Origin of the sequence: Actinomyces slackii (genome assembly GCF_900637295.1) — a bacterium.
In the GTDB taxonomy this organism is placed as follows: domain Bacteria; phylum Actinomycetota; class Actinomycetes; order Actinomycetales; family Actinomycetaceae; genus Actinomyces; species Actinomyces slackii.
Genome location: NZ_LR134363.1, coordinates 2,821,525 through 2,936,145, shown reverse-complemented (window position 1 = coordinate 2,936,145; position 114,621 = coordinate 2,821,525). Strand labels below are relative to the sequence as shown.

The window sequence follows — 114,621 nt, the reverse complement described above, 5'->3', positions numbered from 1 at the left end:
GTTCGGGTGTCCCCGGTCTGAGCGCGGTGGGCCGCCAGGTCGTAGTAGACGCGTCCCGAGCACAGCAGCACCCGGTCCACCTGCCCGCTGTCGCGCACTGCGGCGTCGACCTCCCCGATGACCGGGGCGAAGGCCCCGGAGGTGAAGGCCTCCACAGGGGAGGAGGCGGCCTTGAGGCGCAGGAGCTGCTTGGGGGTGAAGACGATCAGCGGGCGGCGCGGGCGCCGGTAGGCCTGCTCGCGCAGCAGGTGGAAGTGGTTGGCGGGCGTGGAGGGCTGGGCCACCCGCATGTTGTCCTGGGCGCACATCTGCAGGTAGCGCTCGATGCGCGCCGAGGAGTGGTCGGGGCCCTGGCCCTCCTGGCCGTGGGGCAGGAGCATGACCAGGCCCGAGCGCTGCCCCCACTTCTGGGTGGCCGAGGTGACGTACTCGTCGATCACCGACTGAGCCCCATTGGCGAAGTCCCCGAACTGGGCCTCCCACATGGTCAGGCCCTCGGGCCGCTCGACGGCGTAGCCGTACTCGAAGGCCAGGGCCGCGTACTCGCTGAGCAGCGAGTCATAGATCTCGAAGGCGGCCTGGTCGGGAGTCAGGAAGCTCAGCGGCGTCCACTCCGCCCCCGAGTCGTGGTCATGCAGGACGGCGTGGCGCTGGGAGAAGGTGGCGCGGCGGGCGTCCTCCCCGGCCAGGCGCACCGGCACGCCCTCCATGAGCAGGCTCCCCAGGGCCAGCAGCTCGCCGAATCCCCAGTCGATGCCGCCCTCGCGCGTGGAGGACTGGCGCTTGGCCAGCATGGCCCTGAGCTTGGGGTGGACGGTGAAGGACGGCGGCCAGGCCACCTGGGCGTCCCCGATGCGCTCGAGGACGCCACGGTCCACCGCCGAGCTCCAGCCGATCATCATCCCGGTTCCCGCCTGCTGGGAGGCGGGGATCTCCAGGGAGGAGCGAGGCACCCCCACCTTGGTGGGGTCGGACAGGTCCTGGGCCTCGGCGGCCGCCATCCCCGCGGCGGCCTGGGCGCTGACCGCGGAGACCTGGGCGCGGGCCTCGGTGAAGACGCGCTCGAGCTCGTCGTGGTACTCCTCGGCCAGGCGGCGCGCCTCCTCGGCGGTGATGTCCCCGCGTCCCACCAGGTCGGCGGTGTAGACCTCGCGGGTGGAGGGCATGGAGTCGATGAGGCGGTACATGACCGGCTGGGTCATCGAGGGGTCATCGCCCTCGTTGTGACCGCGGCGCCGGTAGCAGATGAGGTCGATGATGACGTCCTTGCGGAAGGTGCGCCGGTACTCGTAGGCCAGGCGCGCCACCCGGGCCACCGTGTCCGGGTCATCGGCGTTGACGTGGAAGATCGGGATCTGCAGCCCCTTGGCCAGGTCGGTGGCGTAGGTGGTTGAGCGCGCGGCCGCGGCCCCCGTGGTGAAGCCGATCTGGTTGTTGACGATGATGTGGACGGTCCCGCCGGTGCGGTAGGCCGGCAGCTGGCTCATGTTGAGGGTCTCGTAGACCACGCCCTGGCCCGCGAAGGCGGCATCCCCGTGCACCAGCACCGGCAGGACCGTGTAGCCCTTCTCGCCCAGGCCGATGCGGTCCTGCTTGGCGCGCACGATGCCCTCCACGACGCCGTTGACCGTCTCCAGGTGGGAGGGGTTGGCGGCCAGGGAGACCCGGGTGGACACGCCGTCGGTCCCCGAGAAGACGCCCTCGGTGCCCAGGTGGTACTTCACATCCCCGGTGCTGGCGCCCTCGATGACGACGTTGCCGTCGAACTCGTCGAAGACCTGGCTGTAGGACTTGCCCGCGATATTGGTCAGCACGTTGAGGCGCCCGCGGTGGGCCATACCGATGACCGCCTCATCCAGGCCGTCATGGGCCACGGCGTCCAGGAGCCGGTCCAGCAGGACGATGAGGGACTCCCCGCCCTCCAGGCTGAAGCGCTTCTGGCCCACGAACTTGGTCTGCAGGAAGGTCTCGAAGGCCTCGGCCTGCTCCAGCTTGGTGAGGATCCGGCGGCGCTCGACCGGGTCGACCTCCTGCCAGGCGGTCTCCAGGCGCTCCTGCCACCAGGTGCGCTGGGCCGGGTCCTGGATGTGCATGTACTCCACGCCCACTGTCCCGCAGTAGGACTCGCGCAGCAGCGCCAGGATCTCGCGCAGCGTCGCCCGGCCTCTCCCGCCCAGGCCCCCGGTGGGGAAGGAGCGGTCCAGGTCCCACAGGCTCAGGCCGTAGGTGGTGATGTCCAGGTCGGGGTGGCGGCGCAGCCGGTAGGTCAGGGGATCGGTGTCGGCCGCCAGGTGGCCGCGCTGGCGGAAGGCGTGGATGAGCTCGGCCACGCGGGCCGGCTTGCCGGTCTCCAACTCGGGGTCGTAGGTGGTGTCCCGGGCCCACTGCACCGGCTCATGCGGGATGCGCAGCGAGGTGAAGGCCCGGTTCCAGAACCCGTCCAGCCCCAGGAGCTTGCGCTCCACCAGGCGCAGGAACTCCCCGGAGGCGGCGCCCTGGATGACCCGGTGGTCGTAGGTGGAGGTCAGGGTCAGGATCTTGCCGATGCCCTGACGGGCCAGGGTCTCGGCGCTGGCCCCGGCGAAGGCCGCCGGGTAGTCCATGGAGCCCACGCCCACGATCAGCCCCTGGCCGGGCATGAGCCGGGGCACGGAGTGCAGCGTGCCCAGCATCCCCGGGTTGGTCAGGGTCACCGTCGTGCCCTGGAAGTCGGCCAGCTCCAGGGCCCCGGAGCGCCCCTTGGCCACCAGCGCCTCATAGGCCTCGACGAAGCCGGCCAGATCCATGAGGTCCGCCTTCTTGATGGAGGGCACCACCAGCCGACGCTCGCCGTCGGCCCCGGGGACGTCGATGGCCAGACCGAAGCCCACGTGGGCGGGGGTGTTGAGCACCGGGCGGGCGTCGTCGTCGGTGGAGTAGGAGACATTCATGCCCGGCATCTGCACCAGGGACTCCACCACCGCCCAGCCGATGAGATGGGTGAAGGAGATCTTGCCCCCACGGGTATGGGCCAGATGCTCATTGATGATGGCGCGGTTCTCGATGAGGACCTTGGCGGGCAGGGCCCGCGCGGAGGTGGCGGTGGGCATGGACAGGGAGTCGTCCATGTTCTTGGCGGTGCGGGCAGCGGCCCCCTTCATGCGCGCCGAGGTGGACTGGGGCTCGGCGTCCTCGGCGCCCCCAAGGCTCTGGTCGGCCATACGACGGGCGTAGGGAGAGGTGGGCGGAGCGGTGTCCGGCGCCGGGGCCGGGGGAAGGTCGGAGCGGGTGACGTCCTGGACGGTGGCGTCCTGCGGCGCCGGGGCTCCTGCCGGGCCGTCGCCGGGGCGGGCCGCGCCCGCGGAGATGGTGGCCCGGCGCGGGCCCAGCGCCAGGGTCGAGGAGCCGTCGGCCAGGGCCGGGCTCGTCTGCGGGGGAGTGCCGGCCGTGGGGTCGGACTCGAAGAGCTCGCGCCATTGCGGGCTCACGGAGGCAGGATCGGCGGACCAGGCATCCCGCATCTCCTCGACCATCCACTCGTTGGCGCCGAATCCTGCGCCGGTTGCTGAGGCGGGCCTGTGCGATGTGGGCACGACGCATCTCCCTGAGTCGGTGTATGGCGCTGGTGGCCGCCCGGGAGGGTCCTGGGACGTCTCGCACCGGCGCGCTGTGTCCGGGGTCATGTTACGGGTTGGAGGGAAGAATGTCCTGTCAACACGGGACCTTTGTCGCACACCTTCTCCAACAGCAGGAACGGGGCGGCGGGACCGGTCCGCCGGGGCTGTCGGCCTCCGGGCGAGCCGCGGCGGTGGTAGCGTGCGGGAATTATGCGATCGGCTTTCCGCCGGGCCCGCAGACGCTGCGCCCGCCCGCACCGCGCCTCCTGCGTGGAGGACCGCCCCCACCCCGCCCATACCGTCCATGAGCCCGCTTGCCCGAGCCCCCGGCGGGCTCGCGCGGCCCATCCATCCAGGATCCCCGCCCACAGCCCGGATGAGCGCCCATGATGGACTGGCTCATGATCCTGGTCGGCGTGGTGCTGACCATCGGGACCGGGCTATTCGTCGCCGGGGAGTTCTCCCTGGTGGCCCTCGACCCCTCCACGGTGGAGACTCGCGCCGCCGCCGGGGACAAGCGCGCCGTCACCGTGCGCAGAGCCCTGTCCCGCCTGTCCACCCTCCTGTCCAGCGCCCAGGTGGGCATCACCCTGACCACCATCCTGCTGGGCTACACGATGCAGGCCGCCCTGGCCAGCCTCCTGGGCGACCTCATGAGCCGCTGGATGGCCCAGTCCGTGGCCACGGGGGCGGCCGTGGTCATCGCCCTGGTGGTGGTCAACGCCTTCTCCATGGTGCTGGGCGAGCTCATCCCCAAGAACGCCACCCTGGCCGACCCCATGCGCGCCGCCGGCCTGGTCTCACCGTTCATGATGGGCTTCACCACCCTGCTCAAGCCCCTCATCGTGGTGCTCAACAACACGGCCAACCGCATCCTGCGGCGTATGGGCATTGAGCCGGCCGAGGAGCTCAGCGGCACTCGCTCGGCCTCCGAGCTGGCCGCCCTGGTGCGTTACAGCGCTGAGGAGGGGACCCTGGATGTCTCCACCGCCACCCTGCTGACCCGCAGCATCGGGGTGGGTGAGCTCACCGCCGTGGATGTCATGACCGACCGCGGCCGCCTGCACGCCCTGGAGGCCGAGGCCAGCGCGCAGGACGTGGTGGCCCTGGCGCGCGCCACCGGCCACTCCCGCTTCCCGATCATCGGCCGCGATGCCGACGACGTCCAGGGCATCGTCCACCTGCGCCGGGCCATCGCCGTGCCCTACGAGCGCCGCGGCGAGGTGCCGGTGGCATCGGCCTCCCTCATGACGCCGGCCCCGCGCGTGCCCGAGACCATGCCCCTGGCCGATCTCCTGGTCGAGCTGCGCGCCCAGGGATCGCAGATGGCCGTCGTCGTCGACGAGTACGGGGGGACCGCTGGAGTGGTGACCCTGGAGGACGCGGTTGAGGAGGTCGTGGGCGACGTCGCCGACGAGCACGACCGCCGCCGCTCCGGCGCCCATCTGGACCCCTCGGGACGCTGGTCCGTGCCCGGCTGGATGCGCCCCGACGAGCTGGCCAGCCGCACCGGCATCCAGGTGCCCGATGGGGGGCCCTATGAGACCCTGGCGGGCCTGGTCATGAGCCAGCTGGGACGCATCCCGCAGGTGGGCGACACCATCGCCCTGGATCGCGCGGTGCTGAGCGTGGACGCCATGGAGTCGCGTCGCGTCACCCGCCTGCTCGTGCGCCCCCTGGAGGGCGAGTCCGATGCGCACGGTGCGCAGCAGGGGGCGGAGTCATGAGCACGCCCCTGGCCTTGATCATCACCGTGGCGCTGCTGGCCGGCAACGCCTTCTTCGTGGGGGCGGAGTTCGCCGTGACCTCCGCGCGGCGCAGCCAGCTCGAGCCCCTGGCGCAGGCCGGTGACGCGCGGGCGGCGACCTCCCTGTGGGCCCTGCAGAACGTCTCGCGCATGCTGGCCACCGCCCAGCTGGGGGTCACCCTGTGCTCTACGGGCCTGGGGGTGGTGGCCGAGCCCGCCATCGCCCACGCGCTGGAGCCCTGGGTGCATGCCGTCGGCCTGGGGGAGGCGGCCTCGCATGCCATCGCCGTGGTCATCGCCCTGGTGATCGTGGTCTACCTCCACGTGGTGGCCGGCGAGATGGTGCCCAAGAACATCTCCATCGCCTCCCCTGAGCGGGCCGTGCTGTGGCTGGCCCCGCCCCTGGTGCGCATCTCGCGGATCATGGGCCCGGTCATCAACGGGCTCAACGGCTTCGCCAACGGCGTTCTGCATCTGGTGGGCATCGAGACCAAGGAGGAGGTCTCGGCGACCTTCAACGCCCAGGAGGTGGCCTCCATCGTCGAGCGCTCCACCGCCGAGGGGGTCCTGGAGGACTCCACGGGCCTGCTCAGCGGCGCCCTGGAGTTCTCCGAGGAGACTGCCGGCAGCGTGATGGTGCCCCTGGGCGAGCTGGTGACGCTGCCCCAGGACTGCACGCCCGAGGACGTGGAGCGGGCCGTGGCCTCCACCGGCTACTCCCGCTTCCCCCTGGTGGCCGACCCGGGACCGCAGCAGGACGGCTCAACCGGCTCAACCGCCGCTGCCGATCAGGCCCCTGCCATCACCGGCTACCTGCACCTCAAGGACGTCCTGTACGCCGAGGGCCAGGAACGCGTCCTGCCCGTTCCCGCCTGGCGGGCCCGGGCCCTGGTCCAGGTCTCCCGCGACGATGAGGTGGAGGACGCCCTGGCCGCCATGCAGCGCACCGGAGCCCATCTGGGACGAGTCGAGGATCACGAGGGACGACTCGTGGGCGTGCTCTTCTTGGAGGACATCCTCGAAGAGTTGGTCGGCGAGGTTCACGATGCCATGCAGCGCGAGGAGCACCAGCGTCGCGGCTGAGCACTGGGAGCACCGTGATTTAAGGGGGATCGCCGCGCGGGCGGCCCCTCCGGCGCGCAGTGCGACCAGCGGCCCGCGCTCCGTGCGAGCGCGCCGCGCTGGCGGCCAGCATCGGGGGTCCGATCGCGTGTGATCCTTGTCCTGTTCACAGTGCTCCGGCCCCGCTATGGTTCCGGCAGACAAGGAGCCGACGCCGACGTATCGTGTAGTGCGGCAATCGACGAATCGCCCTCCCGGGCGAAGGACTTAACAGCCATATGGAGGCCCACAGCGTGACCACACAGCCCATGAGCCGGCGCCAGCGTCGTGAGGCTGAGCGCGCCGCGGAGGCTGCTCGGGCCCTCGCGCACGGGCAGGCCGGTGCCTCATCGGCCGGTCCGGCGCCGGAGTCCGCGTCGTCACGTGCCACAGTCCCCGGGGCGACGTCGATCCCCGCCCCGTCGGCGCCCGCTTCCAGGGCCACTTCCAGCACTGCCGCTCCCGAGGCGGCCTCCGACTCGGTTGCCGCCGCCGGCCTCAGGCTCGCGCAGGCCTCCCCGAGCCACCGGCTCCAGGACCCCGGGACCAGTGCTGCCAGTGCTGCTGGCCGTCCCGCCCCTTCTTCTTCCGCCTTAGCCCCCTCCTCTCACGGTGCCCCGCTCCGGGCCACCTCCGTCCAGGCAGCAGAGGCGCACACGGTGGCGCAGCCGATGTCGCAGGGCCAGGCCGCAGCGTCCCCGGCTCCCATGACGCGCATGGCCCGTCGTCGCATGGAGGCCGCCAAGGCCCAGCAGCGTCCCGGGCAGACCCCCGAGGGGGCTGCTGCTTCTCAGGCTCGTTCCCAGACCCGGCGGCAGGCCTCGCTCCAGGCCCCTCAGACGACTCAGACAACCGCTCCTCGGGCCCCGCAGGCGGCCGAGCCCCAGACTTCCCAGGCGGCCGAGCCCCAGATTCCGCAGGCGGCCCCGCAGGCGGTCGATGACTCATCAGCCGCGTTATCGGCGACGCCGGCGGCCGTGCCCGCTGTGCCCGCCACGCCCGCCCCTGCCGGCGCGCAAGACCCGTGGACCCAGGTCGCGGGAGGCTGGCCCCTGGGCGCCCCCGACGCCTCACCGACTCCTCGACCCTCTCTGCGCGCCTCCGCCCGGCAGGACGCACCGCAGGATGACGCCCACGCCGAGCCCGCCGCGGTCGCGGAGCGCACCGAGGCCCAGCCGACCGCCTCGCAGGACGAGGACCCTGAGTACTCCTGGCCGGAGAAGGGCTCGGAGCCGCGCGAGATCCGCTTCTCCCGCGAGTTGGAGGAGTTCCGCCGCGCCGACACGGTCCAGGTCCCCGAACTCACCCGCAAGCGCCGCGCTGCCAGGGAGGCCGCCAATCGTCGTTCCCGGTCAGCCTCACGCGGGCCCTCGCCTGCCAGGCCGTCGGCCGGGCGCAGGGGGGTCGGCGTGCTGGGGCGCACCGCGGTTCTCACGGTCCTGGCGGTGGCGACGGTGATCGCCCCGGTCAGCGGGTACCTGACCAACGCCGCGTTAGCCTCCCAGGACTCCGAGTCCCAGGCGCAGCCGCGGGCCACGACCCGCTCCTCCTCCGTGGCCGCGGCGGTCCTGGGATCGGATGCGGACTGGGATGACGAGGGCGAGGACGCGCTGTCCAACGTGCCGGACGCTGCGACCCGCGCCCGCATCCGCGAGGCCTACCAGAACGCCGCCAAGACCTGCTCCTCGGAGACCGGGGCCTCCGGCGACACCGCCGCCTTCGCCTCGGCGCCCGAGCTCTTCTACCCGATGCTCCCGGACACCTACACCATCTCCTCGGAGTACGGCTACCGCATCCACCCCACGCTGGGGATCCTCAAGCTCCACGCCGGCCAGGACTTCTCCGCTCCCGTGGGCACCGCCATCTACGCGGTGGCCGGCGGGACCGTGACCACGGCGGGCATGGTGGACGGCACCGGGACCATCACCATCAAGCACGAGATCGACGGCCAGACCTGGTACTCCAGCTACCTCCACATGTACGAGGACGGCATCCACGTCAAGGCGGGGGACACCGTCACCGCCGGCCAGCACATCGCCGGTGTGGGCAACACCGGCCGCTCCTCGGGCCCGCACCTCCACTTCGAGATCCGCACGGCCGATGACACCGCGGATGAGTCCACCGTCGAGCCCTGGGGCTGGCTCCAGTCCCACAAGGCTGTCGAACTGACCACCGACTGCTCCTGAGAGGCAGGTAACCGTGGCACGTAGAGGCCGCCCCGCCGTCATCCCGCACCGCGGTGGAGCACGTGAGGTTCCGGAGAACACCTGGACCGCTGTTGAGCATGTCGCCAGGCTGGGCCTGGAGTGGATGGAGACCGATCTGCGCGCCACCGCCGACGGCGTCGTGGTCCTGGCCCATGACGAGGACCTGCTGCGCGCGGCGGGGGACCCCCGCCGCATCCAGGAGGTCATGTGGGCCGAGCTCGCTGATCTGGACGCCGGGGATCGCCGCGGATTCGTGCGCCTGTCCGATGCGCTGGCCCATCACCCGGAGCTGTGCTTCAACGTGGACCTCAAGGAGTCCGAGGTCGTCCAGCCCGCGCTCCAGGCCGTGCGCGACGCCGATGCCCTGGGGCGCACGCGGTTCGTCTCCTTCTCCGCCCGCCGCCTGGCCATGCTGCGCCGCCAGGAGCCCAGGGCCACGACCGCGCTGGGCGTCGCCGATGTCATGGGGCTCATGCTCCTCAGCGAGGCGGCCGTTCCCCTCCCGCACACCCGGTGGGGCTGGACTCGCGGCAGGGTCGACGCCGTCCAGGTTCCCCCCGCCTACCGCGGGGTGCCGGTGGTCACCAGGCGCTTCGTGGCGGCCGCGCACACCGAGGGGCTGGAGGTGCATGTCTGGGATGTCAACACCCCCGAGGAGATGCACCGCATGGCCGCGCTCAACGTGGATGCCATCATGACCGATGTCCCCACCCTGGCCACCAAGGAGCTATCCGGCCCGCCCCGCCCCGAGACTGCCGTGGCCGCCGGCCGGCCCTGCCGGCCATAGCCGCGGCCGCCGCGCTGCCCGCATCGCCCGCAGGAAAGATGGAGCCCCCGCCGATGGCGGGGGCTCCATGACTGGCGCCCCGGACAGGATTCGAACCTGCGACCTTCTGCTCCGGAGGCAGACGCTCTATCCACTGAGCTACCGGGGCCCGAGCCGGGACTCTACCAGTGCCGGACCTCCGGGGTGAAACCGGCACTCGAGTTCACCAGGGAAATCGGTGGGGGAGATGACACAGTCACGGAGGACTTGGCCGATCCTTGCTGGATATGTAAGGCTAACCTTGCTAGACAAGCACTGCATGATGAAAATCAAATCCCTAGGAGCACCATGAGCACTCGTCGATACTTCCTGTCACTCGCCGCAGTCGGCGCTGCCGCCACCCTCGCCGCTTGCTCCTCGGGTGAATCCGGCGCCTCGGCCTCCTCCGGCGCCAGCACCGCCCCCTCCGGTGAGACCTCGGGCTCCTCTGCCCCGGGCGCAGCCTCGAGCGCCTCCGCCGAGGCGGTCACCTACCCGCTGACCGTTACCGACGGCAAGGGTGAGGTCACCATTGAGGCTGAGCCCAAGAAGGTTGTCGTGCTCGACATCACCACGATGGACAGCCTGGTGGCCCTGGGGCTGGCCGACCGCGTCGTCGGCATCGTCTCGGGCGGAGACAGCCTGCCCATGAAGCTGGGGGACTCCTACGGCTCGGCCGAGGTCGTCGGCAGCTTCCATGAGCCCGACATCGAGAAGGTGGCGAGCCTCGAGCCCGACCTGGTCATCGTGGGCGGCCGCGCGGAGGATTCCTACGAGGCCATGGCCGAGAAGTTCACCACTATCCTCATGCCCGGAGGACGCGAGACCGCCTTCACCGAGCGCCTGACCGGGGCCGCCGATCTACTGGGGTCGGTATTCGGCGTCACCGCCAAGGCCACCGAGGTTGTGGACGCCTACAAGACCAAGGCCGAGCAGGTCAAGGCCAAGGCCTCGGGCATTGGAAAGGGCCTGATCCTCATGACCTCGGGAGGCAAGATCTCTGCGTACGGTCCCGGCTCGCGCTTCGGCCTCATCCACGATGACCTGGGCGTGGCTCCCGCCATTGAGGACGTCAAGGCCGCCACCCACGGCGACTCCGTCTCCTTGGAGGCCGTCAACCAGGCCAACCCCGACTGGCTCTTCGTCGTCGATCGTGACGCCGCCATCGGGGAGAGCGGACAGGCCGCCAAGGAGGTTCTCAACACCGAGCTCGTCACCTCCACCACCGCCTGGACCAAGAACCAGGTCGTCTACCTGGATGGTCAGAGCTGGTACATCGTGGGCGCGGGGCTCAACAACGCCCCGATCATGGTCGACGAGATCAAGACCGCCATCAAGGCATGATATCCCCCTTGACGGCCACCACCGCCAAGGCTCCGGGCCCGCGGGCACTCAGCTCCGCGGGCCCGGAGCCGGCCCGCCGCCACCGACCGATCCTGGCCGCCACGCTCCTCACCCTGATCCTCCTGGCCCTGGTATCGGTGTGCGTGGGCAGCGCCGACATCACCGTGGGGGGCCTGCTGGAGGGTGGGGCGCAGGGGCGCGATGCGCGCGTGCTCATCGTCTCGCGCATCCCCCGCACCGCCGCGGCGGCGCTTTCCGGCGCCGCCCTGGCCATGGCCGGGGCCCTCATGCAGCTGCTGGTGCGCAACCGCTTCGTGGCGCCCTCGACCACCGGCACCGTCCAGTTCGCCGCCGCCGGCCTGCTGGCGGCCACCATCCTCACCCCAGGAGCCGCCGTGGGCACCAAGATGGCCTTCGGGGCGGTTGCCGCCATGGCGGGGTCGGCCTTCTTCCTGTGGCTCCTGCGGCGCCTGCCAACTCACCGGCCCGACGACGTCGTCGTCCCCCTGGTGGGAATCATGATGGCCGGCGTCGTGGAGGCCGCCACCACCTTCGTTGCCTGGCGCATGGACCTCATGCAGTCCTTGGGCGCGTGGACCAGCGGGGACCTGTCCACCATCGTGGCGGGCCGCTACGAGCTGCTGTGGGGCGTGGGCCTGGTGGCGCTGATCACCTGGCTCGCCGCCGATCGCCTGACCCTGGCGGGGCTGGGCCGCGACCACGCCGTCGGTCTGGGACTGGCCTATGACCGCACCATGGCCCTGGGGCTGGCCATTGTGGCGATCACCAGTGCGGTGACCGTCGTGGTCGTGGGCGCCCTTCCCTTCCTGGGGCTGGTGGTGCCCAATATCGTCTCCCTCATCGTGGGCGACAACCTGCGCCGCTCCCTGCCCTGGGTGGCGGTGGGCGGCGCTGCCATGGTGCTGGCCTGCGATGTCGTCGGGCGCCTGCTCATCCGCCCCTACGAGATCTCCGCGGGAGTCATCATGGGCATCGTCGGCTCCCTGCTCTTCCTCATCCTGCTGCTGCGGAGGACCCGATGAGACCACCGGAGGCTCTGACCCGCGGCGCGGCGCCGACCGCCGCTCCAACCACCGCGCGGATGCACCCGGGGGTGCGCCTGCTCATCGCCGTCCTGCTGGTTGCGGCCTGCGCAGCCTTCCTCCTGGGCTATGAGGCGCGCAGTCTCATCGCGATCCTGGAGATCCGCCTGCCCACGCTGCTCGCCCTGCTCATCGTGGGCTGGGCTATCGCCATCTCCACCGTGGTCTTCCAGACCATCACCGCCAACCGCATCCTGACTCCCTCCATCATGGGGCTCGACGCGCTCTACGCGCTCATCCAGACCCTGGTCATCATGATGCTCGGGGGCGAGGTCCTGGCCACTGTCTCCAGCCTGACCCAGTTCGCGGCGATGACGGTGATCATGGTGGGTGCCTCCCTGCTGCTCATCGGCCCGCTGCTGCGCGGCGGGCGCGAGGTCCATGTCCTGGTCCTGTCAGGCATCATCCTGGGCACCCTGCTGCGCTCCATCACCGTCTTCCTCCAGCGCATCATGGACCCCAACGAGTTCCTCATCCTGCAGGACCGGCTCTTCGCCTCCTTCAATGGGGTCAGCGAGGAGCTGCTGTGGGCCGGCGGAGGGATCGTCGCCCTGGTCTCGGGAGCCCTGTGGTGGCGGCGGCGCACCCTGGATGTCATGCTCCTGGGCCGTCCGCTGGCGGTGTCCCTGGGCGTGGATTACGACCGCGAGATGCTGCGTGCCATGGTGGCCATCTCCGTGCTCGTCTCGGTGTCCACCGCCATGGTCGGGCCCATCACCTTCTTCGGCCTGCTCGTGGCGCACCTGGCCTACCGGCTATCGGGGAGCTACCAGCACGCCGTCATCCTGCCCATGGCCGCCCTGTGCGCCATGGTCACCCTGGTGGGCGGCCAGGCCATCCTCCACCACCTACTGGCCTGGTCCACCGTCCTGTCCGTCGTCATCGAGCTGATCGGCGGCATCCTCCTCATCATCCTGCTCATCCGGGAGGGCAAGCGCCTGTGATCTCCATCAACCGCGTCTCCAAGAGCTACGGGCGCTCACTGGTCCTCGACGACGTCACCGTCGACCTGCCCGCCGGCGGGATCACCTGCCTGATCGGCCCCAACGGCGCGGGCAAGTCCACCCTGCTGTCCATCATCGCCCGCCTGCTGGGCGCCGACGCCGGCACCGTCAGCGTGGCGGGCCTGGACGTCACCCGGGCCGATACCCGCGAGCTGGCCCGCACCATGGCCGTCCTGCGCCAGGACACGCACCTGGCGGTGCGCCTGACGGTGCGCGACCTGGTGTCCTTCGGCCGCTTCCCCCACAACGGGGGCCGCCCCTCCCGGGCCGACCGCGATGCCGTGGCCAAGGCCATCTCCTGGATGGATCTGGACGACCTGGCCGAGCGGCGCCTCGATGAGATGAGCGGAGGTCAGCGCCAGCGGGCCTTCGTGGCCATGGTCCTGGCCCAGGACACGCCCTACGTGCTGCTCGACGAGCCCCTCAACAACCTGGACATGACCCATGCCACCGCCATGATGCGCCGGCTGCGCGCTGCCGCCGACGAGCTAGGGCGCACCATCGTCGTCGTCCTGCACGACGTCAACTACGCCTCCTGCTGGGCGGACTCGATCCTGGCCCTGCGTGACGGCGCCATCGCCGCTCACGGCAGCCCCGAGGAGATCATGGACACGGCCGTGCTGGAGACGATCTACGGCTGGGCCATCCCCATCCACGAGCTCGACGGGCGGCGAGTGGCCATGTACTACGCCTGAGCCGCTGAGACGCGCGGATGCGCCGGCGCCGCTCTCCGGTAGGGTGGCGCCGTGACCCCAGAAGAGCTCTCCGCAGCAATCCGCACCGTTCTGAGCCAGGCCTGCGCCGAGGGCTCCCTGAGCCTGCCCGAGGCCGAGATCCCCGAGCCTCGCGTGGAGCGCCCCCGCAACCGCGACCACGGCGACTGGGCCACCAATGTCGCCATGCAGCTGGCCAAGAGGGCGGGCACCAACCCGCGCGCCCTGGCCGAGCTGCTCAGCCCCCGCCTGGCCGAGGTCGACGGCGTCGCCTCGGTGGAGATCGCCGGGCCCGGATTCCTCAACATCCGCCTGGACGCCGCCAGCGCCGGCGAGCTCGCCCGCAGCGTCGTGGAGGCCGGCCGGGCCTACGGGCGCAACGACTCCCTGAGCGGCCAGCACATCAACCTCGAGTACGTCTCGGCCAACCCCACCGGCCCGGTCCACCTGGGCGGGGCCCGCTGGGCCGCCGTCGGCGACTCCCTGGCCCGCATCCTGGCCGCCTGCGGGGCGAGGGTCACCCGCGAGTACTACTTCAACGACCACGGCGGCCAGATCGACCACTTCGCCAACTCCCTGCTCGCCTCGGCCCGCGGGCAGGCGACCCCGGAGAACGGCTACGGCGGCGCGTACATCGCTGAGATCGCCGCGCGCGTGACCGCCGACGAGGCCGCCGCCGGCCGCCCCGACCCCGCCGGCCTGCCGGACGCCGAGGCCGCCGAGGTCTTCCGCGCCGGGGGCGTGGCTCTCATGTTCGACTCCATCAAGGCCGAGCTGCACGCCTTCCGCTCGGACTTCGACGTCTTCTTCCACGAGGACTCCCTGCACACCTCCGGGGCCGTGGACCGGGCGATCGCCAAGCTGCGCGAGCGCGGCGCCATCTACGACCATGAGGGCGCGATCTGGCTGCGCACCACCGACTTCGGGGATGACAAGGACCGCGTGCTCATCAAGTCCGACGGCAACGCCGCCTACTTCGCCGCGGACCTGGCCTACTTCCTGGACAAGCGCGAGCGCGGCGCCGACTGCGCCATCTACCTGCTCGGCGCCGACCACCACGGCTACGTGGGCCGCATGATGGCCATGTGCGCAGCCTTCGGGGACACCCCCGAGGTCAACATGCAGATCATCATCGGCCAGTTCGTCAACCTCGTGAAGGACGGGGCCCCGGTGCGCATGTCCAAGAGGGCCGGCACGATCGTCACCATGGAGGACCTGGTGGAAGCCGTGGGCGTGGACGCCGCCCGCTACGCCCTGGCCCGCTCCTCCATGGACTCCACGATCGACATCGACCTGGACCTCCTGGCCTCCTCCAGCAACGACAACCCCGTCTACTACGTCCAGTACGCCCACGCCCGCACCTGCAGCGTGGCGCGCAACGCCGCCGAGCACGGGGTGAGCCGGGATGCCGGATTCGACCCTGCGGCCCTCGACGACCCGGCCGACTCCGCCCTCCTGGGGGTCCTGGCCCAGTACCCGGCCACGGTCGCCCAGGCCGCCGGGCTGCGCGAGCAGCACCGGGTGGCCCGCTACCTGGAGTCCCTGGCCGCGGCCTACCACACCTGGTACGGCTCCACGCGCGTGACCCCGCGCGGGGACGATGCCGTCACCCCGGGGCATGTGGCGCGCCTGTGGCTCAACGACGCCGTGGGCCAGGTCCTGGCCAACGGCCTGGACCTGCTGGGCGTCAGCGCCCCGGAGAGGATGTGAGCGCTGTGAGCGCTGTGAGCGCAGCGAGCACGGGGCCTCAGGCCCTGAGCGTTCCCGCCGGCGAGGCCCCGCTGGGGGACCTGGCCTGCCCCGAGCCGGCCGACCGCCCCGACCTGTGGCCGACGACGGCGCGGCGCACCGGCGACGGTGAGCTGGAGATCGGCGGGCGAGCCGTCTCAGCCATCCTGAAGCAGGCCCCCGCGCCGGTCTACGTCATGGACGAGGCCGACTTCCGCGGGCGCGCCGCCACCTGGGCCGCCACCATGGCCGAGGAGTTCTGGGAGGGCTACGGCATGAGGGGCGGCGGCGCCTTCTACGCCGGCAAGGCCTTCCTGACCACCCGGGTGGCCCGCATCGCCCTGGAGGAGGGCCTGGGCATCGACACCGCCTCGCGCGTGGAGCTCGCCGTCGGCCTGGCCGCACTGAAGGGCGATGACGACGCACCCGACTTCCCGCCCTCCCGCCTGGGCCTGCACGGCAACGGCAAGACCGAGGCCGAGGTCGGCGTCGCGCTGGCGCACCGGCTGGGGCACGTCGTCATCGACTCCCCCGAGGAGATCGACCACGCCGTCGCCGCCGTGCGCCGCCTGAGGACCGAGGGCATCTACGCCCCCGACGAGCGGGCGGCCCTCATGGTGCGCCTGACCACCGGTATCCACGCCGGTGGCCACGAGTTCATCTCCACGGCCCATGAGGATCAGAAGTTCGGGCTGTCCATCCACAGCGGCGCCGCCCGCGCCGCCATCGATGCGATCATCGCCGCGCCCGAGCTGGAGCTGCGGGGCCTGCACTCGCATATCGGCTCCCAGATCGCCGACCCGGCGGGATTCGAGGCCGCCGCCGAGGCCGTGCTGCGCCTGCGGCACGAGGTCGCCGCGGACACCGGCTGGCTGTGCCCGGAGATCGACCTGGGCGGAGGGCTCGGCATCGCCTACACCGGCGCCGATGCGCCCGCGCCGTCGCCTGCGACGTTGGCCCGCGCCCTGGCGGGCGTGGTGCGGCGCGTATGCGAGGAGCTGGGCGATGAGCCCCCGTATGTCTCGGTGGAGCCCGGGCGCTCCATCGCCGGGCCGTCGCAGGTCACGCTGTACACGGTGACCGGCCTCAAGCGCGTCGAGCTGGGGGAGGGGACCGCCCGCCTCTACGTGAGCGTGGATGGCGGCATGTCGGACAACCTGCGCCCGGCCCTCTACGGGGCGGCCTACACGGCCCTGGTGGCCAACCGCCTGCCCGACCCCCAGGCCGGTCTGGTGCGCTCGCGCGTGGTGGGCAAGCACTGCGAGAGCGGGGACATCGTCGTGCGCGACGTGGACCTGCCCGCCGACCTGGCCATCGGCGATGTGCTGGCGGTTCCGGCGACCGGCGCCTACGGGCGCTCCATGGCCATGAACTACAACCTCTTCACCCGCCCCGGCGTGGCCTGGGTGCGCGAGGGGGAGCAGGGCTGGGTGCTGCGGCCTGAGACCGTGGAGGACCTCCTGCGCCTGGAGGGCTGAGTCCCGGCCCGGGCGGGGAGCGGGCCTGTAGGCATGGGCCCTCCTCGCCAATGACTGCAGGCATAGATTGGGCTCCATGGCTGACACCGATCGGGAGTACCGCAAGGCCTTCTACCGGGCCGTCAACCTCCACCAGGGGGCGCAGTTGGTCTCGGGGCAGGAGGAGTACGAGCAGTGCTACGTGCCCATCTACGACCAGCCCGACGGCCCGGCGGGCCCTGACCTGGTCCGTGAGATCGCCACCGCCATCGACTTCACCACCGGAGGCTCGGTGCAGTTGCTCTCGGGCTACCGGGGAGCAGGCAAGACCACCGAGTTGCTGCGGCTGTGCCGTGAGCTCGACGCCGAGGCCTACGTTCCCGTCTATCTCAACATTGAGGACTACTTCAACCCCGAGCTTCCCCTTGACAGCGGGTCCTTCCTCATCGGGCTGGCTGCCGGTTTCGTGGCCAATTGCGAGGGCGCGGGTATCCCCAAGCAGAAGCTGGCGGAGCGCATGGAGGGGCTCCTGGAGCGCCTCAAGCTCACCGTCGATGCCAGTGCTGCCTTCAACCCCGGATCGGTGTCCCTGGATATCAGAGCGGCACTTCGTGAGGACGAGACCTTCCGGGCCCAGGTTCGGCAGGCACTGGAGTCCAATCGAAGGACTTTCCGGCAGGAGGTCCATGAGTTCTTCAGCGCCGTGGTCGGTGAGATGCCCGGAGGACGGGTCCCGGTCTTCGTCGTCGACTCGATCGACCACTTCCGTGGCAGGGCAGCCCCTTTCGACGAGGTGCGCGACTCGGTGGAGTCACTGTTCTCAGTCCACGCCTCCGAGCTGTCGCTTCCCGGGATGCACGTGGTCTACACGGTGCCCATCTACGCCAAGCCTGTGGGCTGGGACAGTCCGATCTGGCCCGTGCTCAACGTCAAGGTGCGCGAGCGGAACGGCAGCGACTGTCGCGAGGGCATCGACTTGCTGCGCGAGGTACTGGTTAAGCGCGCGCCAGGCGGCGATCTGGAGCGGCTCCTGGGAACGGAGGTGGACCGGGTGATCCGGTCCTCGGGTGGGCAGTTCAGGGAGCTCTTCCGGCTGGTCTCGGCACTCCTGCTCAAGGACGGGGCGCTGCCAGTCAGTGCTCAGGAGGTTGACCAGGTTGAGCGGCAGATGCGCTCTCAGGCGGCGGTGGCGCTCTCGCGGGAGCAGTGGGAGATCCTCAGGCAGGTCAAGGAGGCTCAGCAGCTGAGCGTCCCGCGCGCTCAGGTGCCTGAGGCCCGGGCCCTTCAGGCGCTGGGATACGTGCTGTGCTATCGCAACGGGGAGGTGGACTGGTACGGCGTCCACCCTCTGGTGGAGACGCTCCTGGATGAGAGGGTCTGAGCGTGGAGCCCCAGGGCGCCGCGATCACGATCAGCGTTGATGAGGCCTGGGCCGATCTTCGCCACCACTTGGACTGGACCCGAGACCCGGCATTCCGGTGGACGGTGCCTGAGGGTTTCCCGGACATGTGCTGCGTCTTGGCGGGGCGGAGGATGCGACGCGCATGGGGAGGCGTGCCCACCAGGGGCTTCTCGGGCGTGTTGCCGGCATGTCTGCGCGCAGGGAGGCACCTGCCGGGGACCCTGAGGCAATGATGGGGCGCGTGGGTGTCCATGACTCGGGATAATGGTGTACGCATCTGCATCAGTGCAGGTCATGAGCGGTTTCGTCACGCGCATTCTTCAGGACGGCGTGGTTGAGTCCGGCACGGTCAGGATGTGCCTCGTGGAGGAACCTGCCTAAGGGGCGGCTGTGAGATTGTGAGATACAGCCTGTCGCTTTCAGGCACTGCCGAAAACCCTGGCAAGTGTGACAGAGTGGTCACGAAGGTCACGGAGGCGTCACTGCCCGTCCGGCTGCTGGCGGATCGGTGTGCTCCGTGGGCGACGGGGGACCACCCCTGACCACGTCTCTACGAAGCCTAGAACTCGGAGATCCCATGAACACAGTTTCAACGGGCACCGCGTCTCGTCCACCCCTCGTCCGAGGAGCGGGCGCAGGAATCGCTGCCATTCTCACCCTCATGCTGGCCGCCATCGCCCCCCTGGTGACCGCCCCGGCGCAAGCCGATGAGAACCAGGGCATCACAGTTACCAACATGACTTTGACACGGGTCGACGGTAACAATGTGGATCGGGAGGGCGCCCTCACCTACTACGACCACGCCCGCCTGAACTTCGACTGGGACGCCTCCAGTACGGAGCTCAAGAGCGGTGACTCCTTCACCATCAACCTGGGCACATACTTCCAGAACCTCCAGGTCCCCGCCTCCAAGCCCATGACCGTTGACCACAACGGCACCGAGGTCGAGGTCGGCACCTGCGAGCTGACGGCCAAGGACATCACCTGCACCTTCAACGGCAAGGTCGAGGAGCTGCGCAACGCCGGATTCCACAACTTCCGCGGCAGTGGCTCGGCCATGCTGTCCATCGTCGAGTCCACCACCTCCAAGACCGCGGACATCACCGCCAACGGCATCGCCTCGGTGGATCTGCCCGGCGAGGGCGGCATCGGCACCCCCAACCCGTCCCAGTGGGAGCTCTACAAGTGGTCCTCCAGCTTCTACAACGACTACTCCGAGCTGACCTGGGGCATTAACTTCGGTGCCAACGAGACCACCGGTGGCAAGCTGGGCACGACCTTCACCGGCTCCAACCGCCAGACCATCACCTTCACCGACACCCTCGGCGAGGGCATGGACTTCAACTCCGACCTGACCCGTTGGACCCTCAACAAGCGCAACGGCGACGGGCCGGGCGTGCGCCTGACCGACGCCTCCGGGGCTGACGCCACCACCGAGCACGGCGACTACGACCTCAAGACCACCATCTCCGGTGACGGCCGTACCGCCACCATCGAGGTCACCGGCCCCTTCAACAACGGTGACAACTTCACCATCGAGTACCCGGTCACCTTCGCCGGCGGCAAGGCCGTCAAGGGCTCGACCTACAACAACTCGGTGACGATGAACGGCACTGACCTCAGTTCTGAGAACCAGCAGGCCTATGTGCAGTACTTCGACATCAACGTCCAGATGGAGCCCGGCTTCGGCAGCTTCTCCGTGACCAAGGCCGTTGAGGGCGACGCCGCCGACAAGGCCGCTGGCACCTCCTTCCCGGTGGAGGTCGCCTACGAGCTGCCCGCGGCCGCCTCCACCTACCCCGGCTGGACCGCGCCCGAGGGCACCAAGCCCGAGGGCGAGGGCCGCACCGGCACCGCCACGATGACTGTCAAGCCCGGTGAGACCACCCAGTTCGAGGGCACTCTGCCCAAGGGCACCACCGTGACCCTCTCCGAGGACGTCTCCAAGGCCGAGCCCGCCGCTGAGGGCTACGAGTGGGGGACCCCGGTCTTCGTCGTCGACGGCAAGGAGACCAACACCTTCACCATTGGCGACCAGGTTGTCACCAGCGTGAGCCTGACCAACAAGGCGGTCAGCACCCCGCCGGCGACCACCCCGCCGACCACGGCCCCGCCGACGACGACCGCTCCTCCGGAGACCGCCGGCCCGCCGGCGACCGTTCCCCCGGAGACCGCTCCTCCGACGGGCACGCCCGGCAGCCCCAGCACCCCCGGTGCTCCGGGGACCCCGAACAAGCCCGGCTCGCCGCCTCTGGCGAACACCGGTGCCGACGTGGCCGCCCTGGTCGTGCTGGTCGGCCTGGGCCTGGGTGGGGGCGCCCTCGCGCTGTCCCGCCGTCGCAAGGCCTGATGCCCACGCTGAGTGAGCGTTGCCGCTGATCGCGGCATGAACAACGCCAGGTGGCCCACCCCGGATCGGGGTGGGCCACCTGGCGTTCAGGTTGCCGGTGCCAGGGCGGCGTCATTGGGTGGAGTGCGACTACTGCCCGGGGAGGATGACCGAATCGTGATGCTCCTCCATATGGTGGTGACCTGCGTCATGACGGCCTGCGTAGGCTGCGCTCATGAGCGCTGCAACATCGTCCTTGGAGGAGCCGCCCCCGTCGTGGCACCGAACCGGTGACCTCGACTCCGAGCACCGGCTCGGCCTGGGGCAGGTCCTGATGATCGTGGTGCGCGAGCTTCTCGGACGCCGTCGGCGCTGAGCGTGAGCCGGACCCGGGCCGGACCCGAGCCGACACGGTCCTTCGCTCCTGCCGAACCCCCATGGGAGATGTGGTCACTGGTCTCCCATGGGGGTTCGCCTTGTGCGCGAGGCCTCAAAGGGCTTGGGCGGCCCTCGCTTACCTAGCGAATAGTAGATAAGCCTGGTAGGCTCGACACCGCGGGCACGCAGCAGGGCCCGCCATGCGAGAGCCGCAACGATGCGAGGAGACATCATGCCCGTCGCCAACCCGCAATCCCCTGACGAAGCTCAGCCCACCTGGGTGGTCACCACCGAGGCCGCGCCCTGGACCACTGCGCAGACCCCCGTGACCATCACGGAGATGGATGCCTTCCCCGGCGCCTTCCTGCGGCTCGACCAGCCCGCCCAGGAGATCGAGGGATTTGGGATCTGCTTCAACGAGCTGGGATGGGACGCCCTGAGCCGCCTGGAGGCCCAGGATCGCGAGGCGATCCTGCGGGAGGTCTTCGCCCCCGGCGTCGGGGCGGGGCTGACCGTGTGCCGCATGCCCATCGGGGCCAACGACTTCTCCCGCGACTGGTACTCCTACGACGAGACCCCCGGGGACCATGCCCTGGAGCACTTCTCCGTGGCCCACGACGAGCAGACCCTCATCCCCTACATCAAGGCGGCCAAGGGCCACCAGCCCGAGCTGCGGCTGTGGGCCTCCCCGTGGTGCCCGCCCACCTGGATGAAGCGCAACAACCACTACGCCTGCGCCGCCCCCAACCCCCTGGCCGCGCAGACCCGCTTCGACAACGGACTGTCGCGCGACAACCAGATCGCCGAGGGCGAGGACGGCTTCATCCTCACCGAGGAGAACCTGGAGACCTATGCGCGCTACTTCGGGGCATTCATCGACGCCTACCGGGAGCGGGGCATCGAGATCTCCATGGTCATGCCCCAGAACGAGTTCAACTCCAACCAGGTCTTCCCCGCCTGCACCTGGACGCCCCAGGGGCTCATCTCATTCCTGCGCCACCTCATCCCCCACATGGAGTCACGCGGCGTGGAGGTCTTCTTCGGCACCATGGAGCGCGCCGATGACAGCCTGGTCGAGGCCATCCTGGCCGACCCCCAGGTGGGGCCGCGCATCGGCGGCGTCGGCTTCCAGTGGGCCGGCAAGCACGCCCTGCCCCACATCCACCACGGCCACCCCGAGCTGAAGATCTACCAGTCCGAGCAGGAGTGCGGCGACGGCCGCAACGACTGGCGCTACGCCCGCTACGCGTGGACCATGATGCGCCACTACTTCACCCATGGCGCCACCGTCTACGACTACTGGAACCTGGCCCTGGACGAGGGGGGCGTCTCCCGCTGGGGCTGGAGCCAGAACTCACTGGTGGTGGTCGACCCCGAGACCGCCACGGCCCGCTTCACCCACGAGTACTACATCCTCAAGCACCTTGCGGGCTTCGTGCGCCCCGGGGCGCGATTCGTGCCCAGCCTGTCCTACACGGGCCACGAGAACATCCTGGCCTTCCTCAACCCGGATGGCTCGGTGGTCATCGCCTCCCAGAACGACATGACCACGCCCCAGGAGCTGGTCGTGGGCGTGGGGGACAAGCTGGTGCGCTTCGAGGCCCCGGCCGACTCCATCTCCACCGTCGTGGTGCCCGCGGGCGCCTTCACCCTCCAGGGCATGCCCATCTGAGCGCTGGCTCGCCCGCACCAGGCGGCGGGCGCGGGAGCGCGCAGGCGGCGGCGTCGTGCGAAATGCCGGTGCTCCGGGAGGTGCGGGTGCTTGGGGGCGCCCGTATGCTGGCGGCGGCTCCCCGGCGCCCGACGGCGGGGAGCGGCATTCGTCCCCGAGCAGCAAGGTGGTCACGCAGTGGTCCCGTCGGTCCCGTCCTCGTCCTTCGCACCCTCCCGCAGCCTGTCCGTCGGCGTCCTGGGCGCCGGCACCGTGGGCACCCAGGTGATCCGCCTGCTGACCGAGCAGGCCGACGACTTCGCCGCGCGCTCCGGGGCCAGGCTGGAGATCACCGGCATCGCGGTGCGGGACCTGTCCGCCCCCCGGGACCCCGCCGTCCCCGCCGAGCTGCTGACCGACGACGCCACGGCCGTGGCCACGGGCAATGACCTGGTCATCGAGCTGATCGGCGGCATCGAGCCCGCCCGCACCCTCATCCTCGCGGCCTTCAAGGCCGGAGCCAGTGTCATCACCGGCAACAAGGCCCTCATCGCCGCGCACGGCCCCGAGCTCTACGCCGCAGCCGCGACCGCCGGCACCGACTTCTACTACGAGGCCGCCGTGGCCGGGGCCATCCCCGTGGTCTACGCGCTGCGGGAGTCCATGGCCGGGGACAGGGTCACCAACGTGCTGGGCATCGTCAACGGCACCACCAACTACATCCTCGATGAGATGACCACCAAGGGCCTGTCCTTCGACCAGGCCCTGGCCACCGCCCAGGAGCTGGGCTACGCCGAGGCCGACCCCACTGCGGATGTCGACGGACTCGACGCCGCCGCCAAGGCCGCCATCATCGCCTCCCTGGCCTTCCACACCCGGGTGGGCCTGGATGATGTCAGTGTCGAGGGCATCCGTGACATCACCGCGGATGACATCCGCGAGGCCCAGGCCTCGGGCTGCCAGATCAAGCTGCTGGCCATCGCCCAGCGGCGCGAGGACGAGCATGCCCGGGGGGTGTCCGTGCGCGTCCACCCGGCCCTGGTCCCGGCCGACCACCCGCTGGCCAGTGTGCACGGGGCCTTCAACGCCGTGCTGGTGGAGGCCGAGGCGGCCGGGCGCCTCATGTTCTACGGTCAGGGCGCCGGGGGCGCGCCGACCGCCTCCGCTGTGCTCTCCGACGTCGTGGCCGCCGCGGCTCACCGTGTCCACGGGGGGCAGGCCCCCCGGGAGTCCTGCTACGCGAGGCTGCCCATCCTGGGGCCCGAGGCGGCGATCACCCGCTACCAGGTCCAGCTGGAGGTCGCCGACGCCCCCGGCGCGCTGGCTGCCGTGGCCGGGGTCTTCGGCGCGCAGGACGTGTCCATCAACTCCGTGCGCCAGAACGCCTATGTGGGCGGCCAGACCGCGGTGGTCACGATCGTCACCCACCCTGCGGCGGTCTTCCACCTGGATGCGGCCGTGGAGGCGCTGCGGCGCGACGAGCACGTCGCCGCGGTCATCTCGGTCCAGCGCGTCGAGGGCGAGTGACGATGCGCCTGATCCGCGAGTACGCGCATGTGCGCGTGCCGGCCACCACGGCCAACATGGGGCCGGGCTTCGACTCCTTCGGCATGGCCTTCCGCTTCTACGACGAGGTCGAGGTGCGCCCCATCACCGGGGCCACACGAGTGGTCGTCGAGGGCGTGGGCGCCGGCTCGGTGCCCACCGACGACGACAACCTGGTGGTGCGGGCGCTGCGCGCGGGACTGGATGCGGCCGGGGCGCCGCAGGCCGGCTTCGAGATGCGCTGCGTCAACCGCATCCCCCACGGGGGAGGCATGGGCTCCTCGGCCAGTGCCGCGGTGGCGGGGCTCATGCTCGCCCGCGGTCTGATCTCCGAGCCCGAGGCGCTGGGCGATGACGCGGTCTTCGCCCTGGCCACCGATTTCGAGGGTCATCCCGACAACGTCGCCCCCGCGGTCTTCGGCGGGGCGACGGTGGCCTGGACGCAGTCCGACGGCCTGCCGCGCATGGCGCCCATGCCGGTGGACGAGTCACTGCCGGTCAGCCTGCTCATCCCGCCGTCGAGCACGCGCCTGTCCACCCAGGAGGCGCGCCAGGTGCTGCCGGTCTCGGTGCCGCGAGCCGATGCGCTGTTCAACACCTCGCGCGCGGCGGTGCTCATGCTGGCGCTGGCCGGGCGCCCGGATCTGCTCATGGCCGGGACCGAGGATCGCCTGCACCAGGAGTACCGGCGCAGCGTGCTGCCCGCCTCGATGGCGGTGATGGACTCCTTGCGCGAGCAGGGCTACCCGGCGGTGATCTCCGGGGCGGGTCCTACCGTGCTGGTGCTGGCCGAGCTGGAGGAGGCCACGCGCCAGACCCTGGCCAACCACGGCTGGACCGTGCTGGCCCCCGGCATCGACACCACCGGCGCCGTCCTGGGCTGACCCCGCCCCGCCCTTCCGCCGAGGTAGACATTTTCCGCCGAGGTAGACGCAGACAGTGTCTACCTCGGCGGAAAACGTCTACCTCGGCATGGTGAGAGCGGCGTCTCATCCTCATGTAGTTGCGCGTTCAACTACGTCGACCTATGCTCCTGTTATCAAGAGAAAGGAACGCCATGCACTTCGGAATCTTCACCGTTGGGGATGTCACCACCAACCCGCACACCGGCAAGCCCGTCTCCGAGCACGAGCGCATCAAGAACACCGTCGAGATGGCCGTGGCCTCTGAGGAGCTCGGCCTGGACTTCTTCGCCACCGGCGAGCACCACAACCCGCCCTTCGTCCCCTCCAGCCCCGTGGCGCTGCTGGCCAGCATCGCGGCGCGCACCGAGCGGCTACTGCTGACCACCTCCACCACACTCATCACCACAAACGACCCGGTCCGCATCGCCGAGGAGTACGCCTACCTCCAGCACCTGGCCGACGGGCGCCTGGACCTCATGATGGGCCGGGGCAACACGGGCCCGGTCTACCCCTGGTTCGGAAAGGACATCCGCAAGGGCATCTCCCTGGCCGTGGAGAACTACGACCTTCTGCGGCGGCTGTGGCGCGAGACCAACGTGGACTGGGAGGGTGAGTTCCGCACCCCGCTCCAGGACTTCACCTCCATGCCCCGCCCGCTCGACGGCGTGGCCCCCTTCGTGTGGCACGCCTCCATCCGCTCCCCGCAGATCGCCGAGCAGGCCGCCTACTACGGCGACGGATACCTCCACAACAACATCTTCTGGCCCGTCGACCACGTCAAGCAGATGGTCGACCTCTACCGCGAGCGCTTCCACCACTACGGCCACGGCCGCCCCGAGGAGGCCATCGTGGGGCTGGGCGGTCAGATCTACGCCGCGAGCTCCCAGGCCAAGGCCATCGAGGAGTACACCCCCTACTTCCGCAACACCTATGTCTACCAGGGCGCCTCGCTGGAGGAGATGACCCGTCACACCCCGCTGGCCGTGGGCACGCCCGAGCAGATCGTGGAGAAGTACCTGACCTACCGCGATCACGTGGGGGACTACCAGCGCCAGGCCTTCCTCATCGACATGGGCGGCATCCCCCATGTCGAGGTCATGAAGCAGCTGGAGATCCTGGGCACGCAGATTGTCCCGGCGCTTCGCGCCGAGCTGGAGGGCTCGCGCCCGGAGGGCGTGCCCGATGCCCCGCTGCACCCGCGCCACCGCGCCACGCTCCAGGGCACCGAGCCGCCGGCCGAGGAGCCCTTCGCCCTGGTCAACGACTTCGACCCGCTGACGGGCCGGAAGGTGAGGATCTGAGATGAGCGCACCCATGGACCTGCCCACCCAGGCCTTCGCCCCCGACCTCCAGGCCGCCGAGGCCGCCCGCCTGAGCGCTGCGCCCAGCCCGGCCCCGGATCGGCCGCTCGTGGCCGGGGAGTACGGGGAGTCCGATGACGCCTACGACCACACGCAGATGGGGCGCCTGACCCGGATCGTCGCTGTTCATGCGGGGCTGGGAACGCCCTCGACCTCCCAGATGCTCGCCGAGCGCCTGGCCGAGTCCGCTCGGCGGTCCCTTGAGGCCGATTCGCGCCTGACCAGCGTGGAGGTGATCGCTCTGCGCCCACTGGCCGGGGAGATCGCGCTGGCCAGTGTGGGCGGCCCCCTGGGCGGCGAGCTCCAGGCGGCCGTGGACGCACTCGCCCAGGCCGACGGCGTCGTCCTGGTCACCCCGGTCTTCCAGGCCTCCTACACGGGACTGTTCAAGAGCTTCATGGACATCCTGCCCGATGGGGCCCTGGTGGGCATGCCCGTCCTCATGGGGGCCACGGCGGGCACGGCCCGCCACTCCCTGGTCACCGAGTTCGCCATGCGCCCGCTGCTGACCTATCTCAAGGCGCGCCCGACGACGCTGGCCGTCTTCGCCGCCAGTGAGGACTTCGGGGCGGCTTGGGCCTCCGAGGCGCCCTCGGAGCAGCGCGAGGCGCCGCTGGGGGAGCGCATCGAGCGCGCCGGCGCCGAGCTGGCCCAGGCGGTGGCGAGCTCCCGTCGCCAGGCCCCGGTCGACGCCATGGCCGATTTCACCCCCATGGATGCCCTGCTCGCCAAGCGCGGCTGAGGGTGATCGCGATCCCGGGGCGGGTCGCGGTGCGCGGACTGACTCGCGCGCCGCGACCCGCCCCGGTGCGTATCAACCGCCGAATGGTGTCTGGGCAGTCACTGAAACCGGGCTGTGCCCGCAGATAATGTGGACAGGGTGCCGGGTCGGCGATCCCGCAAGCGCCTTGAGTGGCCATGAGCGGCGATGAGCGGCGATGGGCAATCATGTGCCGGTCCGGCCCGCGAGTGCGCTTGCCCCATCCGGGGCGAAGCCTGCTAGGCTGTCACCATCGGTCCTGTGGATCGCACCGCAGCGTCGATCGCACCCGTCGTCGGCATGAGGTCCCACCTCGTAATGATCCGTCCCCGTGCGCATGACCCGCTCCCGTGAACGATTCCGGGACAGTCTCCCTGTTTGAACGCTGCGCCCCGGCGTGCAGTGACATCATCTCCGTTAGGACACTCGTGACCGAGACCTCCAGCTCCCAGTCCGCGCTCTCCACGATGCGTCTGGCCGAGCTCCAAGCGCTTGCCGGGCAGATCGGCCTCAAGGGCATTTCCCGTATGCGCAAGAGCGAGCTCGTCGCCGCCATTCGCGATGCCCGGGGCGCCTCCTCCGACGACCCCGGTCCCGCGACCTCCCATGACGACCAGCCCGCCGCCGACGGCACGGCGCGCCGCCCGCGCAGGAGCCCCGGATCCCAGGAGGCCGGTGACGAGCCCCGGGCCACTGGGGCGGACGGCGCTGAGGCGGCCCCCCGCTCCCGACGCCGTCGGGCCCAGGCCGCCGCCGGCGCCCCCGAGCGCACCCCCGTTCTCGACCTCGGCCTGGACATGCCTGAGCGCGCCCAGGCGGGGCAGGGCGCGGAGCCCGCGGAGGCCGGAGCCGCGCCCAGGCGCCCCCGGCGCGAGCGCGCCGAGCGGGAGCCCGACTCCCCGCCGCGCGAGTCGCGGCGCAGTCGCCGTCGGGCCCAGGCCGCCGCCGGCGCCCCCGAGCGCACCCCGGTGGGCGACGGCCCTGACTCGCCCGAGGACCACCTCGACGCCAAGGCCGCCCTCATGCGGGACCTGGCCGACGCCACCGGGACGGCCGCCGTCGAGCCCGCCGCACGGTCGCGTCGTGAGGAGGAGTCCGAGGGCTATGAGGAGGAGCGGGGCGGGCGCCGTCGTCGGGGCCGCAAGCGCGGACGCGACCGCTTCGAGCGCGAGAACCGTGACGCAGACTCGCCCGCGCCGGCGCGCCAGGGCAGGAGCCAGTCCCGGGAGGAGGAGGTCCTGCTGCCGGTGGCCGGCATCCTCGACGTCAGCGACCACCAGCACGCCTACCTGCGCACCTCCGGCTACCTGCCCGGGCCCAAGGACGTCTACGTCTCGGCCCACCTCATCAAGGACAACGGCCTGCGGGCCGGGGACGCCGTGACCGGATGGGTCCGTGAGGGCGGGGAGACCGCCGGGCCCAGCGGTGGCAGGAACAACCGCCGCCAGAACCGGGCCGGGCGGGTGAAGTACAACCCGCTGGTCAGCGTCGAGTCCGTCAACGGCATGGATGCCGAGCGCTCCAAGCGCCGCCCCGAGTTCGCCAAGCTCACCCCCCTCTACCCCCAGGAGCAGTTGCGCCTGGAGACCACGCCCAAGGCGCTCACGCCCCGGGTCATCGACCTGGTCTCGCCGATCGGCAAGGGCCAGCGCGGGCTCATCGTCTCCCCGCCCAAGGCCGGCAAGACGATCATCCTCCAGCAGATCGCCAACGCGATCGCCGTCAACAACCCCGAGGCCCACCTCATGGTCGTGCTCGTCGATGAGCGTCCCGAGGAGGTCACGGACATGCAGCGCACCGTCAAGGGCGAGGTCATCGCCTCGACCTTCGACCGGCCGGCCTCCGATCACACCATCGTCGCCGAGCTCGCCATCGAGAGGGCCAAGCGCCTGGTGGAGCTGGGTCAGGATGTCGTGGTGCTGCTGGACTCCATCACCCGCCTGGGCCGTGCCTACAACCTGGCCGCCCCCGCCTCGGGGCGCATCCTGTCCGGCGGTGTGGACGCCAGCGCCCTCTACCCGCCCAAGCGGTTCTTCGGGGCGGCCCGCAATGTGGAGAACGGCGGAAGCCTGACGATCCTGGCCACCGCCCTGGTGGAGACTGGCTCGAAGATGGACGAGGTCATCTTCGAGGAGTTCAAGGGCACCGGCAACATGGAGCTCAGGCTCTCCCGCCAGCTGGCGGACAAGCGCATCTTCCCCGCCGTGGACGTGGCCGCCTCGGGCACGCGCCGCGAGGAGCTGCTCATCGACCCCGCCCAGCTCAAGATCATGTGGCGCCTGCGCCGGCTCTTCGCCGGGCTGGAGCAGCAGCAGGCCCTCGAGCTCGTGCTCTCCAAGCTCAAGGACACCCAGTCCAACGCCGAGTTCCTCATGGTCATCTCCAAGACGACGCCCGCGGGAACCTCACTGGCCGACGCCGACGAGGACGAGGCCAAGATGGGCTGAGCCTCCTAAGGCAGGCGTCTGGCCACGAGGTAGACGGTTGTGTCGTCGGCCTCGTGGCCAGACGCCTGTGTTGCGGGGGCCGGGCGGTTACGCGAGCCAGGCGGCGCAGGCGTGCACGATGGCGGTGAGGGCGGATGGCCCGGTGTCCAGCCGTCGTGCCAGGGTCCGCATGGTCAGGGCGCTGAGTCCATCGGTGCGCACGATCTCCAGGGCGGTAGTGACAATGGTGGCGCGTGAGAGCAGAGGCTTGGCCGGTCGCTGGCGTCGGCTGCGGGGATCGGTTGTTCGCATGCTGTTCCTCGGCCTTGTTGACAGGAGGCGAACAGCGTTCGTAACGAACGCCGTTCGTCATGTGGAAGGATTGCTTGTCATGCCATGAAGCGCCAGGCGCTCATGCGGCTGGTCCCGGCGAGGAAGCCCGCTGGCGTTGGTGTCGCAGGCCTCCCGTACTCTCTGCGCATGAGCACACCACCCTCGCCTGCAGTCGACGACCCCCGCTTCCTGCGGCTCATGGACGACCTGGAGTCCACCACTGCGCGTCCGTCCATCGAGATCAGCACTGACTCCGTCGGCCCTCTTCCCGTGTCAGCCTCCAAGCTCGGTGGGACGCCGTACCTGCCCGCTGGCGAGCCCGCGCCGCAGGGAAGAGTGGCGCCACTGACCTTCCTGGCGCAGATCCGACTGGAGGAGCTGCCGGACAACGACTTCCTGCCTGATGCCGGTCTCCTGCAGTTCTGGATCGGCCGGGACGACCTGTACGGCATGGAGTGCGACGACCTGCGCGCCGGCGACTACAGGGTCGTCCACTACCCGAGCATTGATGAGTCCGTGAGTAAGGAGGACGTGCTGGCGCGCTACGTGCCGGCGAACCTCGATGACGAGGATGAGTTGTCCCCGTTCGAGACCAACGACTCCCTGGCCCTGTCCTTCACCATGACCAGCCAGCCGCTCAGCAAGGATGACGTCTCGTTCGGCAAGGCCTTCAGTGACCTGTGGAGCACGATGTTCCCGGAGGTCCCGCTTGAGGCCTGGTGGAAGCTCCCGAAGGACCTGACCGAGGCGCTGTATGACCGATTCGCCACCTCCGGGCACCGCCTGGGTGGCTACCCCTGCTTCACCCAGTGGGATCCGCGCGGCACGAACTCCCTGGAGAAGGAGGCGGTGCTGCTCCTGCAGATCGACTCCGACGATCACATCATGTGGGGCGATGTCGGCGTGGCGAACTTCTTCATCCTGCCCCAGGAGCTGGCAGCCGGGGACTTCTCCCGTGTGGCCTACACCTGGGACTGCTGCTGAGGCGGGCGGCGCATCTCACGTGCCAGGCACCGGTCGCCGCATTGTGGCGGGGGAGGGCCGGCGGCATAATGTCCTACTGGCCTCCGGTTCACCTGCGCCGCCGCGCGGGACCCGGGACCCTCTGATCGCTTAAGGAGAGACCTATGAAGCAGGGTATCCACCCCGAGTACGTGGCCACCACGGTCACCTGCACCTGCGGCAACACCTTCGAGACGCGCTCGACCGTCACCACCGGCGAGATCCGCGCCGAGGTGTGCTCCGCCTGCCACCCCTTCTACACCGGCAAGCAGAAGATCCTCGACACCGGTGGCCGCGTGGCCCGCTTCGAGGCGCGCTACGGCAAGCGCAACAAGTAGCCGAGTACCCCGACGCCGACGGATGGCCCCCAGTGGGCCGCCGTCGGCGTCGTCGTGCATCCGGGCCCGGCCGGGCCACCCGCACCGCCACCATCCCAGGAAAGACGATCCATGAGCGAGGACTTCTCCGCAGCCGAACCGCTCCTTGAGGAGTACACCGCCATCGAGGCCGAGATGGCCGGGCCCGCCGCCTCCGATCCCGCGGTGATGAGGCGCCTGGGCCGGCGCTACGCCGAGCTCGGGCGAGTGGCCAGCGCCCATCGCGCCTGGGCCGTGGCGAGCGCAGACCTGGCCGACGCCCTGGAGCTGGCCGATGAGGACCCCGACTTCGCCGCCCAGATGGCCGATGAGCTCCCCGCGCTGAAGGCCGCCGAGGCCCGGGCCGCCGAGCGTCTGCGCGAGGTCCTGGTGCCCCGCGACCCGGATGACGCCCGCGACGTCATCATCGAGGTCAAGGCCGGCGAGGGCGGAGCGGAGTCCGCCCTGTTCGCCTCTGACCTGGCGCGCATGTACACCCGCTACGCCGAGCGGATGGGTTGGGCTGTTGAGGTCCTTGGCGCCACCGCCTCCGATCTGGGCGGATACAAGGACGTGCGGCTGGCCATCAAGACCCGCGCGCCCGTGGAGCCCCAGGATGGGGTGTGGGCGCATCTGAAGTACGAGGGCGGCGTCCACCGCGTCCAGCGCGTGCCCGTCACCGAGTCCCAAGGGCGTATCCACACCTCGGCGGCCGGGGTCCTGGTCATGCCCGAGGTCGACGACCCCGGCGAGATCGAGATCGACGCCGCCGACCTGCGCATCGACGTCTTCCGGTCCTCCGGCCCGGGCGGGCAGTCGGTCAACACCACCGACTCGGCGGTGCGGATCACGCATCTGCCCACCGGGATCGTCGTGTCCATGCAGAACGAGAAGTCCCAGCTGCAGAACAAGGAGGCGGCCCTGCGCGTCCTGCGCGCCCGCCTCCTGGCCGAGCGCGCCGCCGCAGCCGAGGCCGAGGCCAGCGCGGCCCGTCGCCTGCAGGTGCGCACGGTGGATCGCAGCGAGCGGATCCGCACCTACAACTTCCCGGAGAACCGCATCGCCGATCACCGCACCGGGTTCAAGTCCTACAACCTGGACGCTGTGCTCGATGGCGACCTGGGGCCCGTCATCGCCTCGGCCATCACCATGGACGAGGCCGAGCGCCTGGCGGCGGTTGGGGGCCAGGGGTGACGAATGGCGTGAAAGGCGGTTCGGGGGCGGGAGTCTCTGGTGACGGTGTGGGTGGCGGGGGTGCCGGGCTCGACTGGTCGCAGGCTCCTTTACGTCTTCACCCGACACCCCCGCCCCCCACACCTGCCGTCTCCTTTCCTGCGGGCTCGCTGGACCGCTTCCAGCTCCGTCGCCTGGTCCGCGACGCCGGGCAGGTGTTGAGGGAGGCGGGAGTCGTTTCTCCTGAGAACGACGTCCGGGTGTTGGCGGAGCATGTGGTGGGAACGTCGCTGGTCATATGCGAGGGGGCGAGCGCCGAGCAGGCTCGCCGGTTCGTCGCGCTGGTTGAGCAGCGCGCGGCGCGAGTGCCGCTCCAGCACCTCATGGGGCGCATGTGGTTCCGGGGGCTGGGACTGGAGTGCCGGCCCGGGGTGTTCATTGTGCGGCCCGAGACCGAGGTGGTGGCAGGGGCGGCCATCGACGCCGTGGCGCGGATGGTGGTCGGCGGCGTCGCGGAGCCGCTCGTGGTCGACCTGTGCACCGGATCGGGCGCCATCGCCGCGGCCCTGGCGGTGGAGGTGGCTGGGGCACGAGTGGTCGGCGTGGAGCTGGACGAGGGCGCGGTGGCGCTGGCCCGGGAGAACTGCGAGCGCCTCGCGCCCGGGCGAGTGCGCGTCCTGCGGGCTGACGCCACGGCACCCGACACGCTCAGCGAGCTGGACGGCAGGGTCGATCTGGTCGTCTCCAATCCACCGTACGTGCCCGCAGGGGCTGTGGAGGATGAGGAGACCGAGCGGTACGACCCGGACCTGGCGCTCTACGGCGGGGGAGAGGACGGGACGGCGGTGCCAGTCGCCATCGTGAGGCGGGCTGCGGATCTCCTGCGTCCCGGCGGTGTTCTCATCATGGAGCACGACCCCGGGCAGGGGGTCGCGCTGCGCGAGGCCGCCCTCGCCGCCGGCTTCGGGCAGGCGACCACCGGCCAGGACCTGGCCGGCCGCGACCGCTACCTGCGGGCTGTTACCGAGCGAGCCTCACGGGCCTGACGCGGCTCCTCTGGGCGCGCCCGAGGCGTTCGCCCACGCTCCCTACTGGCACTGTAATCCCTGACTCGGTCGAGTCCCGCAGAGTGGAGTGGCCTCTGGTGGGGGCCGGGCGTGGCGAGACCCGGTGTTGCACATTCATCCTGGACCCCCGCCTGGGGGATCGTTGGAATTCCAACGATCTGTCCTGGCGAGTGTCTGCGTCAGCAGGGATGAATGTGCGTCGGCGTCGCTCATGCACATTCATCCGTGTGCAGCACAGGAGGTATGGGAGGAAGATCCGCAGAATCATGCCGATTTCCAGGCGGGCGGTCCGACGCGGCACGGGAATGAATGTGCACGACCGACCTCGTCAGGCGAGCACTCTGGCACGAAGCTCTCCCGCGTCCTCCAGGCCGACATGCTGCGAGCGTTGCATGCGGGCGATGTCGATGTCGTTGCCAACGCACTGCTCGAAACCCTCCATGACGGCATGACGATGACGTCCCACCGGCGGCCGGCAAGGGTGCCGTCATCGGTGGTACTGGGGCGCGGGGCTGATGACTCGCACTGGGCAAGTGGCCGTGCGTTTGGGACACTGAGGCCATGATCCCCACTGCCGAGAGCCTTGAGGCGCGTGAGGCGCTGGTGGCCCACCGTGACGAGCTCGATGCGCTCCTTGTGCGCTACGGCGCCTCCAATCCGCGGCTGTTCGGCTCGGTCGCGCGGGGCGACGCCGGCCCGCAGTCGGATATCGACATTCTCGTTGATCTTGAGGACCCACAACGGCGCACGCTCATGCGGATCGCCGGTCTTAACGAGGGGATGCGCCGCGTGCTCGGCCGCCCGGTCGATGTCCTCGCCCCGGTCGTGCTCCGCGATGCGGTCTCGCGTGAGGCGCTGGCGGAGGCGGTGGCATTGTGAGCGGCCCGTGGTCGCTGAGGCTGCGCGGAGGACCATGACGGAGCAGGAGTGCGCGGCGATTCGGACAACACGCAATATTGCCGCACACGCAGGATACCGGGACATGAACGATGACCTGTTCTGGCTGGCAGTGACCCAGCGGCTTCCCGGCATCCTTCAGCGCCTCAGCAAGGCGCTTGATTCCGTGGGCTGAGCCGGGCGCGGAGGCTCGCGGAGTCATGCGGATCGCGGCGCCCGCTCCGGTACCTTCTGAGCCTTGCAGCGCGCTCAGTCACTGCCGCCCGCATCGGTGACGACCGCGGCCCGCTGGCGCGCTGCGGCGCAGCTCATGGTCCAGGGGTGTCGCGATGCCGGGCGAAGAGCGGCGGGCCTGGGTCACTCGCCGCAGCTCCGCATGATCCCAGGGAGAGCAGGGGGTGCCGTCCCGGGCTCGGTGGGCTCGTGCTGCGGCGGTGCGTTAATCGCTCCACGTGAGCAGCCGCGCTCCCAGGGCGCCGAAGATCCCGATCATGCCGGCCAGGACCGCGGTGGCCAGGCCATGGTGGGACCATGGCTCCCCGCTCCACATTCCCTGCACCAGATCGACCAGGTAGTAGAACGGCGAGTAGCCCATGATGCGCTGGACTCCCGCGGGCAGCTCGGCCGTGGGGATGAATGCCCCGGAGGACATCATGAGCACGATGAGCAGGCCGTTGCCGATGCCGGTAGCGGCGCGCGAGGAGGGGTAGATGGCGGCCAGCGTGTAGCCCAGGGCCAGGAAGGCCACCAGCCCGAGGGCCACTGCGGCCAGGATCTGCAGCGGATTCCCCTGAGGGGTGGCGCCGAAGCAGATCATCCCGGCCAGCAGCGCCAGGATCACGCCGGCCATGCTGATGAGGAAGGTGACGCTCAGATCCGCGGCCACATAGGTCCCCGCTCGCAGCGGCGTGGCCCGCAGTCGTGCCAGGGCCCCGCTCTCGCGGAGCTGGAGCTGGGCGACCGGCAGGAGCATGACGCCGGTCATCGCCACCACCAGGCAGGCGCAGGCCGGCAGCACGGCGTCGACGAAGCCGCGGCCCCCGAACTGCGGCGCGGGATCATTGCCGAAGATCAGCCCGAAGATGATGACCAGCATAGGGGCGAAGATGAGGGTGAAGAACAGGCCCGCCGGCTCGCGCAGGGATGAGCGGGTGAGCATGACGACCAGGGCCCGGTAGCGCGCATCAGTGTGCCTCTCTCATTGTGCGTCCGGTGAGGTTGAGGAAGACGTCCTCCAGGCCGGGTGAGCTGGTGGACATGTCTGTGACGTCGACCCCCGCGCTGGTCAGGTGCGCCAGCGCGTTCTGGACGAAGGAGCCGGAGCCGCGCACCACCGTCGTGGCGCCATCGAGCTCCACCGTGGTCACTCCCTCGATGGAGGCCAGGGAGCCAGGCGCCGGCCCGTTCAGTGACAGCCGCAGGCAGGTGTCCCCGCCGTGGGCGGCGATGAGAGCCGGGACGGTGTCGCAGGCGATGAGCCGGCCGTGGTCGATGATGGCGACCCGATCGCACAGGGCCTCGGCTTCCTCCATGTAGTGGGTGGTCAGCACCACCGTCTTGCCCCGTTCACGGATGTCGCGGACCACGTCCCACATCGCCAGGCGTGCCTGCGGGTCGAGTGCCGTCGTGAGCTCATCGAGGAAGAGGAGCTCGGGGTCATGGATGAGGGCCAGGGCGATGAACACGCGCTGGCGCTCACCCCCGGACAGCTTGGTCACGTACGACTTCTCCTTGGCGGCGATGCCGAGCCGCTCCAGGAGCGGGCGCCACGGCAGGCAGCGGTCGTAGAAGGTGGAGAAGAGCTCGAGCGCCTCGCCCACCTTCAGGCGGGGCGGGAGCGCGGCCTGCTGGAACTGGATGCCGGTGCGCTCCACCAGGGTGCGCTCATCCCGCAGCGGGTCGAGGCCCAGGACCTTGATCATCCCGGATGTGGGCTTGCGCAGGCCTTCGAGGCAGCTCAGGAGCGTGGTCTTGCCCGCGCCGTTGGGGCCGATCACGCCGAAGATCTCGTTGTCCTCCACCTCCAGGCTCACCGTGTCGACCGCGGTGAGCTCGCCGAAGCGGTGGGTGAGGTTCTGGCATGAGATGGCGCTCATGACTCCTCCGTACGCGGCTTGCCGACCGTGTCCAGGGTGTGGGTGATGACCTGGGCGGACAGGTCGGGCGGCATGATGGCGATGCCGCGCTCGGAGTCGGCCAGGAGGAGAACCATGTCCCCGGGCTTGATGCCGAACAGGTCCCGGGCCCCTTTGGGGATGACGATCTGGCCCTTCTCTCCCAGGGTGACGGTGGCGGCGAACTTCCCCGGCGGCGGGGTTCCCTCTGGAGGTTCCATGGGACCATGGTATCTCAGGTGCGACAAGTATGACTAGTTGTACTAGTAGTACCCAAAGGGCTCTGGGGTGCTGGAGCGTGTGTGCGGTTCAGGTCCCTGGGACGGGCGCACGGCCACATGCTCGCCGCATCGACCGGTGGCAGTGGCCTGGTTACCGGTCAGACGGGTGCAGAACGCGCGCGTCTCGCCGTGTCCCACTGACAGACGCCCGGGAGCAGCGAGCCCAGGGGCGCGCACGGTCGAGCTGCTCGCCGAGCGGGTAAGGAGATGGGTAGCGTTGCTGGTGCGCTTGCGGCGCTGGACGGTGACGAGCCCGGTGTTGCACATTCATCCTGCACCCCCGCCTGGGGAATCGTTGGAATTCCAACGATCTGTCCTGGCGAGTGTCTGCGTCAGCAGGGATGAATGTGCGTCGGCGTCGCTCATGCACATTCATCCTTGTGCAGCACAGGAGGTATGGGAGGAAGATCCGCAGAATCATGCGGATTCCCAGACGGGCAGTCCGAGGCGGCCCAGGAATGAATGTGCAAGACCGACCTCGCTCGGGCCGTCGAGGGCATCGACGCAGTTGTCCTCACCCACGGCACCGACTCCAACGGGCTGCGGGCCGTGCTCGACGCAACCGGCCGGTGCCTGGCGTGCCAGGAGTCAATGATGCCGGCTGCACCCTCGATGCCCGTTCCGTCCAAGACGGGCCGCGCCGGGCTCACTACAGTCTCATCCCATGGAACTGACACTGGGATTCATCGGGATCGTCACCCGAGACATGGCCGCCTCGCTCTCCTTCTACCGCGCCCTGGGGGTGCCCGTCGCTGAGGGGGTGGAGGGCGAGGGGCACGTGGACGCGCGCCTGGCCGACGGCACGGTACTCGCCTGGGACACCGTGGAGGTCATCCGCTCCTTCCATCCCGGCTATGTGCCGCCTGAGGGCGGGCATCGCATCGCCCTGGCCTTCCGCCAGGAGCGCCCCGAGGATGTTGACGCCCTCTTCGCCAGGCTGACCGATGCCGGCTACGAGGGCGCGGTCAGGCCCTGGGACGCCTTCTGGGGGCAGCGCTATGCCACGGTACTGGACCCGGACGGCAATGCTGTCGACATCTTCGCCGCACTGCCCGCCAGCTGACCCGGGCTCATCCCGGCGAAGCGCGCGAAGTCCCGGCACATGTGGGACTGGTCGGCGTAACCGGCCTCAGCCGCAGCCTGCGCCAGGGGAGTCCCGCACGAGATGAGCCTGCGAGCGCGCTCGGCGCGCCGGATCCGCACCAGCGTGGTGTAGCCGTAGCCGAAGGCGGTGAGCATCCGGCGGCGCAGCGATCGCTGCGAGCACTCCAGCCGCTGCGCCACCTGCGCGGACGCCAGCCCCGCGCCCGCGGCCCGGTCCACCAGGGCCGTCCACGGCTGCGGGGCGCCGAGCGGCTCCAGCAGGGGAGTGAGGAGTACCTGCGGCGCGGGTGACTCGCGTGCCCGCACCATGAGGTCCTGCAGACGCGCGGCGTGCTGGCCGGCTGCGCCGTCGAGCGCTGCGCCCAGGTCGACCGAACGGTCTCGCAGGTTCGGCAGGTCCGTGGGCAGCAGGCGCAGCGCCGTCCCGGCGGACAGCCGCAGGCCGAGCATCCCCTCAGAGTCCGTCCCCGCAGAGCGCAGCCACCGGGTCTGGGGCCCGCAGATCCACACGCGGTCACCGGCGGCGATGAGGTCCACGCAGCCGTCGGCGGGGATCGGCGACGGGCCGGCGTCGCAGGACCGCCACAGCACGGCGCCCGGACCCAGAACCGACTCGGAGAACATGCCCGTATCCTGGCACGCCTCCCGGCCACCGGGGCGGGCGCCGCGGCGCCGCTGGTGGCCGTCGCGTCCAAGACCCCCGAGGGCGGCGGTTCTACTGTGGGGCGTCAAGGCCGCGAGAGAAAGGAGGCGCCGTGTCGAGCGATGAGGACAAGGCGGCGGACAAGGCCCTGGTCGACGAGCTCCTTGAGACCCTGGAGCCCTTGGAGGTGCGGGCGCGCGCCATGTTTGGGGCGTGGATGGTCTACGTGGACGACAAGCCCCTGGGGATGGTCGGGGACGGTGGTGTCTACATCAAACGGTCGGGCGTGGACGACCGTTTCGACGGGATCGCCCGCCTGGTACCGCCGTATCCGGGCGCCAAGGACTACTGGCTGATGGACCTGACGTTCCTGCGCGAGCGGCCCGACGACGTGCGCGACCTTCTGGCCGCCGTCGCCGACGCGCTGCCCGCCCCGGCCAAGCGCCGGCAGTCCAGGCCGTGAGACCAGGGGCGTGTGCGCGAGGCGCGTAAGGTGGGTGCATGAGCACTGCACCGGAGGCAGTCGAGGGCCTCATCGCCGGCCTGCGTGAGGCGCTGGCTGCGGCAGGTGACCCGGCTAGGGCCGCCCAGCAGCGCGCCTACCTGAAGTCCGAGATGGCCATGCACGGCGTCAGCGTCCCGGTCGCGCGCCGCATCGCCCAGCGGGCTGCCGCCGCCCACCCCGACCTGTGGCGCGACCCAGGGACCTGGCAGACCGCCCTGTGCTGCCTGTGGGACGGAGCTACCCACCGCGAGGAGCGCTATGCGGCCCTGGCCATCATCCGCTCCAAGCACTCGGCTCCGCACGCCAGCCGCATGGAGTCCCTGGCGCTCTACGAGCACTGTGTGCGCACCGGGGCGTGGTGGGATCTGGTTGATGAGGCCTCGCATGCCGTCGGGCTCGTGATGCGCGCGCACCCCGCCGCGGCCGCCCGGATGCGGGCCTGGGCGGCGGACGCGGACATGTGGGTGCGGCGCAGCGCGATCATCTGTCAGCTCCAGCACAAGGCGGACACCGATCTCGCCTTGCTGACCGACGTCATCGAGGCCAACCAGGAGGACCGCGAGTTCTTCATCCGCAAGGCCATCGGCTGGGCCCTGCGCGACTACGCCCGCACGGACGGCGACTGGGTGCGCGCCTTCGTCCAGGCTCATCCCAGCCTGTCCCCGCTGAGCCGGCGCGAGGCCCTCAAGCACCTGTGATGCGCGCAAGGGAGGGGGACGGGGAGTGTCAGGTTGTGGTGCCAGAGGCCTGGAGTCTGAGACACTTTGTCAATGAGTGGATCCAGGGCTCGGTTGCCGAGTGCCTCGCTCCTGGCCAGTGTGTGTCAGGAGCATGGCGTGGCTCGGTTGCGCCTGTTTGGGTCGGCGACCACTGAGTGCTTCGATCCTGATCAGAGCGATCTTGACTTTCTCGTGGATTTTCTGCCGGATCGACGAGATCGGTTGGCGGACTACTTGGGGCTTCAGGCGGACCTATCTCGATTGACCGGTAGATCCGTCGACCTAGTGATTGCTGATGCTGTTCGGAACCCGTACTTTCGTGCATCGGCGCTAGCAACCGCGGAGGACGTCTATGCGGCCTGAGACACCGGCTCACCTGTGGGATGCGCTGCAGGCAGCCCGGGCCGCAGTAGGGTTCACCGCTGGTGTCGGCTACGACCAGTTCGCAGGCGACCTGATGCGAAGGTCCGCGGTGGAGCGGCAGATCGAGATCCTGGGTGAGGCTCTGAATCGGATCCGGCGGGCGGATCCGGATGTGGCAGTGCGCATCGTTGTGATCGACCAGGTCGTTGGGATGAGGAACATCATCGTCCACGAGTATGGCCACGTCGATGACCGCCTGGTCTGGGATGCGGTGACGAGTAGGCTCCCGGGGCTGTCCGCGTTGCTGGAGCAGTTGCTCGACGAGGCTGACGGGTCCCTGGGGTGACGCGCCACCGGGTCCTGCACGGTGTCGGCGAGCCCGACCTTCGGGGCTGCGACCAGAATGCCTGAGGCCTCGGAGATGATGTCGACCTCATGCTCATCCCGCTTGGTGCGCAGGTGCCCGGCCTGTGCCCCGAGAGCCTCAGTGGAGGCTCGGACTGACTGGACGGCGAGCGACTCGAACAGTGCGCCGAACCAGGTTGCTGCGGTGGACGAGATCTGCTGGCCCTCGTCCTGAAGGAGACTTTGGTTCCCGATCCCCATGAGTCGAGCCGCTAGATGTACTTCCTTGGGAGGTTGTGAACGGGGTGGGTGGTGAGTGAGGGCCTCCGGCAGGATGTGGGTTGTCAATGCTCGCATCACTGAACCGGAGGCCCTCATGGTCCACGCTAACTCGCCTTTGACGCCTGAGGGGCGTCGACGTCTCGCTGTTCTGGTCGTCGAGGAGGGCTGGCCGCTGCGGCGAGTCGCTGAGCGCCTACAGGTCAGCCCGGCCACCGTCAAGCGATGGGCCGATCGCTACCGGGCCGGCGAGGCGCTGATCGACCGCTCCAGTCGACCCTCCACCTCGCCGGGGCGCCTGCCCTCCAAGACCGAGCGGCGGATCATCGCTATGAGATTCACGCGCCGCTGGGGAGAGCACAGGATCGCCTATCACCTGAATCTGCACCGCTCCACAGTCGGGCGGGTCCTGTCGCGCTACCGCATGCCCCTACTGGCCCACATCGACCAGGCCACCGGGCTGCCTGTTCGCCACCCGGCACCGGCGCGCTACGAGAAGAAGCGCCCCGGGCAGCTGGTGCATCTCGACATCAAGAAGCTCGGCCGCATCCCACAAGGAGGCGGGTGGAGAGCCCACGGGCGCGGCTCGGCGGCCGACAAATCCTCAGGCCGGGCCCGCGACCGCGCCGCCAGGAAGGGCGCCAGCCCCTCACGCGGCTACCGCTACCTCCACCACGCCGTGGACGACTACTCCCGGGTGGCGTATTGCGAGATCCTCGACGATGAGCGCAAGGAGACCGTAACCGCCTTCTGGAGGCGCGCCAGCGCGTTCTTCGCGGACCTGGGGGTGGGTGTCAGCGCCGTGATGACCGATAACGGTGCCTGCTACCGCTCCGCAGCATTCAACCAACTGCTCCAGGACACCGGGATCAAGCACCGCTACACCCGCCCCTACCGCCCCCAGACCAACGGCAAGGTCGAGCGCTTCAACCGCACCCTGGCCACCGAGTGGGCCTACGCCAGGCCCTACACCAACGAGGCCGAGCGAGCCGCCGCCTACAACGACTGGCTCCACCACTACAATCACCACCGACCCCACACCGGCATCGGAGGCCAAACCCCATCACAACGCGTACACAACCTCACGGGGAAGTACAGCTATGGCCAGAATTAAACAAGATCGTGTGCTGGCGTGATGTTTGGGAGGTGTTCGAAGTCGTAGTCGAAGGTGCGGGTGTTGATGTAGCCCATGAATGCGGTGTAGGTCTCCTCGGGGGTGTCTCTCTGGATGTTCGCGATTGTGCCTTTGGCGGTGTTCCAGACGTGCTCGACCGGATTGTGGTCGGGTGCGTAGGGCGGCAGGTAGATGAGCTTGAGGCTCTCGAGCCGGCCTCCGGGCTGAAGCTGCTCTCTTAGCGCTTTGGCGTGGTGGAACCCGGCATTGTCGAGAACCACGGCGATCTTGTCGTTATCGGTCTCGCGCACCAGGCGAGTCAGGCAGGAGAGGATCTTCTCGGTGTTCTGGTTGCCCTCGATGGGGTAGACCTTGACCTTCTTGGATCTCAGGGACAGTGCGCCGAAGAAGGAGCAGGCGTTGCGGGTGCGGTCCACGTAGATCTTCGTTCGTTTACCCTGGGGCAACCACATGCGGCGGGTCTCAGCCTCGTGCTCCACGCGCACCTCATCGGCCGCGTACACCTCCCACCCGTCGCTCAGGAGGTCTGCGACCTCGTCTTGGATCTGGGCCATCCGCTTGGTGATGGCCTCCTCGTCGCGGCGCTTGTCAAAGGGGTCGGGCAGCTTGAAGCTCATGCCCGCAAAGTGCATGAGCAGCCGGTAGGAGGAGTCCGACTCGTACTCCACGTCGAATCTGGTCCTCACCACGTCAGCCAGGGCGGGAACATCCCAGAAGTCCGCCTTGATGCCGGACTGTGACGGTGGCCGGCTCAGAACCTCTTTGAGCTGCTCCTTCTGCTCGCGGGTGAGCTTGGCCGCATTCTGATTTCCCTTATGACCGGTGACCACCGAATGCAGACGGCTGACACGCCAAGACGCCAACCACTCCTTAACAGTCCTCACCGTGCGCCCCACCATCTCCGCAATGAAATCCAGGTCAACGCCGTGCGAGGCGTAGAGAATAGCCTCAGCTTTCAACCGGATGAGAATGAGGGAGTCACCTCGCTTCTTCCACCTGATAAGGACCTGCTGCTCCTCGTCTGTCACAACCACGTGCATGAAGAAATTCTACAACGAAAGGTGCCGTCATATCCAGCCCAGAAAGCCCCGGAATACGGTTTTGTTTAATTTCGGCCATAGAACTGGGTCGACCAGACTGAGAGTCAGGATGGCGCGAGCGCGGCGGCTGGTTGTGACGGTCTTCCCCACGCCCTTCGCTCCTTCGATGGCAACAGCAGGAAGCTCGGTGAGCATGTCGTCAAGCAGCGTATCGACAACGCGAGTTCCGTCTCCAAGATCAGCGGAATAGAGGTGCTTTCCTGTGCCTACTAGGCAACTGGGCGAGGCTCTGCTAGGCAACTGGGCGAGGCTCTTCTGAGGCGGTGGCGGCTGGGGTGGAACCGCCGGTGGATCGACGGCGATGGGGGCGGTGCATGATCCGGGCAAGATCGTCTGCGATCCAGCACTGTCACCGGCCCTGGGCGGGGAGTGAGTATCGGACCTGGCCCTGCTTCGCAGTCAGGCGGAGGTCTTCGGCCCGGTGGCCTGGGCCCTGACCTTCAAGCGGGGATACGGGTTCCGACACTTGACGCCAAGTAGATCGAGGACGCGGTCATATTGGACTCGAGCCAGGCGTTGATGATGTCCACCTCTGCCTGGTTGGGGTAGCGCACGTCGTTTTCGACTGCGTGCCCGTGGGTGATGGCCCAGTCCCAGACGTCGTGCCAGGACCACACGCCGCCACCGACTGGGTTAACCGCCAGTGGGAAGCCGCTCTGACGCTTGCCGGAGGTCCAGTTCTGTACTGCCTGCCGGGTGACGCCCAGCCGGGAGGCGATCTCAGGTCGGGTGACCAGGTCAGGGACCAGGCGCAGCAGGCGCAGCCCGAGGGACTGAAGCTCGGTGACCATAGTGCGGGCGGCGACGTCGAAGCTGGCGCCCTTGCCCAGGACGGTCACGAACTCGTGGCCGGTGTGATCGGTTCCGACGGTTCCGTCGTAGTCGTCGATAAGCGTGTCAACGAGGCTGTCGTCAACGTGCTCTACGTGGAAGGTCATCTCGTACAGGTTCATGATGGGGCTCCTCAGGGGGCGCTCTCAGTGGCAGCGGTGCCTGTGTGCTGCGCCGGCGACTGAGCGCTCCTGGAACTAGGATGAGTCACCGCCAGCACTGTTGTCAAACGACAACAGGATTGGGGGCGTCACGATGCTGGCCCTCTTGCGGGTGGCCGCTGAGGACGGGGCGAACGAGTCTTCAGCAGGTCGTGCTGGGTGGGGCACCTGCCAGCATCGGCCCGGACGCGCCTGACACGAATAGGGCCGCAGCCTGCTGGCGCCTGCTTCCGCCAAGCAGTCGCAGTGCCTGGCCCACGGTCTCCCCGGCCTCCAGGGCGTCGGCCAGACGACGAGCCTCCGACCCGCTGAGCTCCGCTCCCAGCAGGCGCACCGCCTCACCCTGCGCAGTCAGGAGTGCTCGCGTATGAAGGCCGGGTCAGCGAAGGGCTTCCCTTCCAACTCGCCGGGCAGAGGGACGACAAGCCGCCGGCCCAGGAAGTGGTTGGCGCGCTCGCAGGAGGTCTCCGAGGCCATGACGCAGCAGTGGCAAGCCGCTCCATGGAGGAAGTCCTCCGGGTCCTGGGGAGCACGACTGGCGCACACTGGGTCGGAGGAGCACTGTCGCGCTTGACCGCGGAGGCCATGGGGGAGACGGTCACCTTTGTCATGGCATCGCGTGCGCGGTGCCGGGGGAGGGTCAAGACCGGGGGTGTCTTATCCAGCCTCGCACATGGATGCGATGTGTTCTCAGGCCAGCACCAATCGGGCGCCGCAGTTGCGCATCATGGTGAAGGTGTTGCACCAAGGGACGTCGAGGGCTTTGCAGGCATCCGGGATCTTGACTCGTTTTCGACTTCCGCTGGCAGCAGTCTCATGAGTCACGACAGTCAGATTGTAAGCGGCGGCGTGGGCGACGAGGAGGAAGTCTGCGTTCGATGATGTGAACGCGCTCAAGGCTGAGGGCTTGAAACTCTGAGAGTTCGCCCAGTTTGTCAGGCGCTGAAACTGGGAGGCAGTTCTCTGGTCGGGTAGGATGAAAAAAGGGCTGTGATTCTTCGACCATGCTGCCAAGTCGTCCCCTCCGGCGACAAGCTCCCGGTAGACGGCCTGCACGCTGCACGCTTGCCCGGTGGCTTCAACGTGCTCCAGCCATTCCCAGAAGCCAGGTGCTAGGTCGAAGGAGTAGTAGGAGTTCTTCGCCTGGATGAAGACGTTCGCGTCCAAGAGATAGGTCATGCCACACGCGCCTCCTCCTTCAATCGAGTGAAGGTCGAGTGCTTCTTCGTGCCGAGGAGGTGATAGGCGTCCCGGTACAGGGTCTGTCCTTCAAGGGCGCTGGCGACAACGGCGTGGATGAAGGGCAGGCCGAGTCGGTAGCGCTGTGTCGCGTAGTAATCTCCGCCGCTGCTCGTGCTCGTCTTCTCCACGTACTCGGCGCTTCTGTCCTGTTCGCGCTCTAGGAGTGCGATGAATCGCGTACGCTCCACTTGCTCGTGGTCGCGCAACGAGCAGAGCAGGACCTGGGAACTGACCCCGTAGGCTGCGGCGTGTTGTCGGAGCAGGTCGGAATCATCGAGCAGGGTGAGGGCGCTATCGCGTGCCTCCTGGGGGAGAAGGACGTCTGCGGCGACGGTGTTGCACCATCGCTCGGCATCGGGGGCCTGTACGGCAAAAGGGCTCGCATCTGACAGCGCGGAGCCACCGAGCCACACGTGAGCGAACTCGTGGACCAGGGTGAAGACTTGGGCGGTCTTGGAGTCATTGCCGTTGATGAAGATCAGCGGAGCCAGGCGGTCGACGAGGGCGAAGCCCCGGAACTCCTCCACCTGGAGCGTCCGCTTGTTGCTCTCGCCTGTGACGCCGCTGACCATGACGAGGACCCCGAGTTCCTCCATCCGCTCGATCAATGCCCTCCGGGCACTGGAGGCGCTGGAGAATCGTCGGCCGCGCAAAGCATCGACATGAAGTGATTCACGTATTCTGGTGGCAGCCTCGTCGGTGCTGACGGCGGTCGTGAGCGATCCAACGAACTCCGGTCCCTCGCCAATGTTGTTCGCAACATAGTCGCGGTACCAGTCCTGGCGGTTCTGGCAGATATAGATCATGTCCAGAAGGTCGCCGGAGGGCTGCGACAGCTCCTCATTGCCCAGGGTCCGCATATCAGGAATGGGCAGATCCTCCGTGGGCGGCTCTGGAAGGAACAACGTGGCAAGGCCGACGTGAGTAACCTTGGCGAAGGCCTCCAGCTGGTTGAAGGTCGGCTTCTTCTCCCCGCTGACCCACTGCGGGAACAGTTTCTCGTACGTCTTGGGGGTGCCACGCCTGTCCCAGCCTGCCCTCCAGGCGGCCCATTGCAAGAGGCCAGGTTCGACGTCCACCCTGACAGTCGCCATCCCGTGACTCCTCGTTCTCCGTGCGCTCCTGTGGGGTCTATACCCGGAGCGTGATCACCAGGCTAGCAGGTGCCTGGGAGAAGAACTCGCTGGTCTAGACGATGAGGGAGAGTGCCGCCAGCCTCACTCCCCGGCGATGGCGCGCAGGGCTGACAGGTGGGCCTGCCAGGCGCCGCGGCCCTCCTTGGTCAGTGACATCCAGGTGCGCGGTCGCTTGCCGACGTAGCCCTTGCGGATGCGCACGATTCCCAGGCCCTCCAGCTGGGAGGCCTGCCGGCTCAGCACGGAGTCGGAGACCTGGAGGGTGTCGCGCAGGGTTGGGAAGTCGATCTCCTCGGCGGCCGCCAGTGAGGCCGCCAGGGAGAAGCGCACCGGGTGCATGAGTGCCTCGTGGAGCTGATGGCGGGGGTGCTGCCCGTCGCTCATCTGCGGACCTCCCGCCATGCGCCCCACGTGGTCAGCGCGGTCAGGGCCGCGATCGAGACGATGACGAACCAGACCTCGCCCTTCCACAGGCGGGTCGTGCCGAACATGGTGACCGCCCACAGAATGCCCCATGCGCCCATCGTCTGCGCCCAGCGTCGGCCGAAGCCCACCTTCACGTACCGGATGGATGTGGTCATGGCGGCAAGGAGGATCGCGAGCCACGGCAGGAATGCGGTCAGCGCCAGCCATACGAGGCGCTCATCGGTGAGCATCACCAGGTGCATCGTGACCACGAACATGGAGCACAGGGCCCCCAGGGCCAGCAGGAAGGCGCTGGGAACCAGGCTCGCGCCCGAGCGCGTGGCGCTGTCCAGCCGCTGCGCCTGCGCGAGCAGCTCGCGGGCCTGCTCGGCATCGAGATCGGCCGACGGCGCCTCCCCGATGGGCCAAGGGTGCTGATCGTTCTGGTTGTGTTCGCTCATGATGCTGCCTCCTGAGTGGTGACGTGCCGGATGATGACGTAGATGACGGCGAATTCGAGCAGGCCGGCAAGTCCGGCACCGGCGATCGGCAGGCGCCACAGGGCGATGCCGAGAACGATCAGCGCCACTTGGGACAAGACGCCCAGGGCGAGGAGGGTGTGCCCGATGGGGCCCTGGAGGTGGTCGACCCAAGCGGGGCGATAGCTGATGGTAGGTGCGGTGGTCATGTCGGGCTCCTGGTCAGGGTGGGTCGGGGAGTGGAGCTCCTCGATGACTCCCAGTGTAGTAAGTACTTTCCAAGATGACAAGTACTTTCGCGAAGAGTGTGCCGGCGAACGGCGACGGCGGGACGCGCCCCACGGGAGCCCCGCCCCGCACTGCACCCCAGCGCCCCGCCAGGATCTGAGACCTGCTCCCGGCCCGGCGTCTTCGCCTGCCTGCGAGAGCCTTGCTAGCCTGCGCGCAGGAGCCTCACGTTCGGGCACCGGGGAAGGGGGTTGCTGTGCTCACACGCTTCGAGGTGTCGGGGTTCAAGAACCTTCGTGACGTCGTCGTGGACTTCGGACCGTTCACCTGCATCGCCGGACAGAACGGAGTGGGGAAGTCCAACCTGTTCGATGCCATCCAGTTCCTCTCCCACCTCGCCAGCGGCACCTTCCGCGAGGCCATCGCCTCAGTCCGACCGGCGTCGGGGCAGCGGGCGACCCAGGAGTCGGTGCTCAGCGCCGCAGTTCTGGCGGGGGAGGAGAACCTGAGGCTGGCGGCGGAGATGGTGATCCCTTCTCAGGTGAGGGACAATCGGGGGCGTTCAACAACCCTGCCTGATCAATGCCTGCGCTATGAGGTTGAGCTGAGGGTCGATACGAGCTACCAGGGGAAGCGTGCCAGGCCGATCAGGCTGGTCTCGGAGCGGCTGACCTCGTCCACCAGGAGCCTGCCCGAGCCGCTCGCCGGAGTTGCAGATCCTCGGCCCGGCAAGGGGCGAGTATATATCGACACCACCGAATTACCGGTGGGATTTGACGCCGATGGCGAGCCGCAAGATTTGGGGCCAGGGGCTTCCATGTATGCCATGGGCATGAAAGCATCAGTGGTCGATCTTGATGCTGGCGATGGGAGCCTCGCCTCCATGCATGTCAGTGACGACTACCTCCTCGATGAGCTTGATCGCACAGTGCTGTCCCATGGCGCGCGAGGCACGGTTCCCGGCCAGGCGGCAGCTGAGCTGGAATCCTGGCGTTTCATCGCTCTGGAGCCAAGCCTTATCCGTGCCATGGACAGTGTTGACGCTCCCGGGGAACTGGAGGGATCGGGTGCCCATCTGGCGGCCTTCCTTAACGCGCAGGCCGAGGAACAGGGCCGCGAGGTCTACGACGCGCTTCGCCATGCTCTATGGGAGATTATCGATCTGCGCGATCTCGACGTGGTGCGCAATGGGGACTTCCTGGAGCTGCGCGCTCAGGCGGGAGATGGTCCGCTACTGCCGGCCCGTGCTCTGTCCGACGGGACCCTGCGCATGCTGGTCCTTGGGGCGCTGGCGACGACAACGCAGCCCTCCGGGGCAATCTTCCTCGAGGAGCCCGAGAACGGCGTGCATCCGGGGCGCTTGCATGCCCTGCTCGATCTGCTCCGGAGGATGTCTGAGCCCCAGGGGGATGCGCTGCGCCAGGTCGTCGTCAACACCCATTCGCCGTACGTGGTCCGGGAGATCGCTGATCGTCGCCCCGAGGACATCGTGTGCGCCGTACGGGCCAAGAGGGCCGCGCCTGGCGGCGGACTGGAGGAGCATGCTGTGTTCAGGCCTCTGCCCGGGACCTGGCGGGCGGAGGGCTGGGAGGAGGGGCGTGGGACCCGCCCCGTCTCGCGTGGTCAGCTCTCCGTGTACCTGTCCAGTCCTCAGGAGTGGGAGATCGACGGGTGACAAGGAATAAAAACTGGGCTTGCTGCCTGCTTCGCGAAGGCACCTCCGACGACGCTCTCGAGGAGCCACTGACCAAGCTCCTCATCCGAATGACGAGTGATGAGGTGGAGTTCGAGGTCCCAAGGCTCGGTGGGTCAACAAAAGACAAGTTCGCCTGGCTCCTGCGCGAGGCGGATTCTGATGTCTATGACATCGTCTTTGTTCATCACGACGCTGACCGTGCCGGCATTCAAGCCAGGATCAGCGAGATCAAAGATGGCTCGGAGGATTGGCGCGAGGAGCAGGAAAAGGAGCAGAAAGGCGAACATGGGCAGGTGGTCCCTGTCGTCCCTGTGGTGGCGACCGAGGCCTGGGCCCTTGCCGGGCTCTTGGATGATCCGGAGCAGCGAGGCCGACTTGCGCGTCAGGGCCTCAAACAGTCGTCACTGGAGGGGGTTGCCGATCCCAAGGATCGGTTGCGCCAGGCTCTCTGCGACCCAGGTGGCTCCATCCCAAAGAAGGACTTCGAACGAGAGCGCCGCCGGCTGCTCCGTGACCTGAACATCTCCGGCACCGTGAGCCAGCTGGCGGCGTGGAAGCGACTCGAGGCGGATATGCGAGAAGCCGTTCTGGCAGTCCGTCCCTGGTACAAGGATCGCATCCGCGCGGATGAACGGGGCTGAGTCGACTGGCTGCAGGCGGTAGCAGCCTCACTCTTCTACCCGCAGCCACCCGCACTGCACCCCAGCGCCCCGCCAGGATCTGAGACCTGCTCCCGGGGTGGGCCGGCTGCCCTTAGGGTTGGGCCCATGACGACGATCGATCTGGCAGTCATCCCCGGCGACGGCATCGGCAAGGAGGTCGTGCCCGAGGGCCTGAAGGTCCTGGGCACCGCGCTGGCCGGCAGCGGCATCGAGCTGTCCACCACGCACTACGACCTGGGCGCCGAGCGCTGGCACCGCACCGGGGACACCCTCACCGATGAGGACCTCGAGGCCATCAAGGGCCACGACGCCATCCTGCTGGGCGCCGTCGGCGACCCCTCGGTCCCCTCCGGTGTTCTGGAGCGGGGGCTGCTGCTGCGCCTGCGCTTCGCCCTGGATCACTACGTCAACCTGCGTCCCTCCAAGTACTACCCGGGCGTGCCCACGCCCCTGGTCGATCCCGGCGAGATCGACTTCCTCGTGGTGCGCGAGGGCACCGAGGGCCTGTACTGCGGCAATGGGGGAGCGGTGCGCGTGGGCACCCCCCAGGAGATCGCCACCGAGGTCAGCGTCAACACCGCCTTCGGCGTCGAGCGCGTGGTCCGCTACGCCTTCGCCAAGGCCGACGCCCGCCCCGCCAAGCACCTGACCCTGGTCCACAAGCACAACGTGCTGGTCAACGCCGGCCACCTGTGGCGCCGCACCGTCGAGGCGATCAGCGCCGAGTACCCCGAGGTCACCATCGACTACGCCCACGTCGACGCCGCCACCATCTACCTGGTCACCGACCCGGGGCGCTTCGACGTCATCGTCACCGACAACCTCTTCGGCGACATCCTCACCGACGAGGCCGGCGCCGTCACCGGCGGCATCGGCCTGGCCGCCTCGGGCAACATCAACCCCGACCGGACCTTCCCCTCCATGTTCGAGCCCGTCCACGGCTCGGCCCCCGACATCGCAGGCCAGGGCATCGCCGACCCCACCGCCACGATCTCCGCGGTCGCCCTCATGCTCGACCACCTGGGCCACACCCAGGAGGCCCGCCGCGTCGAGGCCGCCGTCGAGGCCGACATGGCCGCACGCTCCGAGGGCCGCAGCCGCACCACCAGCGAGATCGGCGACGCCATCGTCGCCGCCCTGGGCGCCTGAGATCGGGTCCCGGGGCAGACGCCGCCTGGCCGTCGCCCCGGGACGCCGGATCGGTCCCGCCGGCGTCCCGGCCCCCGTGCCCGGCCTCACTCGCCCCGCCCATCCCTCCCTCCGGATCGCGAGAAGCCGGCGCTCGTGCCCGGCGCCGGCGGTAAGGTGCTGTCATGACGACGGCCCCCCAGCATGACGCCCCGCCCACGCCCCTGGACCTGGCCGGCTCCGTGCCGGTCCCCGACGCCGACGCCCTGGCGGGACGCTTCCCCCTGACTCGTCACGAGCACGCCGCCTCCCCGGAGCAGCGCGCCCGCGCCCTGGCCGAGCTGCGCTTCGGAGTGGCCTTCACCGACCACATGGCTCACGCCCGCTGGAGCCCGGAGTCGGACTGGCACAGCCACGAGGTCATTCCCTACGGCGATCTCAGCGTCTCCCCGGCGGCGGCGGTGCTGCACTACGGCCAGGAGGTCTTCGAGGGCATCAAGGCCTATCGGCACGCCGACGGCTCGGTGTGGACCTTCCGTCCGCGCTTCAACGCCGCGCGCATGGCCCTGTCCGCCCGCCGCATGGCCCTGCCCGAGCTCCCCGAGGAGGACCTGGTCGCCTCCCTGGTGGACCTGGTGCGCGCTGATGAGCCGTGGGTCCCCTCCGGCGACGGCGAGTCCCTCTACCTGCGCCCCTTCACCTTCGCCAGTGAGCCCTTCCTGGGTGTGCGGGCGGCCCGAGCAGTGGACTACTACCTCATCGCCTCCCCGGCCGGGAACTACTTCCCCCACGGCCTGGAGCCCCTGAGCATCTGGGTGAGCGCCGAGTTCCACCGCGCGGGCCCCGGCGGCACGGGCGCGGCCAAGACCGGCGGCAACTACGCCTCCTCCCTGCTGCCCCAGCAGGAGGCGCAGGAGCGGGGCTGCGATCAGGTCTGCTTCCTGGACGCCGCCACCGGGCTCAACCTGGAGGAGCTCGGCGGCATGAACATCATGGTGGTCGACGCCGACGGCACCGTGCGCACCCCGCAACTGACCGGCACGATCCTCCAGGGCTCGACCCGCTCTTCCATCATCACCCTGCTGCGGGAGGAGGGCCGGCGCGTGGTGGAGGAGACCATCAGTCTGGAGAGCCTGCTGGCGGGCATCGAGTCGGGCCGTGTCGCGGAGGTCTTCGCCTGCGGGACCGCGGCGGTGGTGGTGCCGATCGGCCGTCTGGCGGGCCAGGGCTTCGAGGTCGAGATCGCCGGCACCGAGGTCACCCGCCAGATCCACGCCCATCTCACCGGCATCCAGTACGGGCGCCTGCCCGACCCCCACAACTGGATGTACCGCCTGGCCTGACTCACCGGCGCGCCTCGCCCACCGGCCTGCGGTCGGGGCGCGCCGTCGCATGCTCGGGGCCATGGCATCCCGCAGACGATGGCCGACGCTGCTCCCTGCGCCCTCATTGTCATTGCCAAACCGGTGTATTACGGTTCGTCGTCCAGATTCTCGGCGATGCAGGACACGCACGATTTTTTGTGCTGCGATATGTCTATGACCGACAAGCCGTCTCTGGACCTCCCTGACGACTACGCCATGGGCGATGGCGTCGCCGATCCCATCGACGAGCTCCCGCTGGAGGAGATGCGGGGCGCTGACAGCGCTGACAGCGCTGACAGCGCTGACAGCGTTGAGAGCGCCGACGTCGCGGGCGATAACGCCGCAGCCGGCGATGCGACAACCGGCGATGCGACCGCCGAGCGCGCGGCCTCGGGGCTCCCGAGCGGGGCCGCTCAGACCCGCCACCGCCGCGGCACCCGCATGCGTCGAGGGACGAGGGCGGCTCTGGTCTCCGCCCTGGTCCTCGTCCTGGTCCTGGTGGCCTCGGTGGCCGGTGCGGCCCTGTGGGTGCGACACTCGCTGGGCTCGGGCATCGAGACGATCTCCGACCCCTTCGCCGGCCTGCCCTCCCGGGCCCCCGCCCAGAAGACCGACGGCGATAGTGAGCCGGCCACCAACATCCTCATCCTGGGCACCGATTCGCGCATCAGCGCCGGCGACGCCTCCCAGTGGGAGGTCGGGGCCCAGCGCACGGACGCCATCATGATCATGCAGATCAGGGGCGATCGCCAGGGCGCTGCCGTCATGTCCATCCCGCGCGATACCTGGGTGGACATCCCTGGGCACGGCCAGGGCAAGATCAATGGCGCCTTCGCATACGGCGGCCCCACCCTGACGATCCAGACGGTGGAGTCCCTCACCGGCATCCACATCGATCACTTCGCCATCGCCGACTTCGAGTCCTTCACGGCCCTGACCGATGAGATCGGCGGGGTGAGCATCGAGCTCACCCACCCCCAGACTCTGGCCGGCACGCAGTTCCCGGCGGGCGCTCAGCGCCTGACCGGCAAGCAGGCCCTGGCCTATGCGCGGGAGCGCGACTCCCTGCCGGGAGGCGACTTCGACCGGGTCAAGCGCCAGCAGGCCTGGATGCGCGCCATCGTTCGTCAGGTCCTGAGCAACGGCACCATGTCCAGCCCGACCAAGCTCTACTCCTTCCTGTCCACCGCCACTCGCACCGTCGCCATCGACGAGGGCTTAACAGTGGACAAGATGCAATCGCTGGCCTGGAGCATGCGCGACATGCGCGGCCATGACATCCGGTTCATGACCGCTCCGGTGGCGGGGACCTCCACGTCCCCTGATGGCCAGTCCATCGTGCTGCTCGATGACGCCGGGGCCAAGCCCCTGTTCGAGGCCTACGCCTCCGACAGCGTCGAGGAGTACCTGGAGGCCAATCCCCAGGCCGTCGAGACGCTGCCGGCGACCGTCAACTAGGGATCCCCGCAGGCCGCCCTGTCCCCAGCCCGCCCCGAGCCGATGCGGTGAGGACCGGTCTCAGGCAGACCCGCCTGCGGCGCGCTCGTCGCATGGTGGTTGTGTGAAAGCACCTATCTCCACCGTCGTGGCCCCCTCCATCCGCTCGCAACTCTCCCGTGACCACCGGGGGAGGGCGTGATATCCCTGCAATCGCGCGGCACGATCGATGGAGCTGCTTATGGTTACGTGTCGGCCTCAAGCAGATTTCAGCGCCGGGATCACGGTGAGGGGATTTCCGTGTTCTTGCCGGGAATCCGCGGATTGTGTGGGCGTGATCATCGCCCTGGTGCGGCGTCTAAGCGATAACAAGGGCTTCATAGTGCCTCCTTGATCTCTAGACTCAGTGCATGTGCGTTCAACTACTTCGCACGTCATCCACCACTCGAATGCGAATGCTTGTGCGATTCCACAAGCCTCGCTCTGATCTGATCCAAGGACACATTGATGAAGCGCGTCATCACCTACGGCACCTTCGACCTGCTGCACTACGGTCACATCGAGCTGCTCCGCCGGGCCAAGTCCCTGGGTGACTACCTCGTCGTCGCCCTGTCCACCGATGAGTTCAACGCCATCAAGGGCAAGACCTCCAGCTTCACCTATGAGCAGCGCAAGGCCATGCTCGAGGCCATCCGCTATGTCGACCTCGTGGTCCCCGAGGAGACCTGGGGGCAGAAGAGCACCGACGTAGACACCTATGACATCGACGTCTTCGTCATGGGGGATGACTGGCTCAACACCTTCAACGACCAGCTCGAGGGCCTATGCGAGGTCGTCTACCTGCCGCGCACTCCTGAGATTGACAGCACGCAGATCAAGGCCGGTCTGAAGGAGCGCGAGTGAGGCCCGGACGGATGAGGCCCGTCAGGCCCGGTGGTCCGTCCCGTCCCGCTCGGTACGCCCGTTCCCGCAGCGCCATGCCCAGGGCGCTGACCGCGGGCCGTCGGAGCCGCGCGGGCCGCAAGGGCGCGGTCGGCCGATCCCGTTGGCTGCGCTGGAGCGCAGTGCTGCGCTGCGTGCTGTGAGCGGTGCCCGACGTGTCTGGAGGGCGGACCCTGATGACAACGCGTCGTGAACCTGTGCGAGACTGTCCCGGACCGTTGGGGTCGCTTGGATCCCGCGGTTGGCACAGGCACACGAGCAGGGGATGGGCGCATGCCAGGGCAGAGCACGGAGCACAGGACCACCAGCGGGCGCGTCCAGGTCTACGACACGACTCTTCGCGACGGCGCCCAGCAGCAGTCCATCTCCTTCACCGTTGAGGACAAGCTGGCGGTGTGCCGGCTGCTGGACCTGCTGGGCGTGGAGTTCATCGAGGCGGGCTGGCCGGGCGCCATTCCCAAGGACACTGACTTCTTCTCCCGTGCGCGCCAGGAGCTGAGCCTGGTCAATGCTCGCCTCGTGGCATTCGGCGCCACCTGCAAGCCGGGCAGCCAGCCGGATGAGGATCCCCAGGTGCGGGCCCTGCTGGACAGCGGGGCCCCGGTCATCACGCTGGTCGCCAAATCCGATCCCTCGCACGTCACCCAGGCCCTGCGCACCACTGCTGAGGAGAACCTGCGGATGGTCGGCGAGACCGTGCGACACCTGGTGGCCGCCGGCCGGGAGGTCATGGTCGACCTGGAGCACTTCTTCGACGGTCTCGATCACGCCGATGCGGCCCAGGCGGGCAGCGCCGATGGTCAGGAGGGCCCGGCCTACCCCCTGATGGTCGCCCTTGAGGCCGCCCGGGCCGGGGCGGTCGCCGTCGTCGCCTGCGACACCAATGGGGGAACGCTCCCCGACGGCATCGCGCGAGGAGTCTCCCGCCTGTGCCGGGCCCTCGATGAGGCGGGCAGCCGGGCCGTGGTCGGCATCCACACCCATGACGACGCCGGCTGCGCCGTGGCCGGGACGCTGGCCGCTGTCGAGGCCGGGGCGCGTCAGGTCCAGGGCTGCGTCAACGGCCTGGGGGAGCGCACCGGCAACGCCAATCTGCTGACCGTGATCGCCAACCTGGAGATCAAGACCCCCTGGGCGGCACTGCCCGGGGGCGAGGCCGAGCGCGCCCAGCGGCTGACCGAGCTGTCCTCGGTCGCCCGGGCCATCGGAGAGATCGCCAACCGTGCGCCGTCGGCCCGCCTGCCCTATGTGGGCACGCGTGCCTTCGCCCACAAGGCCGGCCTGCACGCCTCGGCCATCCGCGTGGACCCCGACCTCTACCAGCACATCGACCCCGCCCGGGTGGGCAACACCATGACGATGCTCGTCTCGGAGATGGCCGGCAGGGCCAGCATCGAGCTCAAGGCCCGCGAGTTGGGCATCGAGACGGCCGGCGACGACGACCTGCTGACCCGGGTGGCGCGGGTGGTCAAGGAGCGGGAGGCCGCCGGCTACGCCTATGACGCGGCTGACGGCTCCTTCGAGCTGCTGCTGCGCTCCCAGCGCGGCGACCTTCCCGAGTTCTTCCGCGTGGAGTCGTGGCGGGCCTCCATCACCGCACGGCCCCAGGACGGCCAGGCGGTGCTGCCCAGCAGTGGGCAGACGATCACCGACTCCGAGGCCACCGTGCGCCTGTGGGCCGGCGGGCGCCGCTTCGCCGTGCTGGGGGAGGGCAATGGCCCCGTCAACGCCCTGGACCATGCCCTGTGCGCAGCGCTGTCGCAGGTCTACCCGGAGATCGAGGACTTCGTCCTGACCGACTACAAGGTGCGCATCCTGGATGCTGAGCGGGGCACCCGCGCCATCGTCAGGGTGCTCATCGAGATCGCCGACTCCCACTCCACCTGGTCCACGGTGGGCGTGGGAACCGACATCATCGAGGCATCCTGGGAGGCGCTGACCGACGGACTTTCCGTGGGCCTGCTGCGCCGGGGCGTCATGCCCCGATGAGAGGGCCCGGCCTGCGCGGGCACTGGGCCCTTCCCCGGTATCGATTGCATCTCAGCAGGTCGCGGCGGCCTTGGAGCGGTCGATCCTCATCTACGATTCACCTCAGTCAGTTGTTCGTTGAACGAGTAGAGCGTAGATATGTCAATCGCGGTCAGGGGTGCCACCACGGCGGGCTCCCATGGTCTCCGTCCCGGGATCGGGATGTGAGATGAGCACTCCATCCATCCCCTCGGCCGCCTCCGCGCTGCCCACGCTCTGCGGTGGCCCCGCCTCCCGGGTCGGGCCCCTGCGGGCCTGCGAGCGCACCTTCAACGTCCTGGTCGCCGACGATGGCCTCTTCGGCTCCGCATGCGGCTCGGCGGCGATGGGCGCCGCGCGGATCCTGCGCAGGATGGGGGTTGATGTGCGCATCCGACAGCTTGATGCGCGGGCCCCCATCGAATCTCAGCTCATGTGGGCGGCCACGGTGCTGGTTGACCAGTGCCAGTGGGGCGATCAGCGGGATGAGGGCACGGCTGCCACCCGGCTGGTCATGGCCCAGGCCCTGGCCGCTGGGCGGCATGTGGTGGTGTGCGCCGAGTCGGGTGAGTCCATGCGCACGCACGCTCCCCGGGTCAGCGAGGCTGCGATCATGACGGAGGCTGATCCGCATCGCCTGGCCCTGTTGTGGCTGGAGCGGGGAACCGGCGCCCTGGCGGGCTGAGACCCGCCGGGCGCGGGAAACGTCCCCGTCAGGCTGATCCCGGCCCCTGGGTGGGCTCAGGCCTCATCGGGCTCGCTGTAGCGGAAGCGCGACAGGGCCGAACTGGGGGTGTCGCACAGGACCACGCCGCACTGGGCCGCGCTCTGCTGCTCGACGGCGGTCACGGCACGGCGCAGCTGCTGGGCGGTGGTCTGCTTGAACTGGGCCAGGATGACCACGCGATCCATGAGCGGAGCCAGCGAGCGCGCCTCGGTGCGCGGGTGGAGGGCCGGAGCGGCCAGCACCACGTAATGGTTCTTGGCCACGGCCTCAAGCAGCTCGCCCATGCGCGGGGAGGCGAGCAGCGAGGCGGGATCGCGCGCGGCGCGCCCCGTGCCCACCAGGAGCAGCCCCGGGGTCTGCGTGCGTGTGGCCGCCTCCTTCATGGAGGCACGGCCCGCCAGGACCTCGGACAGACCGGCCTGGCCAGGGGCGCTGGGCGCGTGCAGGCGGGCATCGATGAGCACGGTGGGCTGCCCGGCATGGGCCGAGCTGCGGGCCAGGCCCTCGGCCGCCGTCCACACGTCGATATCCTCCACCGCTGAGGTCACCATGATGGTGCGGGCGGCCTGGGGGCCGCCGGTGTAGAAGACCTCGGCACGGATCCGATCCAGGGCCTGCCTCTGGGAGGAGACCCTGGCCGGCAGGGCCCCCAGTGCGGGCGCCTCCACGGCACGGGAGATGTCGCCGGTGGAGCGCAGGCGGGTGTCCAGCACGGACATGGCGAACGTTCCCGTCAGCCCCGCCAGGAGCCCGCCGAGCAGTCCGACCCCCAGGTATCTGACAGGCGAGGGGGTCTTGGTGACCTCAGAGATCTCGGCGGAGGACATGAGCACCAGGTTCGCCGGGGAGGTCTCGCCCTCCAGGACGAGGATCTCCTGGGAGGCATGGGTGACCACCGCGTCAGCGATCCGCGTGGCGCGCTCCCTCGTATCAGCGCGGACGGTGACGTTGATGGTCAAGGAGTCGGGCACATTGGTGGCCTCGATGTCCTCGGCCAGGCGCTCGGGAGTGGTGTCCAGCTCCAACTCGTCGCCCAGCTCTGCGATGACCTTCTGGGTCACGTTGGCGGAGGTGAAGACCGGGACGAAGGTCTTGACCTTGCGATCTGCCAGGACGGCGGCGTCGGAGTAGGCCGTTGTGGTGCCGGCGGCAGGGTCGACGTTGACTCGCACGTAGGCGCTGGAGGTCGCGGTGTAGGTGGTCGGCGTGAACCACAGCAGGCCCGCGGCGATGAGCAGGCCCACGATGGGGCACAGCAGCACCGTCCCCCAGCGCCGCTTGATCAGCGCGATCAGATCCCTGAGTTCCATGTACCCGTCCTATTCGATCGAATCATCCCGAGACTCTCAGGCCTCAGGCCAGCGCGTCAACCAGCGCGGAGCACACCTGGTCCACGTCCTGGTCAGTGAGCAGGACGTGGAGGGGCAGGGTCAGCTCAGTGCTGTAGAAGCCATGGGCGTGAGGGTGCTGGTCAGGGGAGAAGCCGAGGTTGCGGTAGGCGGTGAGCAGGGACAGGGGCTTGTAGTGCACGTTGGCGGAGACCCCGGCCTCATAGAGGTCCTGGATCACCCGGTTGCGCTCGGCCGGGCCGTCAACGGGCAGTGAGGCGATGGCCAGGTGGGCGCTGGAGCGCTGGCCGGGGACGCTGTGGTGCAAGAGCTCGACGCCGCTGCCCTCCAGGCCCGAGGCATAGCGATCCACCAGCTCCAGGCGCCGGGCGACGATCTGCTCGTAGCGGCCCAGTTGGGACAGCCCGATGGCGGCCAGGACATCCGGCATATTGGCCTTGTAGGCGGGGGAGACGATGTCGTACTCCCAGGATGAGCCCTGGGACTTGGCCAGGGCGTCCTTGGTCTGCCCGTGCAGTGCCAGGACGCGGATGCTGCGGGCCAGCTCGTCATGGTCCACGGGCAGGTCCGCCCGCCAGGTCAGGGCCCCGCCCTCGGCGGTGGTCAGGTTCTTGACCGCGTGGAAGGAGAAGGCCGTCATGTCCGCGATCTGCCCGCTGGCCAGGTCGGCGAGCCGTGCGCCCAGGGAGTGGGCGGCGTCGGAGATGATGGCGGGGCGGCCCAGGGCATGGGGCAGGCCCTCATCGATCCGTCCCCGGCCGGCCAGCAGATCGTGCAGGGGCCGTGAGTCGTAGGGGATGCCGGCCAGGTCCACGGTGATGATGGCCCGGGTGCGCTGCGTCACGGCGGCGGCGATCCGCTCCGGGGAGGGGATGGGCGCGCCCGGCTCGGTGTCCACCATGACGATGGTCGCGCCCACATGGTCGATGACCGAGGCACTGGCGGTGTAGGTGTAGGCCGGGACGATGACCTCGTCCCCGGGCCCCGCCCCCACCGCGCGCAGGGCCAGCTCCAGGGCGGCCGTGGCGGAGTTGAGGGCGACGACGCGCTCGGTGCCGCAGTAGGCGGCCAGGGCCTGCTCGAATCGCTGTCCCACCGGGCCGGTGGTGATCCAGCCCGAGCGCAGGACCTCCACGACCGCCTCGATGTCCTCCTCGGTGATGCTGGGCGGGGAGAAGGGGATCATCGGATCGCCTGCTTCTCGCGCGTGACCATCGGGGCGGAGGATCGCTCGGGGTCCTTGGCGCGGGGGCGGTAGCCGTCCAGGGTCCAGGTGCGCAGTCCCTCGATGCTGCTGGGGGACACCGATTCCACCTGCACGTGGCTGATGAGGTGGTGGAAGGGGCGCTCGTCGTCCTCATTGGAGGCGATGAGGTCCTCGGAGAGCTTCTCGCCGTAGCGCAGCCCGGTGAACTCGATCGTGATGTCCTGCCCCGACTGGGCGATGAGGCGGCGGGCGACGTCGACGATGCGCACCGGATCGCCCATGTCCAGCACCATGGTGTCCCCGGGGCGGCCGATGGCGCCGGCCTGGAGGACCAGCTCGCAGGCCTCGGGAATGGTCATGAAATAGCGCTGCACATCCGGATCGGTGACGGTCACCGGTCCTCCGGCATCGATCTGGTGCTTGAAGGTCCACAGCATCGAGCCGCGCGATCCCAGGACGTTGCCGAAGCGCACTGAGACGAAGCGCAGGTTGTGCTCCAGGGCCAGACTGGTGGTCATCTGCTCGGCCAGGTGCTTGGTGCGGCCCAGCACCGAGGCGGGGTCGGCGGCCTTGTCCGTGGAGACGTTGACCAGGGTGGACACGGCGAACTCCCTGGACAGCTCCAGGACGTTCTTGGTGCCGATGACGTTGGTCTTCCATCCCTCCTCGGGGTACTGCTCCAGCAGAGGCAGGTGCTTGAGCGCCGCGGCGTGGAAGACCACATCGGGGCGGTGCTCGCGGAAGACCTTGCGCAGGGCGTCCTTGTCCCGGATGTCGCACAGCACCATGTCCCGGGTGTCGAGCAGGCCCTTGTTGTAGATGCCCAGCTGAATGGAGTGCAGCGAGGACTCATCGCGATCGAGCAGTACCAGCTCGCGCGGGGCCAGGCGGTGGAGCTGGCGGGCGATCTCCGAGCCGATGGAGCCCCCGGCACCGGTGACCAGCACGCAGCGCCCGGTGATGTACTCGCTGATGCGCGATAGATCCGTGTTGACCTCGCGCCGGCCCAGGACGTCGGCCAGGTCGATGTCCTTGATGTCCGAGAACTGCAGGCTCTTGCGGGCGATCTCGCGCACCGGAACGATGGTCATCGTCTTGATCCCGGCCTGGGCGCAGTCCTGGGTGATCTGCTTGAGACGATCCGTGGGCAGGTCGGCGATGGCGATGATGACCGTGCGCACGTCCTCGCGCTGGCAGCACTCCACGACGGTGTCCACGGTGCCCATGACCGGCACGCCCTGGAGGCGCAGGAACTTCTTGGTCTCGTCGTCGTCGAGGAGGCCCACGGGCAGGAAGGGCGAGGCGGCGTCGTCCTTGGTCAGGCGGACCACCTGGTTGCCCACCTCGCCGGCGCCCAGGATGATGACCCGGTCCCGGTCCTTGGCCGAGCGCTGGTAGGCGCGGGCCTTGACGTAGGTGCGCTGAGCCCGCAGGGCGAAGCGGAGCAGCAGGCCGATGGCGAGGGCCAGGAAGGGGATGAGCGTCAGGCCCAGGATGGAGACGGTGCCGCCGGTCAGCGCGGCCCAGGCGGCCACGGCAAGTGCGCCGGCCAGGGTGGACAGGGCGTACTGGGCGGCCAGGGTGGAGACCTCCTCGAAGGAGGAGGTGCGGAAGCGTCGTCGGTAGGTCAGGAGGACCAGCGTGCCCAGGAGGGCGTTGGTGCTGACGGCGACGAGCAGGAAGACTCCCAGGCCGGCCAGGGCCAGTAACGACCCGCTGTCCGCCAGTGCGTGCACCATGAGCGTGGCGACCAGCCAGCCCAGGGTATCGGCCGTGAGTGCGGCCGCGGCCTTACGCCTGCTGACTCTCATCTGCTGCTTTCTCGCTTTCAGCTCTCAGGTCGCCCGACGGCGGCCCTGCGGGGTTGCTCTCCTGTGCTCTGCGGGCGCTGCAGGCAAAGAGTGGGGGACAGCAGGTGCTGCGGCTCGGCCCGGTCACGCGCGCAGGAACACAAGAGGGCGGTAACAACCGTATTACTATGACACATCCTATGAGGGACCTGATAGGCCTGTTGGTGCACAGTCCGCGGGAGCGGAGGGTCGACTCTCCCGCATATGCCTGAAATGGCAGGTTGAGCCCGGGGTGGATGTGGTTGAGTGAGAAACCGCACGCATGTGCCGACGAAAAGCAAACCTGTGTATTGCCTGCTGACTTCCTGCACATTTCCTTGTAGTCGCGGGTCGCCCTCCGCTGCGGTTGATATGGACCGGAGCGCTGGTTGGAGGGGCGGCCGGGGTGCGGTTCCGGGGTTGAGGATCTGTGTCCTGAGCCGTGGAACCTGGGCCTGGGTTGTGTGTTTCGTGCAGGCAGTGATGGCGGTTCGTGCAGGAATCGCCACAATGAGTGTGCATAAGTGTGATCGGCTCGCCCTGTCGAGTGGATGCCCGTCGATCGTTATCGGCGTACGTTAAGGTAAAATTCGGGAAATGCCCATAAAGTGCGCGCCCGAAGGCTTCGATGTTGCGGTCATGTCACCCGCGAGCTGCGCGAGCCCCGCTCAGGCAATTCGACCGCTGTGGCTCGATCTGAATGCGGCGAGACGGGCGATGCTGTGCTCAGGACAGAAAATCCCCCAGTCATTCTGTAGATTTCCACGAAGAGCGCCGAATGCTTCTCAGGGTGTTGTCGTGGGAAAGAGCGAGGTCACCTCGGCGGCAAATCCTGTGTAAAGCCTTTGAGCGTCGCAGCGCTCCTCCCACGTGCGGCGCGCCCCTCGGCGCAAGGCGGCGTAGTCATCCTCATCCATCGAGGCCACAGACTCCACCGCGGCGAGGACCTGGTCGGGGGAGGGGTCGGGCGGCAGCAGGATGCCATTGACCCCGGTGGACACGATCTCCTTGGTGCCGCCCACATCCGTGGCGATCACTGGGATGCCGGTGGACATGGCCTCCATGATGGACACCGGCACGCCCTCGGAGGAGGAGACATTGACCAGAACATGGCGCGCGCTGCTGGCGTAGTCCTTGACCAGGTCCGTGTTGGACACGAAGCCGCGGAGCGTGAGCCGCACCGGTCCGCGGCCCAGTGCGGCTGCCTGCTCCTCGAGCTGCTCACGCAGGACCCCCTCGCCGAAGTGCTCCCACTCGATGGGGCGCTGCGCCTTGGCAAGGGCGCTCAGCAGCAGGCTCAGGCGCTTGACCGGGGTGATGGTCGAGCAGCTGACCAGTCTCAGGGGCCGGCGCTCGGGCCAGCGCTGGGCCACCCCGTGGTCGGTGGTGCCCAGGCGTGAGACCACCGTCTTGTCCCGAGCGGCCGCGAAGCGCTCGGTCAGGTAGTCCCGGCCGTGGTCGGCGATGCAGTAGATGCGGTCCAGGTGCTCAATGGTGTGCTCGCGCAGTGGCAGGTAGCCGGTGGGCGCCAGCTCCTCGTAGAGGTCCGCGCGGTGGGCTCGGGCGATGGACACCGAGTTCGGGTAGTGGCGCCGCAGAAGCCATGCCAGGTAGGGCTGGTAGTTGAACCGGTAGGAGTAGAAGACGATGGAGTCGCGCGGCGAGGCCCCCTGGTCGGCGAGGATCCGCCGGCACTGAGCCGCCTCGTGATGGGTCCGGCTCAGGAAGACGAAGAGCGTGACCAGCCGGGAGGGGCTGAGCCGGCCGCGGTGGACCAGGCTCCTCAGCTCGCGGTAGAGATTGGCGTCCCCCAGCGCCCGCAGCGAGCCCAGGAGGTAGAACAGGCGGGAGCGGAAGGCGATGGGGTGGGCCAGCATCGTCTCCAGCGGCAGGTCCCTCCGGGTGCGCCGCTGCTCCTGGCGCACCGACAGCGACATGACATCGACCCGGTCGACCTGGTCGAAGTACGTCAGCTCGGTCTCCAGGAAGGTCTCCCAGGTCCCGTAGGGGAAGGCGTTGGCCAGCAGGACCAGGCGCCTCATCGCTGAGTCCCCTGAGCGCCCCGAGCGGGATCGGCCGAGGTCTCAACGCTGATGAGCGCGGCGATCTGCGCCGCGCGCTGCCGGCACTCCTGGACGCTGGAGGCGCGGACCACCACCTGCCCGGTGCAGTCATTGGAGGAGGAGAAGCCCTCCAGGGCATCGCCGACCCTCTTGAAGATCTGCAGATCGGTCAGCCACGGCGGGGTCTGCTCGGGGGTGGAGATGGAGGTGATGATCCCGTGCGCCTGGGGCTCGGCGAGCATGAGGGACATGGCCGCCCCATCCCAGGGGGAGCGCGACTGCCAGGTCTCCACCACGTCGAGATCGAGGGCCTCACGGGCCACCATCTCGTAGTAGTCCAGCCCGTAGATCGTGCTCATGAGCTCGGGCAGGCCGTTGGCCCCGGCGCGCCCCGTCAGCTCGATGATGTGCACGACGCCGTCGCACTCCATGAGGTCGACGTTGACGGCGCAGTCGCGCAGATCCAGGGCGCCGATGGCCGCGGCGATGACCTCCTCGGCCTGGGCCAGGAGCCCGGGGGCGGCCTCCATGGGCACGTGGTGGCCCACGGGCACTGGCACGTCGCCCTCGGCCAGGTCATCGCCGTGAACCGTGATGTGGAGGATCTGGCCGTCGTGGATCAGTGCCTGGGCGCCGAACTCACGCCCGTCCAGGAAGCGCTCGATGATGACCTTGCCTCCGCGGCTCAGCGCCGCTGCCCTGCTGTAGGCCTCCTGGGCCTGCTCGGCGGTGTCCACCATGTAGACCCCGCTGGATCCCTGCAGGTCGGTCGCCTTGACCACGGCCGGAAGACCGGTGCGCTCCAGGGCGGGGACCACCTCATCGGCGTGGGAGACGGGAACGTAGTTCGCCGTGGGCACCCCGGCCTGGGCCAGGCGCAGCTTCATCTCCAGCTTGTCGGCGCACAGGCGGGCGGTCTGCCGGGAGATGCCCCGCAGGCCCAGGGTATCGGCGACGGCGCCCAGGGCCTCGAGCCCCGTGTCCAGGCAGCTGGTGGCCACCGCGTCCACGCCCGCGCGGCGGGCGGCGGCCACGACCTCATCGGGGGAGAGGATGTCCGCCTCGGCGACCTCGTCGGCCAGGTCGAGTCCGGGGGGACGCGGCTGGGTGCGGGAGGCCACCACGGCGGTGGCGCCCAGGCGCTTGACGGCCCGGATCAGGCCCAGCTGCCCACGGCCCGCGCCGATGATGAGGACTCGCCTGCCCGCAGCGGGCAGCTCGGCCGATTCCGGCTGGGCGGAGTGCTGGTGGTCGGCGGTCATGGCTGTACCTCCACGGTGATGAGATCGTGGGCCGCCTGGCAGATGCGCGCGGCCTCGTCATGGTCGGAGCCCCGGGCGATGATGACGCCCAGGCGGTCAAGGCTGGAGTGCAGGCCGGTCAGGGCCTGTCCCGGCTCGGCCAGGATGATGACCTCCTGGACACCGGGAAGCGCTCGGGCGCGCTCGACGCCGCTGATGGCCCGCAGTGTGCCGGCCCGGGCCTTCAAGAAGCGGATCGCGCCGGCCCGCGGCTCAGGCGCGGGCGGCTCGATGGCGAGCCCGCAGGCCTGCGCGAGGACCAGGCCGATGAAGTCCACCCCGGTGGACAGGGGCACCAGGTGGGAGGAGACGAAGTCCCCGGCCATGCGGGCGCCCAGCTCGACCAGGCGGGGCCCGGTGGCCGTGAGGATGATCTCGACATGGGCCGGGCCGTCGGTCACCCCCATGGCCGTCAGCGTCCTGGCCACCAGGTCCCGGACTGCCTGCTTGGTGGCCGCCTCAAGAGGAGCGGGCTGGGTGTGGCCGGTCTCGATGAAGTGGGGGGCGCCCGTGGTGGCCTTGTCCGTGATGGCGAGCAGATGGCAATGGCCGTCAACGGCCAGGGCCTCACAGCTGATCTCCGGCCCCACGAGCAGCTCCTCGACCAGGATCTGCCCGGAGCGCGAGGAGGAGGCGGCGTAGTCGAAGGCGGCGGGCAGCCCGGAGGCGTCGTCGAGCTGGATGACTCCCCGGCTGCCCGAGGAGTCCAGGGGCTTGAGAATGCAGGGAAGCCCGATGCTCGCCACCGCCTGCTCGGCCTGCTCCAGGCTGGAGACCGTCTCGAACCGGGGGTGGGGGAGCCCGGCCTCGGCGAAGGCCTGCGCCATCTCTGCCTTGTCCGTGCAGATCCTGGCCGTGCGCGTGCTGGGGCCCACCAGGCCCAGCTGCTCGGCTGCCGCGGCGATGGACCGCACCGGCATGTCGGTGCCCACCGTGGTCACGCCGTCGACCCTCTTGGAGCGGGCCAGCTCGACGACCCCGGGGATGTCATTGGTGGACACCACATGGAACTCGTCGGCCAGCTCGGCCCCGGGCGCCGTGGGATCCAGGTCCACCGCGATGGTGCGCATGCCCATCTCGCGCGCCCGGCGGATCATGGGGACCTGGAGCCTCGAGGCGCCCAGGATGAGGACGGTGGGCGCGGCGGCGGTGCCGCCCTCGCCGGGGGTCTGGGATGAGGGAGCGGGCGGGGTGGGGCGGGTCATCGGCTCTCCTGGGTGTAGATCTCCTCGCGGGCCAGGACGGTGCGGATGGTGCGCAGCACGATCCGCAGGTCCAGGGCCAGGCTCAGGTTGTCCACGTAGTAGCAGTCGGCGGCGTAGCGCTCCTCCAGGGTTGAGGAGTTGCGGTAGAAGGCCTGGTTGTACCCCGTGATCCCCGGGCGCACGGACAGGCGCCGGCGCTCATCGGCCCCCATGCGCTCAAGGGGCTTGGTCGCCAGATTGGGGCGCGGGCCGATCAGGCTCATCTCACCCTTGAGGACATTGATGAACTGGGGGATCTCATCGAGGGAGGTCTGGCGCAGAACCCTCCCCACGCGGGTGACCCGCGAATCCGAGCGGCTGGCCACGGTCGAGGAATCGGCGTTTCGCAGATCGCGCGCGCCCACGGACATGGAGCGGAATTTCATGATGTCGAAGGCCCTGCCCCGCCGGCCCCAGCGCTTCTGGCGGAAGAACACCGGCCCGCCGTCGTCCAGGGCGATAGCGGCGCCGACTCCCAGGGTCAGGGCCCCGAGCACGGGCATCGCCAGGGCGGCGGCGGCCACGTCGACGGCGCGCTTTCCATAGCGCGCGTAGAAGGAGTCCGGAACCGTCCACTGGGGGGTGGGCTCGGTGACTTCGATCGGTTCCGACAGCGCTTGGCCGGTGCTCATCGCTCGCCTCTTCCTCATACGCGATCCGCGCTCCGGTGCCGCGGCCGATCCGTCCCGGTGACGCGACCGGATGCGGGTGGAGGGCTCCCGGGGCGTGACCGTCCCGTGACAATTCATTGTGAGTGTACACGGAAGGCTCCGCCCCGATCCTGGAAGAATCCGGGGAGCGAGCGGATCAGATGCTGCGCGTGTGCCCCGGACCGAAGTAGACGTCGTCGAGCGTGGCCGTCAGCAAGGAGCGCTCGCGCAGGATGTCGATGATCTGGCCGTAGAGCTGGGTGACGGTGGGAGCATTGGCATGACCCAGGACGATGCGCTGGGCCTCGAGCCACTTATCGGCCTCGCCCAGGAGCACCTCGGGGGGCAGCAGTCCAGAGTCGCCAAGAGAGCCGTACCACATCACCGAGGTGCTGTATCCGATCTGCGCGCAGGCGGCATCCGTGGACTCATCGCGATATCCGTAGGGCGGTCGCACGAAGGGCGCCCCCGTCACCCCGTAGGTGCTGTTGAGGAATGACTCGCACTGGGACAGCTCCTCAACGATCCCTGCCGGGGACAGCGAGGTCAGAGCCGCATGGCTGTGGGTGTGGTTGGCCATCTGCACCTGGCCGGACTCCACCAGCGGCAGGAGCTTGTCGCGGCTGTCGGTCCAGGAGGGATACATGGAATTGATGAAGAAGGTCAGCCGCACCCCGGAGTCCTTGGCGAAATCCGCGTAGGCATCGACAACCGCGGGATCGGCGCCGTCGTCCACGGTCAGGGCCAGGACATTGCCGACGCCCTCGGGCAGGCCCAGGATGACCGAGTCCGGCGCGGTGGGGGCCGGCAGCGAGGGAGGGCCGTCCTGCAGGTGCAGGGGGCTCAGCGAGGGCGAGGGGGAGGGAGGGGCCGACGGCGAGGCCGCCGCTGAGGCGACCGGCGCTGAGGGCGAGGCCGCCGGGGAGGAGGCCGGTGGGGCCGAGGCGCGCTGAGCCGAGCATCCAGCCATCAGTGAGGCCGTGCCCACGGCCAATGAGAGCATGAAGTCACGGCGTTGCACGGCGGGTCCTCCTGGAGACGGTCGAGTCAGTGGTAGCGGTTGAAGGATCGCAGCAGTGGGGCGCCGTCAGCATCCTCCGTCAGGACGGGGCTGACCCGCGACTCCTCCTCCCGTGCCCCGCAGGGATCGGATCACCGACGGCGCAGTCGCAGCGCCCCCGCCCCGGCCAGGGCCATGATCGCCAGCGCCACCAGGGCGTTGACCAGCGCGGAGCCGAGCTGGAAGGAGAGCATGGCCAGAGCCACCACGCCCAGGGCGGCGAGCGGCCCTCGGGGATCCACCCTCATGTCGATCTCCGTGCGCAGCCGCCGCAGCATGTAGGCGATGCCGGCGCTGTATCCCAGGATGGTCGAGGTGCAGGCCCCGATTAGGCCCCAGTAGTGGACCATGGGGAACACGCAGGCCACGTTGACCAGCCCGGCGATGCCGATGGCCCACAGCGTGTCGGTGTTCTTGTCGATGGCGTAGAAGATGTTGACCAGGAAGTTCGAGTAGCCCGAGAGGGTGGAGACCGCCAGGGCGAAGGGAATGACCGCCAGTGCCCCGGCGTACTGGGCGTCGATCGCCCAGGGGAAGACCAGTTTGAGCACGGGGATGAGCAGGGCCAGGCCCACCAGCAGCGCCGCGCCATAGGCCGCGGAGGCGCGCCCGAAGAATCGGGCGTGCTCCCTGCCCCGCTCGAAGGCCAGGTCCTGCCAGGCGTAGGTCATGGCCATGATGACCAGCATCATCACCGCTCCGAAGCGCATGGCGATGGCGAACAGGCCGTTATGCGACAGGTCCATCACCGCTCCCACCACAGCCCGGTTCAGGGAGTTGATCGTCCAGTAGACCAGGGCGTTGAGCCCGACGGGGATCGCCAGGGCGAGCATGGTGCGGGCCAGCGCCGGGACGGCGCGGCCCCAGGGGGATGAGGCCATCACATGGGCCACCCCCACCCTGGCCTCGATATAGACGATCTCACACAGGAAGGCGGCGATGGTGGACACGTACAGCGCGCGGAAGTCCCATCCCAGGCCCACCAGGAGAAGAACATTCATCCCCATCATGACCAGGGAGGCGACCACCCCGGAGACGGCGTAATCCCAGTTGCGCCGCATTCCGCGGCAGGCGTGCTTGTAGACGTAGTTGATGCTCTGGACGATCCCCAGCAGGGCGATGAGCCACAGGTGGCGGATCTCCACGCTCAGCGCCAGGACGGCCAGAACCAGCGCATAGACCGCCGTCGAGCCCAGGAAGATGAGGGAGCCCGCCTGCAGCGCCCGGGCCTCCTGCCCGTTGCCCTTGTACATCCGGCGCAGGATGACCACCCAGATGTTGAGGAACAGGGACTCGCAGATCACGGTCAGGTAGGTCACTGACAGGTCGTAGTAACCGAAGTCCGTGGGTGGGACCACCGCCGTGTACAGCGGCAGCATGATGAAGGCGATGAGCTTTGAGAGCACCGACCCCAGAACGAAGATCCCGGAGTTCTTGATGAAGGTCCACACCGAGCCCATCAGGAAGTGGCCGTCCCCTCATCGAGCAGTTCGGCGAACCGGGGTCCGGCCACCGCCGCGTCGAAGGGCGATCCCTCGACGGCATTGCCGCCGCGCGGGGCGCCGCAGGCCGCCAGCGCGGCGATGCGCTGGGCCCAGGGGCCCGGTCCCTCGGCCAGGTCGAGGACCTCGACGGTCCCGCCCACGCGCGCACTGGCGCTGACCGCCTGGGACATGAGCAGGGGAAGGCCCGCGGCCTGGGCCTCCAGGGCCGTGTAGGGCAGGCCCTCGAAGGTCGAGGGGAGGATCATGGCATCGGCGGCATGCAGCAGGTCGGGGACATCGGAGCGGGCCCCCAGGAAGGTCACGCAGTCGGACAGGCCCGCGCGCTCCACGCGCTGGACCAGATCATCCCTGTAGGGCCCGTCGCCGCACAGGAGGAGCTGCGCATCGACCCCCATGCGGCGCAGCTCGGACATGATCCCCAGGTCGAAGACATGGTTCTTGGCCGGCCCCAGCCTGGCCACATGGATGATGGCCGTGGTCGAGGGCGCCAGGCCCAGGGCGGCCCGCATCGAGGCGCGGCGCTCGGCGTCGAAGCTGAAGGCCGCGGCATGGAAGACATTGGGCACGAAGGTCCACGACGCCCTGCCGAACATCCACTGGGCCGCCTCCGCGGAGCAGGCGTAGCGGCGGTTGGCGCACAGGCGCACCAGTGGCCGCTGGAGGCGGTGGAGGATCCCTGACAGTCGGCCGGACATGTTGGCGGAGGAGTGCGAGTGCAGGATCCGCACCGGCACCCCGGCCAGGCGCGCGAGGACCAGCGGCTCCAGGGTGTTGACCACGGTCTGGTGGAGCCAGACGGCGTGGAAGCGGCCCTGGCGCACCGTGGCCCGCACCTCGCGCAGGAAGGCCAGTGGGTGCTCCCGGCGCGAGGGGACGCGCACGATGCGCGCCCCCGCGGCCACGAGCTCGTCCTGGTGGGCGATGGTCGGCCGGTCGATGAGGAAGGTGACCTGGTAGCGGTCCCTCAGCAGGTGGAAGGCCGAGAGGATGAAGGCCTCCTTGCCCCCCGCATTGGCGGTCATGCCGCCCACCAGGATGGCGGGTCGGGGCTGGCCGGGTGATGCGGGGCTCGGCGTGCTAGCCGCTTGCGCGCGTTGTGCCGCGGTGTCCATGGTCCTCCTCGTGTCGTGAAGGCGGTGGGGTCAGGCGCCCTGGGGGGCGAGTCGCGCCGTCGTGACGTGCGCAGTGGCGGAGGGTGAGGCGGCCGTGGCGGTCCTGCCTCGGATGAACCAGGCGATGGCGCCGATGGCGACCAGCGCCATCAGGGTGGTGGGCTCGAAGAAGATGCCGATGAAATCGGTGGCCGGGCCCCGCGGCATCCAGATCAGGGAGGGAACGATGAGCAGTCGCAGCGCATTGGCGCCGTAGGACCTGTGGTCCAGGCCGTCGACGTACCGCAGGGCCGCCCCGGCCATGAGGGAGACGAGGATGACCCCGGCGATGCCGTACTGCACGTAGCCCTCGGCAAGGTAGGAAGTCCCCGTGCTCACGCCGCTGAGATAGGCCTCGTCCCCCAGGGCGATGCGCGAGAGCGAATGGGACAGGGATCCCCCGATCTCCGCGCGCTCCACCGAGTTGCCCTGCAGGGAGGGGTAGCCCAGCAGCCTGCCGACCAGCCCGTAATGCGCGAAGTAGGCCAGGTAGAGCTGCTCGGGCAGACGGTCCGCGTAGACCACCACATTGTCGACCACCCGCACCGAGACGCCCTGGTTGTAGAGGAACTCCAGGATCGAGCCCGAGCTGCCGCGCCCGCGCAGGGACTCCATGGCCGTGAACAGGACGGCCATCGCCGCCGCGCCCACGGAGGTGATGATCGCCATCCTGCGGGTGAGCCAGCCGGCCTCGGGCTCGAGGCGGTTGCGCAGGATGATGTAGCAGATGACCACGATGGCGAAGACGGTGAACTCCCGGCGCACACCTATCAGCAGGTAGAGGCCCTTGATGATGGTGAGCATGACGGTGGGCAGGACGATGTCCTTGCGCGGCGGCATGGTGGCCAAGAAGACCAGGAAGGCGATGAAGCACACCTCGGAGGAGTAGCTCCCCAGGAGTCGGAAGATCCCCGAGCTCTGCTCGGCGTACTCGGTGGTGTACAGCGACTCGTAGTTCGCGATCCCCGTCGTGGCGATTGTTGCGATCAGCCACAGCGCCGACATCGGGAAGGTGAGCAGGACCAGCAGCAGGGCCGCCGACCTGATGTGGGAGGAGGCCCCGGCGCCAACGCTCAGGCGGCCGGCGGCCAGGCGGCCGGCGGCCAGCGTCAGCGCCTCCCGGGAGCGGCCCAGTCGGGCGGCCAGCGCCGCGCGCAGGCGCAGCCGGCCCATCAGCGCGATGAGCAAGTACCCTGCGGCCGCTGAGACCAGTCCGACCATGAGGATGGTGATGGTCTCAGGGTGGGCGGCGGGCTCCTCGTGGCCCGAGTCATAGCCGAAGACCCGCTCCAGGGTCGCCTGGGAGAGCAGCAGGATGAAGAAGGAGATGAGGAAGCCGCAGAAGTACACGGTTCTGGCGCGTATCGTCGCGCAGACGACGAACAGGTTCAGCCATAGCAGCAGCAGGCCTCCCCAGTGCCAGTCCGCGCCCCCCGCCACGATGAGCATGACCAGGGTGAGGTTGCTGGCCACGACGGCGAAGGCGCGCGAGCCCCGCGGGCCGGCGCGCCGGGGGGCCGGCTCCTCGCGCTGCGGCCGGCGCCCGAGAGCCCGCGGTGCGACGTCGGGCGCCTCCTCCCGGATCACGGGGCCCTGAGCGTCCTGGGCAGTGCTGCTCGGTGCGGTGCTCGAGGCTGTTGGCAGTGCGGCCTGGGCAGATGCTCCGCCGACTGCGGTGAGCGGTGGCGGGGTCATCGTGATTGCCTCTCCTTGTGGGGTGGGGCCGAAGCAGGGTTGCCGCTCGGCGGGGCCCGCATGCTTGTGCTCCTCGGGTCGCGCGCCGCGATACCGGATCCCTGGTTGTGCACATGGCACAAGGGGCGCGGGTCAAACAGCGGCATATTAACGTGGTGCTCCGTGAGCGTCCACAGCTCCGGCTGGGAGCAGCGCTCAGGCGGCACCTGCGCGAGACGGCCCCGCGTCGCCGCGGCCTGCTGCCTGACGCGGGCCAGGGCGGCCAGGGCGGCGATGCCGGCCAGGGTCAGCAGCGTGGGCGGCTCGACCAGCATGCCGATGAACTCGGTGGTCGTTCCCCGCGGAACCCAGATCAGGGAGGGGGCGATGAGCATGCGCACCGCGTTTGCCCGGTAGGAGTCCGGGGCGAGGTCGTCGACGTAGCGCAGGGCGAGGCCGATGAGCAGTGCCACGGCGAGCACGCCGACCATGCCGTACTGGACGTAGCCCTCCGCCAGGAAGGATGTTCCCGAGCCCACCCCGCTGAGATAGGCCTCATCCCCCAGGGTGAGGCGCGACAATGAGTGGGACAGGGATCCGCCGGCCTCGGCGCGCTCCAGGGAGTTGCCCTGAAGGATCGGATACCCCAGCACTCTGGCGATGATCCCGGAGTGGGCGAACTCGGCGAGGTAGAACTGCTCGGGCAGGTAGACGCCGTAGGCGACCACATTGTCGATGACGCGCACCGAGACACCCTGGTTGTAGAAGAACTCCAGGATGGAGGCCGAGCTGCCGCGCCCGCGCAGGGACTCCAGGGCGGTGAGCAGGACCACGACGGCCATGGCCCCCAGGGAGGTCACCCCCACGGCCCGGCGAGTGACCCAGCCCGCGTGGGGCTCCATCCGGTGGCGGATGATGATGTAGCAGATCACCAGGATGGCGAAGACGGTGAACTCCTTGCGCACGCCCACCAGGAGGTAGAGCCCCTTGATGACCGTGAGCAGGGTGGTGGGCAGGATGATCTCGTGGCGCGACGGCATGGTGGCCAGGAAGACCAGGAAGGCGACGAAGGCGATGTCCGAGCAGTACAGCCCCGCCAGCCGCAGCACGCCCGAGCTCTGCTCGATGTAGTCAGCGGTGTAGATCGACTGGTAGCTGGCGATTCCTGTGGTGGCGATCATGGAGGCCAGCCACAGGGCGCTCAGAGGGAAGCTCACGATGACGACGAACAGGGCTGCGGCCCTGATGCGAGCCGCATCGCCGAGGCGGCGCTCGGCCCGACGGCGCGCCGTGACCGCCCAGGCGGCGCGGCTTGGTGAGTTGATCGGCCGGCGACGGGGGGCGAGGCGAAGCAGCATGGGGGCGGCGTAGCCCACGGCGGTGGCGGCCAGCCCCAGGGCCAGGATGATGATGGTCTCGGGATGGGCCGCAGGCTCCTCGCGCTCGGAGACGTAACCGAAGATCCTCTCCAAGGTTCCCTGGGAGAGCAGGAGGATGAAGAAGGACAGGAGGAAGGCGCAGAAGTAGACCGTCCTGGCCCGGCAGATCACGCAGACGAGGAACAGGTTGAGCCAGCCCAGGAGCAGGCAGGCCCACTGCCAGTCCGATCCGCCGGCCAGGGCCAGCGTCGCCACTGCCAGGTTGCTGGCCACGACGGCGAAGGCCCGCGCGCCCCGAGGGCCGGGGCGGCCGGTGGGCGTGAGGCGCTGGGAGGCTCGGGGCGCCTGAGGCTTCTGAGCCGGCATCTGGGGCTCTGAGGCGGCCGCCGCCTGGGGCCGTGCTGGCCGTGCTGGCCGTACCGGCGCCTTCGGCCTCGCCGCGGTCGGGGCGCCCGGGGTGACCGCGCTGCCTGCGGCGGGGGCGGCCTGCAGGAGCGACGGAGCCATGATGATTCTCCTCGGTTCAGGCATGGGCAGGATGCACGGCAGGGGAGTGACGCTGAGCACTCATCGAGCCGGTAGCATCAACCCGCGCTCCCCTCCATTGTAGGGACGGCGCGACGAGGTCAGGCAATGGGGAGATGGACACGCAGGGCCTTGGGATCCTCGTGATATCCGAGACCCGACGACGTGGGGTGGCTGACGGGGCTTGAACCCGCGACCTCCTGGACCACAACCAGGCGCTCTGCCGACTGAGCTACAGCCACCATCTGCGAGACCATCGCAACGAGTCGGTACTGTATCGGCTCAGCGGCGCGCCAACCAAACCGGCCCCCGTGCACTCCATCACGTCACGGGCGGTGGGCGGTCGCCGAAGCGCCGTCGGCCCCCTGCTCAGGCGTCCCTCCCTTGCTCAGCGCCTCCAACGCACGGGAGGTGGGATTGGCCGTGATGGCCGCGGCCGCCTCGCGGCACTCATCGGAGCTGGGCCCCTCGCCGGAGGGGAAGAGGACCGCCCGGTAGTAGCGCAGCTCATCGATGGACTCCAGGATGTCCGCCAGGGCGCGGTGGCCGCCCGCCTTGGCGGGGGACTGGAAGAAGGTCCGGGGGTACCAGCGCTTGGCCAGCTCCTTGATGGAGGAGACATCGACGACCCGGTAGTGAAGGTGCTCGATGAGCTCGGGCATGTCCCGGGCCAGGAAGGCCTTGTCCGTGCCCACCGAGTTGCCCGCCAGCTGAGCGGTGCGCGCCTGGGGCACCAGGGAGGTGACATGCGCCAGGACCGCCTCCTTCGCCTCATCCAGGCTCATCCCGCCATCGAGCTCATCGAGCAGCCCGGAGGAGGTGTGCATCGAGCGCACGTAGTCGTCCATGCGCTCCATCGCCGCGGCGGGGGGCTTGATGAGCAGGTCGATGCCCTCGCCCAGGGGCTGGAGCTCGTAGTCGGTGACGATGACGGCAACCTCGATCAGAGCGTCGGCGCTCAGGTCCAGGCCTGTCATCTCGCAGTCGATCCACACCAGAGGGTCGGAGGTCGTTATCTGTCGGCTCACGGGCGCTGAGTCTAGCGCCGGAACGGGCCAGCCCGGCAGGGGAGCGCGGGTGCGGCCCTGCGCTCGGCGAAACGGCGGTATGGTCGCCCTGCCGACCGTTTCCTGCTTGCCACACCTCAGCGGAGTTTCCGATGACTGACAGTCCTGCGCCCTACCGCCTTGGCAGTTCCTACCTCCTGGAGGCCCCGGTCGGCGCCGGGGCGCAGGGGGAGGTGTGGCATGGCAGGCGGGTGGATTCCGAGGAGCCCCTGGCCTTCAAGATCCTGCGCTCCGATCTGGTGGACAACCCCGACGTCGTCGAGCGCTTCATCAAGGAGCGCTCCACCCTGCTGCGGGTCCGCAGCCCCTACGTCGTGGCGATCCGGGACGTCGTCATCGAGGGCGCGACCTTCGCCATCGTCATGGACTACGTCGACGGCGGGGACCTGCGCGACCTGCTGCGCGCCGAGGGCTCGCTCCAGCCCGCCAACCTGGCCGCCATCGGCTCGTGCATCGCCCAGGGGCTGGCCGCCGTTCATGAGGCCGGGGTGGTCCATCGCGACGTCAAGCCGGCCAATATCCTGCTCGCCTCGGCAGGAGGCTGGGCCGGGCAGGAGGCCGGAGGAGTCCAGACCCTGGTGTCCTCCGGCTTCGAGATGGGAGGGCAGCGCCGCCTCCTCATCCCCAAGGTGGCGGACTTCGGCGTGGCCCGCATCTGCGACACCCTCACCTCCGCCCAGGCCACCGGGGTGATCGGCACCCCGCTGTACATGGCCCCGGAGATCCTCTCCGTCCAGGCCCCCACCCCGGCCGCGGACATCTACTCCCTGGGCATCATGCTCTATGAGATGGCGTGTGGAACCACTCCCTTCACCGGGGACGCCGCGCGGCTGCTGGCCCAGCACGCGCGGCGCGACCCGGGGCGCCCCCAGGGCGTGCCCGATGCGCTGTGGGAGGTGGTCGCCGCCATGCTCGCCAAGCATCCCAGTGCCCGTCCTCCTCTTGAGGCGGTCATCCACCGACTCGATGCGCTTCAGACGGAGCTCGCAGGGCTGCCCGCAGCCCCGGTGCTCGCCGCGCCTCCGGAGTCGGCCATCTCCCAGGCGCCCTACGACTGGGACCAGCCGGCCCCCGGCGGCGCGCCTGCCCCCGCCGGCCCGGCCAGTGCGCCGAGCAGTCCTGTCGGCACTGCTCCTGGCACTCCGTCTGGCCCGTGGGCCGCGACCGTGGCGGGCACGACAGCCCCCACGCTGTCCGCCCAGCTCTCCGGCCTGCCCGCCGCCACCCCGCCCACGGCGATCGGCGACGGCGCGATGCCGGGTGGGCCGCTCCCACCCCCGACGCAGGGACCCCTGGCCATCTCCTCGGGCATGGCGCCTGGGTCCCCGGCGCCGGCTGCCGCCGCTGCGCCCGGGGGCCGCAGGAGGCGCAGGCGCCTGTGGATCCCAGCGCTGGCGGTCGTGCTCGTCATCGCGCTGGCCGCCGGCGGGTTCTTGCTGTGGCGCCATTACCGGGACCAGGGCTCGGTCCAGGCAGGATGGCTCATCTCCCTTCCCGAGGCCAGCCGGGCCCGTGAGGACATGCGCGTCTCGAAGATCTCCGAGCTGCGCATCTCCCCCGACGGCAGCATGCTCGCGGGAGAGTCGGGCAGCACATGGTCGCTCTACGACCTGAGCGCCGCCGCGACGGATTCGGTCTGGAGCGGGGAGTGCTCCGAGGCCGCCTTCTGGAGTTCCGAGGCACTCCTGTGCACCCAGTCGGGTGACAAGCGGGTCCTGGTGAGCCGTGATGGCTCGACCTCCGCGGTTCCCGGCCCCAGCGAGTCCACGCTGATCGGCGCAGCCGAGGAGCGCACCATCCTGGTCGACGCCGATGTCTTCGACGGCGACCTCATCGCCCTGGACGCCGAGGGCAAGGAGGCCTGGAGGGCCTATGGCAAGTACAGCGAGGGCATCGTCCGCAACGGGTTCGTCCTGACCTACGAGAGCGAGTCCCATGCGATCCAGGTCCTATCGGCCCAGACGGGCGCAGTGCTGACCTCGGTGCGCGACGAGGAGCCGGACTTCTCCGACGATGGCGCCGGCAGCCCGCCCGGGGGATTCGACCTCACCCTGAGCACGCAGGCATTCGCCCGCCTGACCAAGGACGGCGCCACCATCTACGACGCCGAGGGCACGACAACGCAGACCATCACGGGGGACTTCTCCGGCACGGTGAACGTGGCCACCTCCACGCCGCTGAGCCCCGAGGCCCTCGCCGAGGCCTACAGGGCGAGCAGCGCCCGCCCCTCCTCCCACTACGCCGTCGGACCGAACGGGGTCGAGGAGGTCGCCGTCGACATCCACGCCTGCACGGCCACGGCCAAGGGCAAGGCGCTGGAGATCCCGAAGCGCAGTGAGGGGCAGACCTGCCTCATCAAGCCCCTGGGCATCATCGGCGGCGACATCCTCGTCGCGCAGGTGGGTGAGCCCAGCGATGCGCAGACCGAATCGGTTCTCGGGCTGTCCCTGGATGACGGCTCAGTGGTGTGGAAGGCGGCGGGGACCTATCGGGGCGTGGCCCCCACGGAGGAGGGCGGCCGGCTCATCGTCTCCCACGGCGCGAACCCCTCTGACATCGCCGTGGTCTCCCTGAGCGAGAAGTGACCGCCCAGGGCGGCGATCCGCCCCGTGGCCGGCACCCGGGTCATGACCGGGGCGGTGAGCGCCCGCGCGGCCCGCCCCGAGTCCGGGGCGGGCCGCGCGGCAGGGTCGTCGCTCAGCGCCGTCCTCGCCGGGCCAGGCCGATGAAGCAGGCGGTCATGCAGGCCAGGCCGAGGCCGGACATGACCCCCAGGTTGGTCAGCCACTGCTTGGAGGTGTGATCCCACAGCGCATCGTCCCGCGTGGGCAGGATCGTCAGCATGTCCACCGTGGAGGCGGCCATCGCATAGCCCCAACGGGCCGGCATGAACCAGGACAGCTGCTCGAAGACCGCCCTGCCCTCGACGGGGACGATCCCGCCGGACAGGACCAGCTGGGCCATGATCGTCACCACCAGCACCGGCATGACCTGCTCGGAGGAGGAGACGAAGGAGGAGACCGCCAGTCCCAGCAGGCCGCAGACGAAGGCCACCACCCAGCAGCACAGGGCCAGCTCCAGCTCGGGGATGCCCACGACGACGGCGTCGTCGGGCCCATCGTTGAGAGCCAGGGCGATGCCCACCATGATCGCGGTCTGCACCGTGGTGATCAGCCCCAGGACAATGGACTTGGCGATCAGGTAGGCGCCCGATCTCAGCCCGACGGCCTTCTCCCGCAGGAACACGTCCCGCTCCCCGACCAGCTCGCGGATCGTGGCCGCCATGCCGGCGAAGGCCGCCCCGGTGATGAGGATGATGAGGAGCTGGAGCGCCTGGGAGGAGTAGACGACCGGGGCCTGGGGGGTGGGGTCGGGGTAGTCGGGGACGGCGAATCCGTGATCGCCCTCGATCACCTTGGTCAGCAGGCCCATGATGACCGGCAGCAGCAGCATGAAGGCCAGGTAGGAGGGGTCGGCCGCCACGATCCTCAGATGCCGTCGCACCAGGGTGGAGATCTGGCGGAGCCCTGACTGCTTGCGAGTGCCCTTCTGCTCGGGGGCCTTGGTCTGGGTGGAGGGCGCCGCCCCGCCTCGGCGGGTCGAGGGCACGGTGGCCTCCAGGTATGCCCGCAGCTCGGGGGTGTGATTGCGGATCAGGGCGTAGACATCGGCGTAGCCGTCCACGGCGGGAGGATCGGGCAGGGTGCCCTTGGGGGCGTTGAGCAGGAGCTGGCCCCGCGAGGCGATCTCCGCCAGGCGCTGGCGGAAGTGGGGGAGGACCTCGCGCGGGGAGCCGTAGTAGACCGGTCGGCCCCCGGCGGCCAGGATGAGCACCTTGTCCGCTCGGTCGATGTGATTCTCGTTGTGAGTGACCACCACCACGGTGCGGCCCGTATCGCCGGGGCGGGTCCCGTGGGCCAGGGAGGCCAGCAGGTCCATGACATCGCGGTCCAGCTGGGGGTCCAGGCCGGAGGTCGGCTCATCCAGGAAGAGCAGGCTGGGGCGGGTGAGCAGCTCGATCGCCGTTGAGACGCGCTTGCGCTGGCCGCCGGAGAGCTTCTTGACGCGCTTGTCCACATGCGCGGTCAGGTCGAGGTCCTCCAGGACCTCGGTGATGCGCTGCTTGCGCTCCGCCTTGGACACGTCCTTGGCGAAGCGCAGCTCCGCGGCGTACTCCAGGGTCTGGCGCACGGTCAGGGCGGCGTGGACCACGTCGTTCTGGGGGACCACGCCGATCTTGTTGCGCATGACCGGGTAGTGCTCGTAGACATCCAGGCCATCGAAGATCACCTGGCCCTCCTGGGCCTTCTGCTCGCCGGTCAGTGCCTTGAGCAGGGTGGACTTTCCCGCCCCGGAGGGTCCCACCACGGCCAGCAGCTCGTTGCCGGGCAGGGAGAAGGAGATCCCGTCCAGCAGGGTGAGCTGGCCGCCGTTGACCTTGAAGGTCAGGTCCTTGCCCACCAGCTCGCCTCCCGCACCGCCGGCCACCTGGATCTCGCTGGTGCCATCGGGGCTGAAGGACACGAAGGTCGAGCCCAGGCCGACCACGACCGGCTGGGTGACCAGCACATTCGGGACTCTCTGCCCGGCCAGGTACATGCCGTTGGTCGAGCCCAGGTCGGTGATCGTCAGTCCCTGGGGGGTCATGTCGATCCGGGCGTGGTGCTTGGAGACGAGCGGGTCATCCAGGACGATGGCGTTGTCCGGGGCGCGGCCGATCGTTCCGGAGGTGACCTTGAAGGACTTCACGGTGTGGTGCGAGGAGGGGAAGGCGCCGGAGCTGGCCGACTGCGCCGACGGCGCGCTCGGGGGCATGGGGGAGTGGCCGGGAGCCGCTCCCGGAACGGTGGCGTAGGGGGCCTGGTTGAAGGGCGCCATGCCGCCCGGCGCGCCCTGGGGCGGGGCGGGCATCGGCGGCCCCGGGATCGTGGCCCCGGGCGCCGGGGTGCCCGGGGATGGCATGGGGGGCGGAGTGCCCTGCTGGGGCCGGCCCTGGTAGGGGACGGACGACGCCGGAGAAGGACCCAGGGCCACGGGTCCGGGCATTGGCGCGCCCTGGGGCGCCATCCCCTGGGGTGCCATGCTCTGGGGCGCCTGGGCAGGGGCCTGGGAGGCGATGGGGGTCAGCCCCAGTGCGGGCCCTGAGGCATCGCCGAGCTGGATGCGCGTGCCAGCGGTGATGAGCGCCTCGCGGGTGACTGCGCCGTTGACGAGCATGCCATTACGACCATGACAGGTCACCTGCCAGCCCGTGGGCGTCGGAGTCAGGCGCAGGTGGGTGCGCGAGACCAGCGGGTGGATGATCTGCACCCCGCTATCGGGGGCGCGGCCCACGGTGAAGGCCTCGGTGAAGGTCTGGGGCTCGCTGGAGGCCTGGGCTGACAGCAGGCGCACGACCAGTGCAGTGGGAACCACGGGAGTCCTTCCGGGACGTCGGGGCGGGGCTGTGCCTTCTAACCATACTGGCGGCCGCGCTGCCAGGTGGGGGCGTGGAGGATGGGGAGCGGGCACCGTCGGGACAGGGGCGCCGGGGCGCCTCATCCCACGATGGGTGGTACTGGGGCGGTGCGGCGGCGTCTGGCATGCCGTAGTCTGGGCCGGCGCCACGGCGCACGCCTCCGTAGCTCAATGGATAGAGCATCGGCCTTCTAATCCGCAGGTTGCCGGTTCGAGTCCGGCCGGGGGCACCAGCGCTTCCCCGTGATCGCAGGGGAAGCCGGGGATCTCCAAGAACTGATACAATGAGCCCGAAGGCGGCGGGCAGCCCACTTGAGCGTAATGCTCCGGGCAGCCAAGCCGCCTTCAGCATGCCAGCCTCCAAGCCCCCCAAGTACGTGCCCGCGCTTGCGGTGACGCCATCGGCTCGGTCACTCAACTTACGCGCGACGACCTCGAGTCGATGACACCCGAGCAGATCAACGAGGTGCGCACCTCCTTCGAGGTCACCCGGCACACCAGATATCATGAGCCGTCCCTCCTGTCGGCTCCGGTCCTCTCGCTGCACATCAGATGGCACGTTTCGCCTGCGAGCGATGAGGCTCTCGTTGGGCTTCACAACGGAGAGGCCGACCACATACAGTAGGAGAACCCATGATCCACGATGATGAGGGGGCGAGCCTTGATGAACCCGGTGCTGGAGGCAGTACGGTCGGGCAGCAGAAGGGGAGCGCGCCTGGCTCTGAACCCAACGGTGGAGAACTACAGGAGCATCCGGACTCCCAGGCAGGGCGTGGCGAAGAGCTCCTGGAATCGGGTGGGGGAGTCCATCCGTCTGGCGATGAAGGAGGAGCGGCCTACTCGGCGGCCTCGCTGACGTACACGCACATAGGCCCGTTGCCTCCGCCAGGGCATTTCCTGGGCTACGAGCAGGCCCTGCCTGGAGCGGCCGACCGGATACTCGCCATGGCTGAGAAGGCTCATGCCGCCGAGATCGAGAACCAGAGGACCACGACGAAGGCAGAGGCCCGAGCCTTCCTCGGGGCCGCCTGGGCGGTCGCGTTTTTCCCGTGGCTACTGGGCGCGGCCACGATTGGCCTCCTCGTTGCCGGCGAATCCGCCTCAGCAGCAGTGACTGGGCTGGCGACAGCATTCGCCATCGGCCCACAGATCATCACGGCTACACGCTCCAAGAAGCAGAGCGAGTAGCGGCCTGGCCCGGTAAGCTCGCCGACGATCTCGTTTCGGAGGTCGGAGGCCCTTCACCACCCGGATGGGTGGTGAAGGGCCTCCTTTCGTGCTCTTGGTGGCTGAAGTCAGGCGGCCACTGAGACCGAGTGCTGCGTCGTCCAACTCGGTGATGCCGAGGGTCATCCGCGGGGTGATCTGGGGCCTGTCGTCGAGGTCTCGCTCCTAGCACTCCGCACGTGCTCTGATGGCCGCCTCGTCGACCCCTGAGCGGCCCGGGGCATGGCGGCATCGCTCTACGCGACTTGCCGATCGCGCCGCGGCGCGCGGGAGTTCATCGTTCAAACTCCACATCCTGGGCAAGTGCTTCTAGGGTTGGGGCATGCCCGTACCTGCTTCCCCGACCCGCGCCGAGGAAGACGTCCCTGTCTCGGCCCTGTCCCGTGCCCAGCTCCTCGACGTCCTGACCGACCTGGTGGGCGACCTGGAGCACCTTGACCTGTCCCTGCGCGCCGAGGGAGTCCAGGACGCCCGCAGCCTGCGCACCACCCTGATCGGCCAGGTCCGCGACCAGGTGATCCCCCGCCTCCAGGACGCCGACATCCCCTCCATCGTCGTGGTCGGCGGCTCCACCGGAGCCGGCAAGTCAACCCTGGTCAACTCCGTCCTGGGGCAGGAGGTCTCCGACGCCGGGGTCCTGCGGCCCACGACACGCACCCCCGTCCTGGTGGTCAACCCCGAGGATCAGGAGTCCCTGGCGGAGCACCCCCTGCGGGAGGTCTGCGAGCAGGTCGTCTCCGAGGCGATCCCGGCGGGCCTGGCCCTGATCGATGCCTCTGATCTGGACTCCGTCCATGAGGCCAACCGGGCGCTGGCGGGCAGGCTCCTGGATGCCGCGGATCTGTGGCTCTTCGTCACCACCGCCGCCCGCTACGGCGACCAGACCCCCTGGGTGACCCTGGAGGAGGCGGCCCGGCGCGAGACCCCCATCGCCGTGGTGCTCAACCGCGTCCCCTCCACCATCCTGTCCGAGGTGCGCCGCGACCTGACCACCCGGCTGCAGGGGCTGGGCCTGTCGGAGTCCCCCTTCTTCGTCGTGCCCGACGCCGGCCCCCACGAGGGCCTGCTCCCGACCGCCTCCATGGCTCAGCTGCGCGACTGGATCCAGCTGCTGGCGGGCCGCCATCGCGCTGCCGGCCTGGTGCGGCGCACCGGCAAGGGCGTGTGGACGGCGCTGCGGGCAGACCTGGCCACCCTGGCCGATGCTGTGGATGCCCAGCGCGCCGCCGCCCAGGAGCTGGAGGAGGCCAGCGCCTCCCTGCGACGGGTCGCGGTTGAGCGCCTGCGCATGGATCTGCGGAGGGGATCGGCCGGGGAGGGGGCCACAGCCACCCGCTGGCTCACCCTGGCCTCCGCCGGCGGGCCACTGGCCTCCCTGGCCCAGGGCGGCCGGCTGCGCCGCGGATTCCTGGGGCGCGCGGAGAAGGCTCGCGCCCAGGGGCTGGCCGTCCTGGCCGAGGAGGCCCGAGAGGCCCTGGCCGCCCAGCTCCAGGCCGCCACCCTCGGTCTGCTGCAAAGGGTCGAGCAGGCCTGGCAGGAGGCGGGGGCCGGCGGTTACAGCGGCAGGCTCCTGGGTCAGGGCGATCCTGCCGGCACCACTGTCGAGTCCTGGGCCGGATACCTGGGGGCCCACGCGCAGGCCGCCCCCAAGGGCCTGACCCAGGCCGGCGCCGTCGACCTGCTCGTGGCCGCGGCCAGCGGGGTCGAGGGCGCGGTGGGGGCGGTGCGCCGCCTGGGCATCGAGAGCCAGTGGGAGGAGGCCCGATCCCTGCTCATGGAGGCCGTGGAGGAGGCGCTGACCGCTACTGTTCCTCCTGGGGCGGCCGCCTCCCTCGCGCCCGCCCCCGGGTTCGCCGCTGCACTGCGACTGCGCGCAGGCGAGCTCAAGCCCTTCACCCGTCCCGGAGCAGCAGCATGACCCAAGCCGATTCCGAATCCAGCCTCCTGACCTCCCACGAGCCCGCCGTGCTCGACGCCGCGCACCTGGAGGCGCGCCTGGCCGGCATTCGCCAGGCACTGGCCTCCTGTCCCACCGAGGTCCCCGCATCCCTGTCCCTTCCTGCTCAGGAGTCTCTCAACGCCGTCGCCGATCGGCTCGCCCTGGGGGTGGACCACACCGTTGTGGCGCTCTTCGGAGGAACCGGCTCCGGCAAGTCATCCCTGTTCAACGCCCTGACAGGACTGGACTTCGCCGACGTGGGCGCGCGGCGCCCCACCACCTCGCGGGCGGCGGCCTGCACCTGGGGCGACGCCGCCACGGCCCTCCTGGACTTCCTGGGGGTCTCCCCGCAGCGGCGCATCCAGCACGAGACCGTGCTGGAGGCCGCCAGCCAGCACGGGATGGAGGGCCTGGTGCTCCTGGACGTGCCCGACTACGACTCGGTGACCACCGAGCACTCCTTGCAGGTCGATCGGCTCGTGCCCCTGGCCGACATCCTGGTGTGGGTGGTCGATCCCCAGAAGTACGCGGATGCCGCCCTGCACGAGGGCTATCTGCGGGGTCTTGGGGCCCGCCAGGAGGACATGCTCGTCCTGGTCAACCAGATCGACACCCTCCCGGAGTCGGGCAGGCAGACCCTGCTCGACGACGTTCACGCCCTCTTGGTCCAGGACGGCCTGACCCGTGTCCAGGTCCTGCCGGTCTCGGCTGTGCGGGGGGACAACCTCGACGAGGTGCGCGACCTGCTGCGCCAGCGCGTGGCCCGGGAGTCCAATGCGGCGCGCACCGCCTCTGCCGAGCTCGACGCCATCACCGCGCGACTGAGGCCCACGGTGGCCCAGCGCCGCATCGAGCTCGACCCCGCGGCGGCCCAGGTGGCCACCGCTGCCCTGCTGCGCGCCTCGGGGGCCAGGGCGGTGGAGGACTCCTTGCGCGCCAGCCTGTCCCGGATGATCCCCCGGGCCCTGGCCCGGCCCGAGCCCCCGGCCTCCAGCGCGGTCAAGGCCGCCCACTCGGCGTGGGTGCGCCACACCGCCGATGGCCTGCCTCCGGCATGGGAGCAGAGCCTGGAGAACACGGTGATGACCCCGGAGCGCCTGGCCGGGCAGACTGCCGAGGCGGTCAGCTCGGTGCCACTGCCCGGGCACCGCGAGCCGCTGATCGACCTCCTGTGGTGGGGAGGCCTGACGCTCCTGGTCGCGGCCCTGGCCTGGGCCGGCACGATCCTCGTGCGGGGAGGCTCGGGGCTCGTGATCGCCGCGGTCCTGGGAGGCGCCGGTCTCATCGCCGCAGGCGTGGCGATGATGCGCCGCCGCATGCACGCCAAGCGGGAGGCCACCCGCTACCGGGAGCAGGTGGGCCAGCGGGTGGGCGCCGTGGTCGATCGGGGCCTGAGCTCACCGGCCTCCAAGGTGCTGAGCCATCACCGCAGCCTTCAGGCCGCTCTGGGGGTCTGAGCGCGCATTACTCCGCGGTGGGCCGGGCACCACAGGCTGCCCGGTTCCGCGCCTGTCCACAGGCGGCGCAGCCCGCTCCTGCGCGGCGGGTCAGGCGGTGTGCACGGTGGTGCCATCGGTCCGGCATGGCGCCGGCCCGGCGATCGGAAGGAGCACCGCCATGACCCGCCAGCTCGACCTCACCCTCCAGGGTGTCGTCGGAACCCACCCCGTGCTCTCCCGCGTGGGAGACCAGCCCCGCCCCTACTGCCGCTTCCGGGTGGCGGTCACCCCCACCTACCGCACCGACAAGGGCTGGCAGGATGGGGAGACCCAGTGGTTCACCGCCAAGGCCTGGGGCAGGCTCGCCGAGAACATCACCGCCTCCCTGCACAAGGGCGATCCTGTGCTGCTGGCGGGCAGGCTCGCCCAGGAGTCCTGGACCTCCCAGAACGGCACCCACAGCACCAATGTCATCACCCTGCAGTCCGCGGGCCATGACCTGACCCGCGGGGAGACCCGCTTCCTGCGCGTCAGGTCGGAGCCGCGCCCCGAGACGGGCCAGGCCCCGCAGGAGACCTCCTCAGAGCCTGCGGTCCCGTCGCCATCGGCGCCTGCCAGCGCCTCGTCGCCCGCTGGACCGGGTCCCCTGCCGGTGATCCCGCCTCCCACGGTCTCGCCTGAGGGACTGGGCGCGCCGGTGGCGCCGGGGTCCCCGAGCCCACTGCCCGATCCCGGGCTGCCCGAGCCTCCCCACCCGCCCGAGCCGATGGAGCTGGCGTCCTATGAGGTGGCCGACGACGAAGCCGAGTTCTGAGCGCCCGCGCGGCCAGGGGCTGTGCCCAGGGACCCGTGCCACGGGTCGGCTCCGGGGCTGTCTCGGGCTCAGGCGGAGGGCCGCGCCGCCTGGGCGCCGTGGGCCATCGGGACGGCGCGGCACTCCAGGTCCGCGGGGTGGGCGACCCTGAGGACCTCGATGAGGACCCGGGTGACCGCCTCAGCGGCATGGAGGGGATCGGGATCGGTGCGCGTCAGGCTCTCGGCTCCCTGCCACCCCAGGGCCTGCAGCGCGCTGCGCTGCGCCCGCCCCAGAAGGGCCCTGCCCTGGTCGTCATGGCCCGGCAGGCGCACCTCCACGCCTATGGCCCGCACCGCCAGGACGACTCGGGGCGCCTCGGGGGAGGGCAGGGCCGCTCGGCGGCGCAGCAGATCGCCCAGGCCGCGGGCTCGGGGCAGGTCCTGAGCATCGATCACCGGGAGGGGGGCGATGAGGACCACCTCCTGGGCGCCTGAGCCAGATGACTGCCCCTGGCCGTCGAGGAGCCGCTCCAGGGAGGGGGTGAAGCGCGCCCAGGACCCCTGGTCGACCAGGGGCTCGTCAGGCGCAGGACCGGCGGGTGACTCGCTCATGGCCGCAGGTTAGCGCTCCGGGCCGGGCGCCTGAGGTGAGCGCTGGGGACCGGGGCGGGGCAACGGAACGGTCACAGTGTCCCCTCAACGGCGTAGCACACACCGCATTAGGGCGTGTCATATCCGGAAAAGCCGACCGCGGCGCCTACGGTGGACGGGAGTCTGAGTGCCGTGCTCGGGCCGCAGCCAGGGGAGCAGCCAGCCGATGATCCGATTTGACCACGTCTCCAAGGTCTACAAGCGAGGAGCGCGTCCAGCCCTCGATGAGGTCGATATCGAGGTCGAGCGCGATGAGTTCGTCTTCCTCGTGGGGGCCTCGGGCTCCGGGAAGTCAACCTTCCTGCGCCTGGTGCTGCGCGAGGAGCGCCCCACCTCCGGGAAGGTTCACGTCCTGGGGCGCAACCTGTCCCAGATCTCCTCGTGGAAGGTCCCCCAGCTGCGCCGGGAGATGGGCTTCGTCTTCCAGGACTTCCGCCTCCTGGAGAGCAAGACCGTGCTGGAGAACGTGGCCCTGGCCTCACAGGTCATCGGCAAGCCCCGCCACTACATCCTCTCGGCCGTTCCCGAGGCGCTGGAGCTGGTGGGCCTGGAGGGCAAGGAGAAGCGCCTTCCCCATGAGCTCTCCGGCGGCGAGCAGCAGCGCGTGGCCATCGCCCGCGCCATGGTCAACCGCCCCAAGCTCCTCCTGGCCGATGAGCCCACCGGCAACCTCGACCCCTCCACCTCCGTGGGGATCATGCGCCTCCTGGACCGCATCAACCGGCAGGGGACCACGGTGGTCATGGCCACCCACGACGACGAGATCGTCGATCAGATGCGCAAGCGCGTCATCGAGCTCAAGGGCGGTCAGGTCGTGCGCGACCAGGCCCGTGGTGTCTACGGCTCGGACCGCTGAAGGAGTTAAGCACATGCGTCTACGTTTCATCCTCTCCGAGACCGCCAAGGGCATGAGCCGCAACCTGGCCATGACTGTCTCCGTCATCCTGGTGGCCTTCGTCTCCCTGCTCTTCGTGGGAGCCTCGGGCCTGCTGCAGGCCCAGATCGCCGCCATGAAGGGCGAGTGGTATGACGAGGTCGAGGTCTCGGTCTACATGTGCCCCCAGGCATCGGCCTATCCCACCTGCGCTGAGGGCGAGGCCACCCAGGAGCAGATCGATGCCGTGGAGTCCACGATCACCGGCGCCCTGGACTCCTTCGTGGAGAGCTACCAGATCGAGTCCAAGGAGCAGGCCTACGCCAACTTCATGAAGTCCTTCGGCAACACGGCCGTGGGCCGCAATGCCACCGAGGACATGATGCCGGTCTCCTTCAGGATCAAGCTCGTCGACCCGGAGAACTACGCCGTGGTCGCCGAGCAGTTCTCCGGCCACGCCGGCGTCGAGCGCGTCGTGGACCAGGGCTCGACCCTCGAGCCCCTGTTCACGGTGATGAACCGCGCCTCGTGGATCACCGGCGGACTGGCCGTGATCATGGGAGTGGCCGCGGTGCTGCTCATCTTCACCACCATCCGCCTGTCAGCCATGTCCCGCTCCCGGGAGACCGGGATCATGCGCCTGGTCGGCGCCTCCAATCTGTTCATCCAGCTGCCCTTCATCCTGGAGGGGGTCATCGCCGCCCTGATCGGGGCGCTGCTGGCCGTGGGCGCCCTGTGGGCCGGGGTCCACTACGTGGTTGAGGACTGGCTGGCCGGCTCCCTGTCCTTCACCAGTGCCTTCATCGACACCGGGGCCGTCCTCAGCCTGGCGCCCTGGCTCATCCTCGCGGCCATTGTCCTGGCCGCGGCCTCCTCCGCCTTCTCGCTGTCGAAGTACACCAAGGTCTGATCCATCATGCGCTCCTCCTCACCCCGCCGCACGCTGGCCCGCGCTCTCCTGGGCGCTGTGACCGTCGTCAGTCTCGCGCTCGTGCCGCTGCCCGCGGTGGCCGATGAGCGCTCCGATGCCGTGGCGGACCAGGAGGAGGCCCAGCGCCGCCAGCAGGAGCTCGTCGCCTCCCTGGAGGGCGTCAGCGCCGAGCTCGGCCAGGCCTACATCGACCTGCAGAACGCCCAGACGGAGCTGGCCACGGCCGAGGCCGCGCTGACCGCGGCGCAGACCACCCTGGCGGAGAAGGAGCGCGAGCAGGAGATCGCCTCGGATCGTCTGGACACCGCGACCGAGAGCCTGGCCACCATCAAGAAGGAGGCCGAGGACTCTGAGGCCACGGCGAGCACCAACTCCGACTCGGTGGCCGAGATCGTCGTGGCCACCTACCAGGGCGACAACTCGGTGACCTCCTGGACCTACGTGCTGGAGTCCCAGGACGCCGCCGAGCTCAACCGGCGCGCCTCGGCGATGGAGATCGGCTCGGGCGTTCAGGAGGCGGTGCTGGCCGCCGCGGAGGCCGAGCGCGCCCGCAACGCCAACCGTCAGGCGCGCCAGAACGCGGCCACCAACCGCGTGGCCACGCTCAAGACGGAGGCCGACGCCGCCCAGCAGGCCGCGTCCAAGGCGGCCAGCGATGCCAAGACCAAGCGCGATGAGGTCTCCACGGCCGCTGCGGCGGCCAAGACCGCCACCGACACCCTGGAGGCGCAGAAGGCGAGCCTGGAGGAGCAGCAGGCCCAGGCGGCTGCCGATGAGGCCGCGGCCGCGGCCACCGTCGCCAGGATCGATGAGGCCAACCGCGGCACCTCCGAGCCCGCCCCCGCGGCCGCCGCGGATCTGGGCAGTGGCTCGATCGGGCGGCCCATCGCCGGCTCCATGGTCGTGGCCTCACCCTTCGGCTACCGCATCCACCCCATCACCGGGGAGAGTCGCCTGCACGCGGGAGTGGACCTGGTGGCCTCCACCGGGGTCCCCCAGTACGCGGGAGTCGCCGGAACGGTCACCAACTTCTCCAACTCCTCATGCGGCAACGGGGTGTTCGTCAACGGGGGGATGATCGACGGGCAGTCCGTCATCCTGGCCTACTGCCACCTCTCCCAGCACTCGGTGCCCGATGGTGCCAGCGTCGCCAAGGGGGACACCATCGGCCTGACCGGCGCAACGGGCGGTGCCACCGGCCCGCATGTCCACTTCGAGGTCATCATCAACGGCTCGGAGATCGACCCGATGACCCTGCCCGGATTCTGACCTCCCCGCCCGCCCGGCGATGATGTCGGCCCGGCAGGACGCGGCGCAGGACCGCGGTGCGCCGTCGACCATCCAGTCGACCATCCAGGCGCGCGACCGGTTTGGCCGGGGGCGCCGTCGGCGTAGACTCTGGCTCTCGCCCAGCGCGTGAGTCGTATACCAGCGGAAGGACAGGCCCATGCCCCCCAAGACCTCTCGGTCCACGCAGGCCGGGGCGCCCAGGAAGCCCACCCCGGGTCAGCGGGCCAAGGCCGCCTCCGATGCCCACAAGACCATCGCCCGCAACAAGAAGGCCACGCACGACTACTTCATTGAGGACCGCTATGAGGCGGGCCTGGTGCTGACCGGCACCGAGGTCAAGGCGCTGCGCATGGGTCGGGCCTCCCTGACGGAGGCCTGGATCGAGATCGACCGCCACGGCGAGGCCTGGCTCCAGGGCGCGCACATTCCCGAGTACCTCCAGGGGACCTGGAACAACCACACCCCGCGGCGCAAGCGAAAGCTGCTGCTCCACCGCGGTGAGCTGGAGCGCCTGGCCATGCGCGTCCAGGCCAAGGGCTACACCGTGGTTCCCCTGGAGCTCTACTTCGTCGGCGGGCGGGCCAAGATCGAGATCGCCCTGGCCCGAGGCAAGCAGGACTGGGACAAGCGCCAGGCCCTGCGCGAGGCCCAGGACAAGCGCGAGGCGGCGCGCGCCATGGCCGCGGCCAATCGCCGTCGGGGCTGAGCCCGGCCTGCCACGCCCGCCGGGCATCCCGGATTCTCACGGAGCGGGCCGTAGGGTCGGGGCATGGACTCCGTCACCGGCCATCCCGACGTTCCTGCGCTGAAGTCTGGCCCGTCACCCCGCCCTGAGGTGAGGGCTTGGCAGCATGCCGCCGCCCGCCGCAGGGCGGTTGTTCCGGTGCTCCTGGTCAGCATGCTGACCACGGTGGTGGGCCTGCTCGCCCTGCCTGGAGCCTCAACCGCCGCCGACCCGGGGGAGTGGACCGTGACCTCGCTGGAGGTCGATGCCCTCGTCGAATCCGACGGCATCGCCCGAGTGACCTGGGACATCCGGCTCGACCTGGGGTCGGATGGCGGCGTCGGCCCGGTCATCACCCTGCCCGAGCGGCGCACCCTGGCCGCCGACCCCCACCACGAGGCGGTGCTGAGCTACGCCGAGCTGAGCGCCTCCTCGCGCACCGGGGCTCCCACTGATATTGCCGCCGAGAGCCGCGATGGCCGCCTGACCCTGCGCGTGGGCCGGCCCGACTCGCCGGTGACCGGTGAGCACCAGTACACGATCAGCTGGACGGTGTCGGGACTGACCGACCCCGGTACGGCCCGCGGTGATGAGCTCGCCTGGGATGCCCTGATCGACGGCGCACTGTCCTCCCGGATCGACTCGGCGAGCATCCGCATGACAGGGCCCGCGGCGATCCTGTCCGCCACCTGCCAGCGCGATGGGCATGGGGACTGCCCGGGCCTGGCGATCCACGAGTCCGAGGTGGAGATCACTGAAAAGAGACTGGGAGCCGAGGAGGGCCTGACAGTGAGTGTGGTGTGGCCCACCGGGACCCTGGAGGCCACAGCCGAGCCCCGACTCGTCTCGCGGCGCGACCTCGTGTCGCTTGTCCAGCCCTCCATGCTGACCATCGGTGGCTCGGTGGGCCTGAGCCTGCTGCTCGCCGGGGGACTGGCCGCCTGGATCCTCAGGCGCCGATCCGCGGCGGCGCGGGCCATCGGGACCGTGCCCGGCCTGCGCACGGCCGACGACGGCCAGGAGGTCACCGCCAAGCCCCCCTCAGGAGTCGCGCCCGGGGTGGTCTCGGCGCTGCTGGGAGTCGGCGGGGACAGCGGGGCCATGGCCACGATCCTGGACCTGGCCGATCGCGGCGGGCTCACTGTTGAGGCACGCGGGCCTGTGGCCCAACAGGACCGGTGCGGCTGGCGCCTGAGCCGCCTCGGGGGAGCCACCGGGCAGCGGGCTCAGGACTATGAGGCCGCTCTTCTGGAGGCGCTGTTCGAGGATGGCGAGGAGGTGGTGCTTCCCCGCGATCAGGAGCGGTGGAGGCGAGCCTTGACGGTGACGCGCATCGACCTGGAGGCCGCTGCCATCCACCGCGGTCTGCTGACCGTGCCCCCCAGCAGACAGCGCCTGAGCTGGGCGCTGGTGGGAACCGGCCTCATCGTGTTGAGCGCCGCGGCCGTGGCCGGGCTGATCGCGGCGGGCATGTCCATCCTGTGGGCCCTGCCCCCTCTGGCCCTGGGGGCGGTGGCGGTCAGCGCCGGATTCCTCCTGCCGGTGCGCTCCGCCGACGGCGAGCGTCTGCGGCACCAGGCGATCGCCTACCGGCGCTACCTGGAGTCCCTCGGCGACCAGGACCCGGAGCCCCGGGGGCGGTGGCGCCTGGAGGAGCATCTGGTGTGGGCGGCGGCCATGGGCTGTGCCGACCGGCTCCTGGATGCCTACCGTCGCTCCGGGGGCGAGGCGCAGTCCCAGGGGCTGCCGGCCTGGCTGGTGGGGGAGTCGGCGAGCGTCGAGGCCCTGGAGGCCCTGGTCGGCCTTGCTGGACCCCGATCCTCCTGGGCTGATAGACTGCGTCCTCGCCATCGCCCCGCATAGGGGGCGGTGACAACTCCATAGGGGATGATCGGTTTCGACGACGGTCATGGGTTCAGGGGAAGCGGGTCGAGGATGCACAGTCATCTCGTCAACGCTCTGTGCGAACCAATAGGTGCCGATAACACTCGCACCGACTTCGCCCTCGCCGCCTGAGCGAGCCTCGAAGTCCGTCAGCCCGGGGAGCGCTTCCGCCCCGGTTCCTGGCGTCATCTAGGGAGCCACTGCTGAGGAACCGTGTCGGTAGGTTTCTCGGGACTCCTCATCGACTGAGCCCGTCGGCGTCCTTGCTCGCGTGAGACGCCGGGGCTGAGAAAATCACCAGCGAGCTGCACCCGGAGAAGTCCTGTTGCATGCCCGTCGGACGGGGGTTCGATTCCCCCCATCTCCACCTGTGACGCCCCTGTGGTCCTCTCGGACTGCAGGGGCGTTCTCGCGCCCGCCGTCAGTCGCGCTGTTCGAGCTTGCGCGCCCAGGTGGAGCGGATGGGGTTGGCATCGGCGATCATCGTGTTGACGCACGCCACAGTGACTATTGAGGTACCTGAGGCTGAGCATCCTGGCTGTATAACTGATCGGCTTGAATCACGCATTCGGGGAGGACGACGGCAATTCCCCAGAGGATGATCACCCATGCTGCGTACAACGATACCATTCCCACGTTGTATCCGGGGCTGTGCATCCAGGTTGCAAGACTGAGGACCATCAGTCCTACGACACCGATTGCGAGTCCGGAGCCCCACGCCAGGGCGGCGATGAGGTCTACTGGCATCGTCAGGATGCGAACCACTAGCCGTGAACGTGCTAGATGCGCGATATTCAGGGCGATCAGCCACCCCATCGCCCCAAGGAAGGCCCGGTGTGGAAGCTCGGCGGTCGTCGAGTATGTTGTGATGGTCATCCACAGTTGAGTCCATGTGAATGAGCTCCCGTCAGAGATACTCCTTCCGGCTGTGTCCGACACGTCCATGGCGTGCGCTAACGTGAAAGCTGAGTAGACGAGTGCCGCCAGCAGCGACTGCAGCAGAGCGAACACGACAAGACGCACGGGGCGTCGACGTGCGAGCACCGCAGCAGTCTCTCTCACGTTCCGCATGCCGGCTCCCAGCCGTTGTCCCATCTTCCACCAATCGGCGATCTGAAGGGCGACGTTGAGCGGGAGCAGTATCATGAAGGGAACGCCTAGTAATAGCAGCGTGTTGAACAGTACGTCCACAGGGGAGGGTATACCAGTCACGCCTGCATTTTATCATTCCGTTGACGGCGGCAGGTCTACGGATCACTTTGATGAATGCCGCTGCGTCTCGCTGTGCATTGCTCGTTCTTCTAGCCTCGGGTTTTCGTTGTTGGGGTGTGGGGATGTGGTGAAGGTGCCGTTTCGCCTGGGATAATGCGGGTTGTCGAGATCCGATCATTCCAGGGAAAGGACACCTTCGTGGTGAATGGTACCGGGTTGTACCCGCGGGTGGGGGTCCAGGCTGGTGAGGTCAATGCGGTGGGGCTGGCCGGGGCGGGGCTGGTGGCTGAGACGATCCGTGCTGCGGGCCTGGGGCTGGGGCTGTCCCGGGCGCTGGAGCCGTGGCGGCGTGATGGGGCGGTGCATGATCCGGGCAAGATCGTCTGTGATCTGGCCCTGTCGCTGGCCCTGGGCGGGGATTGCGTGTCGGACCTGGCCCTGCTTCGCGGCCAGGCGGAGGTCTTCGGCCCGGTGGCCTCGGTCCCGACGGTCTCGCGGCTGGTCGGGGATTTGGCCAAGGATGTCGCTGCGGTGGAGCGGGCCGTGGCCCGGGCGCGCGCCCGGGCCCGGGCCCGGGTGTGGAAGTTGGCCGGCGAGCACGCCCCGGGGGGCGGGCGCCTCGGCGGCCCGGCCCCTGGTGATCGATATTGATGCCACCTTGGTCAATGTGCACTCTGAGAAGGAGGGCGCGGCCCCGACCTTCAAGCGGGGTTATGGGTTCCACCCGCTGACGGCGTGGATCGACCACGGCCGAGCCGGTGGTGGTCAGTGCGCGGCGATCATGCTGCGTGCGGGTAACGCCGGGGCCAACACCGCGGCTGATCATCAGCAGATCATCGGCCAGGCTTTGGATCAGGTGGGGCTGGGGGCACCAAGGCCACGATCGGGGCCCTGACCCGGCGGCGCGTGGCCTACAGCGTGGGCTTTGCCCTGCCCCACCACACGCCCCAGATCTACGCCGCCACCCCTTCCCAGGCTTGGGCCCCGGTCTACAACGCTGATGGCCAGCCCAGGGATGGCGCGGATATCGCGGAGATCACCGATCTGCTGGACCTGTCGGGCTGGCCAGCCGGCATGCGGGGGTAAGGCCCGATGATCATCGCATCCAGCCCGTCCATGCGCCGCTGCACCGTTGCGCATCAGGCGCGGGGTGAACGTCCCGGCCCGATCCCGGGGGACCACCGGTCTCAAAAGAGCCCACCTGTCAGTCCACGGTCTTGGCAGTGGTGCCATTGCGAGCGTTTCCGCGAGCCGCAGTCGTGGGCTCGCCCTTGGCATAGCCCAGGTGGTCATCAAGCTCGGCGCGCAGCCCGGCCTCCAAGGAGTCCTTGAGCAAGGCGGGCAGGAGGCCATCAGAGCCCGTCAGCGGCACAGAGCCGTCCTCGATCCGCTCGAACAGCTCATCCAGGGCCCCGGAGTCCCGAAGCGCTCGAGCCACCTCCGCGCCCGAAGCAGGAGCGGGAGTCGTCTCATCAGTCACCCTCAATCAGTGTGTCAGTCCTTCCAAGAAGGCTTACACAGAACAGTCAACACGCCCCCAGGCTCACGGGCCCGTTCGCGCCACTGTGCGCCACCAGGACGGCATCGCCACCCAGCTCATCAAGCACGTCGGCGATGGCGTCAGCCTGGTCGTCGAGCGTTCGTGCCGTGCGTTGGGGGTCCTGAGGGTCGAGGCCGGGCCCCGGCGGTGGGTACGGGCTTCTTCGCAGGGGAGCGCTGCCGCCGGTGACCCTCACGGATGCTCAGGCTCTCTCGCTCCTGGCCGCCGTTGCCGCAGCCCCCGATGCGCCCTACTCGGATCTCGCCGCTGCCGCGGTCGGGAAGATCACTGCCACCAGCGTCGGCATCGACCGCAGCTGACCACCCGATCAACGCCTCCGGTCAGTACGGCTAGACGTCGACCATGACCAGCTGCATCCGACAGGCGGTCGCCGCCGTCAGGGCGTGGGGCTCGTGCGGGGCCAGGTAGAGCACGTCGCCTGCGCGCATGCGCTCGGTGCGCTCCTGCTCATCGCCGATGCTGAAGTCCATCTCGCCCTCCAGCACCGTGACCACCACCGCCCTGGGCGAGGAGTGCTTGGTCAGGAGCTGGCCGGCGTCGAAGGTGAAGATGACAGTGCGCAGCAGGTCGTTGTTGATCACGACCCGGGAGGTGGTGGCCTCCTGGCTGACCGGCAGATTCTGGGCCAGGTCCAGGCAGAACAGCGATTCGGAGACGGGGGTGGTGGGCATGAGGACTCCTTGGCGGGTGCGGGCTCGGGATGAGGGCCGCGCTGCGGCCGGATCGGCGGGGCCGGGCGCGGCCGGCCCCACGGCGGGTGCCACAGCAGACGTTACCGGCCAGGACAGGCCCGGTCACGACGCCGTGGCGGGTAGTGCTCCGAGCATGTCATGCGGGCCGACCGGATCCCGGCAGGCCCTGCCGGCGGCACCGGAAGAACGGGCCGCGGTGACCTGCGCCGTGGGCGAAAAGACCGGCAGCGCGGGCATGGTCCTCCCCGCCCCCGGGTTAGCGTTGGCATCATCCATACGGAAGGACTGACGTGAGCGAGCTCCACATTCCGCCGGGCGCCGGCCCCATGGCGGCTGACACCAGCGGCGCGGGCCTGGGCCTGACCGACTCCATCTACAACCGGCTCCTCAAGGAGCGCATCATCTGGCTGGGATCGGAGGTGCGCGATGACAATGCCAATGCCATCTGCGCCCAGATGCTCCTGCTGGCCGCCGAGGACCCCGAGCGGGACATCTACCTCTACATCAACAGCCCGGGCGGGTCGGTGACGGCCGGCATGGCCATCTACGACACCATGCAGTACGTCCAGCCCGATGTGGCCACTGTGGCCACGGGCCTGGCCGCCTCCATGGGCCAGCACCTGCTGACCGCCGGCGCCAAGGGCAAGCGCTACCTGACCCCCCATGCCCGGGTGCTCATGCATCAGCCCTCGGGCGGAGCGGGCGGGTCGGCCACGGATATCCGCATCAACGCCGACCTCATCATCAAGATGAAGCAGGAGCTGGCCGAGATCACGGCTGCCAACACCGGCCACACCGTCGAGGAGATCATCGCCGACTCCGACCGCGACCACTGGTTCTCCGCCCAGGAGGCCCTCGAGTACGGATTCGTCGACCACATCGTGCGCTCCAGCCGGGAGATCGGCCAGCAGAACGGGGGGAACTGACCCATGAGCACCCGCCCCTACTTCGAGGCCGCCGCGCGCCAGACGGCCCGGGCCGGCATGGCCGGCACAACTGGGCACGCCCCGGTGCTGCCCCAGTCGCGCTACGTGCTGCCCCAGTTCGAGGAGCGCACCGCCTACGGCTTCAAGCGCCAGGACCCCTACGCCAAGCTCTTCGAGGACCGCATCGTCTTCATGGGGGTCCAGGTCGACGACGCCTCCGCCGATGACATCATGGCCCAGCTCCTGGTCCTGGAGTCCCAGGACCCCGACGGGCTGATCACCATGTACATCAACAGCCCCGGTGGCTCCTTCACGGCCCTGACCGCCATCTACGACACCATGCAGTACATCAAGCCCCAGGTTCAGACCGTCTGCCTGGGCCAGGCGGCCTCGGCGGCCGCCGTGCTGCTGGCGGCCGGGGCGCCGGGCAAGCGCCTGGCCCTGCCCAACGCCCGGGTTCTCATCCACCAGCCCGCCATGGAGGGCATGCACGGCCAGGCCAGCGACATCGAGATCGTCGCCGACGAGATCGACCGCATGCGCGCCTGGCTGGAGGACACCCTGGCGGCCCACACGGGCAGGGACCGCGACCTCATCCACAGGGATCTGGAGCGGGACAAGATCCTCACCGCCCAGGCGGCACTGGACTACGGGATCGTCGACCAGGTCCTGTCCTCCCGCAAGACGCCCGCCTCACCGCATGCCTCCTGAGCGGACCGGCCGCCATGACGTGCCCGACGACGCAGCGCCGTCTGCGTCGTCGGGCACCTTGGCGCTTGTGGGGTAGTCACAACGTGAGGAACGTGGCATATTGCGATGCGAACACAGCGCGGTGTCGCAGCCGCGCCCCGCACGGCGCCCCCGTAGGCTGGGGCACTGGAAACGGGAAATCACATGACCTAGGAGGAGATTGATCATGGCGCGAAGCGCTGAGAGCGTCGACCTGCTCAAATGCTCCTTCTGCGGAAAGAGCCAGAAGCAGGTCAAGAAGCTCATCGCCGGACCGGGCGTGTACATCTGCGATGAGTGCATCGAGCTGTGCAACGAGATCGTCGATGAGGAATTGGGGGACTCCGGCGCCGGCGTGCCCCTGGAGCTGCCCAAGCCGCAGGAGATCTTCGACTTCCTCAACGAGTACGTCATCGGCCAGGAGGCCGCCAAGCGGGCCATGAGCGTGGCCGTTTACAACCATTACAAGCGCGTCCAGGTCCGGGAGCGGTCCGTGGCGGAGGGCGACGGCCTGGAGCTGGGCAAGTCCAATATCCTCCTGCTGGGCCCCACGGGCACCGGCAAGACCCACCTGGCGCGCACCCTGGCGCGCATGCTGGATGTCCCCTTCGCCATCGTGGATGCCACGGCCCTGACCGAGGCCGGATATGTGGGCGAGGACGTGGAGAACATCCTGCTCAAGCTCATCCAGGCCGCTGATGGCGATGTCAAGCGCGCTGAGAAGGGCATCATCTACATCGACGAGATCGACAAGATCGGGCGCAAGGCGGAGAACCCCTCGATCACGCGGGATGTCTCCGGTGAGGGGGTTCAGCAGGCACTGCTGAAGATCATCGAGGGAACCACCGCCTCGGTCCCGCCCGGGGGAGGGCGGAAGCACCCCCACCAGGAGTTCCTGGAGATCGACACCACCAACGTCCTGTTCATCGCGGCGGGGGCCTTCGCTGGGATCGAGGACATCGTCAGGGCGCGCCAGCGCAAGGAGACCGGCGCCCAGGTCGTGGGATTCGGCGCGGATCTGTCCGCCGCGCGCGGCGAGGACGTGTTCACCTCTCCCGTGCGCCCCGAGGATCTGCACAAGTTCGGCCTCATCCCCGAGTTCATCGGCCGCCTTCCCGTCATCGCCACCGTGCAGAACCTCGGCGTCCCCGAGCTGGTGCGCGTGATGACCGAGCCCAAGAACGCCCTGGTCTCCCAGTACCAGTACCTCTTCAGCCTTGACGGGGTTGAGCTGGAGCTCAGCCGCGAGGCGATCGAGGCGGTGGCCGCCCTGGCCCTGGAGCGCCAGACCGGTGCGCGCGGGCTGACCTCCATCGTGGAGGAGGTCCTGGGCCAGGCCATGTTCGAGGTGCCCTCCCTTCCCGAGGTCGGCCGCGTGGTCGTCGAGGCCGATGCGGTCCGGGGCATTGGCAAGCCCCGCTATGAGGCCGGATCGGGAACACTGAGTGCCGCATACAAAGCAGGAGAGAGGACTCGCAGCGCATGACTCAGGCGCCCTCTGAGATGGCCCACGGATGGAATGAGCTGCCCGCAGTGGGCGGGGAGACGGCCTCCAGGCAGGAGGTGCCCCCGCAGTTGGCGGAGTACCGGGCCACCATCGACAACCTCGACGCCGCCTTAGTGCATCTGCTTGCCGAGCGCTTCCGCTGCACCCAGCGCGTGGGGCACCTCAAGGCCGAGCTCGACATGCCGCCGGCCGACCCCACCCGGGAGGCGATCCAGGTGGCGCGCCTGCGCGCCCTGGCCCACGACTCGGGACTGGACCCGGTGTTCGCGGAGAAGTTCTTCTCCTTCATCGTCGCCGAGGTCATCCACCACCACGAGCAGATCCGCGCCGAGTCCGGCTCCGCCGCCTGACCCCTGTTCCGGGCGCCTCCCCGCGCCTACTGCGCATCCCACGCATCCCGCGCCCTGAACGTCGAGGCCGGCACCGCGCCGGGACCGAGGTCGGCGACCTGGGCCCCGGCATCGGTGATAAGAGGCGGGTCAGCGGGTGTAGAGCTCGTCGATCTCGGTGGCGAAGCGCTCCATGACCTCGGCCCGCTTGACCTTCATGGACGGGGTCAGCAGACCATTGGCCACCGTGAAGTCAGTGGTCAGGACGGTGAAGGCGCGGATGGACTCCGCCCGTGAGACCGACTCGTTGGTGCGGGCCACCGCCCGCTCCAGGGCCGCGCGCACCCTGGGATCGGCCGCCGCATCGACCACATCCATCTCCTCCAGGCCGTGGGCGCTCAGCCACAGCGGCAGCATCTCGGCGTCCAGGGTGATGAGGGCGCCTATGCAGGGCCGGTTGTCCCCGACCACGAGCACCTGGCTGACCAGGGGATGACCGCGCAGGCGGTCCTCGAGTTGGGCGGGAGCCACGTTCTTGCCCCCTGCGGTCACGATGATCTCCTTCTTGCGCCCCGTGATCCGCAGGAAGCCCTGGCCCTCGAAGGAGGCCACATCCCCGGTGCGCAGCCAGCCATCGGCGGTGAAGGCCTCGGCAGTGGCCTCAGGGCTGTTGTGATAGCCGCGGAAGGTGCCGATGCCCCTGACCAGCACCTCGCCGTCGTCGGCCAGGCGGATGGAGCAGCCGGGCAGCGGGAGCCCCACCGTGCCGATCCGGGTGGCGCGCGGCAGGTTGACGGCGCACGGCCCCATCGTCTCAGTCAGGCCGTAGCCCTCTAAGACGGTGACCCCGGCGCCGCGGTAGAAGTGCCCCAGGCGCTCGCCCAGCGGCCCGCCCCCGGAGATGACGTGGGTGACCTGGCCTCCCAGGATGGCGCGCAGCTTGGCGAAGACCAGCCGGTCGAATCCGGCGCGCCGGGCGCGCAGGGCCCGGGAGGGGCCCTCGGGGGTGTCCAGGGCGCGGGAGTAGGCGATGGCGGTCTTGGCGGCGGCGCGGAAGATCTTCTGCTTGGTGCCGGTGGCCCGAGCGTCGGCCGCGTTGTAGATCTTCTCGAAGACCCTGGGAACGGCCAGGACCGCGGTGGGGCGGAAGGAGCCCAGGTCGGTGACCAGGTTGCGCACATCGGGCACATGCCCCAGCACCCCGGAGTGTGAGCACACCAGGGCGATCTCGATGAATCGGCCCAGCACATGCGCCAGGGGCAGGAAGAGCAGGAGGCGCACATGGGGCCCTGCCAGGACCTCGGGGACATGCGCGCACACATTGACGCACAGCTGGACCAGGTTGCCGTGGGTCAGCTCGGCCCCCTTGGGGCGGCCCGTGGTGCCCGAGGTGTAGACGATGGTGGCCAGGCTCTGGGAGGTCAGCTCCGCCGTGCGCCGATCGAGCTCGGCGGCGTCCACGGCCTTGCCGGCCTTGGTCAGCTCCAGGATGCCCTCGCGCTCGACGCACAGCACCTCCAGATCCGCCAGCTCGGGCACGCTGTGAGCCAGCGAGGTCACCAGGGTGTCCATGGCCTCGTTCTCCACCAGGATCAGGCGCACGGAGGCATCGGTGAGGATCCAGCGGGCCTGCTCGGCGGAGGAGGTCTCATAGATGGGGACGACGACGAGCCCGGCCTCCCAGGCGGCGAAGTCCATGAGGGTCCACTCATAGGAGGTGTGGGACATGATGCCCACGGCGTCGCCCGGCTCCAGGCCCTTGGCCACCAGTCCGGCGGCGACCTCGCGCACCTGGGCGCGGAAGGCCCTGGCGCTGACATCGTGCCAGGATCGACCCAATGAGGCCTTGCGGGCCACGAGGGTGCCCTCGGGGTTGCGGCGCACGCGCTCGGCCAGCGCCCAGGGCGTGGTCATTCCGGCGTGGACGGGGGTGAGCAGGCGCGTGGAGTACTCCCTGGCCTGGGTGGCCGACGGCGCGGCGCCGGGCTGGGCGGGGATAGGGGGTGTCATGGCGGCAAGTATGCCCGCTGCCCCGCCCCGTGGGAGCAGGGCCGTGTGGACCCGCGGCTCAGGCGCGCCAGGGGGCCCGGAGCCGGCGGAGCTCCCCAGGCCGCGCGGGATCTCAGTCCTCCCTGGGGCCCTTGCTGGTGCCGGCGTAGATCTCGGCGATAGTGGTGGCGTGGGTCTCCATGGCCTGGGCGCGCTTGACCTTCAGGGAGGGGGTGAGCAGGCCGTTGGCCTGGGTGAAGTCCGTGGTCAGCACCCGGAAGCTGCGGATGGACTCGGCCCGGGAGACCGCGCGGTTGGTGCGGGCCACCGCCCGGTCCAGGGCCGCCAGGACCTGGGGATGGGAGGCGGCCTCGACGACGCCCATGGGCTCCAGGCCATGATTGCGCAGCCACTGGGGCAGCATCTCGGCATCCAGGGTGATGAGGGCCGCGATGAAGGGCTCGCCGTCGCCCACTACCAGGACCTGGCTGACCAGGGGGTGGCCGCGCAGGCGGTCCTCCAGGATGCTGGGAGCGACGTTCTTGCCGCCCGCGGTGACGATGAGGTCCTTCTTGCGGCCCGTGATGCGCACGTAGCCGTCCTCATCCAGGCTGCCGATATCCCCGGTGCGGAACCAGCCGTCGGCCGTGAAGGCCTCGGCGGTGGCCTCGGGGTTGTTGAGGTAGGTGGAGAAGACCCCCAGGCCGCGGACCTCGATCTCCCCGTCGGGGCTGATCCGCATGTCATTGCCGCACACGGGTGGGCCGACGGTGCCGATCTTGTTGAGCCAGTCGGTGTTGACGCTGACCGGGCCGATGGTCTCGGTCAGGCCGTAGCCCTCCATGATGAGCAGGCCGAGGCCGCGGTAGAAGTGGCCCAGGCGCATGCCCAGCGGCCCGCCCCCGGAGATGATGAAGCGCGCATTGGGGCCCAGCAGTCCGCGGATCTTGCGGAAGACCAGGCGATCGGCGAGACGATGGGAGGCGCGCAGGGCCCGGGAGGGGCCCTCGGGGGTGTCCAGGGCGCGGGAGTACTCGATGGCCACCTTGGCGGCCCAGCGGAAGAGCTTGAGTCGTGCCCCCGAGCCGGCCTTGGCATCGGCCGCGTTGTAGATCTTCTCCAGGACCCGCGGGACCGCCAGGACATAGGAGGGCCCGAAGGTCTGCAGGTCAGGCAAAAGGGAGGTGACGTCGGGGGTGTGCCCCAGCACCCCCTCACCGGCCAGGGAGAGCAGCTGGAGGCAGCGGGCGTAGACGTGGGCCAGGGGCAGGAAGAGCAGGAGTCGGACCTGCTCGCCGCGCAGCACCCCCTCCAGGTAGCGCACACCGTGGTAGGGGATGCCCACGGCGTTGCGGTGGGTGAGGACCACGCCCTTGGGCCGCCCGGTGGTGCCTGAGGTGTAGATGATGGAGTAGGTGTCCTCGACCCGGATCGCCTCGGAGCGCGCGTCGACCTGGCTCAGGCCCACCCCTCTGCCGGCCTCGATGATCGTGGTGATGGCGTCGTGGTCCAGGGCCAGGACCGCCACCTCATGGCCGACCTCGGCGGTGGCCCCGCGCACCAGCTCGGCCAGGGCGCCGGACTCGGTGACGATGAGGCGGACCTCGGCATCGGAGGCGATCCACTCGACCTGCTCGGCCGAGGAGGTCTCGTAGATGGGCACCGAGACCAGACCGGCACGGGCGATGGCCATATCCAGCAGGAACCAGTCGTAGGAGGTGTGGGCCATGATGCCCACCCTCTGGCCGGCCTGGAGGCCCATGCCGATGAGTCCGGCGGCCACGCGGGCGACCTCCTCACCGAAGACCCGTGCCGAGACCTCCTGCCAGGTGCCGGCCAGGGGCGCCTTGCGGGCCACCAGCGGCTTGTCCCCGCTGCGCGCGATGCGGTCGGCCAGCATCCACGGCACCGACCAGTGCTCCTCGGGCTCGAAGGGGATGGCGGTGGACGACGTGCCATCGGCGACGCGGGCGGGGTAGCCGCGGCGGGCGGCATCGGCGGATGATGCGGGACGGGTGCTCACCCGGTCATTGTGTCAGGCGGCTTGCAGGGCCGGTGGTGGATGCGGGCACAGATGCCCGCCGTGACTGTGGAGGTATTCACAGCCGCCAAGGCGCGAGCGGGGATCGGGGACGCGGGGCCCAGGATTGCTGTTTGACCACGAAGATCACGGCCTGTACTGTGATGGCCACCACCTGGTCGACGCGCGTCGACCTCGCCTCGGCCAGCGCATCGGAGCCGCTGGCCCCATCCGGTTGTTTCAAGGAGGAAACCCATGCCCATCCTTCCCCGTCGTCGTTTCATGCAGGGCTCGGCGCTGGCGCTGGCCCTGGCGGGTGCCGCGGCCTGCGGCAAGTCGGACTCCGGATCCGGGGGAGAGGGGGCCTTCGAGGGCACCGGCCCCATCAACTGGGTGCAGGGCAAGGACAACTCGGGCGGCAAGGTCAAGGCCCGCATCGAGGAGTGGAACAAGCTCTACCCCGATGAGAAGGTCACCCTCATCGAGCTGTCCGCCGAGGCCGATCAGCAGCGCGCGGACATGATCAATGCGGCGCAGACCAAGTCCGCCTCCCATGACGTCATCTCCGTGGACCTGGTGTGGGTGGCCGAGTTCGCCGCCCACCAGTGGATCGTCGAGCTGCCGGCCGAAGAGTTGAAGAACGACGACATCATCCCGGCCGTCTGGGAGACCGGCATGTATCGGGACAAGCTCTACGCCATGCCCTTCGCCACCGACGCCCCCATCATGTACTACCGCAAGGACCTCCTGGCCCAGGCCGGGGTCGAGGTGCCCACCACCTGGGAGGAGGTCAAGACCGCTGTCGAGGCGGTGCGCAAGCTGCCGGGCTACGAGAGCATCGGCGGGTTCGGCGGGCAGTGGGCCAAGTACGAGGGCCTGACCTGCAACATCTCGGAGTTCATCCACACCGCCGGGGGCGCCTTCTACGACGACAACGACAAGGTGGCCATCAACTCCTCCGAGGCGATCGCCGGCGCGCAGACCGCCGCCGACGGCTTCAAGGACGGCATCATCCCCAAGGAGGCCCTGGAGTGGAAGGAGGAGGACGGCCGCAACGCCTTCGAGGCCGACAAGCTCCTCTTCTACCGCCAGTGGCCCTACCAGTACGCCAACAACCTGGAGGCCCTGGGGGAGGAGAAGTTCGGGGTGGCCGCCCTGCCCAGCATCGGCGGCAAGGCCTTCGTCCCCACCCTGGGCGGTCACAACTGCGCCATCACCACCAACTGCAAGAACAAGGCGACCGCGCTGAAGTTCGTCAAGTGGTGGACCAGTGAGGAGTCCGAGCGCTACGCCCTGGAGACCCAGACCCTGGCCCCCATCCTGGCCTCCCTCTACAAGGACGAGGCGATGCTCAAGAAGTTCCCCTACCTGACGATCCTGCGCGAGTCCCTGGACAACGCCAAGGGCAGGCCCTCGGCCGTGGCCTACGGCGATGTCACCGCGGCCATCCAGGACGCCTTCCACCCGGTGCTCCAGGGGACGGGAACCGCCAAGGACGCGATCGCCGGCCTGGAGACCAAGCTCAACGAGCTGGAGTCCTGACTCAGCACCCCAATCCCGGGCGGGCTCCGTGACGCCGTCGCGGAGCCCGCCCGGCGAGCCTGCTGAGAATCACTGAGGAGCCGACCATGACAGCGAAACCTCCCGCGGTCGATGCCCCCAGGCATCACCGCTCCAAGAACGCCAAGGCGCAGTCGCGACTCGCGCTGCTGCTCATCGCCCCCACCATCCTGGTCCTGACGGTCGTCATCATCCTGCCGATCCTCCAGTCCCTGCAGCAGTCCTTCTACGGCAAGGCGGGTCTGGACCCCGACACCGGCTTCGTCTCGGACACCGAGCCCTTCGTGGGGCTGGACAACTACACCTCCATCTTCACCGACTCCGGCGCCCGCTTCTGGACCGCCCTGGCCAACACCACGCTGTTCGGCGTGGTCACCGTGGTCCTCGAGACCATCCTGGGCGTCGCCATGGCCCTCATCATGCACCGGGCGATGAGGGGGCGCGGCATCGTGCGCGCCTCCATCCTCGTTCCCTGGGCCATTCCCACCGCGGTCTCGGCGATCCTGTGGGGCTGGATCTTCAACCAGAACGGCGTGGCCAACGCGATCCTGGGACAGCACATCATGTGGGCCTCGGGGAATTGGAGCGCCAAGTGGGCGATCATCATCGCCGACGTGTGGAAGACCGCCCCCTACATCGGCCTGCTCACCCTGGCCGGCCTCCAGGTCATTCCCGATGAGGTCTACGAGGCCGCCAAGATCGACGGCGCCAATGCGTGGAGGCGATTCACCGCCATCACGCTGCCGCTGGTCAAGCCCGCCCTCGTGGTCGCGGTCCTGTTCCGCACCCTGGATGCGCTCAGGATGTTCGACCTTCCCTACATCCTCATCGGGCCGCGCAAGGCCAGTGTTGAGACCCTGTCCATGCTGGTTCAGGACGAGGCCTCCAATCTGCGCTACGGCGGCGCGGCGGCCTACGCCCTCATCCTCTTCCTGTACGTCTTCATCATCGCCTTCGCCTTCGTCAGGATCCTCGGGGCGGATCTGGGGGCCTCCACCGAGCGCAGGCCGCGCAAGGGCGACAAGCTACCCGTGACCGCATTCCTGCCCAAGCGCCGTCGTCCCGCCCCGGGGGATGCCGCCGCGGAGAGTGGAGGAGCATCATGACCGCCGCAACAGCCGTCAAGAGGCCGGGGACCCGCGGGGGAGGCGATGCCCAGGAGTACCGGTTCAAGCGCCACACCTGGGGGAACATCTTCTCCACCCTGGGGATCGTCTTCATCGTCATCTACTGCCTGGCGCCCTTCTACTGGATGCTGGTCTCCTCCCTGCGCCCCGACAGGGAGATCTTCGAGAACTCCTGGTGGCCCTCCAACCCGTCCCTGGAGAACTACGCGGCGGTGTTCTCCACGAAGAACAACTTCGGGCCGGGACTGGTCAACTCCCTCATCGTGTCCATCGTGGTCACGGTGGTCGCGCTGGCGGTGGCGACCTTCACCTCCTATGCGCTGGCCCGCCTGGACTTCAGGGGCAAGGGGCCACTGCTCATGCTCATCATCGCCACCTCGATGTTCCCGCTCGTGGCCATCATCGTGCCCCTGCTGAAGAACTTCGCCGAGTGGGGGTGGGTCAACACCTACCAGGCGATGATCATCCCGGACCTGTCCTTCTCCCTGCCGTTGGCCGTGTGGAACCTGACCAGCTTCTTCCGGCAGATGCCCCAGGAGCTGGAGCAGGCCGCCATGGTGGATGGCTGCACGCCGGGCCAGGCCTTCCGCAAGGTCATCCTGCCCCTGGCGGCGCCGGGCATCTTCACCACGGCGATCATCATCTTCATCGGGGCCTGGAACGAGTTCCTCGTGGCGGTCACGATGATCAACGATCCGACCATGCAGCCGGCCACGGTGCTGCTGTCGAAGTTCACCGGCGCCTCGGAGTTCAACACGCCCTTCGGCTCCCAGATGGCCGCAGGCGTCATCATGACCCTGCCCCTGGTGGCGATGGTGCTGCTCTTCCAGCGCCGCATCGTCGCCGGACTGGCGGCAGGCGGCGTCAAGTAGTTCATCATCGGCGCATGGCCCCGAGGCCGACCCCCTGAGCGGTCGCTCAGGGCCATGCGCCGATAGCGCGCAGCGATCCTGCGCGGCACAGGAACCCGGGAGGCAGCGATGGTGGCGACCCGCGCAGAGGTGGCGGCACTGGCCGGAGTCTCGCCCTCGACCGTCACCTATGTGCTCACCGGCAAGCGCCCCACCTCCCCGGCCACCCGTGACCGGGTGCACCGGGCCGTGGAGACCCTGGGGTATCGGCCCAGCGCGGCGGCGCGCTCGCTGGCCTCCCACTCCATGCACACCGTCGGCGTGCTCTTCCGCCGCCAGCGCGCGATCATCGATGCCAATGACCTGGACTACGTCGATGGGGCGCGGGCGGCGCTGGAGAGTCGTGGCATCCAGGTGGTCCTGCCGGTGCTGTCCACCGGGGCGCTGAGCGAGGAGATCAACGCCCTGGTGGGCTCGCGGGCCGTGGACGGGGCGATCCTCATGGACGTCGCCCACCAGGACTTCAGGGAGCGCCTGCTCGTCGCCGGTGGGCTCCCCACGGTGCTCCTGGGCTTCTCCGGCGCGATCGACGGCGCACCCTGGATTGACGCGGACTTCTCCGAGATGGCGGCATGCTCACTGCGGCACCTGGTCGAGCTGGGGCATCGCAGGATCATGGCCGTGCTGCGGCATGTGGGCAGCCAGGGCAGCAATGCCGATCATGCCCTGGCCCGCGGCCTCACAGAGTGGGCCGAGGCCCTGAGCATCACGCTGGTGGTGCGCACGGTGCCGGATGATCCGCTCGCGGGGGCGAGCCTGGTGGGGGCCGAGGGGCTGGAGGAGGGCTGCACCGCAGTGGTCGCCGCCAGCTCGAGCGCCCTGGCCGGGCTGGTGAGCGCCGCTCATGCCCACGGCCTGAGCATCCCGGCGGATCTGTCCATGGTCTCGCTGGGCACCAGCGAGACCATGGGCGGGCGGGGGATCACGGAGTGCTGCGTTGACCGAGTGGCCCTGGGGCGCGCGGCCGGCGAGCTGCTGGCCCTCCACGCCGCCGGCCAGGCCCGCGGACAGCCGCGCCTCATGCCGGTGCGCCTGACCGATCACGGCTCAACGGCCGCGCGGCGCCACGACGCTCCGGCCCGGCCCTAAGACCGGCCCTCAGCGGCGGGCCGCGGCCACGATCGCTGCACGGTCGCTGAGGGCCGCCGGGCGGGGTCTGCGGCCCGGGCCCGCCGCGTGGCTGGCGGACCCGGGGCAGGGCTCAGTTCTTGGCGGGGGCCTGGCCGAGCTCGACGGCGCTGACCGACACGGCGGCCTCGGGCTCGGCGAGAACCTCGACCGAGAAGCCGCCGGTGACCTTGGCGGCCTGCAGCAGGTCCTCGCGCACCGTCTCCACCGCGGTCTCGTATCCGGGCGCCACCTCCAGGGCCACCTGGAGGATCGGGGTCTTCTGGCTGACCTTGGCCTCCGACTTCACCCTGCGCAGGGCGGCCAGGGCCGCGCCTGCCTGCTCCACCAGGGCCGCATCGGCGTCGCCGGCGGCCTCGCGCAGGCCGGAGGCGGCCGGCCACGCCGCCCGGTGCACCGAGCCGCTGCGGTACCAGCTCCACACCTCCTCGGTGGCGAAGGGCAGGAAGGGCGCGAAGAGCCGCAGGAAGGTGTCCACCGCGATCGCCAGGGTGGTGCGCGCCGAGGCCACGGCACCGGCCTCATGCGTGCCGCCCTCATCAGTGGCCCGGTCCTTGACCAGCTCGATGTAGTCATCGCAGAAGGTCCAGAAGAAGGACTCCGCCACCTCCAGGGCCCGGGCGTGCCCGAACTCCTCCAGGGCGGTCGTGGCCGACTCGACCACCTCTGCCAGGGCGGCCAGCACCGCGCGGTCAATGGGCTCGCTGACGGCCGCGGCGTCCAGGCTGGGCGCCGGGGCAGCGGCCCGGGTCTGCTCATCGGCATCCCAGGGGATCCCCATGGACAGCGCGAACTTCGAGGCGTTGAGGATCTTGATGGCCAGGCGCCGCCCGATCTTGATCTGGGACTCCTCGAAGGCCGCGTCCATGCCCAGGCGGGCCGAGGCGGCCCAGTAGCGCACCGCATCGGCGCCGAACCTCTCCAGCAGGCTCATGGGCGTGACCACATTGCCCTTGGACTTCGACATCTTCTTGCGGTCCGGGTCCAGGATCCAGCCCGAGATCCCGGCATTGGCCCACGGCAGCGCCCCGAACTCCAGGTTGGCGCGCACCACCGAGGAGAACAGCCAGGTGCGGATGATGTCCTGGCCCTGGGGGCGCAGATCCATGGGGTAGACGCGGGAGAACAGGTCCTCATCGGTCAGCCACCCCGAGACCAGCTGGGGGGACAGGGAGGAGGTGGCCCAGGTGTCCATGATGTCCAGCTCGCCCACGAACCCGCCGGGCACGCCGCGCTGGTCCTCGCTGTAGCCCTGGGGGACATCGGAGGAGGGGTCCACCGGCAGCTCCGACTCCGGCGGGACGATGGGGTGGTCGTAGTCCACCTCGCCGTCCTGGCCAACGGGGTACCACAGGGGGAAGGGCACGCCGAAGAAGCGCTGGCGGGAGATCAGCCAGTCATTGTTGAGGCCCTTGACCCAGTTCTCGTAGCGCACGCGCATGAAGTCGGGCTGGAAGGCCAGCTCCTCGCCGCGCTTCAGCAGCTCGGAGGCCAGATCCTCACCGGAGGCCGGGTTGGTCCAGGGGGTGCCGCCGTTGCGGATGTACCACTGGCGGGAGGTGACGATCTCCAGGGGCTTGTCGCCCTTCTCGAAGAAGTTCGTCTGACGCACGGTCTTGACCGGCTCGCCGCGCATCTCCCCGCTGGCGGCCAGCGCCCCCACCACGGCCTCGCGCGCTGAGAAGGCGGTCTTGCCGGCCATGGCCTCATAGGCCCTGCGGCCCTCGTCACTGGTGATCCACTCCGGGGTCTCGACCTCGATGCGTCCGTCCTTGCGCAGGATGGCGCGCAGGGGCAGCTCCAGGTCGCGCCACCAGTCGATATCCGTGGTGTCGCCGAAGGTGCAGCACATGGCGATGCCGGCGCCCTTGTCCCGCTCGGCCGCCGGGTGGGCCAGGATGGGGACCTCCACGCCGAAGACCGGGGAGGCGGCCGTGGTGCCGAACAGCGGCTGGTAGCGCTCGTCGTCGGGATGGGCCACCAGGGCCACGCAGGCGGCCAGCAGCTCGGGGCGGGTGGTCTCGATGCACACATCCACCCCGTTCTCGATCTCGGCGCCGGCCGCCGCGGCGCGCGCGGCGGCCTCGGCGTCCAGGGCGTGGAAGGCCAGGCGGTGGTAGAAGCCGGGGTACTCGCGCGACTCCAGCTCGGCCTGGGCCACCGCGGTCTGGAAGGTCACATCCCACAGGCCCGGGGCCTGGGCCTGGTAGGCCTCCCCGCGGGCCAGGTTGCGCAGGAAGGCGGTCTGGGCCACCTTGCGGGCGCGCGGCCCGATGGTCTGGTAGGTGTGCGACCAGTCCACGCTCAGCCCCAGGCGCCGCCACAGCGCCTCGAACTGCTTCTCGTCCTCCACGGTCAGGCGCTCGCACAGCTCGACGAAGTTGCGCCGGGAGACCGGGACCTGGTCCTTGGCCTTGATGGACTTGCCCTCCCCACCGGTGTGGGGGGGAGTGAAGTCCGGGTCGTAGGGCAGGGAGGGGTCGCATCGCACCCCGAAGTAGTTCTGCACCCGCCTCTCGGTGGGCAGGCCGTTGTCATCCCAGCCCATGGGGTAGAAGACCGCCTTGCCGCGCATGCGCTGGAAGCGGGCGGCGGTGTCGGTGTGGGTGTAGGAGAAGACATGCCCCACGTGCAGGGAGCCCGAGGCGGTGGGCGGCGGGGTGTCGATGGAGAAGACCTCGCTGCGCTCGGCGCTGCGGTCGAAGGCGTAGGTGCCCTCCTCCTCCCAGCGCTGGCCCCAGGTCGGCTCCAGGCCGTCGGCGCTGACCTTGGCCGGCACGCGCGGGCTGTGGAGCTCGGAGGGCAGGATGCGAGGGGAGTTCTGGGATTGCGACATGCTGATGATTCTGTCATGTGGCCGGGCCCCGTCTCAGAGCGGGCCCCCCGATGCGCCTGTGAGGTGGGCAACCATGCGGCGCGCTGGGGCTCGCCTGGCCGGGCCGCTGGGTCACCGGGCCCTCAGGATCCAGCTCCGGGCGCCCGTGAGGGCGGGGAAGTGAGGGGACCGCACTATCGTAATGCCGCATCGAAAGTGTTAGATTAGGCATGCCTAAGTCATGTTGCGGACGGCGCGCTCCGCCCGCAGGGAGCCTGGAAGAGGCAGATCATGGAACCCACCGCCAGCGCAGCGTCGCGCGGCATCTCGGCGCCTCGCCACCTCATCACCGTCGGCGTCTTCACCGCCCTGTACTTCGTGTTCTTCTTCGCCGGCGGCATGCTGGGGATCTTCCATCCTGCGATGATGCTGATCGGTGGGGTCGTCACCGTGGTTCTCAACGGCATCGTGTGCATGCTCATGGTCGCCAAGACCCGGGCCATGTGGGCCTACACGATCATGGGGGTCGTGGTCGGCCTGCTCATGGTCGGCACCGGCCACTACTGGGCGACCGTTCTCGTCGCGGCCGCTCTCGGTGTTGTCGCCGATCTCATCACCCGCGCTGGAGGGTACAGGCGCGCCACCGCCAACGCCCTTGGGTATGCGCTGTTCTCGCTGTGGGGGATCGCTCCCATCCTGCCGATATTCCTCAACTCGCAGGCCTACCTGGCGGATATCGAGGCGCAGATGGGCGCCCAGTACGCAGGCACCTTCGCCGCGGTGTTCTCCGCACCGGTCGTCGCGGCCTGGGGCCTGATGACCCTCGCACTCGCCTACGGCTCGGCGCTTGTGGGCATGCGAATCCTGCACCGCCACTTCGAGCGAGCCGGTGTGGCGTGAGCACGCATGCGCCGCAGGCAGCGCACCCCGCCCTGCCGCGCCGCGCCAGCGTGCGCTGCGGGGCGGATCCCCGTTCCCGGCTCCTGCTCATGATCGTCATCAACATCATCGTCATGGGGCGCTCGAGCGGATGGCTCCTGTGGGTCGCAGCCGCGATCGTGGGCCTCGCCCTGGTCCATGACCTGCGGCTGCGCGCCGCCGCCATCTACACCGTCGTCCTCGGGGCCAGCGTCCTGGCCATGGCTCTGATCCGGTGGTGGCCCGGCGGGCCCAGCGTCGCGCTGGGCATCATCGGCTTCTGGGTCCTGCGCTTCACCATCGCGCTGAGCGCCGGGGCGTGGTTCGTCTCCACGACCCGCGTCACCGAGCTCGTGGCCGCCATGCACGCTGCGCGCCTGCCCAGAGTCCTCATCATCCCGCTGTCCGTCATCTTCCGGTTCCTGCCGGTGGCACTCGAGGAGATCGGCGGCGTGGCCGAGGCCATGGCCCTGCGCGGCTACACCGGCTCCTACTGGTGCCGCCACCCCCTGGCCGCCATCGAGAAGCTCGTGGTCCCGGTGCTGGCGGCCTCGGCGCGCACCGCCGATGAGCTGTCCGCCGCCGCGCTGATCCGTGGACTGGGGGTCAGCGACCGCCCCACGAGCGTCGTGCGCCTGCGATGGGGCGTGCCCGACGCCGTCGTGGCGGCCATCTGCCTTGCCCTGACCGGGGCCCTCCTCGCCCAGAACGCGGTTCCATGGACGTGAGCATCAGGGACGTGAGCTACACCGCTCCCACCGGGCAGCAGGTGCTGGACCGCGTGAGCCTCAAACCCCCCGCAGGTCGGCTCACGCTTGTGTGCGGGGCCTCCGGCTCCGGGAAGACCACACTCGTGCGCCTTGTCAACGGCCTCATCCCGCACTTCCACCATGGCGAGCGCACCGGGGAGGTCCTCATCGGTGGCCGGGAGGTCGCCCGGATCCCCCTCGGCGAGATGGGGCGCTTCACCGCCACAGTCTTCCAGAACCCCGCGACCCAGTTCTTCACCACGACTGTCGCCGACGAGCTCGCCTTCGCCGCCCAGAACTACGGGGTCCCTCCGGAGGAGATCATCAGGCGGCGCCTGGGCGCACTGAAGGAACTGGGGCTGGAGGATCTGGCGGACCGCGACCTGCGAGGCCTGTCCGGGGGCCAGCTGCAGAAGGTCGCCTGCGCCCAGGCCCTGACTCAGCAGGCCCCAGTCATCCTCCTCGACGAGCCCACCTCCAATCTGGATCCCGAGGGCATCGAGGGCATCCGGTCCGTCATCGCCCGGCTCAAGGCGCTCAAGCGCACCATCATCGTCGCCGAGCATCGCGTGCACTTCCTGGGCGGCCTGGTCGACCAGGCCGTTGTCATGGACGACGGCAGGATCGTGCGACGAATGAGCGGAGCCGAGCTGTTCTCCATGGGTGACGCCGAGCGCCGCCGCCTGGGCCTGCGCTCCCTGACCAGGCCCGAGCTCCCGCGAAGGACCTGCTGTGGCAGTCCCCTGGAGGTCGTGGACGTCCCCGCGGTTCGTGCGGCGGGGGCAAGCCGCGCGCGGGGGCCCAAGGAGCGCCGCGGCCTGGTCATCAGCGACATGGTGGTCGAGCGCGGCGGGCGCCGCATCCTCGACCTGGAGCATCTGGACTTCCCAGAGGGCCGGGTCACCGGGATCATCGGCGCCAACGGCATCGGCAAGACCACCCTGGTGCGCGCCATCTGCCGGCTCCAGCGCTGTCAGCGCCGGGCCCGCATTGAACTGGACGGCCGCCCCCTGGGCCGCGGTCAGGCCTTCCTGGTCATGCAGGACGTCCACCGCCAGCTCTTCGCCGAGTCCGTCGCCGACGAGGCCAGCGCCCACCGGCTCCAGCGCCTCGGCCTGGCCGCCCTGGCCGACCGCCACCCGTTGTCCCTGTCGGGAGGGCAGAAGCAGCGGCTCGTCATCGCCACCGCCATCGACCAGGACGCGCGCGTCATCATCCTCGATGAGCCGACCTCCGGAGTGGACCACCGCCACCTCCTGTCGATCGCCACCGAACTGCGCGCTCTGGCCGCTCAGGGGCGGGTCGTCATCGTGGTCAGCCACGATGACGAGTTCCTCGCCGAGTGCGCCGACCGCATCATCCGACTCCTGTGAGACCCAGTTGCCCATTCACCGCGCTCATCCGCATCGGCTCACCCGACGCTCAATCCTCGAAGGACGCAGCACATGACATCGGCCCGAATCGCGACCACCCCGACCACCCCGACCACCGGGAGCACCGGCACCGGTCCGCCCGGTGGCCCCGGAGCCTCGGCCGGCGCCACCGCCAGTGGGGGGATCACCGTCCTCGACCTCATCTCCCCGGCGCGCGGAGCCATGATCGTCTCGGCCATCCTCACCGCCATCGGGGCGATCGTCTTCATCATTCCCTTCGTCGCCCTGCACCGCATGGCCACCATCTGGCTCGGGGAGTCCACCGCCACCGGCTGGGCCGGGAGCACCGGGGCATGGGCGGCCGTCGCGGTTGCCAGCCTGGCCGCCTCTCAGGTCCTCTACCTCGCGGGCCTGGGCATCACCCACGCCGCTGAGGT

At 69.5% G+C, this 114,621-nt stretch carries 100 protein-coding genes, 3 tRNA genes and 1 other RNA gene (2 of these 104 cut by a window edge); 66 read left to right on the top strand and 38 right to left on the bottom strand.

Features of this window, described 5'->3' with window-relative positions; all coding sequences use genetic code 11:
* Window positions 1-3,512 carry the 5' portion of a multifunctional oxoglutarate decarboxylase/oxoglutarate dehydrogenase thiamine pyrophosphate-binding subunit/dihydrolipoyllysine-residue succinyltransferase subunit gene (locus EL266_RS12120; protein WP_026427096.1) on the bottom strand. Its footprint begins 280 nt before the window's first position, so the window shows 3,512 of its 3,792 coding nt (coding positions 1-3,512); its start codon is at window positions 3,510-3,512; the stop codon falls past the left edge of the window.
* Between the two features lie 470 nt (window positions 3,513-3,982).
* Here EL266_RS12120 and EL266_RS12115 point away from each other — a divergent pair, with 470 nt between their 5' ends.
* The 4 genes from EL266_RS12115 to EL266_RS12100 all read left to right on the top strand — a co-directional run bounded on the left by EL266_RS12115 (window position 3,983) and on the right by EL266_RS12100 (window position 9,438).
* Window positions 3,983-5,323 (top strand): hemolysin family protein, encoded by a 1,341-nt coding sequence (locus EL266_RS12115; RefSeq protein ID WP_026427095.1) that lies wholly within the window; start codon window positions 3,983-3,985, stop codon window positions 5,321-5,323.
* On the top strand, window positions 5,320-6,426 hold the full coding sequence (locus EL266_RS12110; RefSeq protein ID WP_026427094.1) for a hemolysin family protein: 1,107 nt from the start codon (window positions 5,320-5,322) through the stop codon (window positions 6,424-6,426). Before EL266_RS12115 ends, EL266_RS12110 begins: the two co-directional genes overlap by 4 nt.
* Window positions 6,427-7,103: 677 nt before the next feature.
* Entirely contained in the window at window positions 7,104-8,630 is a 1,527-nt protein-coding gene (locus EL266_RS12105) for a M23 family metallopeptidase (RefSeq protein WP_232012034.1), read from the top strand.
* A gap of 13 nt (window positions 8,631-8,643) precedes the next feature.
* Complete coding sequence (locus tag EL266_RS12100) at window positions 8,644-9,438, top strand: glycerophosphodiester phosphodiesterase family protein (RefSeq protein WP_051281229.1); 795 nt, start codon at window positions 8,644-8,646, stop codon at window positions 9,436-9,438.
* Between the two features lie 72 nt (window positions 9,439-9,510).
* Here EL266_RS12100 and EL266_RS12095 read toward each other — a convergent pair.
* Window positions 9,511-9,586, bottom strand: a tRNA-Arg gene (locus EL266_RS12095).
* Between the two features lie 179 nt (window positions 9,587-9,765).
* Here EL266_RS12095 and EL266_RS12090 point away from each other — a divergent pair.
* The 15 genes from EL266_RS12090 (at window position 9,766) to rho (ending at window position 29,583) form a co-directional block, all read left to right on the top strand.
* Window positions 9,766-10,800: a siderophore ABC transporter substrate-binding protein gene (locus EL266_RS12090; RefSeq protein WP_051281227.1), complete on the top strand. Its 1,035-nt coding sequence runs from the start codon at window positions 9,766-9,768 to the stop codon at window positions 10,798-10,800.
* Window positions 10,797-11,843 carry an ABC transporter permease gene (locus EL266_RS12085; protein ID WP_084500807.1) on the top strand — a complete coding sequence of 349 codons (1,047 nt, stop codon included), beginning with the start codon at window positions 10,797-10,799 and terminating at the stop codon, window positions 11,841-11,843. The genes EL266_RS12090 and EL266_RS12085 overlap by 4 nt, the downstream gene beginning before the upstream one ends.
* Window positions 11,840-12,847 (top strand): iron chelate uptake ABC transporter family permease subunit, encoded by a 1,008-nt coding sequence (locus EL266_RS12080; RefSeq protein WP_126412356.1) that lies wholly within the window; start codon window positions 11,840-11,842, stop codon window positions 12,845-12,847. Before EL266_RS12085 ends, EL266_RS12080 begins: the two co-directional genes overlap by 4 nt.
* Window positions 12,844-13,602, top strand: coding sequence for an iron ABC transporter ATP-binding protein (locus EL266_RS12075; protein WP_026427090.1), 759 nt, complete (start codon window positions 12,844-12,846; stop codon window positions 13,600-13,602). The genes EL266_RS12080 and EL266_RS12075 overlap by 4 nt, the downstream gene beginning before the upstream one ends.
* A 51-nt stretch (window positions 13,603-13,653) precedes the next feature.
* On the top strand, window positions 13,654-15,330 hold the full coding sequence (gene argS / locus EL266_RS12070; RefSeq protein ID WP_026427089.1) for an arginine--tRNA ligase: 1,677 nt from the start codon (window positions 13,654-13,656) through the stop codon (window positions 15,328-15,330).
* A gap of 14 nt (window positions 15,331-15,344) precedes the next feature.
* Window positions 15,345-16,826: a diaminopimelate decarboxylase gene (lysA, locus tag EL266_RS12065; protein ID WP_051281225.1), complete on the top strand. Its 1,482-nt coding sequence runs from the start codon at window positions 15,345-15,347 to the stop codon at window positions 16,824-16,826.
* 76 nt (window positions 16,827-16,902) lie between these two features.
* Complete coding sequence (locus EL266_RS12060; RefSeq protein ID WP_026427087.1) at window positions 16,903-18,186, top strand: hypothetical protein; 1,284 nt, start codon at window positions 16,903-16,905, stop codon at window positions 18,184-18,186.
* A gap of 682 nt (window positions 18,187-18,868) precedes the next feature.
* Window positions 18,869-20,557: a DUF7926 domain-containing protein gene (locus EL266_RS12055; protein ID WP_331852925.1), complete on the top strand. Its 1,689-nt coding sequence runs from the start codon at window positions 18,869-18,871 to the stop codon at window positions 20,555-20,557.
* A gap of 214 nt (window positions 20,558-20,771) precedes the next feature.
* The gene (locus EL266_RS13450) at window positions 20,772-20,912 is read left to right on the top strand and encodes a hypothetical protein (protein ID WP_156907648.1); all 141 of its coding nucleotides are present in this window, start codon (window positions 20,772-20,774) and stop codon (window positions 20,910-20,912) included.
* 234 nt (window positions 20,913-21,146) lie between these two features.
* Window positions 21,147-22,586 carry a glycoside hydrolase family 30 protein gene (locus EL266_RS12050; RefSeq protein WP_051281223.1) on the top strand — a complete coding sequence of 480 codons (1,440 nt, stop codon included), beginning with the start codon at window positions 21,147-21,149 and terminating at the stop codon, window positions 22,584-22,586.
* A gap of 177 nt (window positions 22,587-22,763) precedes the next feature.
* Window positions 22,764-24,092, top strand: coding sequence for a homoserine dehydrogenase (locus tag EL266_RS12045; RefSeq protein WP_034514949.1), 1,329 nt, complete (start codon window positions 22,764-22,766; stop codon window positions 24,090-24,092).
* 2 nt (window positions 24,093-24,094) lie between these two features.
* A complete protein-coding gene (thrB, locus tag EL266_RS12040; RefSeq protein WP_026427083.1) occupies window positions 24,095-24,994 on the top strand; it encodes a homoserine kinase in 900 nt (299 codons plus the stop codon).
* Between the two features lie 173 nt (window positions 24,995-25,167).
* Entirely contained in the window at window positions 25,168-26,316 is a 1,149-nt protein-coding gene (locus EL266_RS12035) for a CE1758 family FMN-dependent luciferase-like monooxygenase (RefSeq protein ID WP_026427082.1), read from the top strand.
* Window position 26,317: 1 nt separating this feature from the next.
* Window positions 26,318-27,118, top strand: coding sequence for a CE1759 family FMN reductase (locus tag EL266_RS12030; protein WP_232012033.1), 801 nt, complete (start codon window positions 26,318-26,320; stop codon window positions 27,116-27,118).
* 446 nt (window positions 27,119-27,564) lie between these two features.
* Window positions 27,565-29,583 (top strand): transcription termination factor Rho, encoded by a 2,019-nt coding sequence (rho, locus tag EL266_RS12025; protein WP_026427081.1) that lies wholly within the window; start codon window positions 27,565-27,567, stop codon window positions 29,581-29,583.
* Between the two features lie 87 nt (window positions 29,584-29,670).
* Here the strand turns inward: rho and EL266_RS12020 are convergent, their stop codons facing one another.
* Window positions 29,671-29,874 (bottom strand): hypothetical protein, encoded by a 204-nt coding sequence (locus tag EL266_RS12020; RefSeq protein WP_026427080.1) that lies wholly within the window; start codon window positions 29,872-29,874, stop codon window positions 29,671-29,673.
* A 168-nt stretch (window positions 29,875-30,042) separates the two neighbouring features.
* Here EL266_RS12020 and EL266_RS12015 point away from each other — a divergent pair, with 168 nt between their 5' ends.
* The 5 genes from EL266_RS12015 to EL266_RS11995 all read left to right on the top strand — a co-directional run bounded on the left by EL266_RS12015 (window position 30,043) and on the right by EL266_RS11995 (window position 34,372).
* Complete coding sequence (locus tag EL266_RS12015; protein WP_169719951.1) at window positions 30,043-30,879, top strand: YwqG family protein; 837 nt, start codon at window positions 30,043-30,045, stop codon at window positions 30,877-30,879.
* A gap of 143 nt (window positions 30,880-31,022) precedes the next feature.
* On the top strand, window positions 31,023-31,235 hold the full coding sequence (rpmE, locus tag EL266_RS12010; RefSeq protein ID WP_026427078.1) for a 50S ribosomal protein L31: 213 nt from the start codon (window positions 31,023-31,025) through the stop codon (window positions 31,233-31,235).
* A 111-nt stretch (window positions 31,236-31,346) separates the two neighbouring features.
* Window positions 31,347-32,447, top strand: coding sequence for a peptide chain release factor 1 (gene prfA, locus EL266_RS12005; RefSeq protein ID WP_026427077.1), 1,101 nt, complete (start codon window positions 31,347-31,349; stop codon window positions 32,445-32,447).
* 149 nt (window positions 32,448-32,596) lie between these two features.
* A complete protein-coding gene (gene prmC, locus EL266_RS12000; protein ID WP_026427076.1) occupies window positions 32,597-33,472 on the top strand; it encodes a peptide chain release factor N(5)-glutamine methyltransferase in 876 nt (291 codons plus the stop codon).
* 582 nt (window positions 33,473-34,054) lie between these two features.
* Window positions 34,055-34,372 carry a nucleotidyltransferase family protein gene (locus EL266_RS11995; protein WP_026427075.1) on the top strand — a complete coding sequence of 106 codons (318 nt, stop codon included), beginning with the start codon at window positions 34,055-34,057 and terminating at the stop codon, window positions 34,370-34,372.
* Between the two features lie 457 nt (window positions 34,373-34,829).
* Here the strand turns inward: EL266_RS11995 and EL266_RS11985 are convergent, their stop codons facing one another.
* Genes EL266_RS11985 through EL266_RS11975 form a run of 3 tightly spaced genes read right to left on the bottom strand, consistent with a single transcriptional unit; the run spans window position 34,830 to window position 36,725 of the window.
* Window positions 34,830-35,549: an ABC transporter permease gene (locus EL266_RS11985; RefSeq protein ID WP_034514948.1), complete on the bottom strand. Its 720-nt coding sequence runs from the start codon at window positions 35,547-35,549 to the stop codon at window positions 34,830-34,832.
* A gap of 25 nt (window positions 35,550-35,574) precedes the next feature.
* On the bottom strand, window positions 35,575-36,486 hold the full coding sequence (locus EL266_RS11980) for an ABC transporter ATP-binding protein (RefSeq protein WP_026427073.1): 912 nt from the start codon (window positions 36,484-36,486) through the stop codon (window positions 35,575-35,577).
* Window positions 36,483-36,725, bottom strand: coding sequence for an AbrB/MazE/SpoVT family DNA-binding domain-containing protein (locus tag EL266_RS11975; protein ID WP_034514947.1), 243 nt, complete (start codon window positions 36,723-36,725; stop codon window positions 36,483-36,485). The genes EL266_RS11980 and EL266_RS11975 overlap by 4 nt, the downstream gene beginning before the upstream one ends.
* Before the next feature lie 724 nt (window positions 36,726-37,449).
* Between EL266_RS11975 and EL266_RS11970 the strand changes: the two genes are divergently transcribed.
* Window positions 37,450-37,848, top strand: coding sequence for a VOC family protein (locus EL266_RS11970; RefSeq protein WP_026427072.1), 399 nt, complete (start codon window positions 37,450-37,452; stop codon window positions 37,846-37,848).
* Here the strand turns inward: EL266_RS11970 and EL266_RS11965 are convergent.
* Window positions 37,782-38,513 carry a helix-turn-helix domain-containing protein gene (locus EL266_RS11965; RefSeq protein WP_026427071.1) on the bottom strand — a complete coding sequence of 244 codons (732 nt, stop codon included), beginning with the start codon at window positions 38,511-38,513 and terminating at the stop codon, window positions 37,782-37,784. The two genes, EL266_RS11970 and EL266_RS11965, sit on opposite strands and share 67 nt — an antisense overlap.
* Window positions 38,514-38,644: 131 nt before the next feature.
* Here EL266_RS11965 and EL266_RS11960 point away from each other — a divergent pair, with 131 nt between their 5' ends.
* The 5 genes from EL266_RS11960 to EL266_RS11935 all read left to right on the top strand — a co-directional run bounded on the left by EL266_RS11960 (window position 38,645) and on the right by EL266_RS11935 (window position 41,857).
* Window positions 38,645-38,995 (top strand): hypothetical protein, encoded by a 351-nt coding sequence (locus EL266_RS11960; RefSeq protein WP_051281217.1) that lies wholly within the window; start codon window positions 38,645-38,647, stop codon window positions 38,993-38,995.
* A gap of 38 nt (window positions 38,996-39,033) precedes the next feature.
* On the top strand, window positions 39,034-39,735 hold the full coding sequence (locus EL266_RS11955) for a DNA alkylation repair protein (RefSeq protein ID WP_026427069.1): 702 nt from the start codon (window positions 39,034-39,036) through the stop codon (window positions 39,733-39,735).
* A gap of 72 nt (window positions 39,736-39,807) precedes the next feature.
* A complete protein-coding gene (locus tag EL266_RS11950) occupies window positions 39,808-40,119 on the top strand; it encodes a nucleotidyltransferase family protein (RefSeq protein WP_084500801.1) in 312 nt (103 codons plus the stop codon).
* The gene (locus EL266_RS11945) at window positions 40,109-40,465 is read left to right on the top strand and encodes a HepT-like ribonuclease domain-containing protein (RefSeq protein WP_026427068.1); all 357 of its coding nucleotides are present in this window, start codon (window positions 40,109-40,111) and stop codon (window positions 40,463-40,465) included. The genes EL266_RS11950 and EL266_RS11945 overlap by 11 nt, the downstream gene beginning before the upstream one ends.
* 375 nt (window positions 40,466-40,840) lie before the next feature.
* Window positions 40,841-41,857 (top strand): IS481 family transposase, encoded by a 1,017-nt coding sequence (locus tag EL266_RS11935; protein ID WP_126412354.1) that lies wholly within the window; start codon window positions 40,841-40,843, stop codon window positions 41,855-41,857.
* Here the strand turns inward: EL266_RS11935 and EL266_RS11930 are convergent.
* From EL266_RS11930 to EL266_RS11895, 9 genes are all read right to left on the bottom strand, one after another.
* On the bottom strand, window positions 41,854-42,918 hold the full coding sequence (locus EL266_RS11930; RefSeq protein WP_126412021.1) for an IS630 family transposase: 1,065 nt from the start codon (window positions 42,916-42,918) through the stop codon (window positions 41,854-41,856). The two genes, EL266_RS11935 and EL266_RS11930, sit on opposite strands and share 4 nt — an antisense overlap.
* Before the next feature lie 27 nt (window positions 42,919-42,945).
* On the bottom strand, window positions 42,946-43,113 hold the full coding sequence (locus EL266_RS13445; RefSeq protein ID WP_156907662.1) for a hypothetical protein: 168 nt from the start codon (window positions 43,111-43,113) through the stop codon (window positions 42,946-42,948).
* A 305-nt stretch (window positions 43,114-43,418) separates the two neighbouring features.
* A complete protein-coding gene (locus EL266_RS11925; RefSeq protein ID WP_051281439.1) occupies window positions 43,419-43,931 on the bottom strand; it encodes a helix-turn-helix domain-containing protein in 513 nt (170 codons plus the stop codon).
* A gap of 390 nt (window positions 43,932-44,321) precedes the next feature.
* Window positions 44,322-44,447, bottom strand: a complete 126-nt coding sequence (locus tag EL266_RS13915) for a hypothetical protein (RefSeq protein ID WP_269471440.1) — start codon at window positions 44,445-44,447, stop codon at window positions 44,322-44,324.
* A 213-nt stretch (window positions 44,448-44,660) separates the two neighbouring features.
* Entirely contained in the window at window positions 44,661-45,149 is a 489-nt protein-coding gene (locus EL266_RS11915; protein ID WP_026428003.1) for a DUF4411 family protein, read from the bottom strand.
* A complete protein-coding gene (locus tag EL266_RS11910; protein WP_026428002.1) occupies window positions 45,146-46,306 on the bottom strand; it encodes an ImmA/IrrE family metallo-endopeptidase in 1,161 nt (386 codons plus the stop codon). Before EL266_RS11910 ends, EL266_RS11915 begins: the two co-directional genes overlap by 4 nt.
* Window positions 46,307-46,429: 123 nt before the next feature.
* On the bottom strand, window positions 46,430-46,732 hold the full coding sequence (locus EL266_RS11905) for a transcriptional regulator (protein WP_034515657.1): 303 nt from the start codon (window positions 46,730-46,732) through the stop codon (window positions 46,430-46,432).
* The gene (locus tag EL266_RS11900) at window positions 46,729-47,214 is read right to left on the bottom strand and encodes a hypothetical protein (RefSeq protein WP_026428000.1); all 486 of its coding nucleotides are present in this window, start codon (window positions 47,212-47,214) and stop codon (window positions 46,729-46,731) included. Before EL266_RS11900 ends, EL266_RS11905 begins: the two co-directional genes overlap by 4 nt.
* The gene (locus tag EL266_RS11895) at window positions 47,211-47,441 is read right to left on the bottom strand and encodes a hypothetical protein (RefSeq protein WP_026427999.1); all 231 of its coding nucleotides are present in this window, start codon (window positions 47,439-47,441) and stop codon (window positions 47,211-47,213) included. The genes EL266_RS11900 and EL266_RS11895 overlap by 4 nt, the downstream gene beginning before the upstream one ends.
* Window positions 47,442-47,662: 221 nt before the next feature.
* Between EL266_RS11895 and EL266_RS11890 the strand changes: the two genes are divergently transcribed.
* The 8 genes from EL266_RS11890 to EL266_RS11855 all read left to right on the top strand — a co-directional run bounded on the left by EL266_RS11890 (window position 47,663) and on the right by EL266_RS11855 (window position 57,381).
* On the top strand, window positions 47,663-49,135 hold the full coding sequence (locus tag EL266_RS11890) for an AAA family ATPase (RefSeq protein ID WP_084501152.1): 1,473 nt from the start codon (window positions 47,663-47,665) through the stop codon (window positions 49,133-49,135).
* An 89-nt stretch (window positions 49,136-49,224) separates the two neighbouring features.
* Window positions 49,225-49,797, top strand: a complete 573-nt coding sequence (locus EL266_RS11885; protein WP_034515655.1) for a hypothetical protein — start codon at window positions 49,225-49,227, stop codon at window positions 49,795-49,797.
* A 126-nt stretch (window positions 49,798-49,923) separates the two neighbouring features.
* A complete protein-coding gene (locus EL266_RS11880; RefSeq protein WP_026427996.1) occupies window positions 49,924-50,967 on the top strand; it encodes a 3-isopropylmalate dehydrogenase in 1,044 nt (347 codons plus the stop codon).
* 164 nt (window positions 50,968-51,131) lie between these two features.
* The gene (locus EL266_RS11875) at window positions 51,132-52,289 is read left to right on the top strand and encodes a branched-chain amino acid aminotransferase (RefSeq protein ID WP_026427995.1); all 1,158 of its coding nucleotides are present in this window, start codon (window positions 51,132-51,134) and stop codon (window positions 52,287-52,289) included.
* Window positions 52,290-52,484: 195 nt separating this feature from the next.
* Window positions 52,485-53,768 (top strand): LCP family protein, encoded by a 1,284-nt coding sequence (locus EL266_RS11870; RefSeq protein ID WP_232012031.1) that lies wholly within the window; start codon window positions 52,485-52,487, stop codon window positions 53,766-53,768.
* 486 nt (window positions 53,769-54,254) lie between these two features.
* Window positions 54,255-54,650 (top strand): glycerol-3-phosphate cytidylyltransferase, encoded by a 396-nt coding sequence (gene tagD, locus EL266_RS11865; RefSeq protein ID WP_026427994.1) that lies wholly within the window; start codon window positions 54,255-54,257, stop codon window positions 54,648-54,650.
* A gap of 312 nt (window positions 54,651-54,962) precedes the next feature.
* A complete protein-coding gene (gene cimA / locus EL266_RS11860) occupies window positions 54,963-56,678 on the top strand; it encodes a citramalate synthase (protein ID WP_026427993.1) in 1,716 nt (571 codons plus the stop codon).
* 208 nt (window positions 56,679-56,886) lie between these two features.
* Window positions 56,887-57,381, top strand: a complete 495-nt coding sequence (locus tag EL266_RS11855) for a hypothetical protein (protein WP_026427992.1) — start codon at window positions 56,887-56,889, stop codon at window positions 57,379-57,381.
* Between the two features lie 56 nt (window positions 57,382-57,437).
* On the opposite strand, the gene EL266_RS11850 is transcribed toward EL266_RS11855, so the two are convergent.
* From EL266_RS11850 to orn, 14 genes are all read right to left on the bottom strand, one after another.
* Window positions 57,438-58,733 carry a polysaccharide biosynthesis tyrosine autokinase gene (locus tag EL266_RS11850; RefSeq protein WP_026427991.1) on the bottom strand — a complete coding sequence of 432 codons (1,296 nt, stop codon included), beginning with the start codon at window positions 58,731-58,733 and terminating at the stop codon, window positions 57,438-57,440.
* 43 nt (window positions 58,734-58,776) lie between these two features.
* Window positions 58,777-59,958 (bottom strand): DegT/DnrJ/EryC1/StrS family aminotransferase, encoded by a 1,182-nt coding sequence (locus EL266_RS11845; protein WP_034515652.1) that lies wholly within the window; start codon window positions 59,956-59,958, stop codon window positions 58,777-58,779.
* Window positions 59,955-61,790 (bottom strand): nucleoside-diphosphate sugar epimerase/dehydratase, encoded by a 1,836-nt coding sequence (locus EL266_RS11840; RefSeq protein ID WP_051281438.1) that lies wholly within the window; start codon window positions 61,788-61,790, stop codon window positions 59,955-59,957. Before EL266_RS11840 ends, EL266_RS11845 begins: the two co-directional genes overlap by 4 nt.
* 803 nt (window positions 61,791-62,593) lie before the next feature.
* A complete protein-coding gene (locus EL266_RS11835; RefSeq protein WP_026427990.1) occupies window positions 62,594-63,850 on the bottom strand; it encodes a glycosyltransferase in 1,257 nt (418 codons plus the stop codon).
* Window positions 63,847-65,133, bottom strand: a complete 1,287-nt coding sequence (locus EL266_RS11830) for an ATP-grasp domain-containing protein (protein ID WP_051281437.1) — start codon at window positions 65,131-65,133, stop codon at window positions 63,847-63,849. The genes EL266_RS11835 and EL266_RS11830 overlap by 4 nt, the downstream gene beginning before the upstream one ends.
* Window positions 65,130-66,377: an ATP-grasp domain-containing protein gene (locus EL266_RS11825; RefSeq protein ID WP_051281436.1), complete on the bottom strand. Its 1,248-nt coding sequence runs from the start codon at window positions 66,375-66,377 to the stop codon at window positions 65,130-65,132. The genes EL266_RS11830 and EL266_RS11825 overlap by 4 nt, the downstream gene beginning before the upstream one ends.
* Complete coding sequence (locus EL266_RS11820; RefSeq protein ID WP_084501150.1) at window positions 66,374-67,048, bottom strand: sugar transferase; 675 nt, start codon at window positions 67,046-67,048, stop codon at window positions 66,374-66,376. The genes EL266_RS11825 and EL266_RS11820 overlap by 4 nt, the downstream gene beginning before the upstream one ends.
* 175 nt (window positions 67,049-67,223) lie before the next feature.
* Window positions 67,224-68,087, bottom strand: coding sequence for a polysaccharide deacetylase family protein (locus tag EL266_RS11815; protein WP_026427987.1), 864 nt, complete (start codon window positions 68,085-68,087; stop codon window positions 67,224-67,226).
* Window positions 68,088-68,218: 131 nt separating this feature from the next.
* Window positions 68,219-69,577 carry a lipopolysaccharide biosynthesis protein gene (locus EL266_RS11810; protein WP_169719982.1) on the bottom strand — a complete coding sequence of 453 codons (1,359 nt, stop codon included), beginning with the start codon at window positions 69,575-69,577 and terminating at the stop codon, window positions 68,219-68,221.
* 8 nt (window positions 69,578-69,585) lie between these two features.
* On the bottom strand, window positions 69,586-70,743 hold the full coding sequence (locus tag EL266_RS11805; protein ID WP_084501148.1) for a glycosyltransferase: 1,158 nt from the start codon (window positions 70,741-70,743) through the stop codon (window positions 69,586-69,588).
* Between the two features lie 30 nt (window positions 70,744-70,773).
* Complete coding sequence (locus tag EL266_RS11800) at window positions 70,774-72,477, bottom strand: O-antigen polysaccharide polymerase Wzy family protein (RefSeq protein WP_084501146.1); 1,704 nt, start codon at window positions 72,475-72,477, stop codon at window positions 70,774-70,776.
* Window positions 72,474-74,342, bottom strand: coding sequence for an O-antigen polysaccharide polymerase Wzy family protein (gene wzy, locus EL266_RS11795; RefSeq protein ID WP_126412352.1), 1,869 nt, complete (start codon window positions 74,340-74,342; stop codon window positions 72,474-72,476). Before wzy ends, EL266_RS11800 begins: the two co-directional genes overlap by 4 nt.
* Window positions 74,343-74,526: 184 nt before the next feature.
* Window positions 74,527-74,602: transfer RNA gene (locus EL266_RS11790), tRNA-His, on the bottom strand.
* A gap of 84 nt (window positions 74,603-74,686) precedes the next feature.
* Window positions 74,687-75,376, bottom strand: coding sequence for an oligoribonuclease (gene orn / locus EL266_RS11785; RefSeq protein WP_084501156.1), 690 nt, complete (start codon window positions 75,374-75,376; stop codon window positions 74,687-74,689).
* Between the two features lie 143 nt (window positions 75,377-75,519).
* On the opposite strand from orn, the gene EL266_RS11780 reads away from it, so the two are divergent.
* Entirely contained in the window at window positions 75,520-78,012 is a 2,493-nt protein-coding gene (locus EL266_RS11780; RefSeq protein ID WP_026427983.1) for a serine/threonine-protein kinase, read from the top strand.
* A gap of 112 nt (window positions 78,013-78,124) precedes the next feature.
* On the opposite strand, the gene EL266_RS11775 is transcribed toward EL266_RS11780, so the two are convergent.
* The gene (locus tag EL266_RS11775; protein WP_026427982.1) at window positions 78,125-80,842 is read right to left on the bottom strand and encodes an ATP-binding cassette domain-containing protein; all 2,718 of its coding nucleotides are present in this window, start codon (window positions 80,840-80,842) and stop codon (window positions 78,125-78,127) included.
* Between the two features lie 199 nt (window positions 80,843-81,041).
* On the opposite strand from EL266_RS11775, the gene EL266_RS11770 reads away from it, so the two are divergent.
* The 5 genes from EL266_RS11770 (at window position 81,042) to EL266_RS11750 (ending at window position 86,303) form a co-directional block, all read left to right on the top strand.
* A tRNA-Arg gene (locus tag EL266_RS11770) sits at window positions 81,042-81,117 on the top strand.
* A 400-nt stretch (window positions 81,118-81,517) separates the two neighbouring features.
* Window positions 81,518-82,072 carry a DUF2335 domain-containing protein gene (locus EL266_RS11765; RefSeq protein WP_084501140.1) on the top strand — a complete coding sequence of 185 codons (555 nt, stop codon included), beginning with the start codon at window positions 81,518-81,520 and terminating at the stop codon, window positions 82,070-82,072.
* 361 nt (window positions 82,073-82,433) lie between these two features.
* Window positions 82,434-84,029: a GTPase gene (locus EL266_RS11760; protein WP_026427979.1), complete on the top strand. Its 1,596-nt coding sequence runs from the start codon at window positions 82,434-82,436 to the stop codon at window positions 84,027-84,029.
* Entirely contained in the window at window positions 84,026-85,507 is a 1,482-nt protein-coding gene (locus tag EL266_RS11755; protein ID WP_026427978.1) for a GTPase, read from the top strand. The genes EL266_RS11760 and EL266_RS11755 overlap by 4 nt, the downstream gene beginning before the upstream one ends.
* 160 nt (window positions 85,508-85,667) lie before the next feature.
* The gene (locus tag EL266_RS11750; protein WP_084501138.1) at window positions 85,668-86,303 is read left to right on the top strand and encodes a single-stranded DNA-binding protein; all 636 of its coding nucleotides are present in this window, start codon (window positions 85,668-85,670) and stop codon (window positions 86,301-86,303) included.
* Window positions 86,304-86,371: 68 nt separating this feature from the next.
* On the opposite strand, the gene EL266_RS11745 is transcribed toward EL266_RS11750, so the two are convergent.
* On the bottom strand, window positions 86,372-86,896 hold the full coding sequence (locus EL266_RS11745; protein ID WP_051281434.1) for a hypothetical protein: 525 nt from the start codon (window positions 86,894-86,896) through the stop codon (window positions 86,372-86,374).
* Between the two features lie 205 nt (window positions 86,897-87,101).
* Between EL266_RS11745 and ftsE the strand changes: the two genes are divergently transcribed.
* The 6 genes from ftsE (at window position 87,102) to ssrA (ending at window position 93,008) form a co-directional block, all read left to right on the top strand.
* Window positions 87,102-87,791, top strand: coding sequence for a cell division ATP-binding protein FtsE (gene ftsE, locus EL266_RS11740; protein ID WP_026427977.1), 690 nt, complete (start codon window positions 87,102-87,104; stop codon window positions 87,789-87,791).
* 13 nt (window positions 87,792-87,804) lie between these two features.
* A complete protein-coding gene (gene ftsX / locus EL266_RS11735) occupies window positions 87,805-88,719 on the top strand; it encodes a permease-like cell division protein FtsX (RefSeq protein WP_026427976.1) in 915 nt (304 codons plus the stop codon).
* A gap of 6 nt (window positions 88,720-88,725) precedes the next feature.
* Window positions 88,726-90,009 (top strand): M23 family metallopeptidase, encoded by a 1,284-nt coding sequence (locus EL266_RS13910; protein WP_034515646.1) that lies wholly within the window; start codon window positions 88,726-88,728, stop codon window positions 90,007-90,009.
* Between the two features lie 178 nt (window positions 90,010-90,187).
* Window positions 90,188-90,736: an SsrA-binding protein SmpB gene (smpB, locus tag EL266_RS11725; protein WP_026427974.1), complete on the top strand. Its 549-nt coding sequence runs from the start codon at window positions 90,188-90,190 to the stop codon at window positions 90,734-90,736.
* 63 nt (window positions 90,737-90,799) lie between these two features.
* Window positions 90,800-92,617: a DUF2207 family protein gene (locus EL266_RS11720; protein ID WP_084501136.1), complete on the top strand. Its 1,818-nt coding sequence runs from the start codon at window positions 90,800-90,802 to the stop codon at window positions 92,615-92,617.
* A 20-nt stretch (window positions 92,618-92,637) separates the two neighbouring features.
* Window positions 92,638-93,008, top strand: a transfer-messenger RNA (tmRNA) gene (ssrA, locus tag EL266_RS11715).
* A 137-nt stretch (window positions 93,009-93,145) separates the two neighbouring features.
* Here ssrA and EL266_RS11710 read toward each other — a convergent pair.
* Window positions 93,146-93,829, bottom strand: coding sequence for a hypothetical protein (locus tag EL266_RS11710; RefSeq protein WP_026427972.1), 684 nt, complete (start codon window positions 93,827-93,829; stop codon window positions 93,146-93,148).
* A gap of 219 nt (window positions 93,830-94,048) precedes the next feature.
* Here EL266_RS11710 and EL266_RS14080 point away from each other — a divergent pair, with 219 nt between their 5' ends.
* Genes EL266_RS14080 through EL266_RS14070 form a run of 3 tightly spaced genes read left to right on the top strand, consistent with a single transcriptional unit; the run spans window position 94,049 to window position 94,936 of the window.
* Window positions 94,049-94,501 carry a transposase gene (locus EL266_RS14080; protein WP_169719980.1) on the top strand — a complete coding sequence of 151 codons (453 nt, stop codon included), beginning with the start codon at window positions 94,049-94,051 and terminating at the stop codon, window positions 94,499-94,501.
* Entirely contained in the window at window positions 94,488-94,745 is a 258-nt protein-coding gene (locus EL266_RS14075) for a transposase (protein WP_408608466.1), read from the top strand. The genes EL266_RS14080 and EL266_RS14075 overlap by 14 nt, the downstream gene beginning before the upstream one ends.
* 11 nt (window positions 94,746-94,756) lie before the next feature.
* The gene (locus EL266_RS14070) at window positions 94,757-94,936 is read left to right on the top strand and encodes a hypothetical protein (protein ID WP_026427971.1); all 180 of its coding nucleotides are present in this window, start codon (window positions 94,757-94,759) and stop codon (window positions 94,934-94,936) included.
* Window positions 94,937-95,054: 118 nt separating this feature from the next.
* Here EL266_RS14070 and EL266_RS11695 read toward each other — a convergent pair whose 3' ends face one another.
* On the bottom strand, window positions 95,055-95,330 hold the full coding sequence (locus tag EL266_RS11695; protein WP_169719978.1) for a transposase: 276 nt from the start codon (window positions 95,328-95,330) through the stop codon (window positions 95,055-95,057).
* Between the two features lie 245 nt (window positions 95,331-95,575).
* Here EL266_RS11695 and EL266_RS13905 point away from each other — a divergent pair, with 245 nt between their 5' ends.
* On the top strand, window positions 95,576-95,710 hold the full coding sequence (locus tag EL266_RS13905; RefSeq protein ID WP_269471439.1) for a hypothetical protein: 135 nt from the start codon (window positions 95,576-95,578) through the stop codon (window positions 95,708-95,710).
* A 30-nt stretch (window positions 95,711-95,740) separates the two neighbouring features.
* Here EL266_RS13905 and EL266_RS11680 read toward each other — a convergent pair whose 3' ends face one another.
* Entirely contained in the window at window positions 95,741-96,082 is a 342-nt protein-coding gene (locus EL266_RS11680; RefSeq protein ID WP_026427970.1) for a cupin domain-containing protein, read from the bottom strand.
* 347 nt (window positions 96,083-96,429) lie between these two features.
* On the opposite strand from EL266_RS11680, the gene EL266_RS11675 reads away from it, so the two are divergent.
* The 4 genes from EL266_RS11675 to EL266_RS11660 all read left to right on the top strand — a co-directional run bounded on the left by EL266_RS11675 (window position 96,430) and on the right by EL266_RS11660 (window position 99,615).
* On the top strand, window positions 96,430-97,029 hold the full coding sequence (locus tag EL266_RS11675; protein WP_051281446.1) for an ATP-dependent Clp protease proteolytic subunit: 600 nt from the start codon (window positions 96,430-96,432) through the stop codon (window positions 97,027-97,029).
* Window positions 97,030-97,032: 3 nt separating this feature from the next.
* Window positions 97,033-97,740 carry an ATP-dependent Clp protease proteolytic subunit gene (locus tag EL266_RS11670; protein ID WP_026427968.1) on the top strand — a complete coding sequence of 236 codons (708 nt, stop codon included), beginning with the start codon at window positions 97,033-97,035 and terminating at the stop codon, window positions 97,738-97,740.
* 205 nt (window positions 97,741-97,945) lie between these two features.
* Window positions 97,946-99,244, top strand: coding sequence for an ATP-dependent Clp protease ATP-binding subunit ClpX (gene clpX, locus EL266_RS11665; RefSeq protein WP_026427967.1), 1,299 nt, complete (start codon window positions 97,946-97,948; stop codon window positions 99,242-99,244).
* 17 nt (window positions 99,245-99,261) lie between these two features.
* Entirely contained in the window at window positions 99,262-99,615 is a 354-nt protein-coding gene (locus EL266_RS11660) for a chorismate mutase (RefSeq protein WP_051281445.1), read from the top strand.
* 129 nt (window positions 99,616-99,744) lie between these two features.
* Here EL266_RS11660 and EL266_RS11655 read toward each other — a convergent pair whose 3' ends face one another.
* Complete coding sequence (locus EL266_RS11655; RefSeq protein ID WP_026427965.1) at window positions 99,745-101,604, bottom strand: AMP-dependent synthetase/ligase; 1,860 nt, start codon at window positions 101,602-101,604, stop codon at window positions 99,745-99,747.
* 112 nt (window positions 101,605-101,716) lie between these two features.
* Window positions 101,717-103,606 carry an AMP-dependent synthetase/ligase gene (locus EL266_RS11650; protein ID WP_026427964.1) on the bottom strand — a complete coding sequence of 630 codons (1,890 nt, stop codon included), beginning with the start codon at window positions 103,604-103,606 and terminating at the stop codon, window positions 101,717-101,719.
* Between the two features lie 252 nt (window positions 103,607-103,858).
* Here EL266_RS11650 and EL266_RS11645 point away from each other — a divergent pair, with 252 nt between their 5' ends.
* The 4 genes from EL266_RS11645 (at window position 103,859) to EL266_RS11630 (ending at window position 108,290) form a co-directional block, all read left to right on the top strand.
* On the top strand, window positions 103,859-105,145 hold the full coding sequence (locus tag EL266_RS11645; protein ID WP_026427963.1) for an ABC transporter substrate-binding protein: 1,287 nt from the start codon (window positions 103,859-103,861) through the stop codon (window positions 105,143-105,145).
* Window positions 105,146-105,231: 86 nt separating this feature from the next.
* Complete coding sequence (locus EL266_RS11640; protein ID WP_051281433.1) at window positions 105,232-106,269, top strand: carbohydrate ABC transporter permease; 1,038 nt, start codon at window positions 105,232-105,234, stop codon at window positions 106,267-106,269.
* A complete protein-coding gene (locus tag EL266_RS11635; RefSeq protein WP_026427962.1) occupies window positions 106,266-107,162 on the top strand; it encodes a carbohydrate ABC transporter permease in 897 nt (298 codons plus the stop codon). Before EL266_RS11640 ends, EL266_RS11635 begins: the two co-directional genes overlap by 4 nt.
* A gap of 108 nt (window positions 107,163-107,270) precedes the next feature.
* Window positions 107,271-108,290 carry a LacI family DNA-binding transcriptional regulator gene (locus EL266_RS11630; RefSeq protein WP_026427961.1) on the top strand — a complete coding sequence of 340 codons (1,020 nt, stop codon included), beginning with the start codon at window positions 107,271-107,273 and terminating at the stop codon, window positions 108,288-108,290.
* Window positions 108,291-108,402: 112 nt separating this feature from the next.
* Here the strand turns inward: EL266_RS11630 and valS are convergent, their stop codons facing one another.
* The gene (gene valS / locus EL266_RS11625) at window positions 108,403-111,165 is read right to left on the bottom strand and encodes a valine--tRNA ligase (RefSeq protein ID WP_026427960.1); all 2,763 of its coding nucleotides are present in this window, start codon (window positions 111,163-111,165) and stop codon (window positions 108,403-108,405) included.
* A 270-nt stretch (window positions 111,166-111,435) separates the two neighbouring features.
* Here valS and EL266_RS11620 point away from each other — a divergent pair, with 270 nt between their 5' ends.
* The 4 genes from EL266_RS11620 to EL266_RS11605 all read left to right on the top strand — a co-directional run.
* Window positions 111,436-112,044, top strand: a complete 609-nt coding sequence (locus EL266_RS11620) for an MptD family putative ECF transporter S component (protein ID WP_026427959.1) — start codon at window positions 111,436-111,438, stop codon at window positions 112,042-112,044.
* On the top strand, window positions 112,041-112,790 hold the full coding sequence (locus EL266_RS11615; protein WP_126412348.1) for an energy-coupling factor transporter transmembrane component T: 750 nt from the start codon (window positions 112,041-112,043) through the stop codon (window positions 112,788-112,790). Before EL266_RS11620 ends, EL266_RS11615 begins: the two co-directional genes overlap by 4 nt.
* Before the next feature lie 11 nt (window positions 112,791-112,801).
* Entirely contained in the window at window positions 112,802-114,184 is a 1,383-nt protein-coding gene (locus EL266_RS11610) for an ABC transporter ATP-binding protein (RefSeq protein ID WP_232012030.1), read from the top strand.
* A gap of 222 nt (window positions 114,185-114,406) precedes the next feature.
* Window positions 114,407-114,621, top strand: the start of a protein-coding gene (locus tag EL266_RS11605) for an ABC transporter ATP-binding protein (RefSeq protein ID WP_197719315.1). 1,537 nt of this gene lie beyond the right edge of the window; 215 of the gene's 1,752 nt are visible here — the first part of the coding sequence; the start codon lies at window positions 114,407-114,409; the stop codon falls past the right edge of the window.

Excerpts from the sequence above, each read along its gene's own strand:
- EL266_RS12110 (WP_026427094.1), top strand. The coding sequence starts at position 5,320 with ATGAGCACGCCCCTGGCCTTGATCATCACCGTGGCGCTGCTGGCCGGC.
- EL266_RS11970 (WP_026427072.1), top strand. The coding sequence starts at position 37,450 with ATGGAACTGACACTGGGATTCATCGGGATCGTCACCCGAGACATGGCC.
- EL266_RS11680 (WP_026427970.1), bottom strand. The coding sequence starts at position 96,082 with ATGCCCACCACCCCCGTCTCCGAATCGCTGTTCTGCCTGGACCTGGCC.
- rpmE (WP_026427078.1), top strand. The coding sequence starts at position 31,023 with ATGAAGCAGGGTATCCACCCCGAGTACGTGGCCACCACGGTCACCTGC.
- EL266_RS11880 (WP_026427996.1), top strand. The coding sequence starts at position 49,924 with ATGACGACGATCGATCTGGCAGTCATCCCCGGCGACGGCATCGGCAAG.
- cimA (WP_026427993.1), top strand. The coding sequence starts at position 54,963 with ATGCCAGGGCAGAGCACGGAGCACAGGACCACCAGCGGGCGCGTCCAG.
- ftsE (WP_026427977.1), top strand. The coding sequence starts at position 87,102 with ATGATCCGATTTGACCACGTCTCCAAGGTCTACAAGCGAGGAGCGCGT.
- EL266_RS13445 (WP_156907662.1), bottom strand. The coding sequence starts at position 43,113 with ATGCTCACCGAGCTTCCTGCTGTTGCCATCGAAGGAGCGAAGGGCGTG.
- EL266_RS11995 (WP_026427075.1), top strand. The coding sequence starts at position 34,055 with ATGATCCCCACTGCCGAGAGCCTTGAGGCGCGTGAGGCGCTGGTGGCC.
- ftsX (WP_026427976.1), top strand. The coding sequence starts at position 87,805 with ATGCGTCTACGTTTCATCCTCTCCGAGACCGCCAAGGGCATGAGCCGC.
- EL266_RS11840 (WP_051281438.1), bottom strand. The coding sequence starts at position 61,790 with ATGAGAGTCAGCAGGCGTAAGGCCGCGGCCGCACTCACGGCCGATACC.
- EL266_RS11845 (WP_034515652.1), bottom strand. The coding sequence starts at position 59,958 with ATGATCCCCTTCTCCCCGCCCAGCATCACCGAGGAGGACATCGAGGCG.
- EL266_RS11980 (WP_026427073.1), bottom strand. The coding sequence starts at position 36,486 with ATGAGCGCCATCTCATGCCAGAACCTCACCCACCGCTTCGGCGAGCTC.
- EL266_RS13910 (WP_034515646.1), top strand. The coding sequence starts at position 88,726 with ATGCGCTCCTCCTCACCCCGCCGCACGCTGGCCCGCGCTCTCCTGGGC.
- EL266_RS12115 (WP_026427095.1), top strand. The coding sequence starts at position 3,983 with ATGATGGACTGGCTCATGATCCTGGTCGGCGTGGTGCTGACCATCGGG.
- EL266_RS12050 (WP_051281223.1), top strand. The coding sequence starts at position 21,147 with ATGCCCGTCGCCAACCCGCAATCCCCTGACGAAGCTCAGCCCACCTGG.
- EL266_RS11675 (WP_051281446.1), top strand. The coding sequence starts at position 96,430 with ATGGCGGCTGACACCAGCGGCGCGGGCCTGGGCCTGACCGACTCCATC.
- EL266_RS12055 (WP_331852925.1), top strand. The coding sequence starts at position 18,869 with ATGCTGGCCGCCATCGCCCCCCTGGTGACCGCCCCGGCGCAAGCCGAT.
- EL266_RS11855 (WP_026427992.1), top strand. The coding sequence starts at position 56,887 with ATGAGCACTCCATCCATCCCCTCGGCCGCCTCCGCGCTGCCCACGCTC.
- EL266_RS11950 (WP_084500801.1), top strand. The coding sequence starts at position 39,808 with ATGAGTGGATCCAGGGCTCGGTTGCCGAGTGCCTCGCTCCTGGCCAGT.
- tagD (WP_026427994.1), top strand. The coding sequence starts at position 54,255 with ATGAAGCGCGTCATCACCTACGGCACCTTCGACCTGCTGCACTACGGT.
- EL266_RS11885 (WP_034515655.1), top strand. The coding sequence starts at position 49,225 with ATGACGAGTGATGAGGTGGAGTTCGAGGTCCCAAGGCTCGGTGGGTCA.
- EL266_RS11805 (WP_084501148.1), bottom strand. The coding sequence starts at position 70,743 with ATGGACACCGCGGCACAACGCGCGCAAGCGGCTAGCACGCCGAGCCCC.
- EL266_RS11895 (WP_026427999.1), bottom strand. The coding sequence starts at position 47,441 with ATGACCACCGCACCTACCATCAGCTATCGCCCCGCTTGGGTCGACCAC.
- prfA (WP_026427077.1), top strand. The coding sequence starts at position 31,347 with ATGAGCGAGGACTTCTCCGCAGCCGAACCGCTCCTTGAGGAGTACACC.
- EL266_RS11905 (WP_034515657.1), bottom strand. The coding sequence starts at position 46,732 with ATGAGCGACGGGCAGCACCCCCGCCATCAGCTCCACGAGGCACTCATG.
- EL266_RS11930 (WP_126412021.1), bottom strand. The coding sequence starts at position 42,918 with ATGCACGTGGTTGTGACAGACGAGGAGCAGCAGGTCCTTATCAGGTGG.
- thrB (WP_026427083.1), top strand. The coding sequence starts at position 24,095 with ATGCGCCTGATCCGCGAGTACGCGCATGTGCGCGTGCCGGCCACCACG.
- EL266_RS11750 (WP_084501138.1), top strand. The coding sequence starts at position 85,668 with ATGACCCGCCAGCTCGACCTCACCCTCCAGGGTGTCGTCGGAACCCAC.
- smpB (WP_026427974.1), top strand. The coding sequence starts at position 90,188 with ATGCCCCCCAAGACCTCTCGGTCCACGCAGGCCGGGGCGCCCAGGAAG.
- EL266_RS12030 (WP_232012033.1), top strand. The coding sequence starts at position 26,318 with ATGAGCGCACCCATGGACCTGCCCACCCAGGCCTTCGCCCCCGACCTC.
- EL266_RS11925 (WP_051281439.1), bottom strand. The coding sequence starts at position 43,931 with ATGAACCTGTACGAGATGACCTTCCACGTAGAGCACGTTGACGACAGC.
- EL266_RS11910 (WP_026428002.1), bottom strand. The coding sequence starts at position 46,306 with ATGGCGACTGTCAGGGTGGACGTCGAACCTGGCCTCTTGCAATGGGCC.
- EL266_RS11745 (WP_051281434.1), bottom strand. The coding sequence starts at position 86,896 with ATGAGCGAGTCACCCGCCGGTCCTGCGCCTGACGAGCCCCTGGTCGAC.
- EL266_RS11835 (WP_026427990.1), bottom strand. The coding sequence starts at position 63,850 with ATGAGGCGCCTGGTCCTGCTGGCCAACGCCTTCCCCTACGGGACCTGG.
- EL266_RS11765 (WP_084501140.1), top strand. The coding sequence starts at position 81,518 with ATGATCCACGATGATGAGGGGGCGAGCCTTGATGAACCCGGTGCTGGA.
- EL266_RS11870 (WP_232012031.1), top strand. The coding sequence starts at position 52,485 with ATGACCGACAAGCCGTCTCTGGACCTCCCTGACGACTACGCCATGGGC.
- EL266_RS11850 (WP_026427991.1), bottom strand. The coding sequence starts at position 58,733 with ATGGAACTCAGGGATCTGATCGCGCTGATCAAGCGGCGCTGGGGGACG.
- EL266_RS11985 (WP_034514948.1), bottom strand. The coding sequence starts at position 35,549 with ATGCTCACCCGCTCATCCCTGCGCGAGCCGGCGGGCCTGTTCTTCACC.
- EL266_RS11955 (WP_026427069.1), top strand. The coding sequence starts at position 39,034 with ATGAGCACTGCACCGGAGGCAGTCGAGGGCCTCATCGCCGGCCTGCGT.
- EL266_RS11965 (WP_026427071.1), bottom strand. The coding sequence starts at position 38,513 with ATGTTCTCCGAGTCGGTTCTGGGTCCGGGCGCCGTGCTGTGGCGGTCC.
- wzy (WP_126412352.1), bottom strand. The coding sequence starts at position 74,342 with ATGGCTCCGTCGCTCCTGCAGGCCGCCCCCGCCGCAGGCAGCGCGGTC.
- EL266_RS11655 (WP_026427965.1), bottom strand. The coding sequence starts at position 101,604 with ATGACACCCCCTATCCCCGCCCAGCCCGGCGCCGCGCCGTCGGCCACC.
- EL266_RS11620 (WP_026427959.1), top strand. The coding sequence starts at position 111,436 with ATGGAACCCACCGCCAGCGCAGCGTCGCGCGGCATCTCGGCGCCTCGC.
- EL266_RS11820 (WP_084501150.1), bottom strand. The coding sequence starts at position 67,048 with ATGAGCACCGGCCAAGCGCTGTCGGAACCGATCGAAGTCACCGAGCCC.
- EL266_RS11635 (WP_026427962.1), top strand. The coding sequence starts at position 106,266 with ATGACCGCCGCAACAGCCGTCAAGAGGCCGGGGACCCGCGGGGGAGGC.
- EL266_RS11760 (WP_026427979.1), top strand. The coding sequence starts at position 82,434 with ATGCCCGTACCTGCTTCCCCGACCCGCGCCGAGGAAGACGTCCCTGTC.
- EL266_RS11755 (WP_026427978.1), top strand. The coding sequence starts at position 84,026 with ATGACCCAAGCCGATTCCGAATCCAGCCTCCTGACCTCCCACGAGCCC.
- EL266_RS11630 (WP_026427961.1), top strand. The coding sequence starts at position 107,271 with ATGGTGGCGACCCGCGCAGAGGTGGCGGCACTGGCCGGAGTCTCGCCC.
- EL266_RS12035 (WP_026427082.1), top strand. The coding sequence starts at position 25,168 with ATGCACTTCGGAATCTTCACCGTTGGGGATGTCACCACCAACCCGCAC.
- EL266_RS11975 (WP_034514947.1), bottom strand. The coding sequence starts at position 36,725 with ATGGAACCTCCAGAGGGAACCCCGCCGCCGGGGAAGTTCGCCGCCACC.
- EL266_RS11800 (WP_084501146.1), bottom strand. The coding sequence starts at position 72,477 with ATGACCCCGCCACCGCTCACCGCAGTCGGCGGAGCATCTGCCCAGGCC.
- EL266_RS12090 (WP_051281227.1), top strand. The coding sequence starts at position 9,766 with ATGAGCACTCGTCGATACTTCCTGTCACTCGCCGCAGTCGGCGCTGCC.
- EL266_RS11825 (WP_051281436.1), bottom strand. The coding sequence starts at position 66,377 with ATGACCCGCCCCACCCCGCCCGCTCCCTCATCCCAGACCCCCGGCGAG.
- EL266_RS11830 (WP_051281437.1), bottom strand. The coding sequence starts at position 65,133 with ATGACCGCCGACCACCAGCACTCCGCCCAGCCGGAATCGGCCGAGCTG.
- EL266_RS12085 (WP_084500807.1), top strand. The coding sequence starts at position 10,797 with ATGATATCCCCCTTGACGGCCACCACCGCCAAGGCTCCGGGCCCGCGG.
- EL266_RS11670 (WP_026427968.1), top strand. The coding sequence starts at position 97,033 with ATGAGCACCCGCCCCTACTTCGAGGCCGCCGCGCGCCAGACGGCCCGG.
- EL266_RS11945 (WP_026427068.1), top strand. The coding sequence starts at position 40,109 with ATGCGGCCTGAGACACCGGCTCACCTGTGGGATGCGCTGCAGGCAGCC.
- EL266_RS12020 (WP_026427080.1), bottom strand. The coding sequence starts at position 29,874 with ATGCGAACAACCGATCCCCGCAGCCGACGCCAGCGACCGGCCAAGCCT.
- EL266_RS13915 (WP_269471440.1), bottom strand. The coding sequence starts at position 44,447 with ATGGCCTCGGAGACCTCCTGCGAGCGCGCCAACCACTTCCTGGGCCGG.
- valS (WP_026427960.1), bottom strand. The coding sequence starts at position 111,165 with ATGTCGCAATCCCAGAACTCCCCTCGCATCCTGCCCTCCGAGCTCCAC.
- EL266_RS11900 (WP_026428000.1), bottom strand. The coding sequence starts at position 47,214 with ATGAGCGAACACAACCAGAACGATCAGCACCCTTGGCCCATCGGGGAG.
- EL266_RS11660 (WP_051281445.1), top strand. The coding sequence starts at position 99,262 with ATGGCCCACGGATGGAATGAGCTGCCCGCAGTGGGCGGGGAGACGGCC.
- EL266_RS11640 (WP_051281433.1), top strand. The coding sequence starts at position 105,232 with ATGACAGCGAAACCTCCCGCGGTCGATGCCCCCAGGCATCACCGCTCC.
- clpX (WP_026427967.1), top strand. The coding sequence starts at position 97,946 with ATGGCGCGAAGCGCTGAGAGCGTCGACCTGCTCAAATGCTCCTTCTGC.
- EL266_RS12060 (WP_026427087.1), top strand. The coding sequence starts at position 16,903 with ATGGCTGACACCGATCGGGAGTACCGCAAGGCCTTCTACCGGGCCGTC.
- EL266_RS11780 (WP_026427983.1), top strand. The coding sequence starts at position 75,520 with ATGACTGACAGTCCTGCGCCCTACCGCCTTGGCAGTTCCTACCTCCTG.
- EL266_RS12080 (WP_126412356.1), top strand. The coding sequence starts at position 11,840 with ATGAGACCACCGGAGGCTCTGACCCGCGGCGCGGCGCCGACCGCCGCT.
- EL266_RS11915 (WP_026428003.1), bottom strand. The coding sequence starts at position 45,149 with ATGACCTATCTCTTGGACGCGAACGTCTTCATCCAGGCGAAGAACTCC.
- EL266_RS11645 (WP_026427963.1), top strand. The coding sequence starts at position 103,859 with ATGCCCATCCTTCCCCGTCGTCGTTTCATGCAGGGCTCGGCGCTGGCG.
- EL266_RS11875 (WP_026427995.1), top strand. The coding sequence starts at position 51,132 with ATGACGACGGCCCCCCAGCATGACGCCCCGCCCACGCCCCTGGACCTG.
- EL266_RS12015 (WP_169719951.1), top strand. The coding sequence starts at position 30,043 with ATGAGCACACCACCCTCGCCTGCAGTCGACGACCCCCGCTTCCTGCGG.
- EL266_RS11720 (WP_084501136.1), top strand. The coding sequence starts at position 90,800 with ATGGACTCCGTCACCGGCCATCCCGACGTTCCTGCGCTGAAGTCTGGC.
- EL266_RS11935 (WP_126412354.1), top strand. The coding sequence starts at position 40,841 with ATGGTCCACGCTAACTCGCCTTTGACGCCTGAGGGGCGTCGACGTCTC.
- EL266_RS13450 (WP_156907648.1), top strand. The coding sequence starts at position 20,772 with ATGAGCGCTGCAACATCGTCCTTGGAGGAGCCGCCCCCGTCGTGGCAC.